We start from the raw sequence: 115,343 nt of genomic DNA, 5'->3' as shown, positions 1-115,343 counted from the left end.
GACCTGTTCCGTGTAGCGACCTGCGGGTGGCCAGCGTCTATCGGACGAACGCTACGAACGGGGGGTGGACCTTCAAGGGGGCAAAAATTTTTTATGGGCTCATTGTCTGGTACGACTCGACATGTCTTACACGCCCCGTCGAAGGCCGATGTGCCTATACAGGACATGTCTAAAAACAATCGTCCGCCTTCCGAGGCCAGCGCCCACGAGGCCCTCGCCCTTCCTGTCCCTCGCAATGCCACCGTCCTCATGCAACACCTGCAACTGCTGGTGGGCCGAGAGGACTACCGCTACTGGTGCGGCGGACGACTTCCTCGGGAGAAACTGCCCGGCCTGGTTGCGAAGTTCGCAAGTCGATACCCGATTGGACAGAACACCCGTCAGCGCGCCTATGCGCGTAGCCGTGAGCGTGCGGTCGTCCAGTTCGTCGCCTTCCCGGACGGAGAGCACGTCTACTGGTGGCTGTTGTCGACGGCCGGCCCTGGTGGGCTGGCCGACCCAGCAATGCCGGACGCCCACGTCGCTAGCAACGCGCACGCTGCTGCGGGGCACATCGAGTTCCGCGACTACGTGTTGCTGTACGCGACGAAGAAGGAGCCGCGGAAGATTGTCGACCGCAAGACCCAGCGCGAGACGACGGTCCTGAAGGACACATCGACTTGGACGTGGAAGATGCGCGCTCAGGTCATGTCAGAACTGCGCGCGGGCATCCGGCAAAGTTGCGACCGATTGGAGTACGGCGATGAATCGCGCGGCACGCGCAGCGGGTGGGGCCTGCGCGGGCTGCTGGCTGCCCAGCGCGAGCGCCCCTTGTTCGCGGGCATCCGAACCCAGGTCATCGAGCTGCATCGCGAAGCGCTCAAGGCCTGGGATGGGCGGCGCATGGCGTGGTTGGCGAAAAACCCTGGCTATGCGACCAAATATGGCGACCAGGCGGGCAAGCTGCGCCCCATCAAGGAAGTGGTCGCCGGCCTGCCCAAGATGATTCGACTGCCCGTTTTCGACGGGAAAACATTGAGCGAACTCTGCAAACCGGCGGGCTAGACATCGCAGGTACTCCTGACGGCCGTTGCCGACGCTGCGCGGATGAACAGCCGCCACCTGCGCAGGTTTGTTCGGCGGAGGCCGGCGCACCTGCGCAGGTTATTGAACCGCAGCCGCGCAGGTGAGTTTGCCGGCGTCCTCCTGCACCGCGCGGGTTGGAAGGGGTTGCACCTGCGCGGGTATGTGTGACGGGGAGCGGTTCACCTGCGCGGGCGTCGCCTCGCAGCCGCGCAGGCGAGGGTGCTTGCCTGCTCCTGCACCGCGCAGGCTAAACCTGGCAGCTAGACCCACCGTGCGCGCCTTGCGCACGCCATGGGAGCTAACGAAATGAAGCGCTTCATCATCAAACCGCCACGCGGCGGTGCTCAACGCGCGACGCTGGTCACGCATCAATACGACCTTATGACCCAGCGAACCCGGACGGTCTATCTTGGCAGCGTTGATATCCGACTCAACCCTGACCGCCTACGCAGCGGCTTGGCGGACGAGGAAGTCCACATCAAGCCAGCTGCGGTGGCTTGCGCCACCCCATTTGTAGTCGACGCTGGCGTGCGAACGGAAATTGCGGATTGGTTGGAACTGCACGGCACCTTCGCGCAGACTGAACTAGCCGCGCAGCGAGAGAAGGAGCGGCGACTCGAAGCCGAGCTGGCGGCGAGACGCGAGGTCGAGGCGGTGGTCCGAAGCAGCATCGAGGCCGATGTTCGCGCCGAGCTGGCTGCTGAAATGGAGCAGCATCGGCTGCACCCGGTCGACGCTGCGGTCGCCGCCGTGAAAGCGGCCGGAGAGGCGCTGATTGCTGAGGCCCTTCAGTTGCGCGAGTTGGGCAGTCGTTTGACCAGCATCCGCGCGCAAGGCGTCAATGCGGTGGGTGGAACGCAGCTCGATGCCTTGCAGGCTGCCGCAAATCGACTGCGTCTTCAGGAGTTCGCCGCCTTCGAGTCCGCTTGCAAGAAGGCCGGTTTGATGAAGAGCAGGCGCCCACGCCAGGGCGCGCACTAGCTTCACAGGCCGGGGTGGGTGGCTTCATCCCTTCAAAGCACAAGCTACTGGAAGAATCGGGGGCGGCCGGCAAGACCTGCCGTGCTGATGTTTCCCTCTTCGAAAAGCCAGTTGGTGATGTCCCCCACCACGTCGGCGTTCCAAGTAGCGGTCAAGCGCTCGAGCGCCAGGAGGGACCTGGCTCTGGGACCGCGAGCGCCGACCAATTCGTAGATGCGCCTGGATTGCGTCACGACTTGAAGCTTCGACGGGTGGACTAGCGTGACTGGGGACGAGACGCGGCTGCGCCGCGTGAGCAGGTTGGTTCCAACAACATGGATGCTCGGCATACCGAGCCCGGGCACGGCTAGAAGAAACGCGGCCCAATCGCTGATGGAAATGGTGGGCGCGTCGAAGTGAAGGTACGGCTGGCCGTTCAAGTTGAAGCGTCCTCGAGGTGCGCGGCTTGGTCAGAATTGCGCATCGCTCAGCCATGGAACTACGGCGAGCGGATAGCCGATGTCACCCGCAGGTAAGGCAGGCGTGTCGGCCATTGGAACGAATGTGGAGCTCGGAGACTCACATAGGCGGCAATGTGTCCGGGCGTAAGCCATCTCTTCGCTCAGGCCGTCCAGCGCCGACGCTGATGTTGCCTCGTGGACGATGCCGCAAACGTTGCATCTGCAAATCTTCATCAGCCGGTCCTCCTGACCTCGGCGCACGCCATTTCAATCCCCATTGGCGTCGCTGGCGTCTGGTCTGTGGCGTGGTTCAGCGCCGTTCGGCTCTGGCTCCTGCGAACCGGTGCTCTCGGAAGTGACCAATTGACCCTCGAGGGTCATTCGCCGCACCAATTCCGCGGGCGCAAAGTGGCCAGGCTCGAGCGCGCGAGCCAACGCCGTCTCAGCCTCGGCAACGAGATGCTCCTCACGCTCGTTAGGCTTGAAAGGTGCTGCCATGCGTTACTCCGGTTTCGATGGCGGAATGGAATCGGAAAACTGCATTCCAGTGAGACATCCTCAGCCCAACCGCTTCAAATCTCATCGCCTCTGCAAGGTGTCCTGAGGGCATGCCTTGCGGTGTCGAGATGCCCGGCATGGAAGCCTACGCCTACATCACACAGGACAACGCGACCGCGCTTGTACCAAAGCGAGTCGAGTAGGCCTTCGCCGCTATCGTGGTCGTCGAGCACAAGGAAAGGCTCGCCGTTGTGGTTGAGCGAGAGCCATGCGCGAATCGACATGAATCGAGAGGCGCCATGGAATTGCTCGGCATCCCAGTGTCCATGCAGCGCAGCTCCTACGCTGCCGAGTCCCGTCACCTCGAACGCGTGGACGAAGTGCTTCTTGTCCAGAAGCCCAATCCAGCTCGACGTCAGCACTGTACGTGGCCGCATTTCTGCCATCAGCGCGTTCAATGCTTCGGCAGCCGCAGGCGAAAAGAGCGTGCTCCAGAAGTCCGTCGGAGTTTCCGAAGGATGCAGAAGGAACCGCCTCAAGTGATTGCCGCCGTACGGATTGTTGAGGCACAGAACATCGTCGAGGTCGATGAACAAAGTTGGACGCTGCTGCATGGTCTTGGGGGCGTATGCCTGGTCGCCTTACTTCCCGGCCGCGGCTTCTTGGCTCCACTGCAGGGCTCGGTGGAGTTCTGTGATGGCGGCGCTGTCGCTCACGCCCAACTTCGCATCGCACAACACCAGGCGGGGCAGTTCCGGGTCAGCAGCCAGCCAACCGTCGGCGTTGTCGTCGAGGGCAACCCAGTGCTTCAGGCGGTGCTCATCAACGTAGCGGCGAATGACCGCGCGCCGCGATGCGACCCGCCGAGGTGCCTCGCCGAACCGAACATACCGAAGGCAGTGGGCGGTCGTCCCGACGAGCCTTGCGCGGAGCCATGCCGGCGCAAGCTCAACGAGCGACGGCATCGGAACGTGCAGCAACACGCTCGTTCGCAGCACGTAGTGGATATCCAGTCGCTCGGAGACTTCGCGCAAGGCGTCGGCCCAAAGGAATGGTCGCGAAGTGTGAGGCAGCGGAGGTGACGTGCGGTACTCGGTGGCGACAGGGTGAACGACACCTTCGAGGTTTAGGAAGCACGTGAGCTGCATACAGGCGCTGGTGGAGCTGGGGTGCATACGACTCTACGTGGGCTGCGCGCTGCGGTGGCTTTGCCCCCGTTTAGCAGTATGTATTGCCAGCATGCAGCAGCTGTATAGGTCGACCGCCCCCTGGGCCTGCCGATGAGTCGATGTTTGCGTGTGATTCCAATGTCTATGCACCGGTGCATAAAACGCGGAGATGCATGACCGGCGGCATGCAAACGCTCGGGTACTTGCGCTGGAACGGCGAAAGACAAGAGCGCGGCCCTGCCACAGCGGGACCGCGCTCTTGCGATATCAATGATGTCGGCCAGAGCACTGGCAGGGCGCGTTAGCTTCGGCCGCCCATGACCAACTTGAACCGCACAGGGGGCTGATGGGCAGCCGGACGACTCGGCTCGGAGTCCCCGTCAGTCATCGGCGCATCTGCTGCCGCTGTCGCGTTCGTCTCTGCCGGGGCGTTGATGATTTGAGCGAGTGAGACCGAGGCGCCCTTGGCCAGGCGACGAACGCCGCGGTGGACATAGGTCTGCTGAGCGTCGCCGAAGGCAGCATCAAGTCGTTTTGCCAGGCTGGTGGCACTCAAGTGTGCGTAGCGCAGCAGCATGCGCACATCGCGGTGGCCGCTGAATGCTTGCAACTCCACCAACGAAAAGCCACCAGGGAGGTTGGCGCCAGCTTCAGCGGTTCGGGAAATCGCCTCATGCCGAAGGTCGTGAATTCTCAAGCGCTCCTCACCCTCGAGTCCCATCGCCGCATTGATGCGGCCCCACGCCTTTCTGAGCCCGTCGCGGGTCAGTTGTGCAAAGACTCGTTCGCTCGTGCGCGGCAACTCCTTCAGCAGTTGAACCAAGTGGGAGCGCAGGGGCAGCGTTCGGGGGCGACCATTTTTCGTCTCGGGCAAGAACGCGGTCTGTGCCTCAAGGTCGACATGCTTCCAAAGCAGGTTGATGCCTTCAGAAAGCCGCGCGGCCGTCATCAGCTGGAACTGGACGTAGGCTTCCAGAGTCGGCACGTGGTCATATGTTGCGAGTGCTTCCGCTTCGAACCTCCGCCTTGCGGCGGCAATGATGTTCTTGCGCTTGTACTTCGTGGGCGCCGCACTGGAGGCATAGCGGTCCGCCTTCATCAACTCTTCCAACCGTCGTTCAATGCTGCTGTCTCGGTCCTCCGCTGCGGCCAATTCGAGCAGGCGAGCCTCCTCGCCGGTGCGAAGACGGCGGTCACGCTCGTTGAAGTAGCGTGGGCGTCGAACGCCTTTCATCGGGCTCAGATTGCTCTGCAACGGTATGCGCCATGTCTCGATTGCCAAGTTGCATACGGAAGCGAGCAGGTCAAGCTCACGGTCGACCGTCGCCTCGGATACGGACTGGCAGCGCTCATCGATGTAGTCGTTGATGTCGTCCGGAACGACAGCGGAGAACGGCTTGCGCAAGAAGTCCGCTGCTCCAGATGGCGTGCGGACGACTTCCTTGGCGGCTTTGCGCTTCTTGAACGTCTGCTTGACCGTCGGGTGCGGGTTGGGATGGTCTGCGAGCGCCTTTGCCATGTCGACTGGAGCGACCCCAGCGTCTCTCAAGAAGCCGTTGACGACATAACCCATGGTCTCGAAGCTCTTGAGGCGCGGCAAATGTTCCTTGGCGTAGCGAACCAAGAGGTTGGCGAGGGTGACTGTGCGACCTTTCCCATAGTCAATGAAGAGGCCTGTTGCGCGTTCCCCTTCGATGCGCATCTTGATGGCGACGGCTTCCTCCATGGAAGAGGCCGGCAACGCGAGTTCTGGATGTCCTACCTCGCGGAAGCGGACGATGAAGTTGTTGTTCTCGCGCGAGAGCTTGGGTTTGAACCCCTGCTCGTTCGAGAGCTGACGCACGTACGCCATTGCGTCTGCGCGCTTGCTGTGAGGGAAGGTCTTGAGGAGGTCGTCGCGGTTTGCGACGGTGACAACGAACCGTGAGCGGTTCTCGATGGTGGCCATGACAGGACTCCAAGTTAGTGGAGCCGCGTCTAATCAAAAATATTTAGCCATGTGCGTGTCGCTGCTGCAAGGACACCGCATCTGCCACTGATTTGCCACCAGTGGCCTTAAGAATCAGGAGGCCACTTTCGTAAGTGGTTGATTCTTAAGGAAAATCCTGGTCGGGGTGAGAGGATTCGAACCTCCGGCCTCTACGTCCCGAACGTAGCGCTCTACCAGGCTAAGCTACACCCCGATTTTTGTTGGTCGGCGTTAAGAACTTCTCTCAACCGACCGAATTGCGAATTCTAGCAGAGATTCTGTCCACCGATTGCGAGGAAGCAATTTTAAGCTGTCGCTTGCGTGCTGCGCTTCGGCGCGGGCGGCTTCACGAGTGGATTCCAGTGCGCCGGTGGCGCGCACGATGTCGACGATCTCGTGCAGCTTTTCCAGTTCGCCATGCTCGATGGCGTGACGCAGCAGGGCGCGTTGTTCTGCAGATCCGCGCTCCATCGCGATCAGCAGGGGGAGGGTGGTCTTGCCCTCTCGCAGGTCGTCGCCGATGTTCTTGCCGAGCTCTTGCGCGTCGCCTTCGTAGTCGAGCACGTCGTCGATGAGTTGGAAGGCGGTGCCCAGTGCGCGCCCGTAGGTGGCGCAGGCTTCCTCGATTTCCGGCGTCGAGTTGGCCAGAACGGCCCCCAGTCTGGCGCTCGCCTCGAACAGCTTGGCTGTCTTGAATCGGATCACGCGCAAGTAGCTCTCGACCGTGATGTCCGGGTCATGCATGTTCATCAACTGCAGGACCTCGCCCTCGGCGATGACATTGGTGGCTTCGGCCAGCACGTCAAGCACGCGCATGCTGTTCACCGAGACCATCATCTGGAAGGCGCGCGAGTAGAGGAAGTCGCCGACCAGCACACTGGCTGCATTGCCGAACAGTGCGTTGGCCGTCGGCTTGCCGCGGCGCAGCGATGACTCGTCCACCACGTCGTCATGCAGCAAGGTGGCGGTGTGGATGAATTCGACAACGGCCGCCAGGTCGAAGCGGGCGGCGCCGTCAAAGCCCAGCGCGTTGGCAAACAGCAGCACAAGCTTCGGGCGCATGCGTTTGCCGCCGGCGTGCACGATGTAGTGGGCGATCTGGTCGATCAGCGCCACCTCTGAACTCAGGCACTGCGCGATGACGGCGTCCACCTGACCCATCTCGGTGGTCAGCTGGGCAAGGGCCTCGGCAACTTGGGATGGGGGCGAGGCAGACTCGACGCGCACTCTGAACTCTCAAGGTATGAATCGCAGGATTATAGGAAGGGCATCGCCCGAGGCTGGCGGCCTCCAGGGTGGTCGATGCTTGCGCGGTGCGGGCGTTGTCAGACGGGCGAATCTGCGGGTATACTCGCAGGCTCTTCGCAGTTGGCTTGCGCCGGAATTTTCCGGGCCGGTGGCGGCGAGGGGTTCAAGAAACTCACAAAAAGGCCGGGCGAGAACGAGGACTGTGAGGTGCCGTTGAAAGCCGGGTGAATGCACCGTCAGGTGCGGAAGGATGAAGATGTACGCAGTCATCAAGACCGGCGGCAAGCAATACAAGGTTGCTGCCGGCGAGAAGATCAAGGTCGAGTTGCTCGACGCGGAAGTCGGTGCCGTGGTCACGCTGGACCAGGTGCTGGCAGTCGGCAGCGGTGACGGCCTGACGGTCGGCGCGCCGCTGGTCGCTGGCGCCACCGTCAGCGCCAAGGTCGTCAGCCATGGCAAGCACGACAAGGTTCGCATCTTCAAGATGCGCCGTCGCAAGCACTACAAGAAGAGCCAAGGCCATCGTCAGAACTACACCGAGCTGGAAATCAGCGCGGTCAACGGCTGATTTCAGTCGACTTACGCTAATTTCTAGGAGCTAACTCATGGCACAGAAAAAGGGCGGCGGTTCCACACGGAATGGCCGCGACTCCAAGCCCAAGATGCTGGGCGTCAAGGCTTACGGCGGCGAACTGATCTCCGCTGGTTCGATCATCGTTCGCCAGCGTGGCACGAAGTTCCACCCCGGTGTGAACGTCGGCATCGGCAAGGACCACACGCTGTTCGCGCTGGTCGATGGCCACGTCAGCTTCACCACCAAGGGTGCAAGCAACCGCGCGACGGTCGTCGTCACGCCGCTGGCAGCTTAATCGCTGTCGTCGCGGGCGAGCGTATCGCCCGACGTCTCAAGCCCCGGCCTGCCGGGGCTTTGTCATTTCTGAAGTCTGGCGCGCCGCACGACGGTATCAGCCGGCCCAACCGAGCCATTACGATGGCTGCATCCCATGAAATTCGTTGACGAAGCCACCATTGACGTCGCGGCCGGTAACGGCGGCGCTGGCTGCGCGAGCTTTCGCCGCGAGAAGTTCATTCCGTTCGGCGGGCCGGACGGCGGTGACGGCGGCAAGGGCGGCAGTGTCTGGGCCGAGGCTGACCGTAACCTCAACACGCTGATCGATTACCGCTATGCGCGCCGCCACGAGGCACGCAACGGCGAGGCCGGCCGTGGCTCCGACTGCTTCGGCGCAGCGGCTGACGACATCGTGCTGCGCATGCCGGTCGGCACCATCATCACCGACCTGGAGACCGAGTCCGTCATCGGCGAGTTGCTGGAGCCGGGTGAGCGCATCCTGCTGTGCAAGGGCGGTGACGGCGGCTTCGGCAACCTGCATTTCAAGACGTCGACCAACCGCGCGCCGCGTCAGAAGACGCCGGGTTGGCCGGGCGAAATCAAGAAGGTGCGGCTGGAGCTGCGCGTGCTGGCCGACGTGGGGCTGCTGGGCCAACCGAATGCGGGCAAGTCGACGCTCATCGCGGCGATCTCCAACGCCAAGCCCAAGATTGCTGACTATCCGTTCACGACGCTGCACCCCAATCTGGGTGTCGTGCGTGTCGCGCCGGAGAAGAGCTTTGTCGTGGCAGACATTCCCGGGCTGATCGAAGGTGCCGCCGAAGGCGCCGGTCTGGGCCATCAATTCCTGCGCCATCTGCAGCGCACGCGCTTGCTGCTGCATGTGGTTGACCTGGCGCCCTTCGATCCGGAGGTCGATCCGGTTAATGAAGCCAAGGCCATCGTCGCCGAGCTGAAGAAGTACGACGCCGAGCTGCATGCCAAGCCGCGCTGGCTGGTGCTCAACAAGCTGGACATGGTGCCTGATGAAGAGCGCGCGGCTCGCGTGAAGGACTTCATCAAGCGCTACAAGTGGAAGGGGCCGGTCTTCGAGATTTCGGCGCTGACCCGTCAGGGTTGCCAGCCGCTGATCCACGCGATCTACGACCACGTCGCTGCGGAGCAGCGGGTGATCGAGGAGCGCGATGTGCGTTTCGACACCCCCAAACCTGAAGACTCCGCTACCGAATGAGCCTGCTGTCCAGCGCGCGCCGCATCGTCGTCAAGGTCGGTTCCAGCCTCGTCACGAACGAGGGGCGCGGCGTTGACGCCGAGGCCATCGCGAACTGGAGTCGCCAGCTGGCGGCCCTGGCCGGTGAAGGGCGTGAGCTGGTCATGGTTTCCAGCGGCGCGATCGCCGAGGGCATGAAGCGGTTGGGCTGGACGACCCGGCCCAAGGAATTGCACGAGCTGCAGGCGGCGGCCGCCGTCGGGCAGATGGGCCTGGCGCAGATGTACGAGAGCCAGCTCAGCGCGCATGGCCTGCACAGTGCCCAGGTGCTGCTGACGCACGCCGACCTGGCCGACCGCGAGCGCTACCTGAATGCGCGCTCGACGCTGCTGACCTTGATGGCGCATCGCGTGCTGCCGGTCATCAACGAGAACGACACCGTCGTCAACGACGAGATCAAGTTCGGCGACAACGACACGCTGGGCGCGCTGGTGGCCAACCTCGTCGAGGCCGACGCGCTGATCATCCTGACCGACCAGCGCGGCCTGTACTCGGCCGACCCGCGCAAGGACCCGCAGGCCCGTTTCATCGACAACGCCCAGGCTGGCGATCCGGAACTCGAGCGGATGGCGGGCGGCGCCGGTTCCAGCATCGGGCGGGGCGGCATGATCACCAAGATCCTCGCGGCCAAACGCGCCGCTGGGAGCGGTGCGGGCACGGTCATCGCCTGGGGGCGGGAGCCCGATGTGTTGCTGCGCCTGGCGCGCGGTGAGGCGATCGGCACTGCGCTGCATGCCGCGACGCCCAAGCTGCAGGCGCGCAAGCAGTGGATGGTCGACCACCTTCAGATGCGTGGCGCGGTGAAGGTCGATGCCGGCGCGCTGACCAAGTTGCGTGGCGAGGGCAAGAGCCTGCTGCCCATCGGCGTCACCGAGGTGCAGGGCGACTTCCATCGGGGCGATGTCATCGCCGTGCTCGGGCCTGATGGCACCGAGCTGGCGCGCGGCCTGGCCAACTATTCGGCGGCAGAGTCGCGCCTCATCGCTCGCAAACCGTCCTCGGAGTTCGAGGCATGGCTCGGTTATGCGGCCGAGCCGGAACTCATCCACCGGGACAACCTGGTGCTGCGATGAACGCCGCCGGGCAGGTGCCGCCGCGGCGCTTCAGCCGGGTGGGTCGTTCTCTGGCTGTGCGCCGTCCAGCGGCATCGATCCACTGTTGCGCTCCCGGTGGGACGGCCGCATGCCGGCGCGCAGGTAGCGGTTGTGATGATTGATGCGCGGCAGGAAGCGGGCGAGTTCCGTCAGCGCCATTTCGTAGACACCCCGCTTGAACTCGATGACCGCTTCCAGCGGCACCCAGTAGTCGTTCCAGCGCCAGGCGTCGAACTCGGGGTGGTCGGTGGCGCGCAGATTCATGTCGCAGTCGCGGCCCATCATCTGCAGCAGGAACCAGATCTGCTTCTGCCCGCGGTAATGGCCGCGCGCATCGCGGCGGATGAAGTGCTCGGGCACCTCATAGCGCAGCCAGTCTCGCGTCCGCGCAATGATGCGCACATGCTCTGGAGTGAGCCCCACTTCTTCGTGGAGCTCTCGGAACATCGCCTGCTCGGGCGTCTCACCGTGTTTGATGCCCCCTTGCGGGAACTGCCACGAGTGCGTCCTGATGCGTTTGCCCCAGAAAACCTCGTTGCGTTGGTTGAGCAGGATGATGCCGACGTTGGGGCGGAAGCCTTCACGGTCGAGCATAATCAACCTCAAATCTCTAGTTGGTTCGATTATTGCATCGGGCCGCGATTGCGGTAGCGCCCTCGCTAACCCGAAGAGTTGCCCCCGTTTTCTCGTGAGTTCGGCCGGGTTTTCACCCGGCCTTCGCATTCCAGTTGCCCATGAAAGCCTCTCAGTTCTTCGTCTCCACCCTCAAGGAAGCGCCTGCCGATGCAGAAGTGGTCAGCCACAAGCTGATGATGCGCGCCGGCATGATCAAGCGCCTTGGCGCTGGCATATACAACTACATGCCGATGGGGCTTCGCGTCATCCGCAAGGTCGAGCGGATCATCCGCGAGGAGATGGACGCTGCCGGCGCGGTGGAGTGCCTGATGCCGGTCATCCAGCCCGCCGAGCTGTGGCAGGAGACGGGCCGCTTCGACAAGATGGGGCCGGAGCTGCTGCGCGTGAAGGATCGCCACGGCCGCGACTTCATCGTGCAGCCGACGAGCGAGGAAGTCATCACCGACATCGCCCGCCAGGAGCTGCGCAGCTACCGCCAGCTGCCGAAAAATTTCTATCACATCCAGACCAAGTTCCGCGACGAGCGTCGCCCGCGCTTCGGCCTGATGCGCGGCCGCGAGTTCACGATGAAGGACGCCTACTCCTTCGACCGTGACGTCGAGGCCGCTGGCCGCAGCTACGACAACATGTACGCGGCCTACTGCAAGATCTTCGACCGCTTCGGCCTGCAATACCGCGCCGTCGCGGCGGACACCGGCGCCATCGGCGGCGACCGCTCGCACGAGTTCCAGGTCATCGCCGAGACGGGCGAAGACGCCATCGTCTATTGCCCCACCAGCGACTACGCAGCCAACATGGAGCTGGCCGAAGGCGTGGCGCTGACGCCCGAGCGCGGCGCCGCGACGCAGGCGCTGGCCAAGACGCCGACGCCGGGCAAGAGCACTTGTGCCGACGTGGCCGAGCTGCTGGGCCTGCCGCTGGCGCAGACCGTCAAGTCGCTGGTGCTGGCCACCGACGAGCTGGATGAGCATGGCGTCATCACGAAGACCCAGGTCTGGCTGCTGCTGGTGCGCGGTGACCATGAGCTCAACGAGGTGAAGGCGGGCAAGGTCGAGGGCTTGAAGGGCGGTTTCCGCTTCGCGACGGCCGGCGAGATCGACGCCCACTTCGGTTGCAAGCCCGGCTACCTGGGCCCCATCGGCCTGAAGGCGCCGCTGAAGATCGTCGCCGACCGCACGGTGGCCAACATGGCCGATTTCGTCTGCGGCGCCAACGAGGTGGACTTCCACTTCACCGGCGCGAACTGGGGCCGCGACCTGCCCGAGCCCGATGTCGTCGCCGACATCCGCAACGTCGTCGCTGGTGACCCGTCGCCGGACGGCAAGGGCGTGCTGGCCATCCAGCGCGGCATCGAGGTGGGCCATGTGTTCTACCTCGGCACCAAGTACTCGGCCGCGATGAACGCGACCTTCCTCGACGAGAACGGCAAGCCCAAGCTGATGGAGATGGGCTGCTACGGCATCGGCGTCACGCGCATCCTGGGCGCGGCCATCGAGCAGAACCACGACGCGCGCGGCATCATCTGGCCGGACGCGATCGCGCCGTTCACGGTGGTCATCTGCCCCATCGGCGCAGACCGCAGCGCCGAGGTCAAGGCCGCCGCCGACAAGCTCTACGACGACTTGAAGGCGCTGGGCGTGGACGTGTTGCTGGACGATCGCGGCGAGCGCCCGGGCGCGATGTTCGCCGACTGGGAACTGATCGGCGTGCCGCACCGCGTCGTGCTGGGCGACCGCGGCCTGAAGGAAGGCCAGGTGGAGTACCAGGGCCGTCGCGATGACGCCGCGACCAAGGTCGCCGTGGTGGACATCGTCGGTCATCTGAAGGGCTTGCTGAAGCTTTGATGCGGCCTACCCGGCGCATTGCCGTCCTGGGACTGCTCGCCGCGCCGTTCGGCGCGCGGGCCGGCGCACAGATCGAGGAGCCGCTGGCTGACTCGATCCGCTCGGCGCTGAGCGCCTCCATCGCGCAGGCCGCGCCGCCGCGGCCGAAGTTCGATGACACCGACGCGCGCATGGCCTACCTGCGCTGGCTGGGGGAGATGAGCGAGCGGCTCAAGAAGCGCAAGACCGAGACCCAGATCCGCATCGAGTTCCTCGAGACCGTCTGGTACGAGGCCAAGCGCGCGGGCCTGGAGCCCAGCCTCGTGCTCGGGCTGGTGCAGGTGGAAAGCGGCTTTCGCAAATACGCGATCAGCTCCGCCGGCGCGCGCGGCTACATGCAGGTGATGCCGTTCTGGACCAGGAGCATCGGCGACGGCAATGCGTCGTCGCTGTTCCACATGCAGACCAACCTGCGCTTTGGCTGCGTGATCCTGCGCCACTACCTCGATATCGAGAAGGGCGACCTCTACCTGGCGCTCGGCCGCTACAACGGCAGCCGCGGGCGGCCGGAGTATCCGAACGCGGTGTTCGCCTGCCGGCGTCAGTGGCTGCTGCCCGGCGAGAAGTAGCCGGCCGGCATGGCTTGTGGCAGTGCGCGTGGCTGCGGTTAGGCTACGCGGTTTCGTCCACAAGACCGCTCATCGATGCCCGCTGCCTCTCGCTTCGCGCCCATGATCCTGTCTGCCCTGCTGGCCGCTGGCCTGGCGGGTGCGCAGACCCCCGACAACCCGCTGCTCAAGCCCAGCCCGCTGCCGCTGCAATACCCGCAGTTCGACAAGCTGCGCGATGACGATTTCGCGCCTGCGCTGGACCGCGGCATGGCCGAGCAGCTGGCCGAGATCCAGGCGATCGCCGACAACCCCGCCGCGCCCACGTTCAACAACACCATCGTCGCGTGGGAGAAGAGCGGGCGCCTGCTGAACCGCACGACGACGCTGCTGTTCAACCTGTTGGGCACCGACGCCAACCCGGCGCGCCAGAAGCTGCAGACCGATTACGCCGCCAAGCTCGCGGCGCAGCGCGACGCCGTGCTGCTCAACCCCAAGCTGTTCGCACGCATCGAGGTGCTGTACGCGGCGCGTGACAAGGCGGCCCCCAACGCCGAGGGCAAGCGCCTCATCGAGCGCTATCGCCGTGAGATGGTGCGCGCCGGGGCGCAGCTGAACGACGAGCAGAAGACCCGCATGAAGGCGATCAACGCCGAACTCGCCACGCTGACGGCCAGCTTCAACAAGGCCGTGCTGGCCGAGGTGAACGATTCGGCCGTCGTCGTCGACAGCGCCGACGAACTCGCCGGCCTCACGCCCGCGCAGATCGCTGCCGCCGCCGACAACGCCAAGAAGCGTGGTCTGGAAGGCAAGTACGCCATCGCGCTGCTGAACACCACCATCCAGCCCTTCGAGACCGACCTGCAGAACCGCGCGCTGCGCGAGCGCCTGCACAAGGCTTCCATCGCACGGGGCGCCCGTGGCAACGCGTTCGACACGCGGGCGACGCTGTCGCGCGTCGTCGCATTGCGCGAGGAGCGCGCGGCGCTGCTGGGCTATGCGACGCCTGCGGCCTTCGTGCTGGAGGACGAGACCGCCAAGTCGGCCGATGCCGTCAACGCCATGCTGCGCCAGCTGGCGCCGGCGGCGGTCGCGTCTGCCAAGCAAGAAGCGGCGGAGCTGCAGAAGCTCATCGACAGCGAGCAGGCCGCCAAGGGCGAACCCAGCTTTGCGCTGCAGGCCTGGGACTGGAGCTACTACGCCGACAAGCTGCGTTCGGCCAAGTACGGTTTCGACGAGAGCCAGCTCAAGCCCTACCTGGAAATCACCAGCGTGCTGGAGCGCGGCGTGTTCTTCGCCGCGCAGCAGCTGTACGGCATCACGTTCAAGCGCCGCACCGACCTGCCGGTCTACCGCGACGACGTGTGGACCTACGACGTGTTCGACACCAACGGCAAGCAGCTGGCCATCTTCATCGCCGACATGTATGCGCGGCCGTCCAAGCGCGGCGGTGCGTGGATGAATTCCTACGTCAGCCAGAACCCGCTGGAGGGCACGCAGCCCGTCGTGGCCAACCACCTCAACATCCCGAAGCCGGCCGCCGGCGAGCCGACGCTGCTGACCTGGGACGAGGTCAACACGATGTTCCATGAGTTCGGCCACGCGCTGCACTACATGTTCAACAAGGGCCGCTACCCGAGCCTGGCCCGCGTGCCGCGCGACTTCGTCGAGTACCCCTCGCAGGTTAACGAGGTCTGGGCGGACTGGCCCAGCGTGCTGGCCAACTACGCCAAGCACTACCAGACCGGCGCACCCATGCCGCGCGAACTGCTGGACAAGGTTGCCCGTGCCAAGCGCTTCAATCAGGGCTACATGACCGTGTCCTACCTGAGCGCGGCCATCGTCGACCAGCGCCTGCACCAGCTGCCTGCCGGCCAGGCGCCGTCGGCCGAAGACATCGTCGGTTTCGAGGCCAAGGTGCTGAAGGAAGAGGGCATCGACTTCGGCCCCGTGCCGCCGCGCTACCGCCTGCCGTACTTCAGCCACATCATGGGCGGCTACTCGGCCGGCTACTACGCCTACATCTGGAGCGAGGTGCTGGACGCCGACACGGTGGAATGGCTGAAAGCCCATGGCGGCCTGAAGCGCGCCAACGGCGATGCGCTGCGCAACAAGCTGCTGTCGCGCGGTGGCAGTGAAGACGCGATGGTGCTGTTCCGCAACCTCGTGGGCCACGGCCCCGACATCAAGCCGCTGCTGGAGCGGCGTGGGTTGGTGGTGCAGAAGCCCTGACGTGGCTGGCGGAGGCGTCGGCTGACGCCTCCGATGGCGCGGGCCTCAGAGGCCCGTCCAGGCCTTGGGCTGGGCGGCCGTGATGCCGGCCAGCTCCAATACCCGCTCGGCTGTCTCGTTGACCATCTCGTCGATGGTCTTGGGGTGGTGATAGAACGCCGGCAGCGGCGGGAAGCAGATGCCGCCCATCTCGGTCACCGCGACCATGTTGCGCAGGTGGGCCAGGTTCAGCGGCGTCTCGCGCACCATCAGGATCAACCGGCGGCGCTCCTTCAGCGTGACGTCGGCGGCGCGGGTCAGCAGGTTGTCGCCCAGGCCGTGGGCGATGGCCGCCAGCGACTTCATCGAGCAGGGTGCGACGACCATCGCGGCGGTCGCGAAGCTGCCGCTGGCGACGCAGGCGCCGATGTCGCCCGGCGAGTAAGCATGGCTTGCCTCGGCCTCCAGCGCCGAGCGGTCCAACCCCAGCTCGTGATGGGCGTTCAGGATGCCGGCGGGCGTGGCGATCAGATGCGTCTCGACGCCCAATTCACGCGCGCGGCGCAGCAGCCGCAGCCCATAGGCCGCGCCGGTCGCGCCCGTGAGGCCGACGACGAGTCGCTGTGGCATGTCAGGCCTGGGTGAGGGCCTGCTGCAGTTCACCGGATTCGTACATCTCCATCATGATGTCCGAGCCGCCGACGAACTCGCCGCCGATGTAGAGCTGGGGGATGGTGGGCCAGTTGGCGTAGTCCTTGATGCCCTGGCGCACGGCCTCGTCTTCGAGCACGTTGAAGGTCTTGATGTCGGTCGCACCGGCGGCCTTCAGGATCTGGATGGCGCGGCCGGAGAAGCCGCACATCGGGAACTGGGCCGTGCCCTTCATGAAGAGCATGACGCGGTTGGACTTGACCAGGTCGTCGATGCGTTGCTGAACGTCGCTCATTGCAGTTCTCGGATAAGGCAAAGCAGCAATTATCCCGGAGCGCCCCGGCGCCCGCCTCAATAGCTGTAGGCCAGGCCCAGCTGCAGCAGGGGCTTGAAGCGCAGGTCGCGCATCGCGTCTTCCACGCCCTGGGCGCTGCTGCGGCCCAGGCGCAGGCTGCCCGACATCAGGCCCAGGTCGGCGCTGAAGGCCAGGCCGCCGCGCTTGAGCCACCCGGTGTAGCCGATGCCCACATACGACAGGTTGGCGCTGGGCTCGAACGCGTAGGCATCGGGGCCAATGGGCACGAGCGTGCGACGCCCGGCCGCCACAGGCCCGCCGCCGAGTGCGATCCCGCCGCTGCTCTGCGCCATCGACAGCGGCCCGAGCAGCAGGCCGCCAGTGGCTCTCAGGCCGCCCTGCAGGCTGGCGAAGCTGGCATGGGTCAGGTAGTAGTCGCCGAGCAGCGTGGCGCTGAGGACGCCCGAGCCGGCGAGACGCGGCACCGGGTCAGCGTGCGCGTCCAGGCTGTTGAGTTGGAGCCGCGCCTGCCATCGAAGTTGTTCGCTCCCCTGCGCCTGCGCAGGTGGCAGCGCCGTGAGGGTGGCGAGGCTGAGAACCGCAGCGGTGAGGCGGGACATGATCGACTCCTGCGAGGTAGACGAGGCATCGGGTTTCGATACTACGCCGCTCACTTGTCATCGAGTAAGCAGAAGTGAGGCGAAAACCTCACGCCAAACGGCGCGATCTTCAGGCCTTGAGTGCCCAGCGGCCACCGGTGGCGCGGGGGCGCCCGGCGAGGTCCCGGCGCAGGCCGATGTGGTCGAAGCCGTTGTTCACCAGTTGTTGCGCCACCGCATCAGCCTGGTCCCAGCCATGCTCGAGCAGCAGCCAGCCGCCGGGCGCCAGATGCGCTGCCGCGCCGCCGATGAGGGCACGCAAGTCGGCCAGGCCATCGCCACCCGGTGTCAGCGCGGTGAACGGTTCGTGGCGCAGGGCCGGCAGGTGGGGGTCGTCGCCGGCGATGTAGGGCGGGTTGCTGACGAGCAGGTCGAACCGTTGTGTGCCCAGGGGCGCGAACCAGCTGCCATGGCGCCAGTCCACATCCAGCCCCAGCCGCACGCCATTGGCGCGCGCCACCGCCAGCGCGTCGGCACTGAGGTCCACGGCCGTGACGCGGGCGCGCGGGCAAGCGGCCTTGATCGCCAACGCGATGGCGCCGCTGCCCGTGCCGAGGTCTGCGACGGCCGGCTCGCCAGGCAGGGCGGCCAGCAGCTCGAGCGCCCAGTCGACCAGCGTTTCCGTGTCGGGGCGGGGGATCAGCGTGGCCGGCGTGACCCGCAGGTTCAGGCCGTGGAAGGCTTGCCAGCCCGTCAGGTGAGCCAGCGGCTCGCCATCAGCCAGCCGCCGCAGCAGCTCGGCAGCGCCGGGCACGAGGGCGTGGCCGTGCGTCACGAGCCAGGTGCGGCCCTGGCCGGTCAGGTGGCTCAGCAGGGTCTGGGCATCGCCACGTTCGACGCCGAGCTCGCGCGCGAGGGCCAGCGCGGCGTCGACCGACAGCTCGGGTGTCACGCGCGGCCTTCTTCCAGCTGCGCGAGCTGGTCGGCCGCCTGCGCGGCCAGCAGGCCCTGGATGACGTCGCTCAGGTCGCCGTCCATGATCTGCCCGAGCTTGTAGAGCGTCAGGTTGATGCGGTGGTCGGTGAGGCGGCCCTGCGGGAAGTTGTAGGTGCGGATGCGGTCGCTGCGGTCGCCGCTGCCGATCAGGCCCTTGCGCGTGGCGGCCTCCTTGGCGGCGCGCTCGCTGCGCTCCTTCTCCTGGATGCGCGCCTGCAGCACCTGCAGCGCCTTGGCCTTGTTGCTGTGCTGGCTGCGGCCGTCCTGGCATTCGGCCACGATGCCCGTGGGCAGGTGGACGACGCGCACGGCCGAGTCGGTCTTGTTGATGTGCTGGCCGCCGGCGCCGCTGGCGCGGAAGGTGTCGATGCGCAGGTCGGCCGGGTTCAGCGTGACGGCCTCGGCCTCGTCGGGCTCGGGCATCACGGCGATCGTGCAGGCGCTGGTGTGGATGCGGCCCTGGGTTTCGGTCGCCGGCACGCGCTGCACGCGGTGGCCACCGCTCTCGAACTTGAGGCGACCGTAGACGCCGTCGCCCTCGACGCGCACGACCAGCTCCTTGTAGCCGCCGAGGTCGGACACGTTCTCGGACAGGATCTCCGTGCGCCAGCCCTGGCCCTCGGCGAAGCGCAGGTACATCCGCGCCAGATCGCCAGCGAACAGCGCCGACTCATCGCCACCGGTGCCGGCGCGGATTTCGAGGAAGGCGTTGCGTTCGTCGTCCGGGTCTTTGGGGATGAGCGCGAGCTGCAGCTCGTGGTCCAGCGCAGCCAGCGCCGCCTCGTTGCTGGTGATCTCCTCGCGGGCCATCTCGGCCATGTCGGGGTCGATCAGCATCTCGCGCGCGGCGGCGAGGTCGGCCTCGTGCGCCTGGTAGCGGCGGTAGCGGTCGACCAGGCCCGACACCTCCGACTGCTCGCGGGTCAGCGCGCGGTAGCGCTTCATGTCGGCGGCGATGCTGCCGTCGGCGAGGAGGGCGTCGAGCTCGGCGAGGCGAAAGCCGAGGCGGTCGAACTGCTGGCGCAGGGAGTCTTTCATGGGCGGCGATTCAAAAAGCAGTCAGGGCGGCGCGGTGCGCGCCGGGGCGGCGGCAGTTGAGCGCCGCTAGGACTGCCTGCCGCGCAGGAACAGGCGGGAGACCGTTTGTGCCAGTTGCAGACGCTGTTCGCCGTCGCTCGCGTGCAGCTCGGCCAGCGTGCCGTGCAGCAGCTTCTGCGTCAGGCCCTTGGACAGCGCATCCAGCACCTCGTCGACATCGGCGCCCTTGGCGAGCAGCTTGCGCGCGCGGGCGATCTCGAGGGCGCGCCAGTCGTCGGCCTGCGCGTGCAGGGCCTGGATCAGCGGCACCGTGTGGCGCTGGTCCAGCCAGTGCATGAAGCTCTGCACGCCGGTCTCGACGATGGCCTCCGCCTGGGCCACGGCGGCCTGGCGCTTCTCGCCGGCCGTCTGCACCTGCACGGCGAGTTCGTCGACGGTGTAGAGGTAGACGTCGTCCAGCTGGCCGACCTCGGGTTCGATGTCGCGCGGCACGGCCAGGTCGACCATGAACATCGGGCGGTGCTTGCGCTTCTTGAGCGCGCGCTCGACGGCGCCCAGGCCGATCAGCGGCAGGCTGGAGGCCGTGCAGGAAACGACGATGTCGAACTCGTGCAGCCGCTCGGGCAGGTCCGACAGCCGCATGGCCTCGGCACCGAAATGACCAGCGAGCTTCTCGCCGCGCTCCAGCGTGCGGTTGGCCAGCGCCATGTGGCGCGGCGTCTTGGCGGCGAAGTGGGTGGCGGTCAGCTCGATCATCTCGCCAGCACCGACGAACAGCACGCGCGTCTTGGCGAGGTCTTCGAACAGCTGGCCGGCCAGGCGCACGGCGGCGGCGGCCATGCTGATGGAGTGGGCGCCGATCTCGGTGGCGGTGCGCACTTCCTTGGCCACCGAGAAACTGCGCTGGAACAGCTGGTGCAGCGTGGTGCCCAGCGCGCCGGCGGCATCGGCTTCCTTTACCGCCTGTTTCATCTGGCCGAGGATCTGGGGCTCGCCCAGCACCATGGAGTCGAGCCCGCTGGCCACGCGGAAGGCGTGCCGCGCCGCAGCGCTGCCCTGCATCACATAGGCGTGTTCGCGCAGGGCGCCGGCCTCCACGCCACCCGCCTGCGCCAGCCACGCGATGGCCGGCTGCACCTGCGCCGGTGGCGCGGCCACATAGACCTCGGTGCGGTTGCAGGTGGACAGGATGGCCGCCTCAGGCGTGCCGGGCAGCTTCTGGCGCAGGCCGGCGAGCGACGGGGCCAGCTGTTCCAGCGTGAACGCGAACCGCCCGCGCAAGTCCAGCGGAGCGGTGTTGTGATTCAGGCCGAGAGCGAAGACCGACATGGGGGCGGATTGTAGGATTCGCGGCCTTCGCTTCCCCCTGATACGGATCAAGCCCGCATGAGCCCCTTGGATGCTTTCTGGCACATCGCCAACTTGTTCGCGCCCGCCTGGGGGCTGGCGGCGTTGCTGGGGTTGGCGATCAAGCTGGCCTGGTGGCGTGAGGCGAAGGCGTTGCGGTGGCTGCGTCTGTGGGGTTGGGGGGCGGCGGGCGGCGCGCTGGCGGTGATCGTGTCGCTGGTGCTGCTGGGCCGCGATGGCCGGATGGCGGGCTACGCGTTGCTGCTGCTCGGCGTGGCCCTGCCGCAGTGGTATTTGCTCAGCTTCAGGCGCTGAGCACCTCCTCGGTCGTGACCACCTCGCCGCGCAGCGAGTGTGCGTAGGCGGTCGTGATGCGCACGTCGACGAGCTGGTTCATCAGCCGCAGCGAGCCGGGGAAGTTGACGATGCGGTTGCACTCGGTGCGCCCCATCAGCTCGGTGGCGTCCTTGCGCGCGGTGCCGGTCACGAGCACCTTCTCGACCTTGCCCACCATGGCCTCCGAGATGGTCAGCGCGTGCGCTTCGATGGCGGCCTGCAGTTCCTGCAGGCGCCGGACCTTGGTCTCGTAGGGGGTGGTGTCTTCCAGCGCAGCGGCGGGCGTGCCGGGGCGCGGGCTGAAGATGAAGCTGAACGACGCGTCGAAGCCGACGTCGTGCACCAGCTTCATCAGCTTGGCGTGGTCTTCGTCGGTCTCGCCGGGGAAGCCGACGATGAAGTCGCTGGCCAGGCGCAGGTCCGGGCGGATGGCGCGCAGCTTGCGCACGATGCTCTTGAACTCCAGCGCCGTGTAGCCGCGCTTCATGGCCATCAGGATGCGGTCGCTGCCGTGCTGCACCGGCAGGTGCAGGTGGTTCACGAGCTGCGGCACCTTGCCGTAGGCCTCGATGAGGCGCGGGCTGAACTCGTTGGGGTGGCTGGTCGTGAAGCGCAGGCGCCGGATGCCGGGGATCTCGGCCGCGTATTCCAGCAGCAGGGCCAGGTCGGCGTGCTCGCTCGTGTCGCCCATCTTGCCGCGGTAGGCATTGACGTTCTGGCCGAGCAGGTTGATCTCCATGACGCCCTGGTCGGCCAGGCCGGCGATCTCGGTCAGCACGTCGTCGAACGGGCGCGAGACTTCGTCGCCGCGCGTGTAGGGCACCACGCAGTAGCTGCAGTACTTGGAGCAGCCTTCCATGATGGAGACGAAGGCCGAGGCGCCCTCGACCTTGGCCGGGGGCAGGTGGTCGAACTTCTCGATCTCGGGGAAGGAGATGTCCACCTGCGGACGGCGCGTCTCGCGGCGGGCTTCGAGCATTTGCGGCAGGCGGTGCAGCGTCTGCGGGCCGAAGACGACGTCGACATAGGGCGCGCGTTCGATGATGGCCGCGCCCTCCTGCGAGGCCACGCAGCCGCCGACGCCGATCATGACGCCCTTGGCCTTCAGGTGCTTCACGCGGCCGAGGTCGCTGAACACCTTCTCCTGCGCCTTTTCGCGCACCGAGCAGGTGTTGAACAGGATCAGGTCGGCCTGCTCGGGGTCGTCGGTGGGGGTGTAGCCCTTGGCGGCTTCAAGCACGTCGGCCATCTTGTCCGAGTCGTACTCGTTCATCTGGCAGCCGAAGGTCTTGATGTAGACCTTCTTGCCGTCCTTGTCGGCGGCGCTCATCGCTTGGCCCAGGTCTGCGTGCCGGCGTCGAACTGCCAGCTGGCCGCTTCGGCAGGCGTCGTCGGCCAGGGCTTGTTGGCCAGCTCGACGGCGTTGAGCACCCACACGTCCATGACCAGGCCGGTGCTTTCCACCGTGTAGTGCACGGTGAGCTTCTGGCCGGTGAGGCCGGCCGGCGGCACCCAGAGGTTGTTGTCGTTCTTGATGCGGGCGCCCGGCGCGAGGCGGGCGGCGCGGCCGTTGATCCTGGCCTCGGGGAACTGCGTGATGACCAGCTCGCCGCGCAGCGCGTTGGCGGGGAAGAAGCGATGCGTCTGCGCCTGGGCGGCAACGCTGCTGACGGCCAGGATCAGAGGAAGAACACAGCGGTACATGGCATGTCCAGTGGCTGCGTAAGCGGCAGCCGGAGTGGGCGGCCGCAAACCGGTTCTGAAAAGACAAACGGCCCGAGCAGGGTGCTCGGGCCGTTCGGATTTTGGTGGCGCTTCAGGGACTCGAACCCCGGACCTGTGGATTATGATTCCATCGCTCTAACCAACTGAGCTAAAGCGCCTGAGCCTGCTATTCTAAGCGCACTTTTTGGGCCTGTGCAAGCATTCTCGAAAAAATTTCTGAAATCAGGGTGTCGCGGCTTTCAGGAAGGGCTGCAGCGGCTGGCCCGGCAGGCGCTTCAGGCCGTCGACCACCCGCGCGGCATTGAACACCGCACCCGCCTCGTTGGTGTGGGTGCGGGCATCGGCGAAGAGGGCGTCCACCTTCTCGGCGCCGGCGCTGCGGTAAGCCTCGGTCACGAGCAGGGTCAGGTCGATGAACTGCGCGCCATGAGCCCGGGCGACCTGCTCGCCCCAGGCGGCATAGGTCTCGAAGTCGCGCGGCTGGCCGGCCTGCCAGCGGTCCTTGTGCGGGATGGGCGACAGCACGACCACTTTGGCGCCGCGGGCCTTGGCGTCGTCGATGTAGCGGGCGAGGTACCAGCCGAAGCTCTGCACCTGCTGTTTGCTGCCGTCGGGCAGCGTGTCTTCCACCGTCTCGGGCCCGATGCCGGGGACGGAGCCGCGATTCTTGCCTGCCGGGTCGCCGATGCGGGCGCCGTCGTTGTGGCCGAACTGGATGAGCAGCGTGTCGCCGGCCTTCAACTGTTCCAGCACCGACGCCCAGCGGCCTTCGGTGAAGAAGGTGCGGCTGCTGCGGCCGCCGATGGCGTTGTTGACGATATTGACTTTCTGCGTGTCAAAGAAGGGGGCCAGGCGTTCACCCCAGCCCCAGGCGCCGTTCTGGCCGCCGCTGCGCACGGTGGAGTCGCCGATCATGACGAGGCTGGGCAGCTTGGGGTCGCGCGGCGCCTCGACCCTGACCTTGCGGGCGTCGACCACCGGTCGGTCATCCGAGCCATCCGGCGCGAAGCGGCGCAGGTAGACGGCGTCGGGCAGCACCTTGTTCTGGATCAGCCCGGCGATGACGAGCTGCGAGTTCACGGCGGCGCCCAGCCAGTTGGTGTGCACGGTTTCCTGCGGGGCGTCGGCGGGGAAGAGCTTCTCCACTTCGGCCTTGCCCAGGGCCTCGTAGCGCAGTGCGCCCCATTCGTTGAGGTCGATGAAGGCCACGTTCTCCTGCCGGGCGACCTCGGCGGCCCAGGCCGCGAAGTTGCCGCCGGCGCGCGTGACCTTCACGCCGTCGGCCTCCCAGCGCTTGCGGATGACGGGCGAGGCGACGACCGGCGTGGCGCCGGCGGCGCGGATGTCGGCGATGTAGCCGCGCAGGTAGGCGCCGTAGGTGTAGACGGTCTCGCGCTTGCCGGTCAGCTGGTTGTCGATGTCTTCCTTCTCCGGGCCCGTGCCGCGCAGCACGCCGCGGGCGCGGCTGTTGTCGTTGACCGGGCTGGCATCGTTGTGGCCGAACTGCATGACGACCCAGTCGCCCTTCTTGATGAAGGGCTTGGTGCGGTCCCAGTGGCCGCTGGTTCGGTAGGTGCGGCTGGACAAGCCGCCGACGGCACGGTTGACGACGTTGATCTTGGTCTGGTCGAGGTAGGCGGCAATGGGGTTGCCCCAACCCCACTGGCCCTCGCCGCCCTTGCCCTGGCCGTCGTCGCGGCCGTTGCGCACGGTGGAGTCGCCGATGAGGATCAGCGACGGCAGCTCCGGCCTGGCGGGCTCGGGCAGCGTGACCTGCGCGCGCGCCGGGTCGGTGGTGGCGGTGAATTCCTGCGCCTGGGCCTGGAGCAGCGGGAGGGCGAGCAGCAGCGCGGCGGTGGCGCGGCGGGTGAGGGTGGGCGTCATGGCGCGGATGCTAGGAGCAGGTGCGCCGGGCGGGCGGCGCGCGACGGCGCAAGTTCTTGAGCGATTGGGCTGCAGCAACATCCAGCAACGCAGCGCCTCCTAGAGTCGCGCCCACCTTGAATCGGACTCCCACCATGTCGTTTCGCAAGACTTCCCTGTTGTTGAGCCTGCTGCTGGCCGCCGCACCCGTATGGGCGCAGATCGGCCAGCGCTTTCCGTCCGAGAAGCGTGTCGTCAACGATCCTGTCACCGGCACGCCGCTGACCTTCCTGACCACGCAGCCGCGCGGCGACGCCAAGATCTACCCCAGCCACCCGCAATGGACGGCCGACGGCAAGTGGCTGGTGTTCCGCTCCAACCGCGCCAAGGGCGAGGCCATCGCTGTCAACGAGGCCAGCGGCGAGATGGTGCAGGTCACCGAGGGCGGCTACGAGGGCATGCTCAACCTGGCGCAGTCGGGCGGCAACAAGCTCTTCTTCCTGCGCAAGGACCCGGCCGGTGGCAACGACAAGATCCGGCAGGCCGTCGAGGTGGACCTGGACCGCGTGTTCGCCGACAGCCAGGCGGGTGCGATGAAGCCGGCCGCCAGCTACCAGCGCGTGTTCGCCACGCTGCAGGCCGAACTGGAGGCGTTCGGCGACAACGCGCTGGACGCCGACGGCCAATGGTTCTACTTCCGCATCCAGGGCAAGGCCTACGCCGGCGCGCGCCTGCCCGCCGGCACCAAGGTCGAGCCGCCCTTCGGCCCGCGCGGCATGGGCGCTGGCCCGCATGCCATCGGCAAGATCAACGTGAAGACGGGCGAGGTCCGGCACGTCGTCTCGGTGCCGTTCCAGATCGGCCACATCCAGAGCAACAGCTGGAACCCGGGCGAGCTGGTGTTCAGCTGGGAGACGGGCGGCAAGTCGCCGCAGCGCACCTGGACGGTCAAGGGCGACGGCACCGGCCTGCGCCCGCTCTACCCGGAGGCGCCGTACGAGTGGGTCACGCACGAGGCCTTCATCGGCAAGGATGAAGTGGCGCTGGCCATCATGGGCCATCGCCCCATTCCCGGCGTTGTCGACGCCAATCGCGCGCCGGGCACGGCCGTGGAGGGCGCCAACCCGGGGCAGGAGGATGGTTGGGGCAACACCGGCACGCGCGAGAAGCCCACGGGCCTGGCCATCGTCAACCTGCGCACGCGCGAGGTGAACCTGGTGGGGCAGACGGCGTCCGGCAGCGGGCTGTGGCATGTGCATGGCTCGGCCGACGGCCGCTTCGCCACCGGCGACGACTTCGGCCGCAGCCTCTACCTCATCGACCGCCGCACGCGCGAAATGATGGTGCTGACCACCGGGCACAAGGCGACCGCGCGCGACCACATCCACCCGACCTTCAGCCCCGACGGCCGCAAGATCCAGATCCAGTCCGCCATGCTGGCCGCCGATGGCCGCGAGATGAATATCTGCGTGGTGCCGGTGCCGCAGGCCTGGCTGGATCGGAAATAACCCTCGACCGACTGATTTGCTCGGGAATTGGTTGGTATTGGATCTATTTGCATTTCCATATTCGAAATCTGTCGTGGCAGGCTTTGAATAACTGGAGGGGTGAGAACTTATTCGCACTTTTTCATTCGCAGTGCCGTGGCCGGGCGTGTGGTGACACGCCTCTGGCGCGGCGCGGCTGACGCCCGGTGCTCATGGGGCGCCGGGCTGTTTGACGCGCAGTTGTCACAGGGTTTACGCGATGTGAAGCAATCACCGCCGTGATTCTTTTTTGCGTGCCGGAAAAGTACAGAAAACTGCCACCTAGACTGGCGTCTGGGGGTAATAAGCGAGCGGCGCGGGGCGCGCACGGCTTGTTGATATTTCTGGAGACGCAATTAGATGTTGAACAAGAATCACGGCCACAGGCCGGTCACACGTTGGACTCCGCTGGCCCTGGCCATTTCGGCCGCTCTGGCCAGCCAGGCACAGGCCCAGGACGCCGCGCCGCAGCCGCCCGAGGCGCCCGCTTCGGCGGCGTCAGCCGCAGCCGCAGCCGCAGCCGCAGCCCCTGCCGCGCAGAAGGCCGCGGCCAAGCCCGCCGACAGCGCCAACCAGCAGCTCGACACCGTCGTCGTGACGGGCATCCGCCGCTCCATCCAGAGCGCCATCGACCGCAAGCGCAATGGCTCGACCGTGCAGGACAGCATCGTTGCGGAAGACATTGACCAGTTCCCCGACAAGAACGTCGGCGAGGCGCTGTCGCGCATCACCGGCGTGCAGCTCACGCGTGAACTGGGCGAGGGCTCGCAGGTCGCCATCCGTGGCGTCGAGCCCGACCTGAACCGCATCGAGATCAACGGCCTGTCGGTGCTCAGCAGCGCCCAGACCGGCCGTGCGGCCGAACTGCGGGAGCTGCCGTCCGAGCTCATCGCCTCCATCGACGTCATCAAGGGCTCCACGGCCGACATGACCGAAGGCGGCGTGGGCGGCACGGTGCGCATCACCACCCGCAAGCCACTGGACTTCACGCAGCGCACCATCGCCGGCACGCTGTCGGCCGAGCAGGGCAGCCTGCGCGGTGGCGCGCAGCCGCGCGGCTCGCTGCTGCTGGCCGACAAGTTCTTCGACAACAAGCTGGGCCTGATGGCCAACCTCATCTATGACGAGGTCTACACGCGCGGCGACTACTCGCGCAACACATCCTGGACCTTCCTGCGCGACTGGGACATGTCTGCCGAAAAGACGGTGGTCAGCCAGAACGCCACCGCGGCCGCTGTCACGAGTCAGACGGGCTGCAATGCGCTGACGGGCGCCGACCGGACGGCCTGCCTGACCCAGTGGTACGACTACGCGCCGCGCAATGCGCGCTACGGCATCTGGGAGCGCGATCACAAGCGCAGCTCCGCCGAGGTGACGGCGCAGTACCAGTTCTCCAAGAACCTGGACGCCTTCGTGAGCTATCAGGGCAACAAGCAGGCCCAGCGGCTCAACGACATGAACTACGGCACCGACCTGATCTCGGTCAATCGGCTGTCGTCGTCGGGCACCGCGCCGGTCTACTCAGCCACGGGCGTGCCTTCGGGCGGCACCTGTACCGACCCCGTCGCTGGCGTCACGCCCAGCGGCATGGTGGTGGAGAACCACCAGGTCACGCAGTACACGGTGGGCAACTGCCTGAACGTGGCCGGCCGCGGTGGCCAGGCGGCGTTCAGCACGGGCGCGCGCGACTTCGCGCTGGATGTGGACTCCAAGTACACCTCCGCCGGGTTCAAGTTCAAGAACAACAAGTGGCGCGTTGAAGGGCTGCTGGGCGATTCGAAGGCCAACTACGAGGCCGAGACCAACCAGATCGTGCTGACGCAGAACGCGCCGGGCCTCGTCGTCAACCTGGACGGCCAGCGCCTGCCGCACTTCACCTTCCCTGCCGGCTACAGCCCTGACGCTGCCAGCTCCTACGTGCAAGCCCAGCTGCAGTACCGGCCCGACGCCACGCACAACAAGGAACGCAGCGGCAAGCTGGACTTCCAGTACTACTTCGACCACGACTTTTTCCAGAGCCTGTGGTTCGGCGCTCAGGCGCGCGACTCCGGCTCGCGGCGCTACACCGGCGGCGGCTATCTGGTGCAGAACAACGGCAGCTTGACCGACACCAACGAGGCGGTGGACATCAACGCCCGCAGCGCCAACGTCAACTCGACCATCATCTACGACCCGCTCTACACCGGCAGCGCGCAGCGCCCGGGCGACACGCCGACCTTCATCAACGGCGGCTACACGACGTCCTACGTCAACGGCGCAAAGATGCAGGAGATCGTCAACGCCGTGCGTTCGACATCACCCGGCCAGTTCTTCAACGGCTACGGCGGCATCAGCAACGTGCCGTCGAACTGGATGGCGCCGAGCTATTCGGCGGCCACCGGCTCCGGCTACTTCGACACCAGCGCCTTCAACCGCAAATACCTCTACGAAACCGTCGGCAGCGACGGCAAGACCTACGCGCAGATTCCCGTTTACGACATCAAGGAGCGCGTCAAGGCGGGCTATGTGCGGCTGGACTGGGGGACGGAGGTGTTGGGCCTGCCGCTCGATGGCAACGTGGGCGTGCGCTACACCCGCACCGACGTGACCTCGGCCGGCTTGCAGACCGACCGCACCTGCAACCCCAACACGGTGGGCAGCTGCGCTGCGCTGGTGACCGCCAACCGCGTGGTCTCCATCAACAACAGCTACAACGATGTTCTGCCCAGCCTGAACGCCACATTGCAACTGCTCAACGGCAAGCTGCTGGTCCGCGGCGGCTGGGCCAAGGTGATGTCGCGCCCGGCGGTCGACCTGCTGGCACCCAGCGTCACCTGCACGTATGGCAGCGGCAGCACGACCTATGGCGGCGACGGCACCGACGACTGCACGGCCGGCAACCCGGACCTGAAGCCCTATCGCGCGACCAAGTACGACCTGAGCGCCGAGTACTACCCGGGCAAGGACACGCAGGTCAGCCTGGCGCTGTTCCGCACCGACATCGATACCTACATCCGCAAGGGCATCGTGAGCCGTGGCGTGGACTTCTTCCGTGACGGCCGGCTGTTCGACGTGACCCAGGCCATCAACGGCAAGGGTGCCCAGACGCAGGGCGTGGAGTTGGCGGGGCGCACGGCGCTGTCCTTCCTGCCCAGCTGGCTGAGCGGCTTCGGTGTGGATGCCAACTACACGCGCATGACTTTCAGCTACGCGCAGGGCAACGAGCTGCTCAACCCGTTGGACAACTCGGTGCTGCCGTATCCCGGCATGTCCAAGAACGCCTACAACCTGGGCCTGTGGTACGACAACGGCGAGTACAACGCGCGCCTGGCCTACAGCTATCGCGACAAGTACTACACCGGCGGCAACGACATCTCGGGCAACCCGAACTTCCGCGACGCCACGGGCTACCTGGATGCCAAGTTCCAGTGGAAGGCCACCAAGAACCTGACCTTCGCCGTGGAAGCCAAGAACCTGACCAACCAGGCCGAGCTGACCTACGCGGGCGACCTGTCGCGCCCGAACGAACTGGCGTGGGCAGGCCGGCGCTACTACGTGACGCTGGGCCTCAAGCTCTAAGGCATGCAGGATGAGCCCGCAAGGCCCATCCCGTGTTGCCTCGATCTCCGGGCGTTGGCCGGCAAGGCCAATCCTGTTGCGCCTGAATTCAGGCGCTCGGCCTCGCAAGAGGCCGTTTTTTTTGAGTGGAATGGAGCCCCTCGCCCAGGTCCGTCGCGCTGAACGCGGTCGGACCTGGTCGGCCCCCCGAGGGGGGCGGCGATGCTCGCGGCATCGAGCCGCTTGCACATCGCCTGACGGGCCGGCTTGGGAGCGGCCCGGCGCTCGGCCCGAAGGCGGGCACGACGGCCGCGGAATGAGGAATGGAAGGCTGACATGACCGTTTCGTCTTTGATCGTCAGGCTGGTGTGCGGCCTGCTGCTGGCCGGCGCTGTCACGGCCCACGCCGACATCCGCCAGGTCGAGAAGCTCGACCGCGGCGTCGTCGCGATCAACACCGCCGGCGGCGTCTTCGTCAGCTGGCGGCTGCTGGGCACCGAGCCGGCCGGCGTGCGCTTTCACGTCTACCGCGACGGCAAGCGCATCACGCACGCGCCGCAGCCGCTGACCAACCTGGTCGACGCCCAAGGCCGCGCCGACAGTCTCTACACCGTGCGCGCCGTCGTCGCGGGCCAGGAGCTGGCGGCGTCTGGCGCGGCGGTGCCGTGGAGCCAGCCCTACCTGCGGGTGCCGCTGCAAAAGCCAGAGGGTGGCACGACACCCGATGGCCAGGCCTACACCTACGAGGCCAACGACGGCTCGGCCGCCGACCTCGACGGTGACGGCCAGTACGAGCTGATCGTGAAGTGGCAGCCCACCAACGCGCACGACAACTCGCACAAGGGCTACACGGGCCACACGCTGGTGGACGCCTACAAGCTCGACGGCACGCGGCTGTGGCGCATCGACCTCGGGCGAAACATCCGGGCCGGCGCGCACTACACCAGCTTCCTCGCCTACGACTTCGATGGCGACGGCCGCGCCGAGCTCATCATGAAGACGGCCGACGGCACGGTCGACGGCGCGGGCAAGACCATCGGCGACGCCCAGGCCGACCACCGCAACGAGGCCGGCTACGTGCTGAGCGGCGCGGAGTTCCTGACCGTCTTCAACGGCCTGACCGGCGCGGCGATGGCGACGGTGGACTACACGCCGCCACGTGGCGACGTGAGCGCCTGGGGCGACGGCTACGGCAACCGCGTGGACCGTTTTCTGGCCGGCGTGGCCTACCTCGACGGTAAGCGCCCCAGCGCCGTGTTCTCGCGCGGCTACTACACGCGTGCCGTCATCGCCGCATGGGACTGGCGCGACGGCAAGCTGACGCAGCGCTGGGTCTTCGATAGCGACAGCAACGCGGAGAGCAAACCCGCCGCAGGGCAGGGCGCCCACTGGTTCTCGGTGGCCGACGTCAACGGCGACGGGCTGGACGACATCGTCTACGGCGCCGCCACCCTCTCCGGCACCGGCAAGCTGCTCTACAGCACCGGCCTGTGCCATGGCGACGCGCTGCACGTCAGCGCCTTCGACCCGGCGCGCGAGGGCCAGCAGGTGTTCATGGTGCACGAAAGCCCGCGCTGCTACGGCGAGCACGGCCTGGAGATGCACGACGCGGCCACCGGCAAGGTGCTGTGGAGCATGCCCGGCAACAAGACCGACGTGGGCCGCGGCGTCTGCTTCGACATCGACCCCGCCTGGCCCGGCGCCGAATGCTGGGGCGCGGTGGGTGGCTTGATGAGCGCGGGCGGCAAGCTCATCAGCGACAAGCACCCCAACCGCATGAACTTCGCCGTCTGGTGGGACGGCGACCTGCTGCGCGAGTCGCTGGACCATGTCGCCATCGACAAGTGGAACCCCGCGACCTTCAAGTTCGAGAACCTGCTCGACGGCAAGGCCTTCGGTGCCGCGTCCAACAACGGCACCAAGGGCACGCCCGTGCTGTCGGCCGACCTGTTCGGCGACTGGCGCGAGGAGGTCGTCTGGCGCAACGCCGACAGCACGGCGCTGCTGGTGTTCTCCACCGCCATCCCGACCGAGCACCGCCTCGTCACGCTGATGCAAGACCCGCAATATCGCGTGCAGGTCGCTGCCCAGAACGCCGGCTACAACCAGCCGCCGCACACCAGCTACCACCTGGGCGCTGCCATGAAGCCGCCGCGCTACCTGCCCATCACGACGCCATGAAGCTGACTGCCCCCGCCCTGATCCTGCTGGCCGCGTTGGCCGGCTGTGCGAGCGTCGAGCCCGCCCCGCGCCCCCTCTACCGCGACCCCGTGCTGGACGGCGCAGCCGATGTTTCCTTGGTCTTCAACCGGGGCCTGAAGCGCTGGGAGATGTTCTACACGAACCGCCGCGCCACGCTGCGGCTGGACGACCCCAAGGATGTGAGCTGGGTGCATGGCACGCCCATCGGCATTGCGACGACCGACGATGGCAACCACTGGCGCGCCGCCGGTGAGGCGAGCTTTCCGGCCGAATGCACGGGCGAGACGCTGTGGGCGCCCGAGATCCAGGACTTCGCCGGCACCTATCACCTGTGGCTCACCATCGTGCCCGGTGTGCACAAGACATGGACCGGCGAGCGCCGCATCGAGCACCTCACCAGCACCGACCTGCGCACCTGGACTTGCGCCGGCCGCGCGGACCTGGGCTCGCCCAAGGTCATCGACGCGTCGGTCATCCGCGCGCCGCAGGGCGGCTGGCGCATGTGGTTCAAGGACGAGCAGGGCGGCAGCAAACTCAAGGTGGCCGACAGTGCCGACCTCAAGACCTGGACCGTGCGCGGCCCGGTGAGCGCGCTGCCCGGCGAAGGCCCCACGGTGTTTCCCTTCGCCGGCAAGTGGTGGCTGGTGGCCGACCTGTGGAAGGGCCTGCTGGTGCTGCGCTCCGACGACGCGCTGAACTGGGAGGAACAGCCCACGCGGCTGCTGGCCGACATCGGCCAACACCCCACCGACCGCGCCAAGGGCCAGCACCCCGGCGTCACGGTCGTCGACGGCCGTGCCTACCTCTTCTACTTCACGCACCAGGGCGGCGAGCCCGAGGCCAAAGCGGACGACCGCTGGCACCAGCGCACCGTCATCCAGTCGGCCGAGCTGACCGTGAAGGACGGCTGGCTCAGCGTGGACCGCAACGCGCCCCCGCCGGACCTGCGCGCGGCGTTCCGGAGCCGTTGATGCGCAAGGGGCTGCTGGCTCTGCTGATGATGCTGGCCGGTGCGGCGCACGCCGGCCTGGCCGTCGACACCAAGGCCACGCCGGGCAGCCTGCCGCTCGACGGCGCCGTCATCGTCGTGGCACGCGACGCCGACCCGCTGGAAGCCTTCGTCGCGCAAGACCTCGCCGGCGACCTGAAGCGCCTGGGCCTGCGCGCCAGCGTCGGTGGCAAGGGCGCGGTGCAGATCTGGGTCGGCACCGCAGGCCACCACCCGGCCATCGATGCTGCGGGCCTGGACCTGGCCAGGCTCAAGGGCTGCTGGGAATGCTTCCAGATGACGCTGCTGCGCAACCCGGCGCCCGGCGTGAGCCAGGCCCTCGTCATCGCCGGCGCTGACCGCCGCGGCACGGCCTACGGCGTCTACACGCTGAGCCAGGCGTTGGGCGTCTCGCCCTGGGTCTGGTGGGCCGACCTCGCGCCGCTCAGGCGCGGCCCGCTGCACCTGTCGCTGACCGAGCCGCTGCTGGACGGCCCCGCCGTCAAGTACCGCGGCCTCTTCATCAACGACGAGGACTGGGGCTTGCGGCCCTGGGCCGCCAACACCTTCGAGCCCGAGGCCGGCACCATCGGCCCCAGGACCTACGAGCAGGTCTTCCGCCTGCTGCTGCGCCTGAAGGCCAACACGCTGTGGCCGGCCATGCACCAGGTGTCGGGCGCCTTCAACGCCAACCCGAAGAACGCCGAGCTGGCGCAGCGCTACGGCATCGTCATGGGCTCGTCGCACGCCGAGCCCTTGCTGCGCAACAACGTCGCGGAGTGGGGCGCGCCACCCGAGCAGTACAACTACGCGACGCATCCTGAACAGGTGCGCGACTACTGGGTCGAGCGGCTGAAGACCAACGGCCGCTTCGAGAACCTCTACACGCTGGGCATGCGCGGCATCCACGACAGCGGCATGCAGGGCGGCGGCACGGTGGCCGAGAAGCAGGCGCTGTTGAGCCGCCTCATTGCCGACCAGCGGGAGCTGCTGCGCCGCCACGTGGGCGACCCGGCGACGCTGCCGCAGCTCTTCGTGCCCTACAAGGAAGTGCTGCCGCTGCTGCCGGGGCTGGCGCTGCCCGATGACGTGACGCTGGTCTGGCCCGACGACAACTTTGGCTATATCCGCCAGTTCCCCGACGCCGTGCAAGCGCAGCGTTCGGGCGGCTCGGGGGTGTACTACCACCTCAGCTACCTGGGCGCGCCGCTGTCCTATCTGTGGCTCAGCACCACGCCGCCGGCCCTCGTTGCCGAAGAGATGGGCCGCGCCTGGGACGCGGGCGTGCAGCGGCTGTGGATGGTCAACGCGGGCGACATCAAGCCGGCCGAGGTCAACCTCAGCCACTGGTTCGACCTGGCCTGGAACCCGACCGCCGTGCGCGCGCAAGGGCAGGGCGGCTACCTGCGCGAGCTGGCCCGGCGGCTCTTCGGCGTAGAAGAAATCGGCACGATCTGGGACGGGGCCTACCGCGTCAACTTCGAGCGCCGCCCCGAGCATCTGCAGTTCCACCTGCCCGGCGAGAAGGCTAGGCGCAGCGGCTGGCCGGCCGAGGCGGTCAACGAGCGGCTGGGCCGCTTCGCGCAGCTGCTGGCACAGCTGGATGCCGCCCGCCCGCGCATCGCCGTGGCGCAGCGCGACGGCTTCTTCCAGCTCGTCGAGTACCCGCTGCGTGCCGCGGCGCTGGCCAACGAGCGCTTCTTCGCGCTGGAACGCTACGTGGCGACGCTGGAACGCGACCCGGCCGGCGCGCGCCGCTTTGCCGCACAGGCACAGCGCGCCGACCAGCGCCTGAAGGCGCTGACCGCCCGCTACAACGGCGGCCGCTGGGCCGGCAGCCTCGCCGAGGAGCCGGCCGATGGGCTGTGGACCAGCTATCGCCAGCAGGCGCCGCTGCTGCCGGCGCCGGGCCTGGGCGGCAGCGCGCCCGACGCGTTGAACGATCTCGCCAAGGCTGCCGCCGACCTCGCGCCCCTGCCTGCTGCCGACGCCCCGCCCACGCTGCGCGTTGCCGCCATCGAAGGCTGGCGCCGCGTTCAAGGCCTGGGCCGTGGCGAAGGCGCACTGGCGGCGCAAGGCCCCGGGGCCACGCTTACGCTGCAGGCCCAGGCGGCCGCTGGCCCGAACTGCCTGCGCGTCCATGTGCTGCCCAGCTATCCGCTGGCCGCCGGGCAGGACTGGCAGGCCGCGCTGCGCGTCGAGGAGCCGTTCGCAACCGGCGCTGACGAACCGGTCGAGCTGCGCTGGCCCCGCCGTGGGCAGGACGCGGCCTGGGGGCAGGGCGTGCTCGCCAACCGCCTGACGGCGACACTCACGCTGCAGCGCCCCTCCGCCGGCCCGCTGCGGCTGCAGCTGCGCACCGACCAGCGCGACCTGATGTTCGATGGCGCCGAGCTGGTGGCCGGCGTTTGCAAAGGCAACCCATGAAGCTCGCATCCGCTCTGCTCGCCACGCTGCTCGCCGCACCGCTGGCGCAGGCGCAGAACCCGCTCGCGCTGGGCCAGGGCCTGCGCACCGCCGACCCCTCCGGCCATGTCTGGAAGGACGGCCGGATGTGGCTCTACACCTCGCATGACGAGGAGTGCCAGGACGACTTCCACATGAAGGACTGGATGGCCTTCTCGTCCACCGACCTCGTGCACTGGACCAACCACGGCGCCGTGCTGTCCATCAAGGACCTGAGCTGGGCCACCGACTACGCCTGGGCGCCCGACGCCGCCTACAAGAACGGCAAGTACTACCTCGTCTTCCCTGCCGGCACCGGCGTGAAGGACCGCCAGAACCCCAAGAACAGCACCAAGTGGATGGGCATCGGCATCGCCGAGAGCGACTCGCCCGCCGGCCCCTTCAAGGACATGATCGGCGCGCCGCTGTGGCGCAAGCCCTACGCCAACGACCCCGTGCTCTTCGTGGACGACGACGGCCGCGCCTACCTCTACAGCCGCACGTCGGGCGTGAACTACCTCGTCGCCGAGATGGCCGACGACATGCGCTCCATCAAGGGCGAGCTGCAGAAGATGGACATGGGCGGCTACGAGCCGCCGATGGAAGGGCCGTGGGTGTTCAAGCGCAAGGGCCTCTATTACTTCACGATGCCGGAGCACAACCGCATCCTGACGTACTACACAGCCGCTTCACCCAAGGGGCCGTGGACCTACCGAGGCGTCATCATGGACGCCGAGGGCGGCAACAACCACCACTCCATCGTGGAGTACCGGGGCCAGTGGCTGCTGTTCTATCACCGCTGGCTGGACGTGCCAGGCGCGGCCTGCGCGAAGAAGCAGCGGCACGTGGCCGCCGAGTACCTGTTCTTCAACGAGGACGGCACGATTCGCAAGGTCGAGCGCAGCCTGACCGGTGTGGCTGACTTCCCCCAGCGCACCGGCGGCCGCTGACGGCAGCACCCAAGCCGCTCGCGCGGCGGCTCAGGGCGCCTGCTCGGCGGCCTGGCGCCACAGGGCCATGGTGCGGTTCGTGCGGCTGGGTGGCTCGGGCGCGTTGGCGGGCATGTACGCCGCGATCGCCTGCGTCACGCGCACGAGGAAGGGCAGCGTCGCCACCAGCGGCATGGCCAGCAGCCGGTGCACCTCCACCGAGCCCGGCGTCAGATGCGTCATCTGCTCCACCGACGACGGCAAGGTGAGCGCGTACTGCGCGAGCTGCGACGTGATGATGTTGTGCCAATCGGCGTTCACGCCGCTGAGTTCGCAGCGCTGGCGCTGGCCCAGGTGAAAGGCCGGCGGGTCGCCCTTGGCCCAGCGCCGGCGCAGCTCGGCCTGCAACTCGGCCGGCAGCGTGGCGAAGAACTCGTGGGCCTGCAGGTCGTCCTGGCGGCGCCTCACGTCGGCGCGGATGTCATCGATGCGCTCCGGCGCCAGGCCCAGATCCGTGAACATCTTCAGCCGCCGGATCTGGTCGTGCAGCTCCCACAGTTGCAGCCGGAACGTGCGCTCGGCGGGCGCCACCTCGTGACCGGCCACGTACTCGAACGCGTCATGCGCCTCGACCACGCAGCGGGCCAGCGCGCTCATGGACGGCACATCCAGCAACTCACGCGCCGTGCGGTGGTTCGGGTCGGCCGCGAGTGCGCGCAGCGCGATGCAGTGCGACAGCAGCTTCACGTACACCTGCGCGCCATAGCGCACATGCGCCGACCGCGACGCCATGACTGCCATCACCGCGCCGACCGCCTTGGCATGCTCCAGCACCGCGTCGAACTCGCGCAGTTTGGCCCGGTAGTCTTCCCACGTGTTGATCGCTTGCAGCATGCTCGGCTAATAGCTCAGGACAGCCGCGCAGCGTAAGCCAAGTTGCCCCCACGCCGCGCTCAGGAAAGTGACGTGATGCACGCAATCGGGGCGTAAGTTGGCGGGCGTTTGGCGAGGTGCTTGGCGCCGTGTGGCCGAGGTGGCGGGCGCGGGGGAGGGGGCACCGGCGGGGGGCGTACGCACACGCCTGCCGTCGCGGGCGACCGCAGGCCACCCGACTTGCCGCCGCTACAGGGGGCAACATGATCCTGGACCATCTCGAGACCAGGTGGCACGGCGCTTTCTGCGTGTTGCGCAGGGCCAGTCAGGCCGAAAGCCAGCTCGTGGCGTTCGCCGGTCGCTTTGATCGCCACCCCGATCAGCGTGACTGGGGGCCCATTTCAGTCGCCGCCAATAGAACAGACAGTTTCGTAGGGCGGTGAGTGTGGCCGGCAACTGCCAGGCTCAATGCCTGGCGCCATGGGCTGGCTGGAAATTTCGACACGCGCCTTTTCGTTGTGCACCCAAATGCCCGTGTGGGTCACGAAATAGGTATGAAAGTCTTCAACCTCAAGATTCCATACCTCATGAACGCCGGCCTTGGAAATATGGCGCAGCTCCGTATATGCACCATCACAGCTCAGCAAGACATCGCCGGCCTTCAAATCGCGAACGGCAACCCAGCCCTTACCCTGCACCCAGAATGGGTGCTCCTCAGCAGCATAAAGGGGTCCGACATACCACAATTCCTGCTGACTTTCAATTTCCGTCCCGCAATCCAACATGTACTGCTGCTGCAAACCATGGGAGAACTTTTTTAGCACCCGCTTATAGGCCATCTCCCCAGTCTCTTCACATCGAGAAAGTACCCGGTCTCCAGCCTCGATATATTGAATTTCTTCAACGCAGTCGCCGTATTGATTGGGCCTGTCCACATGAACTGGGGTTTCGCCATCAAAACCGGCCTTTTCGATTTCTGCTTTTCGGCTAACGTCCGCAATCGCTGGGTTGGCATCGCAATTCATGTTGTGAACCCAAACTCCCAACTCGCCGACATAATAAGTGTGAAAGTCCTCGACTTCTAAGTTGTAGACCGTTTCACACCACTCACTGCAACGTCCCCCCAAATATGATTCATCGCCATCTCGGCAAACAATCTCCCGCCCGCCATTTTTAAAATCTATTACAACCCCATCATCATTGATCTTGCCAAAGCCAATGGCCACATTTTCTTCAGGAGTATCCCACAAGACGAAACGCTCGGCCGCTCTTACAGGAGCCCCATCGAAAGAGACCAATTCATCCAATGCAACAACCTCAATCACCGGACTCCATCCGACGTTTTTTACGAACAATGGATGTTCATTGGTAACAAACAAGCCGCACATCTTGTAGGACAACTCAGAAAAATATTCCAGATAAACAATTGGAACCTTCTTCTCCGACTTGATGGTTCGCGTGACGCGTTTGTAAGCTTGTTCACCCCCACCGTTTTCATGCTTCGAAAGCACCCAGTCACCGACCTTGATCTGCTCAATGGGAATCAGGCCTTGCTTTGCATGAACCAAAGTACCAGCAGCGAAGCAACAAATCGGATCTTGCTCGCCGACTGGCTTTGAGAGATCAGCTCCGTCCATTGCCATCGCGTCGGCCGTTTCTATCTTGCACTTGGTCATCCGTAGCTCGGTGGGTAGGGCTGAATGAAGTGAAGCCCAACAAATTTCGTTGTCCCAGCTGCTGGTATTCACGTACTCATCCCAATGGATTGTTTGCGAAAACGCTGGGGTTCGCATAACTCACCCCAGCCTACCGAGCTTGGTTATCTCCGGGCCGCAGGTGTTATGCACCCATACACCGTTCTTGCCGACGTAGTACGTATGGAAATCCTCCACCTCAAAGTTGTAAACTCGGTCCCTGGTCACGTGCTGATAGCAGCGAAAAACCACTAGGTTGCCGAAAATGAAGTTTTCCAAGACGTCGCCAGCGCCACGCATTTCTGATACCGGCACCCAACCGCGCCCCTTGCAGTACATCGGATGCTCCGGCGTTACGAGGAACTCTTCCCTATCGCCCGATGCCAGGTTCGCGACGATCAATCGGCACAACGGTTTGTCGTCCGTGACAAACACTTGGGTGACCTGTTTGTAGGTGTCCTCGCCCTCTTCGCGCACCTTGTCGGGCGGCGTCTGATCGTCCGGAAACGACAGCACCCAATCCCCAACCCGGATTTCTTCAATGGGTTTCAACCCTTCCTTGGTGTGCACGAGCGTGCCGGCGGCAAAGCAAGGTGGTTGCCCTTCCTCCAGGAACGCGGCCTCCTCGGCACGCGTCACCGCGCGTTCAATCGCGACGTTCACCGGACATCCCGTGTTGTGTACCCAAACCCTCACGCTATCCTCGCCCGCATAGTGGGTATGAAATTCCTCAACCTCGAAGCTCGGTAGGTTGGGCTGAACAAAGTGAAGCCCAACAAATTTCGTTGGCCCAGCTGCTGGCATTCAGGTACTCATGCCAATGGATTGTTGGCGAAAACGCTGGGGTTCGCATAACTCAGCCCAGCCTACCGAGCTTCAACAGATCGAGCGGATTGATGGATGAATTTCGCAGATCCACCGCCAGCACCGAAGACTGTTCCCAAGCTTTTGACTGTATCTTGCTTGCGGCATTTCTCGCCGCATTCTCGCCACTCGTTTCTGGCCTATAAAGTTCAATCACCTCCCCCGTCGCCCTATCCAACAGATCTGGGTTCTTCTGCTCCTTCTTACCAAGTTTGTTTGGGGGCGTGGTCCCATGATTTTTTGGATCCGGCAAAACTTCCGTGTCAACACCAATCTCCTTCAGTGCATTGCGAATATTTATTTCACGCGGATCACTCAGCGAGTACTTTCCTTCTTTAGGAACCTGCCCCTCCACAACATCCGCAACCTTCACCCCCACCGTCTGCAGATTACAGTTGTGCACCCAAATGTACTCCGCAGATACGAAATAGGTATTAAACCCCTCCACCTCCAGGTTGTACACCACAAAATCATTCGAATGGTCAATATTCGTCAGGGAAATTACGCTTACAGGCTTCCCATCAGCCGAATACAGCTCATCCCCCTCTATCAGCTCACGCGCCTCAATCCACCCCTTGCCCACGACCCAGATCGGATGATTTCCCGTGACATCGATGACAATTCCTTGCTCAAAGCGCCCTTTCACGCACAATTAATACATATCCCCCTGGTACCATCGCTCAAATACATTGACGACCTTCTTGTAGGCCAATTCCCCCGTCACCTCGCACCTTGACAGGACCTTTGCGCCAGGACGAATATATTCAATATTGCAATAGGAGTGCGGGCCAAAGTCCAAATACGAAACAGGGGTCGCCACATAACCACGCATGCTCGGCGGCATCTCGTCGTCCACTTTAACGAGCACTGCGGTGTCGCCATCAAAGCAGGTTGTTTCAACCTCCATCTTCAGCAAATGCAACTGCAAGGCGTTATTCAGGGCAGCAGCCCGATCTGCTGACGCAGCGGCGTCTTCAATTTTGCATCCGGTGTTGTGCACCCAAACCCCCGCGCCTTCCTCACCAACGTAGTAGGTATGGAATTCCTCGACCTCGAAGTTGTAAACCGGCGCCAAGTCCGTCTCACCGAGTCGCAGAGGGCCAGCGCCAAGTGATGCTTCCAGCCCCGCAGGCGCAATTTGCAAACACTCGCCTTGCATGCACAGCAATTGGCCGACCTTCACGCGCTCATCCGCAGCGAAGAACACCCCCTCGTGTTGGGTCCTCCGGATGAGCGCCGCCGAGCGGACTTCGGCGCGACGGCCGTCGGCCAATTGCAGGCCTATCCCAGCCTCCAGACACTCCGCAGCCAACCAGTGCTTGCCGTCTTCGGTCAGCGATGTCTCCACCCAGAACGGATGGTTGGGCGTCGCAAACAGCGTGGTGAACGTTTCTGCGCCGTCCGCTTCTATCGCCTTCACCTGGATCGCCATCAGGGGCTGATCCAGCCGCGAGAACTTGTTGACCACGCGCCGCATCGCACGCTCACCGCCGTCTTCCGGCTGCGACAACACCATCGTGCCGGCGCGAAGCTTCTCGATCGGCACCAAGCCATCGGCGGTGTGCACCAAGGTGCCGGCCGCAAAGCAACCGGTGGGCTTGACCTTGCCGTCCGGGCCAACCTCAAGGAAGCCCTCCAGGGCCTTCGCAAAGTCTTCCACGGCAACCATGCGGGGTTCTGCGGTGGGTTTGCCGGTGACCGGGTCCTTGATCACGGGTTCGATCACATAACTGGTGGCCTCGGCGGCAGCAGCCACGCGGTTCTTGAGCGGTGACACGTCGATCACGCCCCGCGTGGTGGGCCCTTTCAGGTACTCCAGCCCCTCGGCGCCGGTCCCAAGCGCCTGTGGATTCGGGGGTGGGGCGCTCTCAAGATTCGCATTCCAGGTCATTGATGGGTCGAGCAGCTGGTCATTCGGCGTCTTGAATTTACCTGCCGAGGCTGAGGGCGCCGTCTGTTGCCCGACCCGGCCTGCGGATCAGTTCATCCCAGGCGCTCCTGCACCCACCTCGCCACCAGCCCCGGCCACTGGGCGTGCGTGCCGGCCAAGCTGCGCAGCGCGAAGCCGTGTTCGGCCTGGGGGAAGACGTGGGCTTCCACGTCGAGGCGGTGCTGTTGCGCGGCCACGATCAGGTTGAGCGCGTGCTGGATGGGCACGATGGGGTCGTGCAGCGCGTAGGCCAGGAACACCGGGCAGCGGGGCAGGCCGTGCGGCTCGGTGGCGATGCCGATGGGCCAGGCGTCGTAGAAGGCCTGTTTCTCGGGCGGCGGGAAGTCGGGTTTGCCGGCCGGGAACTTGTGGGCGCGGTGGTTGGCGTTGAGCGGCGCGTAGGCGATGACGGCGCCGGCGGCTTGCAGGGCATGGGGCTGGCAGGCCATCACGCCGGCCAGGTGGCCGCCCGACGACAGGCCCACGTGCAGCAGCGGCAGCGGGGGCAGCGTGGCGAGGTGGTCCAGCGCCAGCAGGCCGTCGTGCAGCGCGATGTCGAAGGGCTGGCCGCCCTGGCCGGGCAGGCGGTGCACCAGCACGTAGGCGTCCAGCCCCAGCGTGTTGAGCCACTGCGCGATCTCCACGCCCTCTTTGTCGTGCATGAGCTGCAGGTAGCCGCCGCCGGCGTAGACGAGGGCGCGGCCGCGTGCGGGCCTGGCCGCGGCGGAACAGGGGTAGGCGTGCAGCTCGGCGCGCGTGGGCTGGCGGCAGATGCGGTCGGGCGGCGCGCCGTCGAAGTGGTTGGGGGCGCCGGGGGACAGGGCAATGACGGTCATCGTGGGGTCTCGGGCAGGGGGAGGCCGAAGTCGGGCATGCCGTCGGCGGTGAAGGCGAGCGGCTGCACGCGCGTGGCGCGGCCGGTGTCCTTCAGCGGGTCGCCGGCGATGTCGCGGTAGTTGCGGGCATGGAAGACGTTGAGCACGCGGCCGTCCGGCTCGACGAGGAAGCTGTTGTGGCCGGGGCCGTACTGGCTGTTCTCGGCGCTGGTGCTGAACACCGGGCCGGGCGACTTGCGCCAGCTCTTGGCGTCCAGCAGGTCGGCGTTTTCGTCGGCCCACAGCAGGCCCAGGCAGTACTCGGCGCCGGTGCCGGCGGCGGAGTAGCTGATGAACACGCGCCCGCCGTGGACGAGCACGGCGGGCGCCTCGTTGACGAGGTGGCGCACCTTCTCCCACGCGTACTCGGGCTGGGTCAGGCGCACCTGCGGGCCTTCGAGTTCCGTCGGGCTCTTCATGCGCGAGAGATAGATGTCGGTGCTGTGGTTCTTGCGGGCCGGGTCGGTCTGCGCCCAGGCGAGGTAGCGCTGGCCGCGGTGTTCGAACAGCGTGGCGTCCAGCGTGAAGGTCTCCCACGCGGTCTTGATCTGGCCGCGCTCGGTCCACTCGCCCTGCAGCGGGTCGGCCGAGCTGTTTTCCAGCACCCACAGGCGGATCTTCCACGGGTCTTTGGCCTCGCCGGCGCTGAAGTAGATGAACCAGCGGCCGTCGAGGCGGTGCAGCTCGGGCGCCCAGATGTGGCGGCTCATGGCGCCGCTGTCGTGCCGGCGCCAGACGACCTGCGGCTCGGCCGTGGCCAGGCCGGCGATGGAGCGCGCACGGCGCAGTTCCAGCCGGTCGTACTCGGGCACGGTGGCCATCAGGTAGTACCACTCGCCATGGCGCGTGATCTGCGGGTCGGCGCGCTGCGCGACGAGTGGGTTAGGCCAGGGCAGGGAGGCGGCGGCCGGGGCCGGCGCCTGGGCGAGGGCTGGCAGCGGCGCGGCGAGCAGCAGCGCGGCACCGAGCGCCACTCGGCGCGACAGAGCGTGGGTCATGCGAAGTTCTCCAGGCGTTGCAGTTGGCCGGCGCGGCGCTCGAAGCGGAGCGTCTGGCCGGGTGCGAGCTTCAGCGGCAGCCGGCCGCCACGCCAGCGCAGCTCGGTGTGGGCGGCGCCGGCCAGGTTGCGCAGCGTCAGCGATTGCACATCGCCGCCGTCCCAGCGGAAGGCCAGCTCGATGCCACCGCGTGCGCGCAGCCCGGCCACGCTGCCGGTGGGCCAGGCCGAGGGCAGCGCCGGCAGCAGCTCGATGCGGCCGCGCTGGCTCTGCACCAGCATCTCGGCGATGCCGGCGGCGCCGCCGAAGTTGCCGTCGATCTGGAAGGGCGGGTGGGCGTCGAACAGGTTGGGGTAGCTACGGCTGGGGTGCAGCAGGCGCTTGAGCGTGGCGTGGGCGTGCTCGCCGTCCTTCAGCCGCGCCCACAGGTTGATGCGCCAGCCGATGCCCCAGCCGGTGGTGTCGTCGCCGCGGCGCTCCATGACGTTGCGCGCCGCGGCGGCCAGCGCCGGCGTGTCGTCGGCCGTGATCTGGTCCGACGGGTACAGCGCGTACAGGTGCGACACGTGGCGGTGCTTGAGCTCGGGCGCCTCCATGTCCCAGTCTTCCTGCCACTCCTGCAGCTGGCCGGCCTTGCCGATCTTGTCGGCCGGCAGGCGGTCGCGCATGGCTTCGCAGGCCTTGGCGAACGGCCTGTCCGTCCGCAGCTCTCGCGCCGCGTCGGCGCAATAGGCGAACAGGTCGCGCAGCAACTGGCTGTCCATCGCCGGGCCGGCGCAGACGGACGAGCCGAACGGGTGCGAGTTCTCCGGCGAGATGCTGGGGTTAGTGACCATGAAGCCGCTCTTCGGGTCTTTCACCAGCGTGGCGAGCTGGAACTCGGCGGCGCCCTTGAGCAGCGGGTACAGGCGCTTGAGCAGCGCGGGGTCACGCCGGAACAGCCAGCTCTGCCACAGCGTGTTGACCAGCCACACGCCGCCCATGGGCCACAGGCCCCACTTGGCGCCGTCGGTCGGGGCCGCCACGCGCCAGCCGTCGGTGTTGTGGAAGGCCACCCAGCCCGGCGCGTCGTACATCGCGCGCGCCACGCGGGCGCCGGTGATGGCGAGGTCTTCCACCATCGCGAACAGCGGCTCCACGGTCTCGCCGAGGTTGGCCACCTCGGCGGGCCAGTAGTTCATCTCGGTGTTGATGTTGATGGTCCATTTGGACCCCCACGACGGGTTGGTCTTCTCGTTCCACAGCCCCTGCAGATTGGCCGGGAAACGCGTGCCAGGGCGCGAGCTGGCCAGCAGCAGGTAGCGGCCGTATTGCAGGTACAGCGCGGCAAGGCCGGGATCGGCGCCTTCGGCGAAGCGGGCAATGCGCTCGTCGGTGGGCAGCGCGGCGTTGGGGCCGTTGCCGAGGTCGAGCGCCACGCGCGAGAACAGGCGCTGGTGGTCGTCGCGGTGGGCCGCGTGCAGCGTGTCGGGGCCGCGCTCGGCAGCGCGCGCCAGCGTGGCGCGGTTGAGCGCCGCCGGGTCGCCGGAGACGTCGTCGAAACGCCGGTAGCCCGTGGCACCGGCGATGAGGATGAACACCTCGTCCGCACCCTGCACCTGCAGGCCGCTATCGCGGGCGACGACCTTGCCGCCACGCGTGACGACCTGCAGCCGGCACTCGAACGGCAGCTGCCCGGGCACGCCCAGGCGCTCGGGGCTCATGCCGGCCACCCACAGCGTGTGGCCGGCCTCCAAGCCGCTGCTGCGCTGGTGCGGCGCGGTCAGCGTGATGTCGACGCTGATCCAGCGGGGCTTGTCGGTGGCCAATCGCACGACGATGAGCTGGTCGGCCGCCGACGCGTAGACCTCGCGCGTGTGCGTGGCGCTCCCGGTACGAAAGCGCGTGGCGGCGACGGCCTCGCCCAGCGCCAGGCTGCGCTCGTAGTCGCGCACGCCCTCCAGGCCGGGAAAGACGAGCAGCAGCTCGGCCAGCGGCTGGTAGTTCATCTGCCCGGTGGGCCGGCCCAGCAGCGTCTCGTTGGCCAGCTTCTCGGCCTCGGCGTAGCGGCCGGCGAACACCAGCTCGCGCACCTTGGGCAGGCCTTCACGCGCCAGCGGGTTGGTGGTGTCGTAGGGGCCGCCGGCGAAGAAGCTGCTTTCGTTGAGCTGCAGCCGCTCGGTGTGCGTGCCGCCGAACACCATCGCGCCCAACCGCCCGTTGCCCACGGGCAGCGCCTGCACCCATTCGTCGGCGGGGCGGCGGTACCAGAGGCGCAGCGGGTCGATGGGCGCAGTCTGCGCTGCGGCGGGCAGTGCCAGCAGCGGCGCGCCGAGTCGCAGCAGGCCGGCCTGCGTGAGTTGCTGTTGGAGCCAGGTGCGGCGTGAGGTGGTTATGTCAGGTCTCCACGTTTTTTGTGTGTTGATGCCGTGCATGAATGCGGGCGGTGCGCAGGACGGTGCGCAAGCGGGCTCGGCGGGCGAACAAGCTTGCTCACGTCCAGCGGCGCAGGGGGAGGGCGAGCGTCATGCACCGGGGCCCCTGGTCGTTTGGCGAGCGTGTTGTCGGGATTTGCCTTCGGCGAAATCCTGGCTGGGCCTGGCCGGCAAGCCGCAGCAGCGAATGACGACGCTTACCCAGCATTCACAACGACACCTCGACCGCATTCCGGTGGTCGTGCGCCTCACCCAGCAACCGCTCCACCTTCACCCGCTTCAGCGTCACCCCGCGCATCGGCAACGTGGCGTCCCCGCGCAGCCGGCTGACGTGCTTCGCCTCGCCCACCTCGATGTCCGAGACAAACAGGCCCTCCACCGGTGTCAGCCGCCTTTCCGTTGTTGGCATCAGCGTGCGCCACTGGTAGAGCACGTCCGTGTCCACGTCCAGCACGCTGCCCGCCAGCCGGTAGGCCTTCACCCGGCGCAGGTGGATGTTGCGCACGAAACCGCCTCGGCGTTCGTTGGTCTTCACGAACAACAGGTTGTTCAGCGGCGTCTTGTAGGTGCTGGCGCGCGTGTCGACCTCGCAGTCCTCCACCAGCACGTCGGCGATGCCGCCGGCCAGCTCGCTGCCGATGGCCATCAGCTGGTGGCCGTTGAGCACCGTGCAGCGCCGCACGACGATGTGGCGTGAAGGTGTCGCCAACCGCCAGCCGTCGCGCTCCCGGCCGGACTTGACGGAGATCGCGTCGTCTCCCTGGTCGAAGACGCAGTCCTCGATCAGCACGCGTTGACTCATCTCGGGGTCCACGCCGTCGTTGTTGTGGCCGTGAGCCCAGATGTTGATGCCGCGGATCAGCACGTCCTCGCACAGAAAAGGGTGAATGGTCCAGAACGGGCTGTTGACGATGCGCACGCCCTCCACCCGCACGCGTCGGCAGCGGTTGAAGTGCAGAAACGGTGGGCGCAAGTTGGCGCCGGGGACGAGGTCATCGTCGGTCATGCGCCGCTGCGTCGCGGGCGTACCGGCGGCAGACATGTTGTACAGCGCCACCAGCGCATCCATGTGCGCCTTGGGGCGTGTGAACCATTGCTGCCAGATGTCCATCTGCGCTTGCAGCGTGCCGGCACCGGTGATCGCAATGTCCTCGCAACCGTGTGCATACACCAGCGGCGAATGGATCATGCATTCCAGCCCCTCCCAACTGGCCGGCACGGCGGGCAGGTAGTCCGCCGGGTCAGGCGAGAAGCGCAGCGTCGCGCCGGCCTCCAAGTGGAGGTTGACGCGGCTTTTCAGGTGCACGGGCCCGGTGGGCCAGGTGCCGGGCGGCACGACGACGATGCCGCCGCCTGCCGCGTGCGCCGCACGGATGGACTGGGCCAGGGCTGCCGAAGTGCGCGCCTGATCACCGGCCTGCGCGCCATGGTCGGTGATGACGAATCGAGGGCGACCATCGAACAGCGGCAGCCGCAGTGGCGGCATGTCAAACGGCGTGCCAGGCACCGCCAGCGCCTGCGTCGGAAAGGCGGCGGGTGCCGTGGCGCAACCCGCCAGCCCCGTGGCCGCCATCAGCACGGTGCGGCGGGTCAGCGTCATTGCACCAGCCCAGCCGCCTTGGCCGCTTCGTCCAGGGAGTCGCCCACCAACGCGAGGTTCTGGATGCCGGCCAGGCCCCATTGCGCCGAGTCGTTGGTGCTGATGCTGGCTTGCTCCACCAGCGGGCGGATCGTCTCCACGCCGCCCACGCGGCGCAGCTGGCCGCCGCCACGCAGCGCGCGCGACGAGAAGAACTCGCGCCAGGCGCGCAGCGCCAGCGCACGATCTTTCTCGTGGAAGGCGGCGTAGGCCGTCAGGCGTGAGCAGGTGTCGGTCAGGCTGCGGCCGCCGGGGTCCTTGCCCAGCAGCGCGGCGACCTCGTCTTTCGGCGCGTTGTAGAAGCGGCAGTACTCCAGCCAGGCGCGGCGGTAGGCCGGTACGTCCAGCAGCGTCAGCAGCTCCGAGCTCATCTCGGCCACGCCGAACACGCCGTTCAGATGCGAGATGGAGACGTCGGCGCCCGGGCCGGCGAACTTGCCGGTCTTGGCGTCGTAGGGCGCGCCACCAGCGAACCAGCGGCGGCGCAGGTCGCCGATGGTCTGCATGCCGTTGACGAGCTTGTCACGCCAGCGTTTGTCGCCGGTGCGCTCCCACTCGGTCAGCCAGGCCGCGATCCACGAGCCCCAGGTCGTGCCGAAGCCCACGCCGGGCAGCTCGGTGCTGCGCGGCCCCGCACCGGGCGCCAGCTTGCGCGAGATGTCGACCTTGCCGATGTCGGCGTCGGACTCCAGCAGCTCGCGGATCAGGTCGCCGCAGCGCTCGTCGGCCGTGAGGTAGAAGTAGAAGCGCCGGTAGGCGGCGTTGGAGATGCGCGGCTGCTTGGACGAGTCGGACCAGTGCTGCACGCCGTGCCGCGTGCCGAAGCCCTTGAACTCGCCGAGGTGATAGACGTCCACCTCGCCGGTGTGGCGTGTCATGGCCTCGGCGAGACGGAAGATGTCGGCGCGGCCGGTGCGCAGATAGCTCGTCCACAGCCACAGGTCGGTGGAGAGTTCGGAGTTGTCCCAGGCGTAGCCGCCGATGTCGTAGCGCCACATGTGGCGGTCGGCGTCGTAGGTGTGCATGACGTCGCCGTAGTTCCAGAAGCCGTACCAGCGGTGCTGCTCCACCTCGCGCAGGTACTGGTCCAGCTGCAGCGAGAGCCGGTCTTCGATGAGCTTGCGCGCCGGCGTGCCGGTGTCCACCGGGTCCCAGTCGCCGAACACGCCGCAGGCGTGCAGGCGCTGCGGCGTCAGCACCGGGCGGGCCGGCGTGGCGACCTGGCCGGCCATGTCCGAGAACACCTGGTGCGACGGCGTGGCGCCCAGCACCCACAGCTGCAGCTCCGACGTGCGCGCGACGCCCACGGAGGTGTCCCAGCCGGGCTCGTAGTCCTCGTAGGTGATGTTGAGGCCTTCGATCTGCTTCTCGTGCGTGTCCATGTCGCCGGGCGAGCGGTAGGAGCGCATGTCCATCGCCGGGGCCGACGGCGAGTACAGCCAGGCCGTCACGTCGGCCAGCGGCGTGGCGGCGCCGCGCACGTCCAGCCGCACCGGGGCGCGCTGCCAGAAGTCCTTCAGGCCCAACGCCACGCCGCCGGACGCGCCGCCCGCGTAGACCAGGCCGTTGGTGCGCGCGCCGCCGTTGGAGGCGATCCAGGCCTGGCCGGCCTGCGTGCGCTTGGTGATCGTGAAGCCGTCGGCATTGGCTTGCGACAGCGAGAAGTCGTTCCATTCGGGGATGAGCGCGAGCCGGTCGGAGACGCGCTTGTCCATGCCCGACAGCGGCGGCAGCGCCGCACCGGCGACCTGCGCGTCGCGGTAGGCCTGGCCCGGGTCGCGGCGCAGGCCGGTGACGGGCCGCACGGCCTCGCCCCACACGCCCACGCCTTCGCCGGAGAAGCGGATGTGGCGGTCGTGCGTGGCGTTGGTCATGGGCACTTGCGCCGTCACGCCGAGGCCGGCGATGAAGTCCTTGGCCGGGTTGCCGTCCCAGACGAAGCTGTGCACGATGCGCACGCTCTCGGCGCCGGCATAGAAGTACAGGCGCACGGAGAAAGGCAGCCAGTCGCGGTTGTTGCCGCTGTGCATGCCGTCGAGCTTCAGCACCGCACGCACCGGGCCTGTCTGCTCGACGGTGACGGCAGTGACCTTGCTGGTGAAGGCCTGGCGGGCGACCTGGCCGTCCAGTTCGGGCTCGGCGCCGTCCTGGCGCAGCGCGACGAGCTTGAGGTTCTTCAGCGTCACGCGACCGGCGCGCGTGGCCTCGGCGATGAGGGCCTCGCCGCGTGTGGGCACGGTCCAGACGAGATCACCGGCGGAGACGACGATCTGCGCGGCCGTCTGCTTCACGCTCAGGCCGCCGGCCGCGGGTTTTCCGGCCTCCAGCTTCAGCGCGCCGGCCGGTGTGCCGCCGGCAATGGCGTGGGCCGTCCACTTCAGCGAGCCGTCGGGCCAGTAGGCCAGCGGCCAGGACTGGACGGGGTGGTTGCCCAGCTTGAAGTCCAGCGCCTTGGCGGTGGATTTGATCTGGCCACGTGGCCAGGGCACGCCGAGGGTGGCGCCTTCGAAGCGCGCGGGGGCGGTGCCGTCCAGCCAGCGCAGCGTCGTGTCGCCGACCGGTGCGGTCGTCGTGGGCAGGTTGGCCGTGGCGGCTTGCGTAGCGGGGAGGGACGAGGCCAGCGAGGCGGCCGCCGTGGTCTGCAGGAAGCCGCGGCGCGAGAACGGGGACGTTGTCATGGGGGACTCAGCGTTTGGACGAGAGGGATTCGTAGTGCTTGGCGAGGACATCGAAGGCCAGCTTGCGTTGGCCCGTCTCGGAGATCAGGCCCTTGCGGTTCCAGCCCTGCTGGAAGATCGGGTGCTCGCGGCGCGGCGAGCGGAAGTCCTTCAGCACCCAGGGCGACAGGCCGCGCAGCGTGGGCACCTGGGCCGCCATGGCCAGCGTGGCGCGGTAGTAGTCGGCCTGGTAGTCCTCTGAAAATTTGCGTCGCAGCGTCGGGTCGCGGAAACCGGCCTGCGCGTCGGCGCCGAACTCGGAGAACAGCAGCGGCTTGTCTGCCGGCACATCCCAGCGCAGCCGGGCCACGGCATCCAGCGTGTCGTCGCCGTACCAGCCGGCATAGGTGTTGACGGCGATGACGTCGAGTTCCTTCAGCAGCGGGTCGGCAATGCGCAGCGTGTCGCCCTGGCGCTCCACAAGCAGCGCGGCGCTGACGAGGCGGCTCGTGTCCAGTGCACGCACGGTCTGCGCCAGCGCGGCGTGGAAGCGCGTGCGGTTGTCGGCCACCGGCGTTTCGTTGCCGATGCTCCACAGGATGAGCGCCGCGCGGTTGCGGTCACGGTAGAGGGTCTCGGCCTGCATGCGCCGGGCCTTGTCGAGCACGGCAGGGTTGTCCCAGTCGACGGTCCAGTAGACGGGGATCTCGCTCCACACCAGGAGGCCCAGCTCGTCGGCCGCGCGCAGCATGGCCTCGCTGTGCGGGTAGTGCGACAGGCGCACGTAGTTGCCGTGCAGGCCGGTCTTCACTTCGCCCAGCAGCCGGCGCGCGGCGCCGTCGTCGAGGCGGCGGGCCGGGTTGACGGCTATCTCCTCCTCGTGAAGCGAGATGCCTTTCAGGAAGATGGGCTGGCCGTTGAGCAGGATGTCGCTGCCGCGCACGGCGACGGTGCGCAAGCCGATGCGGTCGCGTAGGCGGTCGCGGTCACTGCCGATCTCGGCCTCGAAGTCGACGTCGTACAGCGTCGGTGACTCGGGTGACCAGCGCTTGAGTGACGTGGGCGCGGCCACGTCGAAGTGCGCTTCGCCGGCCGCGTCGGTGCGGGCCTGCAGCGTGAGGCCCAGCGCGGCGATGCGCAGGCTCACCGGCTGGTGGCCGGCCTGCGGGCCGTTGAGCTGCAGGCTGCCGACGAGGTGGCCGGCGTCGGTCAGGCGCAGTGTGGCGTCGTCGATGAAGGTGGCGGGCGTCTGGATCAGCTTTACCGGCCGCGTGATGCCGCCGTAGAGGTCCCAGTCGGTGATCTCGCCGGGGATGGTCTGTGCGTCGTGCCGGGAGTCTGCGCCGACGACGAGGCGGTTTCCCGTCGCCCGCAACGTATTTGTCACCTCGACGACGAAGGGCGTGAAGCCGCCCTCGTGCTGCGCGATGGCCTTGCCGTTCAGGTAGACCATGGCGCGGTAGTTCACCGCCTCGAAGCGCAGGAAGCTGCGCTGGCCGGCGCTCACCGACGCGTCGAAGCGGCGCTGGAACCAGATCAGGCCGTCGTACCAGCGCAGCTCCGGCACGGCCGAGTTCCAGGCGCCGGGCAGTGTCATCGTCGGGCCGCGGTCGAGGTCGAACTCGAAGAAGGTCGGGCCGGGCTTCTTCTCCTCGGTGGCCACGTCCACGTCGCGGAAGCGCTGCATGCGCGACTTGGCGACCCAGCCGTTGATGTCCGTCAAGCTGGTGCGGTAGTAGTCGCGCGAATAAGTCCAGGTGCCGGACAAGTCTTGCGCGGCGGGCCGGGCCGTCAGCAGCAGGGGTGGGCGCAGCGAGTCGGCGGCCGACGCGGTGCCGGCAACCAGGGCCAGCAGCGCGACGAGGCGCCGCATCACGGCTGCACCTCGAGCACCAGCACCGACTTGGCCGGGAGGTTGAGCACGAGTTGGCCGTTCTTTGCTTCGGCCTTGAACGGCTGGGGCTTGACGCGGTCGGGCGCCTCGAAGCGGTTCTCGGCGTCCATGGTCGTGGCGGTCAGCAGTTGCCCCGTGACGGCGCGCACGCCCTTGCCGCCGACGGCGAGTTGCAGCGGCAGCGGCTGGTTGGGCTGTGTGTTGGCGAGGCTGAGCAGCAGCTTGCCGTCCACGCTCCTGGCTGCGCTCGCGCTCAGCGCAGGGATGCTGTACTGGCCCAAGGTGTAGTCGGGAACGCCGGCCAGTTGCACGGGTAGCGAGGTCGCATCCATGAAGGGCAGGTGCATCGCGAACGCGTGGTAGGTGGGCGTGAGCACCATGCGGTTCTTGTCCGTGACGATCAGGGCCTGCAGCACGTTGACCATCTGCGCGATGTTGGCCATCTTCACGCGGTCGGCGTGGCGGTGGAACACGTGGAAGTGCAGCGCGGCCAGCATGGCGTCGCGCAGCGTGTTGCGCTGCACGAGGAAGCCGGGGTCGGTGCCGGGCTCGGGGTCGTACCAGCTGCCCCACTCGTCGAAGTAGATGGCGACCTTCTTCGCCGGGTCGTTGCGGTCCAGGATCTCCCGATGCTTGGCGAGGTAGCCGTCGATGGTTTGCGGCACGGCCAGCGTGGAGATCCACTCGGCCTCGGGGAAGCCGACGGCCGCGCCCTTCTTCTTCCAGTCGCGCGTGGGCAGCGAGTACTGGTGGTGGGTCACGGCGTCCATGCGGCCCTTGATCTCGGCGCTCAGCGTCTCGACCCAGTCCAGCGCCAGCTCCTGGCCGCCGCTGGCCACGAGCTTGGGCCGGTTGCCGCGCGGCGCCTTCGCGAAGGTGGACCACTGACGGTATTGCTCGGCGTAGTAGCCCGGCTTCATGTTGCCGCCGCAGCCCCAGCTCTCGTTGCCGATGCCCCAGTACTGGATCTTCCAGGGCTTGCCGCGCCCGTTGGCGCGGCGCTCGCGGGCCAGCGCCGTGTCGCCCTCGGCGGTCAGGTACTCCAGCCACTGAGCCATTTCCTGCACGGTGCCGGAGCCGAGGTTGGCGTTGATGTAGACCTCGGTGCCGAGCTGCTCGGCCAGGTCCATGAATTCATGCGTGCCCACCGTGTTGGGTTCGATGACGCCGCCCCAGCTGGTGTTCACGCGCGGCGGGCGATTGGCCTGCGGGCCGATGCCGTCGCGCCAGTGGTATTCGTCGGCGAAGCAGCCGCCGGGCCAGCGCACGACGGGCACCTTGAGCGCCTTGAGCGCGCCGACGACGTCGCTGCGCCAGCCACGCACGTTGGGGATGGGGGAGTCGGGTCCGACCCACAGGCCGCCGTAGACGCCGCTGCCGAGGTGCTCGGCGAACTGGCCGTAGATCTGGCGCGCAATCACCGATCCCGCAGGGCCGGGCCCGACGGCCGGGATGTCCAGCTTCACCGGCTCCGCCGCCTCCCCAGCGAGCGGCATCAGGGCACTGAGGGCGAGGCTGGCGGCGGGGAGCAGGTGTTTCATCGGCATTGAAGGATCTTGAGATCTCTGATCTGCAACCGGCTGGCTGTTGTCCTCAGCGCGAAGTAGCCGTGCAGGCGTGGATTGGCGTCGGCGCGTGTGAACAGTTCGTTGCTGCCCGCACGCCAGCGCAGATGAACGGGATCAGACGCCGTTGGTTGACGCGAAACAATCTCGATGGTGATTGCTTGGCCCGCCCGCAGCCGCGTGTCGTCGGTCATGGGGCGCTCGCCCGGCTCGGCGATGTTGCCGTCGGCAAACCCGGTTAGCAGGCGGCGCTGGCTGCCGTCGTACACGCGCAGCCGCGTCGTCGTGTTGCCGTTGGCGCCGAAGCCGGCGTAGTAGGTGGGCAGCGTGTCGTAGCCGGCGAACTTGCCCGGCCGCGGGTAGGGCTCGCTGCCGTCGGCCTCCAGCGCGTTCCAGAACATGTTCAGGTCAGACAGCCGGCCGGCCAGCGGCCCGGCGCTGGCCGGGGCCGGCAGGGCCAGCGCGGTGAAGCGGATGGCGTAGTCGCCGGCCAGCGGCTCGCGCCACCACAGGCTCAAGCCCGCAGGGGTGGCGATGTCCAGCACGCCGCCTTGGGCGGTGACGACGGCGCGCTCGTCCTCGGCCTCCAGCCGCCAGCGGGCGAGGCCGGCGCGGAAGTCGTCAGCGGCGACGAGCTCCAGCTTGCGCGGCGGCTCGCACCAGTGCGCTGCGGCGAGCAGCGGCAGGCCGAGGATCAGCCCGCAAAGTGGAAGACGGAGGGCAGGTCCCATTGGCGCGGCTTGTTGTCGGGTTCGACCTCCATCAGCGGGGCCATGTAGTCCCACCAGCGGCGCATGACGGGCAGGCTGGGCAGCTGGTCTACGGAATGGCCGGCTTTCAGCTTGAGCACGGCGAACAGGCTCAGCGTGCTTTCGTCCATGAAGATGGAGTAGTCAAAGATGCCGGCGCCGCGCAGCGCTTCGGCCAGGTCGGGCCACAGCTCGTCGTGGCGCTTCTTGTACTCAGCGACCACGCCGGGCTTGAGTTGCATCTTGAAGGCGCGAATCTCTTCGCTCATCGGAGGTCTCCTCGGGATTTCAATGAATGTCTTGTTCGGCCATCGGCAGCGCCGACACATCGCGGCGGCGCTGCGCCGGATCTTCCTGCCAGTGCGCCGCAGGCAGCCCGGCGAGCGTGACACCCGGCCCCACGGCGATGGGGGCGCCGAGCTGCAACTGGCAGTCGGCGTCGAAGCGCCAGCCCAGCACGTCCATCACGTGGCCGCCACGGCGCGCCTGCAAGTCCAGCCCGGTGAAGCGGAAGTGGCGCAAGGGGGCCTGGGCGTCGGCGTCCACCTCGAAGGCGACATCGGCGCCGTGCACGCGCAGGCGCTGCAGGTGCACGCCGGCCACCTGCGTGCGCCCGCGCTCCGCTGGCACGGGCGCGGCCAGCGCCTGCCAGTGGGCGGGCGCGCCGGCGAGTTCGGGTGCAGGGATGCTGGCGCGGCTGTAGGCGGGGTTCCAGTTCATCGTCGCGCGCAACGCCACCGGCACGCTGTGCAGGCTCAGGTCGCTGATGGACACGGTGTCGATGAAGCCGCCGCGCGTGGGCGCCGACTTGAACAGCAGGCCGACCGGCACCGGCGCATGCACGGCGATGCGCTCGGCCGTGATGCGGCGAAAGCCGCCAGACGTTTCGCTGCCGAAAGTCAGCCCGGCGGCGCCCTCGCGGACGACGCAGTCGCTGATGCGGATGTCCTCGCAGGGGCGGGCCACGCGCAGGCCGTCGGCGTCGCGGCCGGCCTTCAGGCACAGCGCGTCGTCGTTGACGGCGATGTCGGCGTGGCGGATGGTGACGCGGCGGCTGGAGTCGATGTCGATGCCGTCAGTGGACGGGCCGCGGGCCTCGTCGTTGTTGCGGATGGTGACGCCGTCCACCGTCACGTCCTCGCTGTAGCACAGGTGCAGCGTCCAGAAGCCCGAGCGGCGCATCAGCAGGCCACCGCCGATGTGCACGCGGGCGGCCTCGAAGACCTGGATGAGGCGAGGCCGCTGACAGTCGTAGTCCGACGCCCAGCGCAGGCCGCGTGGCTCGTAGGCGGCACGCAGCGCCCAGTAGCTGTCCCAGAAGATCTTGCCGTCGCCGTCGATGCAGCCCTCGCCGACGAGGCTCACATCGTGCTCGCCATAGACGTTGACGAGCGCGGCCGGCCAGCGCATTTCGATGCCGGCCACGCGCGTGGGTAGCAGCGGGTAGTCGGCCAGGTCGCGTGAGCCCAGCAGCGTGGCGCCGCGGTCCAGCCGCAGCGTCATGCCGCTTTTCAGGAAGAGGGCGCCTGTCAGGTAAACGCCGGGGCCCAGGCGCAACTCCGCGCCCTGCAGGGCCGCCGCGTCGATGGCGGCCTGCAGGGCGAGGGTGTCGAGGGTGCACCCGTCGCCGCGTGCACCGTAGGCCTGCGCTTGCACGCAAGCCCGCGTCATCAGACGATGCCGGAGCCGGACGCGCCGGCCTTCGGCGGGCGCTTCACTGCGACCTGCTCGCGATAGCCGGCAGCGCGGTAAGCCGCCACCGGGTCGATCGCGCCGCCCGAGCGCAGGCGGGCCATCGCGAGGATGGGGCTCACGTCGGTGCGGAAGGCCTTCTTCAGCGTCTGCGCGGCCTGCAGCACGTCGTTGCTTTCCTGCAGGCCGGCCAGCGCGGCGCGGTCTACCAGCGAGGCCTGCACGAAGGCGCGCTGCACTTCGACGGCGCTGCTCATCAGGCTCTCGATGGGGTCGGTCACGTTGTGCGACTGGTCCAGCATGTAGGCGGGCTTGAAGCTGCCGTCGCGCAGCGTGGCGTCGGCCAGCTCGTTGAAGACGAGGAAGAGCTGGAAGGGGTCGATGCTCCCCGAGTCCAGGTCGTCGTCACCGTACTTGCTGTCGTTGAAGTGAAAGCCGCCGAGCTTGCCGAACTGCGCCAGGCGCGCCACGATCATCTCGATGTTGGTGTTGGGCGCGTGGTGGCCCAGGTCCACCAGGCACTTGGCCTTGTCGCCCAGCTGCTGGGCCACGGCGAAGCTGGTGCCCCAGTCGGCGATGACGCTGCAGTAGAACGCCGGCTCGAACAGCTTGTGTTCGATGTACATATGCCAGTCGGCGGGCAGCGCGGCGTAGATGCCTTTCGCGCTGTCGATGTAGCGCTCCAGCGCACCGCGCAGATTGCTCTGGCCGGGGAAGTTGGCGCCGTCGCCCACCCACACCGTCAGGCCTTTGGAGCCCAGCGTCTTGCCCAGCTCGATGCAGTCGATGTTGTGCTGCACGGCCAGCTCGCGCGAGGCCTTGCTCGTCGACGTCAGGCTGCCGAACTTGTAGGTGGCGGTCTGACCAGCCTGGTCCTGGAAGGTGTTGCTGTTGACGGCGTCAAAGCCCAGGCCCAGCTCGTCGGCCTGCTGACGCAGGGCCTTGGGGTCGCTGGGCTTGTCCCACGGAAAGTGCAGCGACACGGCCGGCGTGGCGCGCGTGAGCTGGTTGATGACGGCGCAGTCTTCCAGCTTTTCGGTCACGTCACGCGGCTCGCCCTTGCCGGGGAAGCGCGCGAAGCGCGTGCCGCCGGTGCCCGCACCCCAGCTGGGCACGGCGACCGCGAAGGTCTGGGCCTTGGCGGTCAGTGCCTCGATGTCCACGCCGCGGCGGGACAGCATGCCGCCCAGCGCGTCGTAGTCGGCCTGCAGCTCAGCCTTGAGCTTGGCATTGTGTTGCTCGACCTGGCCAGCGTCGATGATGTTCGTCGTCATGGACTTCTCCTGTATTCAGTGCTTGCGGGCCGAGCGCCGGGCCGCTCCCAAGCCGGCCCGCGTTGGGCGATGTGCTTGCTGCTCGAAGCCGCAAGCATTGCCATCCCCTCGGGGGACCGGCCAGGCTTGCCTGCGTTGAGCAGGGCAAGACTGGACGAGGGGCTTCATTTCAGCGGGTGAACGCTGCGGCATTGCCGGCGTCTACGTTCAGCACGTTGCCGGTGCTCTTGCCCGACTTGTCGCTGGCCAGGAAGTACACGGCTTCCGCGATGTCTTCAGGCAGCACGCTGAGCTTGAGCATGCTGCGCTGGCGGTAGAACTCTTCGATGTTGTCGGTCTCGATCTTGTTGGATGCGGCGCGCTCTTCCTTCCACTTGCCGTCCCAGATGCGCGAGCCGCGGATGACGGCGTCGGGGTTGACGACGTTGACGCGCACGCCGATGGCGGCGCCCTCCAGCGCGATGCAGCGGGCCAGGTGGATCTCGGCCGCCTTGGCCGTGCAGTAGGCCGACGCGCCGGCCGAGGCCACGAGGCCGTTCTTGCTGGCCACGAACACCATGCTGCCGCCGATCTTCTGCTGCTTCATCAGGCGGAAGGCCGCGCGGCCCACCAGGAAGTAGCCGGTGACCAGGATGTCCTGGTTGCGCTGCCAGATCTCCAGCGTCGTGTCTTCCAGCGGCGCCGCGGATGCGATGCCGGCGTTGGAGACCAGGATGTCCAGGCCGCCGAAGCGCAGCGACGTGGCCGACACCACGGCCTCCACATCGGCTTCCGACGTGATGTTGCCCTGCACCGTGGCGACGGCATCCTTGCCACCGACCTTGACGAGGTTGGCATGGGCTTCGGCCAGCGCGCCGGCGTCGATGTCGGTCAGCATCACGCAGGCACCTTCCTGCAGCAGCTGGCGGGCCACGGCCTGGCCGATGCCACCGGCGCCACCGGTCACCAGGGCCACGCGGCCGGCCAGGCTCTTGGGCTTGGGCATGCGCTGCAGCTTGGCTTCTTCGAGCAGCCAGTACTCGATGTCGAAGGCTTCCTGCTCGGGCAGGCCGACGTATTTGTCCACGCCATTGGCGCCGCGCATCACGTTGATGGCGTTGATGTAGAACTCACCGGCAATGCGGGCGGTGGCCTTGTCCTTGGCGAAGGACAGCATGCCCACGCCGGGGATCAGGTAGATGATGGGGTTGGCGTCGCGGATGGCCGGGCTGGTGGGGCGCTTGCAGCGCTCGTAGTAGGCCGTGTAGTCGGCGCGGTAGGCTTCCAGCGCCTGGTCCAGGCCGGCCAGCAGGGCGTCGACGTCGGGCTTGGCGGGGTCGAAGTCCAGCACCAGCGGGCGGATCTTGGTGCGCAGGAAGTGGTCGGGGCAGGAGGTGCCCAGCGCGGCCAGCGCGGCCAGGTCGTTGCTGGCGACGAACTGCAGCACGGCGTCGCTGTCGTTGAAATCACCCAGCTTGCGCTCGCCGGCGCTGATGCGGCCGCGCAGCGCGGGCATCAGCTTGGCCGCGATCGCCGCGCGCTCTGCGGCGGGCAGCGTGGCGGTCTTGACGCCGCCGAACACCGGCTGCTTGATGTTCTCGGCCAGCCATTGCTCGGCCAGGCGGATCATCTCCAGCGTGATCTCGTAGCAGCTCTTGGCCGTGTCACCCCAGGTGAACAGGCCGTGACCTTCCAGGATGATGCCCTTCAGGTTCGGCTGCGACGTGGCCAGCGCTTCGAGCTTCAGGCCCAGGTCGTAGCCGGGGCGCTGCCACGGCAGCCAGCCCAGCTGGCCGCCGAAGATCACCTCGGTCAGGCGCTTGCTGTCGGCGCAGGCGGCGATGGCGATGATGGCGTCGGGGTGCATGTGGTCCACATGCGCCTTCGGAATGTAGGCGTGCAGCGGCGTGTCGATACTCGCTGCGTGCGGGTTCAGGTTGAACGTGCAGTGCGGCAGATAATCCACCATCTCGTCTTCATGCGCCAGGCCGCGATAACGCTTCTTGAGCGCCTGCAGCTTGTCCATGTAGAGCGTCGAGAAACCATCGAGCTTGATACTGCCGAGGTCGCCGCCAGAACCCTTCACCCACAACACCTCGACGTCCTCGCCGGTCAGGTGGTCGCGCATCTTGACCTTGGCCGAGGTATTGCCGCCGCCGAAATTCGTCACGCGCAGGTCGGAGCCGAGCAGGTTGGAGCGATAGAGCAGCAGCTCGGGTTCGCTCAGCTTGGCCGCCACGGCGTCGTCCCATTTGGAGACGATGGGGGTATGGGCGGGAGTTTGGGAAATTGCGGTCATCAGCTTGCCTGTATTCAGTACGTATTCATCACCCGGGCCGCGGCTTGCGACCTGGCACCCCAGGTCGGCGGGGCGAGCGGGCCGCAGTGTGGGCCGAAACGCCAGCCGCCGCGCAGGGCGTGCGCAGTAAATCAAAAGAATGAGCGAAAGCGCGCGCCCGAGGGTCTTCACTCAAGAAACGCTCATGGTCATGAGCGTTTCGTGATTGACCCCCTGTGGGGATTGACGTAATCTCCACTTGGAACGCTGTTTCAGTTGTTGCGTGAGCGGTTCAGCGCGCAGCGAGCAGGTTCACCGACCGGCGCCTACGATTGCCGGCGCAGAGCAGGCGAGCGGCCTCAGCCAGCTCGCCGAACGCAAGAGACGTCTGCGTTGGGGAAGCCTCCCGAGCGTTGGGCGACATAACGACGAGACAACGGGCGGCACCCGGTTCCACGGGGCACCCGACAAAGGTGATCCTCATGATCAATCACAAGCGTCACAAGCGTCTGCTCAAACTGCTGGACGAGCGCGAGCACGCCAGTGTCCAGCAGTTGATGGAATGGTTGTCGGCTTCGGCCGCGACGGTGCGGCGGGATATTTCTTGGCTGGCCGCGAAAAACCAGCTCACCCGTACGCGCGGCGGTGCTCAAAGGCTTGAGCAAAAGAAGAAGTCATACACGCTTTCGAGCGAATCATTTCAAAACAACGCGCAACAAAATACTGCAGCCAAACGCGCAATTGCCCGTTATGCAACGTCGATGTGCAATAACGGCGAAACCATCATCATCAACGGTGGCACCACTACGTTCATGATGGCGGAGTTTCTCGTCGAGAAACAGCTGAAGATCCTCACGAACTCCTTCCTGATGGCCGAGCGGCTGCTCGTCACCAGCGACAACGAGATCATCCTGCCGGGCGGGCGCGTCTACCGCGAGCAGAACGTCATCCTGAGCCCGTTCGAGAACGACGTGGCCCAGCACCACTACGCGGCCAAGATGTTCATGGGCGTCTACGGGCTGTCCATCCTGGGCCTCATGGAGGCAGACCCGCTGCTGATCCAGGCCGAGAAGCGCCTGATCAGCCAGGCCGAGGAACTGGTGGTGCTGGTCGATAGTTCCAAGTTCCAGCGCAAGGCGGGCCTGGTGCTGTGCGGGCTGAACCGCGTGTCTACGGTCATCACCGACACCGGTGCGCCGGACAGCGCCGTGCAGTTGCTGGAGCACTACGGCGTGCGCGTGATCACGGTGGAGCCCGAAGCGGTGGACCCTCGGGTGGTGGAGGCTTCGGCGATGAGTACGCATGACTATGCGGCCGTGCTGGAGTCGGGCGCTTACCACCACCATCACGCGGGGTTGATCTCTTGAGCGCTGCGGCCCCGGGTACCGTCGTCCTCGACATCGGCAAGACGAACGCGAAGCTGACGCTGATCGACGCGGCGGGCCGCACGATCACCGAAGTGCGCACGCCCAACACGGTGAGCCGTGCCGGGCTCTACCCGCACCATGACACCGAGCGGCTGTGGGGCTGGATGCAGCAGCAGTTGCGCGAGCTCTCGGCGCTGGCGGACATCCGGGCCATCGTGCCCGTCACGCATGGCGCCACGGCGGCGTTGGTCGACGACGCAGGCCTGGTGCTGCCGGTGCTGGACTACGAGCATGTGCCCGGTGATGCCGCCGATGCCGCACGTTATGAGGCGCTGCGGCCGGCGTTCGAGGAAAGCGGCTCGCCGCAGCTGCCGGCGGGGCTGAACCTGGGGCGGCAGCTGGCCTGGCTGCAAAGCCAGTTCCCGGCCGAGTTTGCGCGGGCGCGGCATGTGTTGATGTACCCGCAGTACTGGGCCTGGCGTCTGTGCGGCGTGGCGGCCAGCGAGGTGACCTCGCTGGGCTGCCATACCGACTTGTGGCGGCCGGCGCAGGGCGGCTATTCGTCGCTTGTCGAGGGCCAGGGTTGGTTGCCCTTGTTCCCGCCGCGGCGCGATGCCTGGGCGCGCCTCGGGGTGCTGAGGCCGGTGGTGGCCGCCGAGACCGGGCTGCCGTCGGACTGCGAAGTGGTGTGCGGCATCCACGACAGCAATGCCTCGCTGCTGCGCCACCTGCTGACGCTGCAGCAGAGCGGGCCCTGCACGGTGCTGTCCACCGGCACCTGGCTCATCGCGGCGGCGCTGGGCTCTGCGACGCGGCCGCTGGTCGAGGCGCAGGACATGCTGGCCAACTGCAACGTGTTCGGCGACGCCGTGCCGTGCATGCGCTTCATGGGTGGCCGCGAGTTTGCGGCGATCGCCGGCACGCAGCCGGCAGCGTTCGGCGCGGCCGATGTCGAGCGGCTGATCGCGCGGCAAACGCTGGCGCTGCCTTGCTTCGCCGAGACGAGCGGCCCGTTCGCCGGCCGGCTGGGCCGTGTGCAGGGGCCGCCGGCCGAGAGCGATGCCGAGCGCGCAGCGCTGGCCACGCTGTACGTGGTGTTGATGACTGACTACTGCCTGGACGCGCTGGGTGCCAGCGGGCGTGTCGTCGTGGAAGGCGCGTTCACCGCCAACGCCTGGTTCGGCCCGCTGCTGGCGGGGCTGGCGCAGGGGCGGTCGGTTAGCGTGTCTGACGACAGCAGCGGAACCACCTGCGGCGCCTGGCTGCTGCAGGCCTGGGGCCAGGGCGATGCCGGTGCGGCGGCCGAGCCGGTACAGCCGTGGAACCCCACCGGCTGGCGCGCCTACCGCGACGCCTGGCGGGCTGTGGCCAGCGCGGCCTGAGCCGGCCCGGCCCGCCGCCGCTTCAGCCCGCGCGGCGGCGTCGCCCCGCCGCCATGACGATGCCTGCCAGCGCAGCCAGTGCGAGCGAGCCCGGCTCGGGCACGACGAAGGCGTGCACGCTGTCGATCTGCGGCGTGCTGTAGCCGCTGCTGTCGCTGGCGCTGTCGAAGGTGTAGAGGCGCACCTCGTCGAAGCCGTTCGCATCGCTCAGCCCGACGATCCCGCCGATGCCTTGCGCGCCGAGGGCGGCCTTGCCCGTGCCCGTGAGCACGCCGTCCAGCCAGGTCTGCCACATCAGGTGGATGGTGGCGTAGCCGGAATCGACGGCGAATTCGATGCCGCCCAGATCAGCCCCGGCGCTGCGGATGGACAGGTAGGCGTTGTAGCCGGCGGTGGCGAAGAAGTTGCCCGAGAAGACCTCGCTGTAGACCTGGCCGGGATAGGCCAGGCAGAGCTCGCCGGCATAGCCGCAGCCGCCGTTGTCGGCCGCCAGGCCGCCCACCTGGCTGAACAGCAGGCCGCCCTCGGACCAGGGGCTGGCGAGCTCGGCGTTGGCCTCGAAATCGGCGGTGTACGTGAGGTGCGTGGCGGCAGGCGTGGCGCTGCCGGCGCCCTGGGTTAGCACGACGCCGGCCGAGGCCGGCAGGGCCAGCGCGGCGGCGCACAGCAGCGGGAGCAGCGGAAAATGCAGGGTGGTTTTCATGGTCGTGTCCTCGGGTCAGGGCAGGGCTACCAGGTCGACGGCGTCGAAGGAGAGGCTGGGGCTCAGGAAGCGCGTGCCGGCGGTGCCACTCACGGTGTTGATGGTCAGCACATTGGTGCCGACGACGAGCTGTGCGGCGGGGATATCGAAGCTGTAGGTGCGGTTCACGCCGCGATAGGTGCCCACGGTCATGTTGCGCGACACCTTGGCCGGCGCGGCGGGGATGGCGGACGTCCAGCTGTTGACGCTGACCTGCGGGCGGGCGCCGTTGAAGTCGGCCGTCAGACCGACGCGCAGGCGCAGCGGCGCGGTGTTCTGGCCCCGCTTGAGCGTGAACTGCACCTGCAGCCCGTTGTTCACATCCTTCCACTGGTAGGCGGGCCAGCCGGTGGCGGGCGAGGAGCTGCCGATCACATAAGGGCCGACGTTCCAGGACGCCATGCGCACGTCCGACGGGTGCATGAAGGTCAGCCGGTCGCCGTTGATGAACTCCTGCGGCGAGCCGTCCCATTCGCCGATGCGCCAGAGCGCGGGCGTGGCGCCCGGGTCGGCGGTGATGGCGATGGGGTTCATCGCGTAGTCGGCGTTGGCAGTCACCGTCACCTGCGCCGTCTGCACGCCGAGTTCGCCCTTGTAGAGCGTCATCGTGTAGACGCCCGGCAGCATGCCTGTTGATGTGAAGTGGCCGTCCACCGGGTCGACATCGACCCAGTACTGCGCCTGGCTGTTGGCGAAGCCCGCCGTGTAGGGAATGCCGGCGACCCGCCCGCTGACGCCGGCGACGCTGACCGAGCCGCGCCCGAGGGGCGGCACGTAACCGTCCAGGTTGACGGCGCCGTACCAGCTGGTATCGGGCCGCACGGTGGGCAGCGAGCCGTCCGTGAACATCATGAGATAGGTGTTCAGCACACCCAGCCGGAAGGCCTCGGTCTGCGCCTCGCCGTAGTTGACCATGTAGGTCAGCTCGTTGGTCGTGCCGGTGATCTGCTGCAGCAGGCTGCGGTAGAAAGGGCCGCCCGAGTCACCCTCGTGGTTGTCGCGCCAGAACCAGATGCCCACGCCCGGGCCCGTGCCGCCGAGGATCTGCCAGTCCTTGAGCCGGCGGTTGGCGTAATGCTTGGAGCGCGACTGGCCGTAGCGCGCGTCGGTGCTGGCAAAGCCGAAGACATCGCTGGCCTCGATGGCGCCGCTGGTGCCGCGCAGGTCTTCGGCCCAGTAGCTCTCGCCGTTGTAGGTGACCAAACCGCCGGCCGTTGGTGCGGGCCCGCCATCGGGCAGCTTGGCGATGGGAATGCGGGCGATGAAGCGCACGAGGCCGTGCACATCGGGCTGCTCGGTGAAGTGGGTGCCCATGTGGATGTTGGCTTCCCCCTTCTTGGCCAGGTAGTAGTGCGTCAGCACGCCGCCCTTGGTGCTCGTGCTGGTGAGCGTGACCTTGATGTAGTCGCTGCCGGTCACCACGCCACCGTTGCTCGTCGCGGCCGGTGTGGTGCTGCCGTCCGCCGCCACGAGCTCGGCGGTCACGGCCACCGCGCCCACATTGGCATAGAGCCAGTCCGCGCCCGAGTTCAGCTGCGTGCCGCGGGCCGGGTCGGCGTACTCGACGCCGTTGTAGACGAGGCTGGACAGGTCACCCGCCGACGTGGTGCTGGCGCCGTTGTCGTAGCCCCGTACCTTGAAGACGAGGCCGGCGTCCGTGTCGATGATGTACTGCGGCTTGGCCGGGTTGTTGCCGTCCCAGACGGTGGTGATGCTGAAGGCCGCCATCGCGGCAGGCGCCATGCTGGCGAGCACACCGGCGGCCAGCCACCGCGCCCAGGACGGGCGCGAGCTTGTCGTGTTCATGTTGTCTCCTGGTCTTATGACTTTGTTCACGGTCCCGCCGTGAACTGTTGCGGAATGTAGGCAGTGCCTCGCGCCGCGTGTGGTCAACCAGTTGAGCGTTTGAACAGCCGGCGGCTGTGCGCCGCTGTCGTCGGCTAGCGGATCAGTGCCTGGTAGGTGAGCGTCTTGACGCGCTGGTTCAGCGTGGAGTTGCCGGCCGGGCGCAGCTGCGTCATGAACAGGATGATCAGCCTTTCCTTCGGGTCCACCGCGTACTGCGGGAAATACGCGCTGCCCCAGCCGAAGGCGCCCTCGCTGCCCAGCTCCTTGAAGCCGCCGCGCCGCACGTTGACCCAGAAGCCCAGGCCGAAGCCGTCTCCGTCGCTGCGCGACTTGTCGCCGAGGTGGTCGGCCGTCATCAGCGCCACGGTGTGGCGCGCCAGGATGCGCACGCCATCGAGCGCGCCCTGGTTCAGCAGCATCTGCAGGAAGCGTGTGTAGTCGCCCGCGGTGCTCAGGAGGCCGGCGCCGCCGGACATCAGCTTGTGCGGGCCGTTGACGAAATCGCTGCGCGCCGGCGTCTCCTCGAGCTTGAGTTGCCCGCCCTCCAGGCCGTAGACGTTGGCCAGGCGGGAGATCTTCTCGGGGGGCAGCACGAAGCCGGTGTCGGGCATGCGCAGCGGGTCGGTGATGCGCGCCTTGATGAAGGCATCCAGCGGCTGGCCCGACACGACCTCCACGAGCCGGCCCAGCACATCGGTGGCGTACCCGTAGATGAACTGTTCGCCCGGCTGGCTCTGCAGCGGCAGCGCGGCGAAGCGGTCGGTCCACTGGGCCAGCGTCTCGTCATTGCCGACGAGGTACCAGTCCTTCATGCCAGTCGCTTCGTACGCGGCCTTGGCGGGGCCGGCGCCATAGCTCATGCCGGCGGTGTGCGTGAGCAGGTCGTGGATGGTCAGCGGGCGCCGCGGCTTCTCGGTGCCGCCGCCGGTCAGCGCAACCTGCACGTTCGCGAAGGCCGGCAGGTAGCGCGAGACGGGGTCCTTCAGCTGGAAGCGGCCTTCCTCGTACAGGATCATCGCGGCCACCGTCGTCAGCGCCTTGCTCATGGAGGCGATGCGGAAGATGGTGTCCGTGCGCATGGGCCGCGCGTTCTCGATGTCCTGCTGGCCATAGGCCTTGAACACGACCGGCTTGCCGTCACGCATGACGACCATCACGCCGCCGGCGAGTTGCTGGCGGGCGATCTGTTCGTCGATGGCGGCGTCCAGCCGCTTCAGGCGCGCGGGCGAAAAGCCCTGCGCGGTGAGGGCTTCGGCCGCCTGCGGTGGTGCGGCGAAGGTGGTGGGGGCGTGCGCGAGCGTGGCGCAGGCGAGCGCCGCGGCAAGGAGGGTGGATTTCATGTCGAGGTGATCTCAGTTGTCCGTTCCGTGGTGCTGCCACGCGCCGTGCATTGAACCACTGGCCGCGCGCCGAGCCGCCGCAAGCATCGCCGTCCCCTCGGGGGGACCGACCAGGCTTGCCGGCGTTCAGCCAGGCAAGACTGGGCGAGGGGTGATCAATCCCCCAGCGGGCGTTGCTGCGTGAAGCCGGGGCTGACGGCGATGTGGAACTGCTCCGGCGGCAACGGCCTGGCCGGGTCGATGGGGCCCAGATCATCACGCAGTTGCCCGGCCACCGGCACGCGGGCGTCCCGCAGGCCCAGCGCCACCAGGCGCGCCAGCTGCATGGCGCCGTAGCTATTGTGGTGGGTGTTGTCCAGCTTGCCGTTGTTCAGCGGGTGCATGGCCTGCGACCGCTCGGGCCCGAGCGTGGCATAGAGCTGCTGGCTCATCGCGTTGAGGTCCACGAAGGCCAGCCGCATGTCCCGCGCCACCGTGCGGGCGGCGTCGGCGTACTCGAGCAGGCTGGGCTTGAGCCGGCCCTCGGCGTCGAAATTGCGGCGCTCCATCGACGACAGCACCACCGGCACAGCGCCGCGCGCCAAGATGGCTTCAGCGTGCGTGCGCAGCTCGGCCTTGTAGGTCTCGGCGTTGCCGCTGCCGTCCTTTTGCTGCTTCTGGTCGTTGTGGCCGAACTGCAGCAGCACCGTGTCGCCGGGCTGCAGCGTCGACAGGATCTTGTCGAGGCGGCGGCGGTTCAGCGAGTCGCGATAGGTTTCGCCCGACTCGGCGTGGTTGGACACCGCCACTGTCGGCTTGAACAGCGCGGGCAGCATCTGGCCCCAGCTGGCATAGGGCTCGCCGCTTTGATCGGCGACCGTGGAGTCGCCCAGCAGATAGACGGTAGGCACCTGGACCGGCTCGATGAGCAGATGCGTGAGCGCCGGCTGTGCGCCGTTGATCTCGAGCGTCAGCCGGCGGTCCCAGGCCCAGCCCTCGCTGGCGATCTCGCGCTCCTTGAGCTTGACGCGGCCCGGCTCCACACCGGTCACGGCGGCGATGTTGGCGGTGCGCACGTTGACGATGAAGCGGCGCGTCTCGGTCTTGCCGGCGGGCACGCGGGCCGCGTCCAGCTGCAGGCGGCGCAGCTCGGTCTTGAGGGTTGTCTCGCTGGCCTCCTTGCCGCCCAGCGTGGCGGTAACGCGGTAGTTGCCCTCGGGCAAGTCCACCGAGAAGAAGTAGGGCAGGCCGGCGGCGTTGCGTTTGTCGTCGGCCTCGAAGCCATGGCCGCGTTCGCGGCTGTAGGTCGTGTCGGCCGCGATGGCGACCTCGCCTTTGGCGGGCTGGCCGTCGAAGCTGAAGCGCCACGCGTCGGCGGCCCAGGCGGGTGAAGCCAGCAGGCTGGCGACAAGGAGGAGGGGCTTCATGTCAGGCGGTCGCGGTGAACTTGCGGGAGGGGAGGCAGGTCGGACGCGGCCACGCTGTCGCTGCGCCCCCAGAGGCGCTCATACGGCCAGCCGGTGAGCGCTTCGACGATGCGCTGGTTCTCCTCGCTCTCGGCCTCGACGGCGCCGGCGCGCAGCCGCTCCACCTCGTGCACCAGCACCGCGTGCGTGCTGGCGTTCAGCCGAAAGCGCCACGAAGCCAGCGCGCCCAGGGCCAGCATCAGCAGCGGGCCACCCACCATCAGCGCGGTGACCGTCTGGATGGCCTCGGGCGTCTGCACGACGACCTCGCCTGGCCGGGTGCGGATGTAGCCGCCCAGGTCGATGATCCAGCCACAGGCCATGATGGCGCCGCTCTGGGCCAGCTTGCGCACCAGCGTCATGACGCCGGCGAAGATGCCCTCGCGGCGCTCGCCGGTGACGGCCTCGTCGACATCGGGCAGGTAGTTGTAGACCGACCAGGGCACGAAGTTCAGCGTGCCCCGGCCCAGGCCGGCCAGCACGATGGGCACGAACAGCCAGAACGCCAGGCTCGGCGAGAAGCCCGGCTGCGTCGGGTTCAGCGCGCCGAAGATGTTGCTGCCCAGGGCCTTGAAGCCGTCGGCGAAGCCGGCTGGCTGCACGATGTAGAACACGAGGTAGAGCAGCAGCGCCGCGCCGAAGAGCCCGGCCGCCAGCCGGTAGGCCAGCACCGGGCCGGTGCGGATGACGATCTGGATGGCCAGCATCACCGAGACGAGCTGGGCCACGTACATCAGCGTCATCAGCTGCGAGATGGCCAGCGTGGCGCCCATCAGCACCGTGGCGACGAAAAACGCGAAGGCGCTGTTGAAGATGTCCTGAGACAGGTAGCCGCCCAGATAGATGGCCAGGTGCTGTCGGAAGGCGCGGATCTTCAACGTCGAGAACAGGTCGCGGAACATCTTCACCGGGATCATCAGCACGGCTTCGAGCTTCACGCCGCCGAAGGTCTGCGACATGATGGCCTGCTCGCGCGTGCCGTAGGGGCGCTCCCAGGTCGTCAGCACGACGATGGTGACGACCACCGAGAACGCCACGCCGAAGATGGCGGCCATCCAGAAGAAGGTGTCGGGCGAGTCCTTGCCGCCGAACTGGTTGATCAGCAGCGTGGGCAGGTAGGAGGCCAGGATGGCCGAGCCCTGCGCAATGATCATGCGTGCGCCGGCGAACTTGGCTTTGCGCTTGTAGTCCTTGGTCATCTCGGCCGCCAGCGTTTCCCAGGGGATGAGAAACATCGTGTAGAGCAGCTCGAAGAAGATGAAGGCCAGCAGGTAGTAGGTGAAGGTGTGGCCGGTGCGGAAGATCAGCGCGAAGCTGGGCAGCAGCGGGATGGTGATGAGCAGGAAGAGCTTGCGCCGGCCGATCTTGCGGCCCACCCAGGTGTGGCGCAGGTTGTCGGAGACGTAGCCGATCAGCGGGCAGGTGATGGCTTCCAGCAGCCGCGGCAGGCCGAGGATCAGGCCGGCTTCGACGGCCGACAGGTTGCAGAACGTCGTGAAGAAATAGAACAGCCAGCCGGTGACGACCGCCTGCGCGCCGGCGCCGAGCACGTCGCCACTGCCCCAGCCCCAGTAGTTGATCCAGGAGGGCTCTTTGGCGGCGGGGTGGAGGTTGCGAGGGGGATTCATGTCTCTTGCTGGCTGTGCGCTTTGTGCGCTTGTCTCGGTGCGCTTGATTTGTGCAGCGTGTGGTGCCGGGAATTCGCCCCGGCGGGCGACCTACTTTCTGGGCCGCCAGAAAGTAGGCAAAGAGCTCCCCCCGACCGCACCGCCCTACGCTTCGCTTCGGGTTCCCTGCGCTGCTCAGGCCTTGAGGGCTCGCGCAGAACTCGCTTCGCTACGCTGCGCTCAAACAGCTGCGCGAAGTCAGAAGTTGAGGTGCGCTGCGCGCACGCCCTCAAGGCCTTGCGCTGCTCGGCGGTGCTAAAGGGGGCATACCGGACAGCCGGCGTCAGCCGGCTTGCGGGTCTGGCTGTTGGCTGTTGGCTGCTCGGGGTTCCCCTTTGGAGGAGCCGAGAAGCGCAGGAGCCCAGGGCGCGAGCGCAGCGAGCCTCAAGCTCTGACTTCGCGCCGCCTGTTTGAACGCAGCGTAGCGAAGTGAGTTCGGCGCGGCCCTGGGCTCCGAGCATCGCAGGGGACCCCTTCGCGCAGCGAAGGGGCGACGGAACAGGGGCGCTTTCTTTGCCTACTTTCTTGCGCGCGCAAGAAAGTAGGTCGGCCGCCGGGACGAAATCCCGGCTGGGCCTTGGCGGCAACCCGAAGTACCGCATAGCAATCAGATGAACCGAACCAGTAGCTCACCCATCGCCAGCAAGGCCATCGCCTGCCCGAACGGCATCGACGTCAGCGGGATGTCCTTGTACTCCTGCAGCGTGTTGAACACCGGCGTGCCGAAGCTCACCTGCGTCAGCTCGCCCGCGTCGTTGATGTGCCGGCGCACCGCCAGCGCCGCCTTCACGCCGAAGGCCTCGTAGTCGCGTGAGATGTAGCCCTTGCGCACCGCCTTCAGGATGCCGTAGGCAAAGCCGGCCGACGCGGCCGCCTCGTCGTAGGAGGTCGGGTCGTCCAGCAGCGTTGGCCACAGGCCCGAGGGCGACTGGAATGCGCTAAGCGCCTTGACCTGCGCTTCGAGCGTGGACACCAGGTGCTGACGGAAGGCATCGCCCTCGGGCAGGTTCAGCAGCTCCAGGAACTCGGGAATGACGATGGTGACCCACGAGTTGCCGCGCGCCCACAGCGCGTTGGCGAAGTTGTGGCGGCCGTCGAACGTCCAGCCGTGGAACCACAGTCCCGTCTTGCGATCGGCCAGGTACTTGATGTGGACGAGGAACTGGCGCTTGGCCTCCTCGACGTAGTGCGGGCGGTTCAGCAGCAGGCCGAACTTGGCCAGCGGCAGCACCGACATCATCAGCGTGTCGTCCCACAGCTGCTGGTGGTTCACGCTGTTGTAGACGATGTGCTGGAAGCCGCCTTCCTCGGTGCGCGGCAGGTCGTGGTAGACCCACTCCGCCCAGCGGTCGATGTAGGGCAGGTAGCGGCGGTCGCCCGTGCGGTCGAACAGGTAGGCCAGCGTCAGGAAGGGCGCCACCGTGTTGATGTTGCGGCTGGGCATGCCCTCCTTGAAGCGCGCCTCGAACCAGCTCGTCATGATCTCCCAGGCCTTGGGGTCGCCGGTCAGCTCCCAGACCTTGTAGACGCCGTACAGGCCCACGCCGTGCGTCCACTCGAAACCGTTCCAGCCCTTGGTGTCCAGCACGCGGCCGTCGGCCAGGCGAAGCAGGAATTTGCCGTCCTTGTCCTCGATGTTGATCAGGTTGTGGATCAGCCGGTCGATGGCGCCGCGGATGTCGTCGCGGTCCGCACCGAGGTGGGCCGTGTGGTGGGCCAGCAGCGGGTGGATCTTGGAGGAATCGACGGGCTTGAGGATCTGGTTGGACATGGTTTCTTTGTCTCTGTCTACTGCTTAGAGAGATAGCTCCGCGGCCGCGAGGCCGGGGGCGGTGACGCGCAGGCGCATCGGTTGCGGGGTGGTGGCTGTGCGGCGCAGGATGGCCAGGCCGCGGCCCTCGTGCACGGCGTGCTCGGCGTCGCGCGGGTCGTCGACGTCGGCGAGGTTGCCGTTGCCGATGCCGAGGATCTCCAGCGGGCCGATCGGCTCGAAGTGCAGCTGGTGCGCGGCGTCGGGCACGCGGCGGCCCTGCGCGTCGACGACGAAGAAGGCGATCTGCTCGACGCCGTCCCGCCCTGAGGCCACGCGGTCCAGGGCGATGCGGGCGGGCGCGCCGGCCGTCTCCAGCTTGAACTCGGCGACGGGCTGGCCGTCCTTCAGGCCCACGGCCTTCAGCTCGCCGGCCTCGAAGGGCAGCGTCCAGCTGAGGATGCCTTCGACGGCGTCCGTGGCCTTCTGCGTGCCCACCAGGCGGCCGTTCAGCCACAGCTGCACGTCGGGCGTGTTGGCATAGGCCGAGACGACCATGCGCTCGCCGGCCGGCCAGTTCCAGTGTTCGGCCACCTTGGCGCGCTTTTGCTGGTCCAGCAGCGGCGTTCCCTGGCCGGACTGCGACGCCACCTGCGTTGCCGACGCCGTGGCCGCAGCGAGGTAGACGACGGGCTTGGCGGACCACAGGCTGGCGCGGAAGGCGCCGCGCGGCTTCATGAAGCCGGCCAGATCGAAGAGACCGAAGTCGGCGCCGCGCTGCGGCCATTGATGGGCTTCGCCGAGGTAGTCGAAGCCGGTCCACAGGAACTGCGCCGAGATGTAGGGCGTGTCGCGCACGACGGCCCAGGCGCGGTAGTCGTGGCGGTTCTCGCTGCCGTAGATGACGCGCTGCGGGAACTTCGCGTGGTCGGCGGTGTAGCGGGCTTCCTGGTAGTTGTAGCCGGCCACGTCGAACAACTGGCCGAAGCCGACGGCATCGCTCATCTCGACGGAGGCCATGGCGGCCGTGACCGGCCGGGTCGGGTCCATGCGGCGCACGGCGTCCACCAGCGGGCGGCCCCAGCGCACGAGATCGCTGGCCGGCGGCGCCGTAGGGCGGTACTTGGCGCCCAGCACCGGGTGCGAGAACGGGTCGTTGGGGTAGTCCACCTCGTTGCCCACGCTCCACATGACGATGCTGGGGTGGTTGCGGTCGCGCCTGACCATGTCCTCGACGTCGCGCACGCTCCATTGCGCGAATTCCTCGCCATAGCCCTGGCGGCCCGGCACGCCCACGTTCCAGCCGGCGATCCATTTGTTCTTGGTGGGCGTGAACTCGTCGAAGGCCTCGGCCTGCACGAGAAAGCCCATGCGGTCAGCCAGATCCAGCAGTTCGGGCGCGGGCGGGTTGTGGCTGGTGCGGATGGCGTTGACGCCGATGTCCTTGAGCTGCTGCAGGCGGCGCTCCAGCACGGAGACGGGCACCGCCGCGCCCAGGCTGCCGGCGTCGTGGTGCAGGCACACGCCCTTGAGCTTGAGCGGCAGGCCGTTCAGCGTGAAGCCGGCGTTGGCGTCGAAGCGGAAGCTGCGGATGCCGAAGGGCGTGTCGGTCTGGTCCACCGCCTTGCCGTCGAGCAGCACCGTCTGGCGCAGCGTGTAGAGCTGCGGCGCGTCGAGCGACCAGCGCTGCGGCTGGGTCACCACGAGGTTCTGCGTCAGCGCGCGGCGCTCGCCGGCGGCCAGCCGGGTCGGCGTGTCGCGCGTGGCGACGACGCGGCCGCCCGGCGCCAGCAGCTCGGCGCGCAGCGTGAAGGCGCGCGCGGTCGGCGCCGCGTTCACGAGTTCGGCCTGGGCTCTCACGTCGGCCTTGGCCGCGCTGACGTCGGGCGTCGTCACGTAGGTGCCCCACGGCGCGATGTGCAGCGCGTCGGTGAAGCTCAGCCGGGCGTCGCGGTAGATGCCGGAGCCGGTGAAGTAGCGCGAGTCCATCTGGCGCGAGTGGTCCACCCGCACGGCCAGCACGTTGGGGCTGCCGTCGGTCTTCAGATGGCGGGTCAGCTCGAACTCGAAGCTGCTGTAGCCATAGGGCCGGCCGCCGACGTAGTGGCCGTTGATCCACACCTGTGCGTGGTCGTAGACGCCATCGAAGCTGATGCGTGCGACGCGACCCGCTTGTTCCGGCCCCACGGCGAAGCTGCGGCGATACCACGCGATGCCACCGGCCGCGTAGCCATTGCCGCTGCCGTACTCGGCGCGAAACGGCTCGTGCTGGCTCCAGTCGTGCGGCACGCGCACGACCTGCCAGGCGCTGTCATCGAACGCGGGCTGCATCGCCGCGCCTGGGTCCGTCTTGCTGAAGCGCCAGCCGCTGTCCAGCGTCTGCTCCTGGCGCTGTGCCAGAACGGTGCTTGCCACGAGGGCCAGCGCCAGGCCGGCGGCCAGCAGCGTGAATCGGGTCACGGGAAGGTTCATCGCTGCAGGTTGCGTGGTTGCGGCACGGGCTCCAGCGGCACACCACCGCGCGCCACGGCCATGGGCACGAGGCGCACGGCTTCCAGCGCGTTGGCGGGCTGGCCATCGGTCGTGACGGCCAGCGTCAGTGTGTTGTCGCCGTTGGGGTTGAGGATGCCTGGCGGCAGCACGAATACGCGCTGCGGGCCGACGTGGGCGATGAATTGCCCCAGGTTCCAGCCGTTGACGAAGATCAGTGCGCGGTTCTCGCGCTCGGAGCGCGGCTGCGTCGTGTCGCCGAAGGCCAGGCCCAGCTGCACGTCGTGGCCGCGCGGCAGGTCCAGCTTGAAGGTGGTGCGCAGCCAGTCGGTGCCGGGAGCGGTGGGGGCGCCGCCGGGCTGGGTTGCATCCCAGCCGGGTTGGGGCTTGGCGGCATCGATGGGCAGATGCCAGCCCATGCGCTCGCCATGCAGGCCGCCGTTGTTCATGGGGCCGCGCACGAGGTCGGCGATGTCCTCGCCGCCCTTGTTGCCCTGGATCTTCCATGCGATGGGCGTGGCGAAGCGCTGGCCACCCTTGGGCGCGATGGAGGCGGCAATCAGGCCGCGTGCCTCCTTGTGCGCGTCGTCTGCGAACAGGTCCCAGTTGTGCGAGTTGTTGCGCACGACAACGGCGATGACGTGGTCGCCCGGCGCCAGGTCTTGCAGCGTCCGGCGGAAGGTGTCCGTGGTCTCGGGGAAGGGCCTGCCGGTGTCATGTTCTTCCTGGCCGATGAATTTGCCATCCACCCAGACCTGGATCATGCCGCCGCCGCCGCCGCCGAAGAACAGTTCCAGCTGCAGCGGCTTGGGCGATGCGGTCGTGAAGCGGCCGCGATACCAGACGTCGCCGTGGTGGAAGCCGTAGTCGCTCATCGCCAGCACCGGCTGGCCCTTGTCGGGCGCGGTGTAGACGTTGGCGGCCGACGCGCTGGCGTCGGCCTTGCGCCAGGCGCTGTCGTCGAAGCTCGGGTCGGCCTCGAGCGAGTCGAAGCGGCGCCGCCACTTCAGCTGCGCGAGGTCGGGCAGTTTGATGGCTTCGGGGCCGGGCAGGGCAGCCCGGGCGGTGAGGCTGAAGTCCTGCGCCGAGGACGCAACGGCCTGGCCGTTGAAGCTCAGCGCACCGATGCCGTCGGGCACCCAGGCGCGCAGCGTGCTCGGTGCGGTGGTGTCGCCGGTGAGCTGCAGCGTCTTGCCGCTGATGGCGGCGTTGCGCACGAGGGCTGGGCTGCGCACCAGCACGGCCTGGTCGCCGGCCTGCAGGCGCCAGAACTCCTGGCCGGTCTTCTCGTCGGCGATCAGCAGCGTCAACGGGGCACGGCCGGCGCCGCTGACGAGCACTTCGGTGAGGCCCGTGTGCTGGTAGTTCAGGCGCAGATCGCCGCGCGTCGCGTCCCAGTTCACCTGGGCCTGGCCGCGCAGCACCTTGACCGTCGGCTTGGTGGCATAGCGCAGCACGGTCTCGCCGTCGTCACCGTTGCGGCCGTAGAACAAGGCCACGTCGCGGCCGCCTTGCTGCAGCTGGGCCTGCAGCTCGCTGGTGCTGTAGACCAGGCGCTGGCGCTCCAGGTCGTACGCGGCCAGCAGCAGCTTGGCGTCCTGGCCGGTCAGCGTCAGCTTGCCGGCCTGCGGGATTTGATAGGTACCGTCCTGGGTCTGCAGCTTGAAGCCGAACGCCTCGGTGCCCTGCAGCCGGTTGTGCTGGGCCAGCAGCACATGGCTGCCCAGCGCGTTGTTGACGTTGTGATAGAGCCTGACCTTGGCATTGCCGCTCTCCAGCACCTCGCCCTTGTCCATCTGCGCGAGCACCTTTGTTGCCGCCTGCACGAAGCCGCCCATCTGCTTGAGCACCAGCGCCTTGTTGCGCATGACGCGGGCTTCGCTGATGGGCGAGCCGTAGTCGTAGCTCGTGTAGACGATGGGGCCCGGCTGCCAGCCCCAGCTCGTGCCGCCAAACGCCATGTAGATGGAGTGGATGCTCAGCGCGTTGATGAGGCTGCTGCCATAGAACACGCGCTGGTAGCCCGGCCCCTGGCGCTGGGCCGTGCATTCATAGGTGCCGTTGCTGCCCCAGTAGTCGAACCAGCCGGCACCGATCTCGGCGACGAAGCCCGGCGTGTTGGGTGAGGCGAGAGACCCCACCTTGGGAAAGTTCTTGCCGTAGATGCCCCAGTCGGGGGCCGGTGCAGGCGTGCCGGGCGTGGCGTCGACGCCGCAGACGCCGCCGGGGTAGCCGTCGAAGGCGTAGAGGTCGGTCGGGCCGGGGTTGGCGAAGGGCGCGGTGGAGTTCTTCGGCGTCCAGTCCGGCAGGCGCGACGCGGCGTTGTGGAACAGCGGCACGGTGATGCCGTCGGCGCGCGCCTTGTCCGCCAGGTGCTGCATGTGGCGGATGTTCTTGGGCTGCACGGAGAACAGCTCGTTCTCCAGCTGGTAGGCGATGACGTTGCCGCCGCCATTGGTGATCTGGTGGCGCGCCAGGATGGCGTTGATCTGCGTCATCCACTCATCGGCCGCCTGCTGATACTCGGCCGCGTCGGTGCGCGCTTCGGCGCGCTGGCGCAGCAGCCAGCCGGGGAAGCCGCCGGCGGTCAGCTCGGCGTTGACGTAAGGGCCCATGCGGGCGATGACGTAGAGGCCTTCCTCTTCGGCCATCTGGATGGCGCGCTCGATGTTGCGCACGCCGGTGAAGTCGTAATGGCCGGGCTTGGCCGAGTGATAGCCCCAGCTGAAGTAGAACGACACCGCGTTCAGGCCCGAGGCCTTCATCTTCTGCAGCACGTCGCGCCACAGGCTGGGCGAGGGCAGGCGGAAGGGGTGGAACTCGCCCGCGAAGATCATCTCGCGGCGGCCGTCGATGATCAGCGAGTGGCGGTCCCAGGCAATCGACTTGGGTTTCTGCTTCGGCGCCGTGGCAAGCGCCAGCTGCGCCGTGTCTTCCGAGATCACGGTGAAGTGCCGCACCGTGCCCGACACGCCGCCCAGTTCCTTCTTGGCCGTCCAGGTCTGCAGGCCGTCGAAGCTGTCGGAGTACCAGTAGCGCTTGGTCGTGTAGTCATCGAAGTAGATGCGCCAGCCGGGCTTGCCGTCCGCGCCTGTGATGGACACCAGCGCCTGGCCTTCCGATGGGCCGCCCCAGCCGGCCCAGTCGCCGGTCTTCTGCATCGTCCACGGGCCTTCGAGCGCGGGCGCCGTGGCCAGTTCGATGAACTTGGTCGTCTCGTTCTTCGTGAACGCGACGTACCGGCCGTCGTGCTGGATGACGAAGGTGTCGATGGTGTTGTGTTCCAGCCCCTGCATGGGCTGCGGGGCGCCGAAGGTCGTGAAGCTCGCGTCCAGCGCCTTCAACGCGTAGGCCGCGAAGGGGCCTTGGGTGCCGTTCTTGGACAGGCTGACGACGAGCTTCAGGCTGCCGTCACGGTCGCGGAACCATTCGGGGGCCCAGACGTTGGTGACGCCCGGCAGCGCGACGGTCACATCGGCCACGTGGGACCAGGTCTTGAGGTCGGTCGACTTGGCGATGCCGAAGGTCGAGCCGTTCCAGTCCGTCGTGTAGGCGACGTAGTAGAGGCCGTCGGCCGCCCGCATGATGGACGGGTCGCGCAGCAGCGCCTTGCCCGGCGTGTAGACCTCCGAGCCCAGCGACGTGAAGTTGATGCCGTCGTTCGACGTGAACAGGCTCAGCGTGTTCTGCGAGGTCGCCGTGAAGGCGGACATCAGGAAGCTGCGCTCGGCCTTGGCGGCTGGCGCCAGCGCCACGGCTTGCGCCGCGACGGCGGTGGGGGCTTGCTGCCCCGGCAGATCTTGGGCCAGGACGCTTGTGCACAGCAGCAGCGAAGCCAGCGAAGCCGGTCGGCGTGCCGAGCGGAGCGAACGAGCAAAGACAGCGGACATGAGCGAACCGGGAGAGCGGAGAGCCTGCGGCAGTTTCACCCGGTTCCGAGCGGCCAAAAAATCACGCGCTTGCGAGAAGCGCTCACCGGACGCTCATGGCGGCAAGCAGGCGAAAATGCGCCGATGTTCAGTTTCTTCAAGAAGTCGGCGCCGGCTCCGCGCCCCGCCGAACCCGAGGCGCCCACCTTGCTGCCCGAAGGCTGGGCGGCCAAGCCTGCCCGCCCGGCGCCGCCGCCGCCCGAGCCGGAGGGGGTGGCGGCGCCCGCCGCGCCTGCCGTGGCAGCAGCACCGGTCATGCCCGCTGCGCCGGTGAAGCCGCCCGTCGCACAGCACGTCGCGGCGCCCGTCGTGCCGCCTGCAACTGCGCCAGTCGTGCCGGTCGTGGCGGCACCGGTGGTCGCTGCTGTGCCTGCGGTCACCGTGCCCGCGCCGGTGGCAGCGCCCGAGGTGGCGCCCGCGCCGCCGCGCCAGAGCTGGATGGAGCGGCTGCGGGCCGGTCTGCGCAAGACGGGCGGCAGCATCGCCGGCGTCTTCAGCGGCACCAAGATCGACGATCAGCTGTACGAGGAGCTCGAAGAGGCCTTGCTGCTGGCCGACACCGGCGTGAAGGCCACGCAATTCCTGCTCGACGACCTGAAGCGTCGCGTCAAAGAGGCTCGGGCCACCGACCCGCAAGCCGTGCGCGCACTGCTGGTGGACGCGCTGGCGCAGTTGCTGGCGCCGCTGGAGAAGGGCCTGGAGGTGGGGCGCTTCTCGCCCACGGTCATGATGGTCGTCGGCGTCAACGGTGCCGGCAAGACCACCAGCATCGGCAAGCTGACGCGCCACCTGGCCGAGGCCGACCAACGCGTGCTGCTGGCCGCGGCCGACACCTTCCGCGCGGCGGCGCGCGAGCAACTGGGTGTCTGGGCCGACCGTGCCCAGGTCGACATCATCAGCCAGGAGGGCGGCGACCCGGCGGCGGTGTCGTTCGATGCGGTCAACGCCGGCCGCGCGCGCAAGGCGGACGTCGTCATCGCCGACACCGCAGGCCGACTGCCGACGCAGCTGCACCTCATGGAGGAGCTCAAGAAGATCAAGCGCGTCATCGGCAAGGCGCAGGCCGATGCGCCGCACGAGGTGTTGCTGGTCGTGGACGGCAACACCGGCCAGAACGCGCTGAACCAGGTGAAGGCCTTCGACGAGGCACTGGGCCTGACCGGCCTCATCGTCACCAAGCTGGACGGCACCGCCAAGGGTGGCGTGCTGGCGGCCATCGCGCGGGAACGCCCCGTGCCGGTCTATTTCGTCGGCGTCGGCGAGAAGCTGGAAGACCTGGAGACGTTCAGCGCCCGGGAATTCGCGCGCGCGCTGCTGGAGTAGCGCTGTTCATCGCGACCGCCGCAGCGCCGCAGTGCCGCGTCAAGGGCGACTCAAGGGCGATGGCTGGCCGCCTCGGCGCGGCGTTTGCTGGGGGCTTTTGCTGCTGCCGCGGGCTGGGGGCTGCCGGCCTCGTTCTCGACCTTGGGCATCAAGCGTGCGCACAGCTGTTCCGGCGTGAAGTGAGCGCAATCGCGATCCCACTCGGTCACGGTCAGTTCGGTGGCCGCGAGCACGCGCATGAGCCGGTCACGCTTGCGGATGTGGCGAGGCTGGTCGTCACCCAAGGGCAGGAGGACGGCGGCGCGGCCATAGCCGTGCTCGTCACACAGCACGAAGTCCACCGTCAGCAGGCCTGCGCGGCCCAGCCATTCGCGGTAGGAGTGTTGCCCGGGGACGCGTACCAGCTTGAAGAGCGGCACGTGGGCGAGCAGGTAACCCTTGGGGTGTTCCAGCGCCAGCGCCTGGGCGATGCTCCGGTGCGCATGCCGCTCCGCGCTGACCAGCACCCGCGCGGCTTCGGGCGGCCACTGCATCACGGTGTCGACGGGCTCGACCGACGGCGGTGGTGTCTGTCGGGTCAGGCGGTTGAGCCAGGCGCTCAACGGGCCAGGAAGGGGAAGATTCAGCATAGCGGGCGACACTAACGGCCTGCGAGCGCTTTGCGCACGTCGGCTTATCCTTCAAGCGTGGGGGCAGGTGTGTGCACATGTGTGGCGGTCATCCGCCGTGACACGTGGCAGTTACATGAGGCCCTTCATGCCACCCAGGCGCTTCATCATCTTCATGAGGCCGCCGCCCTTCATCTTCTTCATCATCTGCTGCATCTGGTCGAACTGGTTCAGCAACCGGTTGACCTCCTGGATCTGCACGCCGGCGCCTTGCGCGATGCGCTTCTTGCGGCTGGCCTTGCTCTTGCCGTCCATCAGCAGGGTGGGTTGGGCGCGCTCCTTGGCCGTCATGGCGCGCAAGATGCCTTCCATGCGCTTCATGTCGCGCTCGGCGCGGTCCATGTCAGCCTGACCGGGCTGCTTGTTGCCCATCATGTTCTGCGGCAGCTTGTCCATCAGGCCGCCCAGGCCGCCCATCTTCTTCATCTGCGCGATCTGCTGCAGGAAGTCGTTCAGGTCGAAGCCGCTGCCGTCCTTGAGCTTCTGCGCGAAGGCCTGCGCGTCGGCGAGGTCCACGCTCTGCGTGACCTGCTCGACGAGGGCCACGATGTCGCCCATGCCCAGCACACGTCCGGCGTGGCGTTCGGCATCGAACACCTCCAGGCCGTCGATCTTCTCGGACACGCCGGCGAACTTGATGGGCGCGCCGGTGATCTGGCGCACCGACAGTGCCGCGCCGCCGCGCGAGTCGCCGTCCAGCTTGGTCAGGATGACGCCGGTCAGGGGCAGCGCTTCCTTGAAGGCCTTGGCGGTGTTGATCGCGTCCTGGCCCTGCATGGCGTCGACGACGAACAGCGTCTCTACCGGGTTCAGCGTTGCGTGCAACTCCTTGATCTCGGCCATCAAGGCCTCATCAATCGCCAGGCGGCCGGCCGTGTCGACCAGCAGCACGTCGAAGTAGTGGCGCTTGGCGTGGTCCAGCGCGGCCAGCGCGATGTCGCGTGGCTTCTGGTTCGGTTCTGAAGGGAACCATTCGCCGCCAGCCTGCTTGGTGACGGTCTTCAGCTGCTCGATGGCGGCGGGGCGGTAGACGTCGGCCGAGACCGTCAGCACCTTCTTCTTGCGCTTCTCGATCAGGTGCTTGGTGAGCTTGGCCGTCGTCGTCGTCTTGCCGGCGCCCTGCAGGCCCGCCATCAGGATGACGGCCGGCGGCTGGGCGGCCAGGTTGATGTCGGCTACGCCTTCACCCATGGTCGCGGCGAGTTCCTTGTGGACGACCGAGACCAGCACCTGGCCCGGGTTCAGCGACCCGACCACTTCCTGGCCCAGCGCCTTCTCCTTCACGCGGGCGATGAAGTCGCGCACCACCGGCAGGGCCACGTCGGCTTCGAGCAGCGCCATGCGCACCTCGCGCAGCATGTCCTGGACGTTGCTTTCGGTGATGCGGGCCTGGCCGCGCATCGTCTTGACGAGGCGACTCAGGCGGTCGGTGAGGTTGGATGCCATGGATGGAGATGGGGCGAGCGCCGGAAACGGCCGCGGGCCAAAAGTACACTGCGTCCATGAGTTTATCGCCCGCTCCCCTGGGGAACGTCGCTGCGGCCCCAGCCATCGGGCCGGGCCTTGCGCTGGCCGTGGCCAGTGGCCTGGCATTGCTGGGTTATGTCTGGGTCGGCTTGCTGCGCGCGCGGGCCTCTGAGGGCCAGTCGGCGGACGCCGCGTTGCGTCCGCCGCTGCGCTCGGTGCCGCCCATGGCGCTGGCCTGGACGGCCCAGTTCATCGCCCTCTATATAGATATCAGTGGTTTCGGCCTGGCGACGCCGGGTGCCCGCTTCGGGTTCGCGCCGGCGCTGTCGATGACCATCTGGCTGGTGTTGACGGTCTATCTCGTCGAGAGCCGCTTCCTGCCGCTGCACAGTGTGCGCCGCGTGCTGGCGTGGCTGGCAGCAGCGGCGGTGATGCTGGCCTGGTGTTTCCCGGGAGAGAGCCGCCCGATGGCGGCGTCGCCCTGGGCGCCGCTGCACTGGGTGCTGGGGCTGGCGTCCTACGGCTTGTTCGGTGTGGCTGTGCTGCATGCCGCGCTGACCAACCGTGCGGAAGCCCGCTTGCGCCACCGGCAGGCGGGGGCGGGTGGCATGCCGCTGCTGCAGCTCGAGCGGCTGACCTTCCAGTTCGTCGCAGCCGGTGTTGGCGTGTTGTCGCTGGCGATTGTGCTGGGCTGGTGGTTCACGCCGCAGTGGCATTGGGATCACAAGAATCTGCTGGCCGTGCTGGGTTGGCTGGTGCTGACGGGGCTGTTGGTGGGCCGGCGCGTCTATGGCTGGCGCGGCAGGCGGGCGACACGCTGGCTGTATGCCGGCGCGGCCTTGCTGCTGCTGTCGTATGCGGGTTCGCGTTTTGTGTTGGAAGTGGTGTTGCAGCGCGGTGGAGGCCCGGCATGAAGTACCTGTTGCTGCTGGCCCTGCTGGCATTCGTGTTTTTCATGATCGGCGCCCGGCGCGGCCGGCGCGACGAGCCCGGGCAGGGTGATCGGCCGCAGCGGCCCGCTGCGCCGAAAACGATGGTGAGCTGTGCCGAGTGCGGCATGCACCTGCCTGCCGACGAGGCGCTGCCGGGCAAGGGCGGCGCGTTCTGCGGCGCCGAGCATCGAAAGCGTTTCGAGGCGCGTCAGGGGCAGGCTTGAATCTCGTCGCGTGGTGGGCGCAGGCGGCCGTGCGGGAGGCGCTGTGGTGAGGATGGAGTCCACGCTGCCGCCGGGCCTGGAGGGTGTGTCCATCCGCGGCCATTGGTTCATCGAGGCGCCGCCGCCCGAGCCGGCTGAGGCGGGTAGCGCGGCCTTCGAGCGGCTTTACCGAGCGTTCCTCGCGGCGCGTGCAGCCCTGGGGCTGGCGTTGCTGGGGGCGCAGTTCGTCGCGACGCTGCTGTCGGCGCCGCCGGCGAGGTCGACGCTGCTGTTGAGCTTGGCCTACGCCGCCATGGCGGTCGCGCTGTGGCTGGTGCCGCAACTCAGGCGCGGTGCCTCGGCGCGCAACCTGGCCCGTATCAGCAGCGTGCACTGGTGGCTGGCCATCGGGGTCGATCTGGTGTTGTTCGGCGTCCTGCACGCGCAGGACCCGAGCGGCGTCAATTACGGCGCGCTGTTTGTGCTGCCCGTGCTGATGTCGGCCGTGCTGTGCCCGCGCCGGCTGGCACTGGCGACTGCAGCCATCGCGACGCTGGGGATGTTGGCCGCGGCCGCCTGGTCGCTGCTGCTGGGAGTCGACGTGGGCTTGAAGACGACGCAGGCCGGTCTGGTGGGTGGCGGGTTGTTTGCCGTGAGCCTGCTGGCCAGTGAGTTGAGTGCGCGCCTGGCCCGCGAGGAGAAGGCGGCGCGCGGCAGCATGGCGCTGGCGCGCCAGCAGGAGCTGTTGAGCCGCCTCGTCATCGACGAGATGCAGGAGGGCGTGCTCGTGGTGGATCGGCGCGGCCGCGTGCGCGCGATGAACCCGGCGGCCCGCGTGCTGTTGGGGGCCGCCGATGGCGCGCTGAGCTGGCAGCTGCGCGAGCGCGCCGACTGGCTGCCGTTGGTGCAGGCACTGGAAGAGGCCTACATCCTGGGCAACCGCACGGAGATGGATGTCTCGATGCCCATGGAAGGCGGGGCGTCGCGCAGCCTGCGGCTGCGGCTTCGCTTCACGCGGCAGCGCGGCGGCAGCGAGGAGTTGTGCGTGATCTTCCTGGAGGACAACCGCGATCTGCTCGCGCGTACGCGGCAGGAAAAGCTCGCGGCGATGGGGCGTGTGTCGGCGGGCATTGCGCACGAGATCCGCAATCCGCTGGCCGCCATCGCCCAGGCGAACGCGCTGATCGCCGAGGATGTGGCCGGCATGCGCGCCGAGCCGCTGACCCGCATGGTCGCGTCCAACGTGCAACGCCTCAAGCGACTGGTGGACGACGTGACCGAGGTCGCGCCCGGCGTGCAGCCCGACACGCAGGTGCTGGATGTCAGCGAGCTGGTGCACGAGACCTGCGTGGACTGGGCCGGTGTCAACGGCCTGCAGCTCGGCGCCAGGAGCCGCTTTCAGCTGCAGATCGACCTGCCGGGCATGCCGGGCCTGTTCGACGCCGAGCACCTGCGCCGCGTGCTGGTCAACCTGCTGGACAACGCGCTGCGCCATGCCGACGACGGCGTTGGCGCCGTGCGCGTGCGGCTGGCGCGCGACGGCGATGTGCTTGTTCTGGTGGTTCGCAGCGCCGGGGCGCCCGTGCCGCCGGATGTCGAGCGCCATCTGTTCGAGCCCTTCTTCTCGACGCGCAGCCGCGGCTCCGGCCTGGGCCTCTATATTTGCCGTGAGCTGTGCGAGCGCCACGGCGGACGCATCGACTACCGCCGCGCCGCCGACGGCGCGGCCAATGAATTCAGCGTGCGCCTGCGCATGCCGGGCGCTGCTCTACCGAGCTTTTCATGACGACTGCCTCTCCCGCACGACTGCTGGTCATCGACGACGAGCCGGACCTGCGCACGCTCTACGAGCTCACCTTGCTGCGCGAAGGCTACGAGATCGACAGCGCCGGCTCCGTGGCCGAGGCGTTGGAGCAACTCGCCGATCACCAGTACAGCGCCGTCATCACCGACATGAAGCTACCCGACGGCTCGGGCCTGGCGGTGCTGCGCTGGCTGGAGCAGGCCGCGCGGCCCGAGAAGGCCATCGTCATCACGGCGTTCGGGTCGGCGGAGAACGCCGTCGAGGCACTGAAGGCCGGTGCCTTCGATTACCTGACCAAGCCCGTGGACCTGCGCCAGTTCCGTCTGGTCGTCGCCTCGGCGCTGGGGCGCGAGCCTGCGGCCAAGGGGGCCGGCGCCGCAGCAGGCGGCGACACGGCGGTGGCGCCGTCCACCTCGCAGCGGCTGGTGGGGCGCTCGCCAGCCATTCACGCGGTGCGCTCGCTGATCGACAAGGTCGCGCGCAGCATGGCGCCGGTGCTGGTGCACGGCGAATCCGGCACCGGCAAGGAGTTGGTGGCGCGCGCCATCCACGACCATGGCGCGCGCGCGGCGCAGCGCTTCGTCGCGGTGAACTGCGGCGCCATTCCGGAGAACCTGCTGGAGGCCGAGTTCTTCGGCTATCGCAAGGGCGCGTTCACCGGCGCGAACGAGGACCGCGAGGGCTTCTTCCAGGCGTCCGATGGCGGCACGCTGTTCCTCGACGAGATCGGCGACCTGCCGCTGGCCATGCAGAGCAAGCTGCTGCGGGTCATCCAGGAACGATCGGTGCGCCCGGTGGGGGCCACGGCCGAAACGCCCATCAATGTCCGCATCCTCAGTGCGACGCACAAGGATCTTGCGGCCGAGGTGGCGGGTGGGCGCTTTCGGCAGGACTTGTTCTACCGGCTGAACGTCATCCAGATCCGGGTGCCGCCGCTGCGTGAGCGGCTGGAGGATCTGGGCCTCATCAGCGAACGCGTGCTCGCGCGCATCGCGCAGGACGCCGGCGTGTCGCCCACGCCGCGCCTGACGGCCAGCGCGCTGCAGACGCTGTCTCGCTATGCCTTCCCCGGCAATGTGCGGGAGCTGGAGAACCTGCTGCACCGCGCGCTGGCGTTGGCGGGTGGCGAGTGGATCGGGCCCGACGACCTCGGCCTGCCTGATGCCGTGCTGGACGACGAACAAAGCGAGTCGCAGTTTGCGGCACTGGCCACGCCGCTGCTGGCTGAGGCGCCTGCCGAGGGGCTGTCTCTGCCGGAGCAATTGCCAAGCGATCTGGCGGTGTATCTCGACGATGTGGAGCGAGCCATTCTGCTGCGCGCGCTGGAGCAGCATCGCTTCAATCGCACGGCGGCTGCGGCCAGCCTCGGCCTGTCGCTGCGCCAGATCCGCTATCGCATGGCGCGACTGGGCATTTCGGCCGGCGACAGCTGAAGACATCGACCTCGGGATTTGCCCGGCTTGAATCCTGGGCGACCTGCAAATGCGGTTGCGGGCCCGCGCCGGAAATGCAGCATCGATGCGGCCTGGCGAGCGTTTCGGCCCGCCAGCCCAGTGTGGATGCGGGGTCGTGATGAGGAACCCCGATGCGATCGTGCTGTACGCGGTGGTGTGCTTGTTTTTGTGGCAACCCATAGATGATGTGGTGACACTAGCGGTAGTGCTTGAGGGGCGGCGGGGCCATAGATATAGTGTCCTTCGTGATATCCTGCTGACCCAGTCGACCCCATGACCATCTCCTCGGAATCGCAGTGCGCAGTGGCAAGGCCACCGCGGCCTTGCTGTCGAGGGTCCAGCCGGAATGCCGGCCTGGCGATGGCCCGGCGGGGACGAACTCCCTCCAACCCAGCTCACCCCGATGCGCCAACCCTCTTGTGGGTTGCCGCCGCGCATTTGCCCGTCATTTCTCGATAAAGGATCCCCTCATGCAGCATGAAGCCGCCACGGGTCAGGCCCCCGACGCCTCGCTCTCCCCGGTGTCCCCGGACGCGTTTGGATCCGACGCTACCGCTACTGCCGGCACCATGCCGTCGTCTTACCAGGCCTACCAGATCATTCGCCGCAACGGCGCGGTGGTGTCGTTCGAGCCCAGCAAGATCGCCGTCGCGCTGATGAAAGCATTCCTGGCCGTGCATGGCACCAGCGGTGCAGCTTCGGCGAGCGTGCGCGAGACCGTGGAGCAGCTGACCCAGAACGTCGTGCGTGCGTTGCTGCGCTCGCGCCCGAGCGGTGGCACCTTCCACATCGAGGATGTGCAGGATCAGGTCGAGCTCGGTCTGATGCGCAGCAGCAATCACGAGGTGGCCCGCGCCTACGTGCTGTACCGCGAGCGCCGCGCGCAGGAGCGCGCCGCCCACGGCGAGGCCGCCCGCGCGGCCGAGCCGGCGCTGATGGTGGTGGACCGCGGCGAGCGCCGCCCGCTGGATCTGGCCCAGCTGAAGTCGCTGATCGCGTCGGCCTGCGAGAACCTCGGCGCCGACGTGCGTCCCGAGCCCGTGCTGGCCGAGACGCAGCGCAACCTGTACGACGGCGTCGCGATCGACGAGGTCTACAAGGCCGCGATCCTGGCTGCGCGCACGCTGATCGAGAAAGACCCGGGCTACAGCCGCGCCACCGCGCGCCTGCTGCTGCACACCATCCGCCGCGAGATCATCGGCGTCGAGGTGACGCAGGCCGAGATGCAGACGCGCTACGCCGAGTACTTCCCCGGCTACATCCGGACGGGCATTGCCGCCGAGCTGCTCGACGAGAAGCTGGGCCAATACGACCTGGCCAGGCTGGGCGCCGCGCTGAAGGCCGATCGCGACCTGCAGTTCGACTACCTGGGTCTGCAGACGCTGTACGACCGCTACTTCCTGCACATCGCCGACGAGCGCATCGAGATGCCGCAGGCCTTCTTCATGCGCGTGGCCATGGGCCTGGCGCTGAACGAGATCGACCGCGAAGCCCGCGCCATCGAGTTCTACGAAGTGCTGTCGAGCTTCGACTTCATGAGCTCCACGCCGACGCTGTTCAACAGCGGCACGCGCCGCTCGCAGCTGTCCAGCTGCTACTTGACCACGGTCAGCGACGACCTGGACGGCATCTACGAAGCGCTGAAGGAGAACGCGCTGCTGTCCAAGTTCGCGGGCGGCCTGGGCAACGACTGGACGCCGGTGCGCGCGCTCGGCAGCCACATCAAGGGCACCAACGGCAAGTCGCAAGGCGTCGTGCCGTTCCTGAAGGTCGTCAACGACACGGCCGTGGCCGTGAACCAGGGCGGCAAGCGCAAGGGTGCCGTCTGCGCCTACCTGGAAACCTGGCACCTGGACATCGAAGAGTTCCTGGACCTGCGTAAGAACACCGGCGACGACCGCCGCCGTACGCACGACATGAACACGGCGAACTGGATTCCCGACCTGTTCATGAAGCGCGTCATCGAAGGCGGTGACTGGACGCTGTTCAGCCCCAGCACCTGCCCGGACCTGCACGACCTGTTCGGCGCCGCCTTCGAGAAGGCCTACGTCGAGTACGAGCGCAAGGCAGACGCCGGCGAGATCAAGCTGTTCAAGCGCATGCAGGCCAAGGATCTGTGGCGCAAGATGCTGTCGATGCTGTTCGAGACGGGCCATCCCTGGATCACATTCAAGGACGCCTGCAACGTGCGCAGCCCGCAGCAGCACGTGGGCGTGGTGCACTCGTCCAACCTGTGCACCGAGATCACGCTGAACACCAACGACAGCGAGATCGCCGTCTGCAACCTCGGTTCCGTGAACCTGTCGCAGCACTTGAAGGACGGTGCCATCGACCAGGCCAAGCTGAAGAAGACGGTGCGCACCGCGATGCGCATGCTCGACAACGTCATCGACATCAACTACTACGCCGTCAAGAAGGCACGTGACTCCAACCTGCGCCACCGCCCGGTGGGTCTGGGCATCATGGGCTTCCAGGACGCGCTGTATGCGCTGCGCACGCCGTACGCCTCGCAGGCCGCGGTGGAGTTCGCCGACCGCTCGATGGAAGCCGTCTGCTACCACGCGTACTGGGCCTCGACCGAGCTGGCTGAGGAGCGCGGCCGCTACTCGTCCTACAAGGGTTCGCTGTGGGACCGCGGCATCCTGCCGATCGACTCGCTGGACCTGCTGGCCGAGGCCCGCGGCGGTTACGTCGATGTCGACCGCTCGACGTCGCTGGACTGGGATGCGCTGCGCGGCCGTATCGCCGCCCACGGCATGCGCAACAGCAACTGCGTGGCCATCGCGCCGACCGCGACCATCTCCAACATCATCGGCGTGGACGCGTCCATCGAGCCCTGCTTCGGCAACCTGTCGGTGAAGTCCAACCTGTCGGGCGAGTTCACGGTCATCAACGAATCGCTGGTGCGTGACCTGAAGGCGCTGGGCCTGTGGGACGACGTGATGGTCATGGACCTCAAGCACTTCGACGGCTCGCTGCGCCGCATCGACCGCGTGCCCGAGGACATCAAGGCCCTGTACGCGACGGCGTTCGAGGTCGACACCTCGTGGCTCATCGAAGCCGGCGCGCGCCGCCAGAAGTGGATCGACCAGGCGCAGAGCCTGAACATCTACATGGCCGGCGCGTCGGGCAAGAAGCTCGACGAGACCTACAAGCTCGCGTGGCAACGCGGCCTGAAGACGACCTACTACCTGCGCACCATCAGCGCGACGCAGGCCGAGAAGAGCACGGTCACGCGGTCGGGCCAGCTCAATGCCGTGTCGGCTGCTGCGGCGCCGGTCATGGCCGCAGCGGTGGCGCCGGTCGCGGTTGTCGAGCCTGAACTGCCCGCCACGGACATGAAGTTCTGCGCCATCGACGACCCGGGTTGCGAGGCCTGCCAGTAATCGGAACGGTGGCATCTGCTTGTATAGACAAGTGGATGCCGCCGGTTTTCGATGCCCTCACGCAACAAACTTTGCGTGATTGATGCAAATAGCCTGTGCTAGTTCTTGTTGATTTGCGCAAGCACTGCCGATAATTCGAAGTGATAGGAAGCTCACCATGCTGGATTGGGACGAAGACCTGAAGTCCACTGATAACTCTGCTGCGAAGCCCCTCGCAGCCATGCCTTCGGCGACGCCATCCACGATGGCCTCGCGCGAAGCCGCCAGCGTCTCGACTCCCGCTCCCCAACTGTCTGGTGAATCGGCGACCGCGCGTCGCGTGCGCGTCGCCGACAAGCGCATCATCAACGGCCAGACCGACGTCAACCAGCTGGTGCCGTTCAAGTACAAGTGGGCGTGGGAAAAGTACCTCGCCACCTGCGCCAACCACTGGATGCCGCAGGAAGTGAACATGAGCCGCGACATCGCGCTCTGGAAGGACCCCAACGGTCTGACGGACGACGAGCGCCGCATCATCAAGCGCAACCTCGGCTTCTTCGTCACGGCCGACTCGCTGGCCGCCAACAACATCGTGCTGGGCACCTATCGCCACATCACGGCGCCGGAGGCCCGCCAGTTCCTGCTGCGCCAGGCCTTCGAAGAGGCCATCCACACGCACGCCTACCAGTACATCGTGGAGTCGCTGGGCCTGGATGAAGGCGAGATCTTCAACGCCTACAACGAGGTTCAGTCCATCCGTGACAAGGACGAGTTCCTGATTCCGTTCATCGACGCGATCATGAACCCCGAGTTCAAGACCGGCACGCCGCAGAACGACCAGACGCTGCTGAAGTCGCTGATCGTGTTCGCCTGCCTGATGGAAGGCCTGTTCTTCTACGTCGGCTTCACGCAGATCCTGGCGATGGGCCGCCAGAACAAGATGACCGGTGCGGCCGAGCAGTACCAGTACATCCTGCGCGACGAGTCCATGCACTGCAACTTCGGCATCGACCTGATCAACCAGATCAAGCTCGAGAACCCGCATCTGTGGACGGCTGAATTCAAGGCGGAGATCAAGGCGCTGTTCCTGAAGGCCGTCGAACTGGAATACCGCTACGCCGAGGACACCATGCCGCGCGGCGTGTTGGGCCTCAACGCATCGATGTTCAAGGGCTACCTGCGCTTCATCGCCAATCGCCGTGCCGTGCAGATTGGCCTGGAGGCGCTGTTCCCGAACGAAGAGAACCCGTTCCCGTGGATGAGCGAGATGATCGACTTGAAGAAGGAACGCAACTTCTTCGAGACCCGCGTCATCGAGTACCAGTCGGGCGGGGCATTGAGCTGGGACTGACGTCCCGGCGTTAACAAGATCAAGACCTGGCCAATGCAGTCACCGAGCGAAACCCGCATCAACACCCTCGAGGTGGCGGGGCTGCATGGCGATCCCATTCACCGTACCGAGGCGTTCCTCCTGAGCGACTCTCGGACGGTGAATAGCCGTATCTGGGCGGACCGGTCCGCACAGAGCGGTGACTTTTCCACTTGATCAAGGAGAAAACCATGGCAACTGCAAAGAAAGCGCCGGCCAAGAAGGCCGCTGCAACCCCGGTGAAGAAGGCCGCTGTCAAGAAGGCAGCCCCGGCGAAGAAGGCCGCTCCGGCCAAGAAGGCCGCCGCGACGCCCGTGAAGAAGGCTGTCGTGAAGAAGGCTGCCGCTCCGGCGAAGAAGGCCGCTCCGGCCAAGAAGGCTGCTGCGACGCCCGTGAAGAAGGCCGCCGTGAAGAAGGCTGCTGCTCCGGCGAAGAAGGCCGCTCCGGCCAAGAAGGCTGCTGCGACGCCCGTGAAGAAGGCTGTCGCCAAGAAGGCTGCCGCGACGCCCGTGAAGAAGGCCGCAGTGAAGAAGGCTGCTGCTCCGGCGAAGAAGGCCGCTCCGGCCAAGAAGGTCGCTTCGACGCCCGTGAAGAAGGTTGCCGTCAAGAAGGCTGCTTCGACGCCCGTGAAGAAGGCTTCTGCGAAGCCGGCTGCAAAGAAGGCTGCTGCGCCCAAGAAGGCTGCCGCTGCCAAGCCTGCCCCTGCTGCCAAGCCTGCCGCTGCTGCGCCCGCTCCTGCCGCCAAGACGGCGCTGAGCCCGCAAGCCGCGTGGCCTTTCCCCACCGGCAACAAGCCCTAAGCGTTGGTCTGAACGGGCGGCATGCCGCCCGTTTTTTCAACCGCGAAACCCGGCCCGCTCCACGCGGCGCCGGGTTTTTTCTTTGGTCTGCCTGAGCCGACCCTGCCGTGCTGGAGTGGACAGGCACGCAACGAGTTGCGTGTGAGCGTCTGGCCAAGGCAGGGGGCAGGAAACGCGGGCGCAGAGGGGGCGGCGAATGATGCCTGAGCCGGTGCGCCGGCGGTGCTGTGCGGCCCGCGCTGTCGCTGTCGTGCCCCGGTTGTCGTCCGTTGCTACCCGGGCCCACGCAAGGCAGAACTGGCATGACGACAGAGGCATCCGCGACGCTGACGAGGCAAGGCCGTTCCCGAGAGGCCGCTCCCGGTCCCGCCACATCCTCCCCGGCAGGCCCGGGCGGGCGCTGGCGGCTCGGTGACTGGACGGTGCACCCCGCCACGCAGCGGCTGTCGCGCGACGACGAGACCGTCGCGCTGGAGCCGCGCATGATGGCCGTGCTCGTGGCGCTGTGCCGGCGGCCGGGGGAGGTGGTCAGCGCCGAAGCGCTGCTGCAAGCCTGCTGGCCCGGCGAAGCGCTGGGGGACAACCCGGTGCACAAGGTCATCGCCGGGCTGCGCCGCGCGCTGCGCGACAGCGTCACGCAGCCGCAATACATCGAGACCATCCGCCGTCAGGGTTACCGCCTCCTTGCGCCCGTGCAGGCGCTGGCCGGCACCGGCCCGCGCGGCCTGGAGGGCAGCCGGCGCGGGCGCTCGCCCTACTGCGGGCTGGCCGCCTTCGGCCCCGAGCAGGCCGATGTGTTCTTTGGCCGGGACGAACAGGTGACGTCGCTGCACGAGCGCTTGCTGGCCCAGTGGCGGCGCGGCTACCCGCAGGTGGTGCTGCTGGGCCCCAGCGGGTCGGGCAAGACTTCGCTGGTGCAGGCGGGGCTGCTGCCCGCGCTGTTGGCGGCGGCCGGTGACGCTGCACCGGGCGCGGAACGGCTCGCCACCTGCGCCGCTGCCATCGTGGACCTGGGCGGTGCCGGCGAATTGGGGCTGTGGCCCGCGCTGGCCGGTACGCTGCTCGACTGGGACGTGGCTGGCACGCCGCTGCTGTCGGGCTGGAGCATGGAGTCGCTGGCGCCGGTGTTGCAGGCGCAGCCGCAGGAGGTGGCCCGGCTCATCCACGTGGGCCTGCGCGGCGCGTACCCCACGGCCATCGCCGAGCCGCCACCGCCGTTGCTCGTGCTGGACCGGCTGGAGGCCTTGCTGCTGCTGACCGCTGACGACGTCGTGCGTGGCTTCCTGGCCTGCATCGACGCGCTGGTGCGCGCCAAGGCGGTGCTGCTGGTGGCCATCTGCCGCAATGACTTCTATGCCCGGTTGGCCCGCCATCCGACGCTGCTGCGCGACAAGGAGCATGGGGCGCACATGGACCTGCCGCTGCCCTCGACGGCCGCCATCGCGCAGATGATCCGGTTGCCGGCGCGCGCGGGCGCGCTGGTGTTCGGCACCGACCCCGCCGGGCTGAACCGGCTCGACGACCGGCTGTGCGCGGACGCGCTGAACACGCGCGACGCGCTACCGCTGTTGCAGTACACGCTGCAGGAGCTGTATCTGCAGCGCGAGGCTGGCGATGAGCTGAGCTGGGCCGCTTACGCCGCCATGGGCGGGCTGGAGGGCGCCATCGGCCGCCGTGCGGAGGCGGCGTTGGCAGAGCTGCCTGCCCAGCAGCAGGCCGCGCTGACGCGGCTGTTGCCACGCCTGGTGGGCCTGCCCACGGAGGACGCGCCGCCCACCGGGCGCTGGCTGCCCGAGCAGGACCTGGCCGACGACGACGAGCGCGCGCTGGTGCAGGCCTTGGTGCAGTCGCGCCTGCTGGTGGCCGACCAGCTCAACGGCCAGCCGGGCTGCCGCGTGGTGCACGAGGCGGTGCTGCGCAGCTGGCCGCGCGTCACGGCCTGGCTGGCCCAGCACCGGGCCACGCTGGCCATGCGTGAGCAGTTGCTGCCCTGGGTGCAGCGCTGGCGGGAGGGCGGCCGGGCCAACGCGCTGCTGCTGCCGCGCGGCGCCATGCTGTGGCAGGCGGTGGCCGCCATTGCCGAGGCACCGCAGCTGTTCGGGGCCGAGGTGCGGGACTGCGTGGCCCGCTCGCAGGCGCGGCTGCGGCGGCTGGCGCGCTGGCGCTGGCTGGCGTCGGCCGGCGTGGCCGGGCTGGCGTTGCTGACAGCCTTGGCGGCCATGCGCAACGCCGAGCTGGCCACCGTGGCGGCCGACCGGGCGCGGCAAAGCCAGCGGCTGACGTCGTTCATGCTCGGCGACCTGGCCGACCAGTTGCGGCCCATCGGCCGGCTCGATCTGCTGGGCAGTGTCGGCCGGCAGAGCCTGGCCGTGCTTGGGGCCGTGCCGGCGCCGGAGGAGGCGCCCGCCGACCGGCTGCAGCGTGCCAAGGCGCTGATCGTGCTGGCGGAGGTGGAAGGCACGCGTGGCAAGGGTGATGCGCCGCTCGCGCAAGATGCGCTGGCCCAGGCCCAGCGGCTGCTGGCCTCGCTGCGGTTCGGTGGCGAGGTGCCGCCGGGTGACTATTTCAAGGCCGTTGGCGCCACCGCCTTCTGGCAGGGGCAGGCCGCGTTCGACCAGGGCGACCATGCCCGCGCGGCCGAAGCCATGGGCCGCTACCGCGACGCCTGCGAGCAGTGGCTGCGGGCCGTGCCGGGTGATGCCGGCGCCCGCAGCGAACTCGGCTTCGCGCTCAACAGCCTGGGCTCCATCGCCTTGCGCCGCGCCGCCTGGGCCGACGCCGAACGCTGGTTCCAGCAGGCCTTGCAGCTCAAGCTGGCGCTGCTGGCCGCGCAGCCCGGTGACGTGGAACTGCAAGACGCCGTGGCCAGCTCGCGAACCTGGCTGGGGCTGCTGGCGCGCCTGCGTGGGCAGCCGCGGGCGGCACTGGCGCTGCTGGACGCCTCGCGTGGCGCACAGCTCGCGATGCACGAGGCCCGCCCCGGCGAGTTCGTGCGGCTGCACGACTTGGGCGCTTTGCAGGTCAGGCGCGCCGAGGCGCAGCGCGACCTCGGCGACCACGCGGCCGCCGCCGCGACCATGGGCGACGCCACGCAATGGCTGGCGCGCGCGGCGCACAACGACCCGGGCAACCGACTCTGGCGTGCCGAGCTGGCCCATGCCGAGGCGCTGCGCCTGATGATGCAGGCCGACGCCGGTCAGCGGCTCGACGCCGCCCAACTGGCCCGTCAGCTGGCCGATGTGCGCCGCGAGGCCGAGGGCGCCGCCGAGCCGCTGTGGCAGGAGACGCTGGCCCGGCTCGTCGCCGTGCAGGCGCTGCAGGCCCGTGCCCGGGGCGACGCACCGGCGGAGTTCGCGGCCTGGGCCGACGCGCGCGGCCGAGTGGCGCGGCTGCTGGCTCAGCGCCCGCTGAACTGGCAGCTCAATGAATTCCTGGCCCGTCTCACGTTGCTGGGACTGCGCCTGGCCGAGCCGGCAGGCACGGCGCTGCCGCCCCGGTCGGCCGCCTGTGCCCAGGCCGCTGCCGCACTGCAGCCGAGCGTGAGTTCGGGCCAGGCCGGACTGGTGCGCGAGGCATGGCTCGCCGCCCGCGGCTGCTCGACTGCCGAGCCGCCGGCCCCCCGGGAACTGCAGGCTCTCGCAGCCGGCGGTTACCGACCCATGACGACGTTTGCGTCCAACCCCCACTGAAAAGGAATGCTCATGACCACGTCAGACCTCCCCAGCCTTCCCATGTCCACCTACACGGTGGTGCCCTGCTGGAACGACCGCGGCTTGATGCAGTGCATCTATCTGAATGCGCAGGGCTACAGCGTGCCGCCCGACTCGCTCAACTGCCAGGACCAGGGCTTCACTGTCGACTTCCTCTGCATCCAGGGCGTCCGTCCCGCTCCACCGGCCGCGTCGTTGCACGGCCTCAAGGCCATCGAAGGCGCCGTGCTGCTGGCGGCCGTGGCCAAGACGCTGCAAAGCACCACGCTGCTGCCCAACACCTTCATGGCCGACGCCGAGCAGCGCATCGTCTTCCCGGTCATGCCGCAGACCCGGCGCGGCGTCATCCTGGTGTTCTCGGTCACCTCGCCTGACGGCACCGTGGACTTGGTCGCGACCCACGATCCCGAAATCAAGAACACCACCTTCGGCTGAACGGGCGGGGCCCATGCCGGTGGGCATGGGCTTTCGACTTGGATGCTGCCGGGCAGTCTGTGCGCATGCTCAAATCGTTGGCGAGCCATATCAACACCTTAAGCCGCTCGGGCGAAACAGAATGCCGTTCTTGCTATTCGTTCTAGGCATCGCGTATGCCTTCTTCTCGCTTGGCGTTTCAACATTTGGCGTCGGGGCGAAGGAAGTGTCCGAGTTGCACGCGGACATCCAAGCGGAGATTGGGCGCGGTGGCGCAATGGGGCAGGCTTGCCGTCTCATTCAGCCTCTGATCTGGCTGCTGGCGCTGCCGATGGATAGCCTGGGTTGGGCACTCGGGTTGGCAGGCTGCCTCGCTCTTGCTGGAGTGTTGCTTTGATAAGTCGAGCGGCAACGCCTCACCCGTCGCTTTGGTCGACTCACGTCGGCAAGCCGTCGGTCGCGGTGCAACTTCAAGCTTGACCGTCCGTTTTCCCGCTGGCTGCTCCGTGATGCGAATGTCGGCACCGGGTCGGTAGCTGGCATTGCATGCCCACGTCTCGAGCCCCAGCGTCCCGGCGCCGCGCGTCGGGCTTCGCCTGGCTCACGCCATGTGTCTACGCGCTGGTTCCGGATCGCATTGGCGGCTGTTGGTATGAGCGAGAGGGCCAGCCGGGATTTGCCTTCGGCGAAGCCAAAGTAGGTCGCCCGCCGGGGCGAAAACCGCAGGTTTCGCCGAAGGCAAATCCCGGCTTGATGCAACGGGTCAAACCAGTCGTCGCCAAGACATCCCCGACCGCCATGCGCAGGTCGGCTGCAGTTCACTGCGCTCCATCCAACTGGGAGAGGCTCAGCCTCGAACTGCTGGCCCCGCGAACCTGAAGGTCAGCGGTGGAACCCCCGGTCGCGTCCGTCAGCACCACGGCCGCCCGGTGTGGCGAAACGGTCGTCTCGTGCCTTCCCGCAATCTTCCCGGCCGTTGGCGCCGTATTCGGTGCGCCCGCAGCTTGCGGGAAGGTGGCGGGCGCCCTCGGCAACCAAGATGGACCCAACTCGTGACCAGGCTCCGCTGGAGCTGGCACGAGCTGGCCGCCGCCTCTGCCGCAGGGGCGGCGGTTCACCCCCCATCGCGGTATTCACGAAAGGGATCGTCATGTCCTGTATCTGCCAGAACCATGGCCCCGGCAACGTCGTGCCCGACGTCGCCAACGAAGGCTGCCGCGCTGCCGGCAGCGCGCCCGAGGCACTCGACGGCGGCCACGCGTCGGCCCGTTCGAGCTGATCTGCACGCCCTGCCGAGCCCACCCACCCGCCCGCCAGGGGCGTGCTGACCGGGCTCGCCAGGCTTCCTCCATCCATCTGCAAGGAGAACCGCCATGAACACCGCTGCTTCCAGCGCCCAGCAAATCAACGTCCTCGTCGTCATCGACACGGACTATGTCAAGACGCACTACCCCAACCCCAGCAAGGACCCGGCGCGCCCGACGGGCATCGACCACCACAGCCAGTACATGATCTGCACCGATCCGCGCGGCGGTATCGACAAGCAGGGCACGGCCGACCTGGTGTTCTCGGCGCTGCCGGGCGACTACGTCTCCTACACCGGCGTGTCCATCTACAACAACTCCGACGACGCCGTCATCGTCTACGGCATCAACTACTGGAAGGGCGACAACGTCTTCAACCAGTTCGTGCCCAACCTCGTGGTGCGCAACGGCGCGGCGCAGCCCGACCCGACGACCAAGAACGGCCTGCCGGCCAAGCCGATGCAGCAGAGCTTCAGCAGCTTCGACTCCAAGGTGATGAAGGCGGGCACCGAGTACTTCTACGTGAACTTCGCGCTCTACACGCTGGCCGACGGCGAGAACCAGCAGCTGTACGGCTACTTCTACTGGGACCCGTCCATCCAGGTGAAGTGATGGGCTAAGCGACGTCGCCGTCGACGTAGAGCCAGGCGCCGTCCTCGCGCACAAAGCGGCTGACCTCGTGCAGCCGGTGTGCGCGTCCCGCCAGCTTGCTGCGGGCGACGAACTCGACGGTGCCGTGGTCGGCGTCCTGCAGCGCGGCCTGCTTGACGGTCAGGCCCAGCCACTTGAGCCCCGGCTCCGGCGCCTCCAGCGCGGCGGGCCGGGTGCTGGCATGCCAGGTGGCGAGCAGGTAGGCGCGCTCATCGAGCACGAAGGCGGCGTAGCGCGAGCGCATGAGGGCTTCGGGGGTGGGCGCGGCGAGCCGGCCGCTGGCGGCGTGTTCGGCATGCCAGACGCCGCAGCAGGCGGCGTAGGGCAGCGGGCGGCCGCAGGGGCAGGGGAGCGGAGCAGTCATGGCGCCGCATCATGCCTGCTGCGGCGCCGGTGTCGTCAGTGCCGGGCTCAGTGCGGGCGATGTTTCGGGAAGGCGGCCAACAGGTCGTGCAGCGGCAGCGGCCGCCCGAGCAGGTAGCCCTGGCCGAAGCGGCAGCCGCAGGCGCGCAGCACGGCCAGCTGCGCCTCGCTCTCGATGCCTTCGGCGACGACCTCCAGCTGCAGGTGCTGGCCCAGTTGCACGATGGTCTGCGCGATGGCGCGGTCGCGCGCGCCGCTGGCCAGCTCGCGCACGAAGCTGCGGTCGATCTTCAGCGAGTCGATCGGCAGGCTGTTGAGCATGGCCAGCGACGAGTGGCCCATGCCGAAGTCGTCCAGCGAGATCTCGAAGCCCGTCTCGCGCAGCTGGCGCATGACGCGCTTCACCTGCTCGGGCTGGCGCATCAGCATGCTCTCGGTGAGTTCCAGCACCACCTGCGAGGCCGGCACGGCGAGGTCGGCGGCCATGGCGCGCAGGTCGGCCGGCAGCGTGCTGCTCGTGAACTCCGACGCGGCCATGTTGACGTGCACCTTCAGCGGCGCGAGCGGGCCGCCCTGCAGCGAGGCCAGGTCGTGCAGCGCCTGGCTGAGCACCCAGCGGCCGATGCCGATGATGAGGTCGCTCTGCTCGGCGATGGGAATGAAGACATCGGGCGGCACGACCTCGCCGTCGGCCTTGCGCCAGCGGATCAGCGCCTCGACGCCGTGCAACGCGCCGCTGGCCAGCTCGACGATGGGCTGGTAGACCAGCTGGAGTTCGCGTGCCTGCAGCGCCTGGCGCAGTTGCGCCTCGATGGACAGGCGCTGCGCCAGCCGGGCCCGCTGCTGGGCCAGCGAATCGGGGCTGCTGGTGGAGAAGACGTTGCTGCCATTGCGGCCGTTCTGCTTCACGCGGTACATCGCGGCGTCGGCGCTGCGCAGCAGCTCGGGCGCCGTCTGGCCGTTCTCCGGGAAGCGGCTCACGCCGACGCTGGCCGACACGTTCAGCGCCATGCCGTCGTAGCCGAAAGGCTGGGTCGCGGCGCCCAGCACGTCGTCCGCCAGCAGCGCGAGCGCGTGCGCATCGCCCTGGCCGGGCAGCAGCACGGCGAACTCGTCGCCACCCAGGCGGCCGACGCGGGCGGGCGGCGGTGCCAGGGCCTGCAGCCGCCGGGCGAAGCCGTGCAGCACCGCGTTGCCGGCCTCGTGCCCGAAGGCATCGTTGATGGCCTTGAAGCGGTCCAGGTCGATGAACATCAGCGCGAAGCGCCCGCCGTCGCGCTGAGCCTTCTGGCAGTGGTCATGGAGCTGGGCGTAGAAGTGCGCACGGTTGTCCAGCTCGGTCATCTCGTCGAGCTGGGCGAGCCGGCGGATGACGGCTTCGGTCTCCAGGCGCTGGGCCGTCTGGGCAATCAGCGCGCCGATGGTTGCGGAGACCTTGGGCAGCTGCGCGTCGGGCTGGCGCGAGAGGCTGCTGTAGAACTCCAGCACGCCGGGGCGGTGGTGCTGCCCATCGTCCGACGTGTAGGTGACAGGGAATACATAACCCGACGACAGCCCGCAGGTGTGGGCGGTGCCACGGCGCAGGAAGCGCGGGTCGGTGCGCATGTCCTCGACCCATTCGGCCCGGCCGGTCGACCACACCCGCCCCACGAGGCCGTCGCCGGCCGCCATGCCCAGGTTGACGCTGGCCCGGCTGAAGTGCTCCAGCGCCTGACTGGGCGGGTGCCAGAAGTGCCGGCAGTGCAGCTGCTCCCGGCCGTCTGCATCCCGTGCGGCCTGCCAGTAGGCGCCCCACTCCCAGCCCAGCTTGCGGCAGATGAGCTGGATGACATGGGTGATGGCGTCTTCGAGCGTGTGCGTGCCGACGAGGTATTCCGTCAGCGCGTAGCCCAGCCGTTCGCGCACGGCGGCGTGCGTGAGGTCGGTGATGTCCTGCAGCAGGCCGTGGTGGCAGCGGGGCCGTGCCGGGTCGACCGGCAGCGGCGTCGCGCGCAGCCAGCGCAGCCCGCGCGCGGCACTGACGACGCGGACGTCGGCCGGCGCGTCCGCCGCCGTGCCTGTCCAGGCGCGCGTCAGGGTCGGGATGTCGTCTTCGACGACGTGCCCGAAGCAGGCGTACAGCCCGTCGGCGTCGGCGGCACCCGGCATTTCCAGCAGTTCCGCTGCGACCGTGGACAGTGCGCTGCGGCCCGTTGCCGGGTCATGCCACCAGCGGCCCAGGCCGGCGGCGCGTTCCAGCACGGCCGCCATGGCCAGGCCGGGGGGTGTTTCCAGGGGCTCGTTCGGGGCGGGATCGGGGGGCGAGCGGAATCCCTGGCAGTTGGTCATGGGCGGGGACTGCGCAAATCGCATGCCTGCATCGCGCCACCCACGGCGCCCGGTTTCGTGCATGGCATGGCACCGCTTGTGTCGTGGTGGCACGCTCTTGGTGCAGTCACGGCCGGGTGCGCGGATGCTGCATGATGCGGCCGGCAGCGGGCGTCCCTGCACACCGGAGATCGATTTGGGCATCGTCGTGTATTGGCTGGAAGGCGAGGGCGAGGCCGCCGCGCCGGTGTGCGAGTTCTTCGGCGGCCAGGCGTTGACGCAGGCGCTGGCCTGCGCCGAGGAGCAGCGCCGCCAGGGGCACCGGCACGTCAGCATCTCCACCGAGCTGGACGACCATGTCGGCAAGCCGGGCGTGTCGGCCGTGGAGGGCGGGCGCACGCCCGACGGCGAGGTCTACGAGTGGTCCAAGGCCGGGCGGGCCGGCAAGGCCAGGCGAAGGTAGGCCTCTTTAAAATGCGTCGATGAATCCCGCGCAAGACGTCCGCGACGCCGCTCACCAGCAAAGTCCCCTCCTCAAGAACCTCAATCCCGAGCAGCTCGCCGCCGTGACGGCGGCCGCCGAGCCGGCGCTGATCCTGGCCGGTGCGGGCTCGGGCAAGACGCGGGTGCTGACCACGCGCATCGCGTGGCTGCTGAACACGGGCCAGGTCAGCCCCGGCGGCGTGATGGCCGTGACCTTCACGAACAAGGCCGCCAAGGAGATGCTGACGCGTCTGTCGACCATGCTGCCGTTCAATGTGCGCGGCATGTGGATCGGCACCTTCCACGGCCTGTGCAACCGCTTCCTGCGTGCGCACTGGAAGCTGGCCCACCTGCCGCAGGCCTTCCAGATCCTCGACGCGAGCGACACGACCTCGGCCGTCAAGCGCGTCATCAAGGCGATGAACCTCGACGAGGAGCGCTTTGTTCCGAAGCAGGTCGGCTGGTTCATCGCCGGCTGCAAGGAAGACGGCCAGCGCCCGGGCGACGTGGTGGCGCACGACGAGCAGACGAGAAAGCTCGTCGAGATCTACGCCAACTACGAGGACCAGTGCCAGCGCGAGGGCGTCGTCGACTTCGCCGAGCTGATGCTGCGCTCCTACGAGCTGCTGCGCGACAACCCGGCCGTGCGCGAGCACTATCAGAACCGCTTCCGACACATCCTCGTCGACGAGTTCCAGGACACCAACAAGCTGCAATACGCGTGGCTGAAGATGTTCGCGCCACCGGGCGCCGGCACTGGCCAGAGCCTGCTGGCCGTGGGCGACGACGACCAGAGCATCTACGCCTTCCGCGGTGCGCGCGTGGGCAACATGATCGACTTCGAGCGCGAGTACCGCGTCCGCAAGGTCATCAAGCTGGAGCAGAACTACCGCAGCTTCGGCCACATCCTGGACGCCGCCAACGAGCTGATCAGCCGCAACAGCCAGCGCCTGGGCAAGACGCTGCGCACCGACGCCGGCCAGGGCGATCCCATCCGCGTGCAGGAGGCGCCCAGCGACTTCGCCGAGGCGCAATGGCTGATCGAGGAGATCCAGCACCTGCACCGCGGTGGGCTGGACCGGCAGGAGATCGCCATCCTCTACCGCAGCAACGCGCAGTCACGGGTCATCGAGTCGGCGCTGTTCAACTCGGGCATCCCGTACCGCGTCTACGGCGGCCTGCGCTTCTTCGAGCGGGCCGAAGTGAAGCACGCGCTGGCCTATCTGCGCCTGCTGGAGAACCCGAACGACGACACCAGCTTCCTGCGCGTCGTGAACTTCCCGACCCGCGGCATCGGCGCCAAGACGCTGGAGAACCTGCAGGATGCTGCCAAGGCCACCGGCCGCAGCCTCTACCAGAGCGTCAGCGCCATCGCCGGCAAGGGCGGCGCCAACCTGCTGGCCTTCACCAACCTCATCGACTCCACGCGCAACCTCACGCAGGGCATGACGCTGCGCGAGATCATCGAGCAGGTGCTGGAGACCTCCGGCCTGCTGGACTTCTACCGCACCGACAAGGACGGCGCCGAGCGGCTGGAGAACCTGGACGAACTGGTCAACGCAGCGGAGGCCTTCGTCATGCAGGAGGGCTTCGGCAAGAACGCCGTGGGCCTGCCAGTCGACGAGGTGGCGCCGGGCCTGCAGACCGCCGGCACGCCGGGCGCGGTGCCCGATGCCGAGACCGGCGAGATCATGTCGCCGCTGGTGGCCTTCCTGACGCACGCGTCGCTGGAGGCCGGCGACAACCAGGCCCAGGCCGGGCAGGACGCCGTGCAGCTGATGACCGTGCACTCGGCCAAGGGGCTGGAGTTCGACGCGGTGTTCATCACGGGCCTGGAAGAAGGCCTGTTCCCGCACGAGAACGCGATGTCCGACCACGACGGGCTGGAGGAAGAGCGCCGCCTGATGTATGTGGCCATCACGCGGGCGCGCAAGAAGCTGTCCTTGAGCTTCTGCCAGACGCGCATGCTGCACGGCCAGACGCGCTATCACATCAAGAGCCGCTTCTTCGACGAGCTGCCCGAGGAGAGCCTGAAGTGGCTGACGCCGCGCAACCAGGGCTTCGGCTCGGGCTTTGCGCGCGAGTACCAAAACGCCTGGGACCGCGGTTCGGGCCTCAAGGGCATGGTGGGCGCCGGCCGCGTCGAGAAGGCCGCGTGGGTGGAGCCGCCCGTGCCTGCCAGCATGAAGCAGAAGGTGTCGGAGGAACACGGCGGCCTGCGCGTGGGCAAGGGCGTGTTCCACACCAAGTTCGGCGAGGGCGTGCTGCTGACGCTGGAAGGCAGCGGTACCGATGCGCGCGCGCAGGTCAACTTCGGCCGGCACGGCACCAAGTGGCTGGCGCTGTCGGTCGCCAAGCTCACGCCCATCGACTGAGCGGGGCGGGGCCGCGCGTCAAGGCAGCGGTCGGATGCTGTCCTTCAGGCTGCCGGCTGGGTAGATGTCGTTGAACAGTTGCCACACGCGCCCGGATCGCGCCAGCTGTCGGAATCCGTCGGCCAGCAGGCGCCGGTCAGCGTCGGGCAGCCGGCGGGACAGGTAGACGCCGCTGTCGGCCCAGCCCAGCTCGGCCAGCGGCACCACGCGCAGTTGCTTGATCAGCGGCGTCAGCTCGGCGTCCTGGTGCAGCGTGCCGATGAAGGCGTTGGGTGTCATGATGGTGACCTGCGCCAGCCCCACGTGCAGCGCGCGCGCCACGCCGAAGGCATCGGCCTGCTCGAGGAGACGCTGCTGCGCGCGCAGCACCGCCATCGCGTCGTCGTAGGCGGGGCCGTAGGTGTAGCCGCGCACGACGGCGACCTTGTCGGTGCGGCGCGCGATCAGCTCGGCCAGCGAGTGCGGCAGCGGCCGCTCCCGCGAGACCGCCAGCACGCCGGGCCGGAACTGCACCAGCCCGACGAACTCGCCCAGCGCCTCGCGTTCCGGCGACCGGGCCGCCGGCGCCATGACGTCAGCCTCGCCGAGTTCGAACATCTTCTGCAGCCGGGCGCGTGGCACACGCCGGATGTTGAACTGGCAGCCCGTGGCGGCGTTCAACTCGCGCAGCAGCGTCGGGTACATGCCGGAGGCGCGCTCGCCGTCGAAGGCGACGCTGAAGCCCACCGGGGCCATGGGCACCTCGATCGGCCGGGAGCAGCCGGCGTGTGTGACAGCGCCGACCAGCAGGCCTGCTACCCCAACGCCTGATCGCATCCCTGACTTCATGGCCGTCCATCCCTGGATGTTCTGACCCGATTGTGAACGCGGGTGAACCGCCGTTCCATCCCATCGAATGCCAACTGCACCATCAGTGCCAGCGCAGCCGCCGGCAGGGCGCCGGCCAGCATGAGGCTGGTGTCGTTGACCGCCAGGCCTGCGACGATGCGCTCACCCAGGCCGCCGGCCCCGACGAACGCCGCCACGGTGGCGGTGCCCACGTTGGTCACGGCTGCCGTCTTCACGCCGGCCATCAGCGTGGGCAGCGCCAGCGGCAGCTCCACGGCGCGTAGCGCCTGCCCCCGCGTGAGGCCCAGCGCCAACGCCGCGTCGCGCAGCCCCTGCGGCACGCCGTTCAACCCGGCGTGGGCGTTGCGCACGATGGGCAGCAGCGCATAGACGAACAGCGCCAGCAGCGCGGGCGCGAAGCCGATGCGGCCCAGCCACGCGATCAGAAAGGCCAGCAGCGCCAGCGACGGCAGGGTTTGCAGCAGCCCGGTCGCGGCCATGACCGGCGTGGCCAGCCCTGGGCGCCGGTGCGCGGCGATGCCCAGCGGCACGGCCACGGCGCAGGCCAGCGCCAGCGAGCCGAACACCAGCGCCAGATGCTGGGCCAGCAGCCGGGGGAGATCGGGTGCCAGCACCTGGGCCATCAGGCGGCGCGGCGCGGTGGGCGCCGGCGCGGCGGTGGCCGCCGGGTGCAAAAAGCCGTGCGCCACGTCGGCGAACGGGCGGCCCGCCAGTTCGGCGGCGGCGTTGAGCTCACGCATGCGCTCCGCCGGCAGCCGGCCGGCCAGCGCGAGCAGCGGGCGCTCGTCCACGGCCGAACGCATCAGCAGCACGGCGTCGTAGCGCGGAAAGAACTGCCGGTCGTCGCGCAGCACGCGCAGCGGCGCCCGGGCCAGTTGCGCGTCGGTGGTGTAGACGTCGATGAGGTCCACCTGGCCGCCGGCGAGCGCCTGGTAGGCCAGGCCATGGTCCAGCCCCGCGCCGGCCGCGAGCGTCAGGCCGTAGGCGCGGCGCAGCGCGGGCCAGCCGTCGGCGCGGGCGATGAATTCGTGCGACAGCCCGGGCCGCAGCGGCGGCGCCAGCCGGGCGAGGTCGGAGATTGTCGCGATGCCCAGCCGTGCGGCGTCGGCCTCGCGCATGGCCAGCGCATAGCTGTTGTTGAAGCCCAGCGGCACGCCGGCCTTCAAGCCCAGCGGCGCCAGCCAGCGGTTGATCTGCGCGAGCGAGGCCTGCGCGTCGGCGGCGGACTCGCGCCGCAGCAGCTCGCGCACGATGGTGCCGGTGTATTCGGGGTAGAGGTCGATCTGCCCCTGCTGCAGCGCGGCGGCCAGGATGGCCGTGTTGCCCAGGCCCTGCCGATGCGTCGCGGCCCGGCCCTGGTCGGCCAACGTCTGCGTGACGATCTCGCCGAGCAGATAGCTCTCGGTGAAGCGCTTGGAGCCCACCGTCAGCGCCTGGGCATGGCAATTGCCCATCAGGGCCCAGGCGGCGCATGCCGCGACGAACAGGTTCAGCAGGCGGGCGGTCATGGCTGCGATGGTGCCTGAGACCGCGCCGGCGCGGTCCTACAGCACGCTCGGCCCGTCTCCGAATGTCTGCCGGCCGCTGCAGCCCTACTGTTGAGACTCATCCCCAGGAAGGAACACATCATGTCGCGAACTCCCGATCACCTCGTGCGTCAGCACCTCGACAGCCTGGGCGCCCATCTGCGCCAGTGCCGCACCTTGTCGGATCACCGCCACCGTGCGCTGTGCTCGCTGGAGGCCATCGACGCGGCCGTGGGCCATCGCATGTTCACGACCGTCGTGCTGGGGAGCTTGTTGATGGCGCTGGTGCTGAGCCTGTCGGCCTGAAGCGCGGCGTCGGCAAGTCTTGCCGAAAGAAGAGGCGGCCCCGCGGGGCCGCCTTGCTTTTTGGGGGGGGCGGCCGGGCCGGTCAGGCCGGCAGGGCTTCTCCCTGGTGCGTCGGTGCGCGGTCGGGCACCGGCACCCACAGCCGCAGCGCGCCAGGCGCCTCGTCCAGCAGCAGCGATTCCCCCGGCGCAAGCCGCACGTAGCCGACCGGCGCCCGGGCCAGCGGGGCGGCCCGTTGCACGAGCACCTCCACGGCCCGTGCGTCGACCTGCAGCGTCACGCGGGCCTGCGACCAGTGCGGCGGCAGGCAGGGTGTGACGTTCAGCTCGCCGTGGCGCAGCCGCACGCCGCACAGCGATTCGACCGCCGCGCGCAGCAGCCAGCCGGCCGCGCCGGTGTACCAGCTCCAGCCGCCCCGGCCCGCGTGCGGCGCCGCGGTCTCGATGTCGCCCGCCACGGCGAACGGCTCCAGCCCGTAGACCGCGCCGTGCGTGCCGCGGTGTGCCGGGCTGATCGCCGTGAAGGCGGCCCAGGCGCGGTCGGCCTGGCCCAGCTGGGCGCTGGCCATCAAGGCCCAGGTGGCGCCGTGGTTGTACTGACCGCCGTTCTCGCGCACGCCGCCCGGGTAGGCCTGGATGTAGCCAGCCTCGGGGCGGTGGTCTTTCAGTGGCGGCCACAGCAGGCGCAGCAGGTGGGCGTCGCGGTCGTGCAGCTCGTGCCAGGCGCTGTCCAGCGCCTGGGCCGCGCGCTCGGGGCGGCCGGCGCCGGTCAGCACGGCCCAGGCCTGCACGATGAGGTCGATGCGGCATTCGGTGTCGGTGTGCGTGCCCAGCACGGAGCCGTCGTCGAACCAGCCGCGCCGGTACCAGGCGCCGTCCCAGGCCTGGGCGTCGAGTGCGGTGGCCAGCTGCTCACGGGCGCGCTTCCAGCGCTCGGCGCGGGCCTGCTCGCCGCGCGCAATGGCCAGCGGCCGCATCGCGTCGATGACGGCGCATAGGAAGAAGCCCATCCACACCGATTCACCGCGCCCTTCGGCACCGACGCGGTTCATGCCGTCGTTCCAGTCGCCGGTGCCGAACAGCGGCAGGCCGTGGGCACCCACGGGCAGGCTGACGTCGACGGCACGGGCGGCGTGCTCGTAGAGGCTGGCGGTGTCGGTGGTGACGGCGGGCGTCTCGTAGATGTCCTCGGCGCCTTCGGGCACCGCCCGGCCGTCGATGAAGGGCAGCTGCTCGTCGGCCAGCGCCGTGTCACCGGTGCGTTCGGCATGCAGGGCCAGCGCCAGCGCCAGCCACAGCCGGTCGTCGGCGAAATGCGTGCGCACGCCAGCGCCCGCGGGTTCGTGCCACCAGTGCTGCACGTCGCCCTCGCGGAACTGGCGGCGCGCATGGCGGCGGATCTGCTCGGCCAGCCGCTCGGGCGCGTGTTGCACCAGCGCCATGGCGTCCTGCAGCTGGTCGCGGAAGCCGAACGCGCCGCCGGCCTGGTAGAAGCCGGCGCGGCCCCAGATGCGGCAGGCCAGCACCTGCGTGGGCAGCCAGTGGTTCACGAGCGCGTCGAAGCTGGCGTCCGGCGTGGCCACCTGCACCGGGGCGCTCAGCCGGCGCCAGACGGCGCGCTGCGCGGCCAGCCGCTGCAGCGGGTCCACGCGCCACGCCGTTCGCGCCAGCGCACGGGCGGCCACCAGGCTGGGCGCGTGGCCCAGCAGCACGGTGGCATGCCAGGCGTGGCCCGCCTCCAGCCGCAACGGCACGGCCAGCAGCGCGGCGGCATCGGTGCCGGGGCCGGCCTGGCCGTCCAGTGCGTGCGGCATGACGAGCCGGCCCTCGTCGTCGAACAGCAGCCGGCGGTCGGCGCTGGCCTCCATGCCGGCGCTCCACAGGCGCGGCGGGTTCAGGTCCGGTGTGAAGCCGGCGTCCTGCGGCCAGGGCCACAGCGCGTGGTCGTCGGCGAGGCCGTCGATGCGGTCCCGCGTGACGTCGCCGCCGCGCGTGGGCCGCAGCGCCAGCCAGGCGGTGTGGCCGCCGAAGCCGTTGAGGCCGTCGGCCTGCGTGGCCAGCACCAGCAGCGGTGCGTCCTCGCTGGCGCCGGCCGGGTGCTCGATGCGCGTCACCACGCTGCGCCGCGCGCTGCTGTCCATGCCCAGCTGCCATTGCGCGCCGGCCAGCAGGCGCAGGCGGCGCGGCGCGCTGCCGGGCGCGGCATGCAGTTCGATCTGGCATTGGCGCACGTCGGTGCTGGCGTCGACCGTCCAGCGCAGCCGCACCACCATCTGCGGCAGCGTGAAGGCCAGCGCCGTGGCGCCGGGCAGGTGGGCGACGGTCTGCGTCGCGCTGGCGCGGCCCAGCAGCCAGGCGCAGCCGCTGTCCAGGCAATGCAGGATCAGCCATTCACCGGGCGAATCCAGCAGCGCGTCGTTGGACCATGGCGTGATCTGGTGCAGCCGGCTGTTGCCCGCCCACGCCATGCCGGCGCCGCGCTCCGAGACCTGGCAGCCGAAGCCCTCGTTGGCGATGACGTTGATCCACGGCCGCGGCGGCTGGCTGTGCGGCGCCAGCTCGAAGCGGCAGGCGCCGCTGTCGGCATCGAAGGCGTGGGCCGGCAGGTCCGCGCCGGGCGCGGCCGGGCGCCACATGACGGGTGTGGCCAGCGCGGCGCGGCGGGCCCGGGCGGCGTGCTCATGCGGCAGCACGATGCGCTCGAGCTGCTGCGCCAGCGGCCGGCCGTCGGCGAACCAGCGCACGCGGGCCAGCAGGTTGAGCGCGAAGCGGGTGTCGTCCTGCACGGCGTTGTCGGCCAGCACATGCAGCCGCGCGCGCCCGCGCTGCTGCTGTTCGACCAGCGAGCGCAGTGCCCGCGACACCGGCGCGAGGTAGGAGGCCGGCTCGGCGTCGAGCACGACGATGTCCACGCTCAACGGGCTGCCCAGCGCCTGCAGCAGCGCGCACAGCTCGCGCACCATCAGCACGCCGGTCGTGTCGGCCACGCGGATGAGCAGGATGGGGGCGTCGCCGGAGATGCCGTGGCGCCACAGCGCGTCGCGCTGGAAGCTGCCTTCGAGCGCCGGCACGCCGTCGCGCGCGGCCTGGGCGGTCAGCAGGGTCTGCAGCGCCAGCCCGGCGCGCCAGGCACCCGGGGCCAGGCCGGCGCCTTGCGTGCGCACGCCGGCCATGGTGTGGGCCAGCATCAGCGAGCGCTCGCGCAGCGCCGGCTGGCCCAGCTTGTCGAGCACGTGATCCAGCGTCTGCTCGTCCGGCGCGGCGGCGGTGGCGAAGGTCAGCACCACGCGCCCGCCCGGTGGCAGCGTCAGCATCAGGTGCAGCAGCGACAGCGGGTCGTTGCCGGTGTCCAGTGCGCCGGCTTCGGCCTGCAGGCCGGCCAGGCCGCTGCGCAAGGTGTCGGCCTCCGCGCGGGCCACGGTGCCGCCCGGCTGCCCGGCGCGGCCGCCGCGGGCCAGCCAGTGGGCGCGGTCGGCGGTGGCCTGCAGCCGCTCCAGCCGGGCGCCGCCGTCCACCTCCACGCCGGCCAGCGCATGGGCCGCATACAGCGGTGTCTCCTTGTGCCCGCGGGGCAGCCGCTGCCAGCGCAGCGCGCGCTGCTCGGGCGACCAGCGCGCCTGCAGGAAGAGCTTGCCGAACGCGGGGTGGGCCAGGTCGGCGCGGGCCGGGGCCAGCACGGGCTCGAAGCTCGACACCAGCGCCAGGTGACGTTCGTGGTTCGACAGGTTGCGCAGTGTCACGCGGCGCAGCTCCACGTCGTCTTCCACCGCCACCCACACCTCCGTGTGCGCGTGCAGCTGTTCGCCGTCGGCCGTGAACTGCACGCTGGCCGGGTGCAGCCGCGCGCTGTAGCGCCACTGCGGGCCTGGTGTGGGGCGCAGGGTCAGCGAGCGCCAGGGGTTGACCTCGGCACCGCCGCGCCAGGTGCTGTCGGCGGGCCAGGGCGTGCCCAGGTCGCGCAGGTGCAGGTGGTGGCCCAGCAGGTCCTGCGCGAGGTCGTCGTGCCAGCGGCTCACGAGCACCTGCTGGCCGGGCTCGCCGAACATCAGCGTGCCGGCACCGTGCTCGCGCAGCATCGTGTTCAGCCGGCCATGGCCCAGCCAGGCCGTGGCGGGCAGCGCGCGGCCGCGCGTGTCGGGCACGGCCAGCGAGATGTGGGCGCGGCGCGGGCTGATGCGCGTGGGTGCGGCGACCGGCTCCTTCAGCGGCGGCACCTCGTGCGGTGCGCGCTCGTGCAGCAGCCAGCGCACGGCGGACAGGCGGGGCTCGGCGTCGGCCCAGCGCTGCGGTGCGCCGCCGCAGAGCACCTCGGTCAGCGCGACGAGCGACATGCCGTGGTGATGGCTCATCGTCGTGCCGACGCGCTGCACGCGCGGCCCGCGCGGCGGCCGGATCTCGCCGTCGCCATCGGCCGGCGGCTCGGGCTGGCGGCTGGCGGTGTAGTCCAGCGCTTCCATGAAGCCGAGTTCATGGCGTGCGCCCAGCGCCTGCAGGTGGCGCAGGTTGGCCACGGCCGCGCGCGGCATCACCATCGTGGCCATCAGCGTGGCGTAGGGCGCGATGACCAGCTCCTCGGGCGGCGTGTCGCGCAGCGCTAGCGCGGCGGTGCCCTGCGGGCCGTACTGGTAGGCCAGCGTCTCGTCGCGCTTGGCATGCGCGCTCTCGGAGACGCCCCAGGGCAGGCCCTGGGTGCGGCCGGCGCGGATCTGCTCCATCACCGTGGCGCGCGCTGCTTCCTCCAGTGCGCTGCCGGCCGGTTCGTCGAGCACCAGCGACGGCATCAGCATCTCGAACATCGAGCCCGACCAGCTCTTCAGCCCGGTCACGGCGCCGCGCGAGAAGAACGGCCGCCCCAGCGCGCCCCAGTGCGACGCCGGCAGATCGCCCTTGGCGATGGCCACCAGGCTGGTCAGGCGTGCCTCGGAGGCGAGCAGGTCGTAGTGGTTTTGGTCCAGCCGCTCGCCGCCGGGTTCCACGCCTGGTGGCGCGATGGCGCCGATGTGCAGCAGGCGGCGCTGCGGGTCGTAGAGCCAGGCAAAGTCGTGCGCGAGCGCGATGGCGCGGGCGCGGGCGGCCACGGCCTCCAGCGCGCTGGCGACCTCGGGCGACGGCGGGTAGCCGTCGTTGCCGCGCGCGAAGCCCTCGCAGGCGGCGGCCACAACCAGCAGGTGGCCGCACAGGTTGCCGCTGTCCACGGCCGACACATAGTGCGGCTCCAGCACCGCCAGGCGCTGCGTGTCCACCCAGTTGTAGAGATGGCCGCGGTGCTTGGGCAGGCGGTCCAGCGTGTCCAGCGTGCGCTGGATGCGCTCGGCCAGGCCCACGTCGTGCAGCCAGCCGAACTCGCGCGCGCAGCAGGCCGACAGCAGGTACAGCCCGATGTTGGTGGGCGAGGTGCGGTGGGCGATGACGGTGTCGGGGTCGAACTGCACGTTGTCGGGCGGCAGGTCGTTGTCGTCCTTCGTGACCCAGCGCTCGAACCAGCGCCAGGTGTCGCGTGCGACGCCCAGCAGGTAGTGGCGCTCGTCGTCGGTCACCGCCTCGCGGCGCGGCCGTGCGCGCGGGCGGCTGGCCAGCGCGATCCACAGCGGCGACAGCAGCCAGGCCGCCAGCAGCGGCAGCGCGACCGGCCAGGCCACCGGCAGGCCGACGAACGCCACGTTCACCAGCAGCACGGCCAGCACGCCGGTGGCCAGCGTCAGCTTGCGGTGCTGGCGCCACAGCGGCGCCCAGTCGGTGGCGGCAGCGGCCTCGGCGGCGTCGGCCGTCGTCCATTCCAGCAGGCCGCGCCGCGTGACGCGCTGGCGCCAGACGGCCCGCACGATGGCGTCCAGCTGCAGCCAGGTCGCGGCCGGCAGCATGGCCAGGTGCCAGGCCGTGCTGGCCAGTGCTCGGCACAGCTCGGTGCCGGCCTGGCGATAAAAGCGCGGCAGCGAGATGCGGTCGCGCGCTGGTGCGCTGGCCGCCAGCGCGCCCATCAGCGGCCCCGCGCCGAACGCGGCGGCCACGAGCGCGAGCGCCCAGCCCGGCGTCAGCGCCAGGCCCAGCCACGACGCCACCAGCAGCAGCAGCGAGGCCGGCGCCACCAGGCTGCGGCGCAGGTTGTCCAGCATCTTCCAGACATGCACCGCGCGCAGGCCCCAGCGGCGCGGGTGGGCGATGAAGGGCCAGAGCTGCCAGTCGCCGCGTGTCCAGCGGTGGATGCGTGAGGCGGCCACGTCGGCATGCATGGGCGCGGCCTCCACGAGCACCACATCGCTGACGCCCGCGCAGCGCATCAGCGAGCCCTCCAGCAGGTCGTGGCTCAACACCTGGCCCTCGGGCAGGCGGTGGGCCAGCACCTGGGCGGCGGCGTGCACGTCGATCAGCCCCTTGCCGGTGGCGCTGCCTTCGTCGAACAAGTCCTGGTAGACCTCCGAGGTGGCGGCGCTGTAGGGGTCCAGCCCCGGCTGGCCGGCGAACAGGCTGTGGAACCAGGTGCCGTGCACCGTGGAGCTGCCGGCGGCGGTGGCGAGCGGCGTGGCGACGCGCGGCTGCAGCATGCCGTGGCCCTGCGTCACGGTGACGGCGCCGCGCGGCGAGGTGTGAACGTGCGGCCGGTTCAGCGGGTGGGCGGCGATGGCCACGAGGTCGCGCAGGGCGCCCGGCGGCAGCGCGGTGTCGCTGTCCAGCGTGACGAGATGGCGCATGCCCGGCGCGGGCGTGGACAGCGGCCCGAAATCCAGGAAGCGGTCGGGTAACGCGTCGGCGGGCTGGCCGGCGAGCAGCGCCACCAGTGCCTCGGTCTTGCCGCGCTTGCGCTCCCAGCCGATCCACTTCTGTTCCGTCTCGCTCCAGCGGCGGTCGCGGTGCAGCAGCAAAAAGCGCGGCAGCCCGCCGCAGCTCGGACCGTGGCGCTGGTTCAGCGCCTCGATGCCGCTGCGTGCGCGCATCAGCAGCTCGCTGTCGCGCGGCTGGTGCTCGGCGTCGGCATCGCCGAAGTCGCTCAGCAGCGCGAACTGGGCCTCGGCTTCGAGGTTGGCGAGGTGGTGGCGTTCCAGCTGCGCGAGCAGCGTGGCGATGCCTTGCGGGCGCGTCAGCAGGCAGGGGATGACGACCAGCGTGCGTGATGTGGCCGGGATGCCGCCGGGCCACGACAGGCGCGGCAGCCGCAGCGGCCGCGCGCCCTCGCTGATGAGCCGGTTGGCCAGCGCCACCACGGCCTCGCTCGCCGGCAGGGCGGCCAGCAGCGCGGCGGCAAGCGTCAACGGCCAGCCGGCGGCATGCGGCAGGCCCAACGCCAGCAGCAGCCCCATGACCGCCGCGCCCAGCGCCGCCAGACCGCACAGGTAGACGGCCGTGCGGTGGCGCAGCAGCGCCGCGGTGGCGCGCTCGGCCCAGCGCTCGCGCACGCCCAGCGCCAGCAGCAGCTGCGGGCGGCCCTTGCCGCTGAGCCAGTGCAGCGGGGCGCGCTCGGCGGCGTCGGGCGCCGCGTGGGCGTCGTCGCAGAGATGGCACAGCACCTCGGCGATGTCGGCTTCGGCCAGGCCATGGCGGTGCGACAGCGCCTCGATGGCGTGCACGCTGCGGTCCTGCGTGGTCTCGTGCTCCGCGCGGAACACGTCGATGCGGTTGAGCGCCCTCAGCGCCGGGTGGACGGCGTCGAACAGCCCGGCCCAGTCGGCCGCACCCAGGCGGCGCAGGCTGCCGATGGCGTTGCGGATGCTCTGGTGGTCTGCCGCGCCTTCGGCCTGCTCGAGCGCCTGGGCGGCGGCGGGGTCGGGCAACTGGGCGGCGACCCACTCGCGCGCGGCGGCCCAGGCGGAATCGGCCGCGCCGGCGCCGTCCTGCGCGTCGGGCAGCGCCAGCTCGCGGTCGACGAGGCGTTCGTGCAGGCGCACGGCCAGTGCCGTGATGGCGGGGTCATGCGGCCAACGGGCCTGCCAGTCGGCGAGCTGGCGGCGCGCGGCATCGGCGCCGAGCTTGGGCAAGGCCTCGAACAGCCGCTGCGCCGCTTGCCGACCGATGTGGCGCCAGGCGGCGCGCTCGGCCAGCCGGCGCAGGTTCTCGACCAGCACCACCCGCAATGTGGAGGGCAGCGCCCACAGTTCGCGCAGCGTCAGCGGCTGGGCCGCGTGGTGGCCTTCCAGGAAATGACGCATGAGCGCCATGTCCAGCGAGCTGTCGGCGTGGGCCACCCAGGCCCAGGCGACGCCGTAGACGCGGGGCAGGCCTTGCAGCGGCTCGTCGGCCAGTCGCGGCAGGCGCTGGAAGTAGCTGCGGGGCAGGTCGTGCAGCACTTCGTCGAGCTGCTGCTGCACCAGCCGCTCGTTGTCGAGCAGCCAGGCGTGCGCGGGCTCGGTGTCGGCCTGCAGGCCATGCTCGGACAGCACTTGCAGCGCGGCGTCCCAGACCTGCAGATTGCTCTTCAGGCGCGGGAAGAACGGCCGGGGCTTGTGGCGCTCGTCCTCGATGCGCTGAGCCTCGGCGAGGCTGCGCCCATGCTCGGCGAAGCGCTCGGCGCCGAACTGCACGGCGCGCACGGGCGGCGCGGCGGCTTCGGCACCGGCGGCGACGCGCAGGAAGACCGTGCTGGCCCCGGATGGCGTCAGGTCCTGGGGAGCGGGCGGAGTGGGGGATGTGGCCATGCCGCCACTGTGGGTGCGGCCAGGCAGCGGCGGCGCCGGCTTGGGTGCCGACAGGGCGTCAGTGCGGTCCTACAGTCAGGGCCCCGCCCCGGGGCGCGTGGCTCAGCCGGCGGCGCGCAGTCGCTCCGCCAGCGCCGCGTACTCGGGCGCCACGCGCGCCGGTGTCGCGTCGGTGAGGTGGGCGCGCAGCACACGTCGCAGCGTTTCGGGCTGCGGCGTCAGCGGGCCGGCGAAGCGGATCTGCGCTGCATCGGCGATCAGCAGCGTCGGGAAGGTCTCGATGTCCAGCTCGCCGATCAGCTCCGATTCGTCCTCGATGTCGATCCAGCGCACGCGCAGGTCGTCCTGCGGCAGCTCGGCGCAGGCGGCTTCGAAGACTTGCCGGTAGGACTCGCAGGTGCGGCACCAGGCGGCGCAGAGGCAGGCGACATGAACGGTCATGGGCCGGCATGGTGCCATGGCGGCGCGCGGGCCGTCCTGCGCCGGGTCAAAGGGCGTGCAGGCCGAGGTCGCAGGCACTGGTCCAGCGAATCAGTGAAATCGGCACTACCAATTTCATTGATCCGCTGGACTAGGCCGTGTTTGCCGGCCAGCCGGGCCTTTTGCCGCTGCGGCGCCGATGCAAGATGAGCGCCCAAACCCTTCAACCCGTGCGGCCGTGCTCTCCAGCGTCAACAGCTCCCTGCTCAGCTATCTGTCCACCCTGAACGGCGACAGCGCGTCCGCATCGACGGGCGCGGCCAAGGCCACGGCGTCGCAGGGCGGCACGGCGCAGGTGTCGCAGGCCGCGCTGCAGAAGGCGGCGGGCATGGCCAAGTCGGCCAGCGCCGCCACCGCGCTGGAGCGCAGCCAGAAGACGCTGGGCACCGAGCTGCGCGCGGCGCTGGGCAAGGCGGGCGTCAAGCTCACGGGGACCGTCGACTTCTCGGTGAAGAGCGATGGCAGCGTGGAAGTGAAGGGCAGCGACGCCGACAAGGCCGCGATGAAGGCCTTCCTCAACGGCGACACCAGCAAGCCCAGCTTCGCCACACGCATCGCCACGCAAGCCAAGGACGCGCTCAAGCTCTCGGCCACCATCCAGCAAAGCGCGGCCATCTCGCAGGCGGCCAGATCCGCCAAGTCGGCGGCCGGCGTGATGTCGCTCTACACCTCGTTCATGCAGCAGGCCGGGGCCTCGGAGGCCGTGTTCTCGCTGCAGGCCGGCGGCAGCTCGCTGACTTACCCGGGCTCGTTGTCGGCGAATGCTTAGAGCCGCTAACAAAATTCCGGCAAGGCGCGACAACAGATGACGCAGCAGGCCAAGCTCAACAGCGCCACATGAGTCTCGACGGCGCGCTCAAACCGGATGCGCAGCTTGCCAAACGCGGCCA

83 protein-coding genes, 2 tRNA genes and 1 pseudogene are annotated in these 115,343 nt (G+C 68.4%); 35 read left to right on the top strand and 51 right to left on the bottom strand.

The window, feature by feature from the left end:
* The first annotated feature begins 249 nt into the window (after positions 1 to 249).
* Positions 250 to 1,044, top strand: coding sequence for a hypothetical protein (locus ACG00X_RS16255; RefSeq protein ID WP_394489284.1), 795 nt, complete (start codon positions 250 to 252; stop codon positions 1,042 to 1,044).
* A 327-nt stretch (positions 1,045 to 1,371) separates the two neighbouring features.
* Positions 1,372 to 2,046: a hypothetical protein gene (locus tag ACG00X_RS16250; RefSeq protein WP_394489282.1), complete on the top strand. Its 675-nt coding sequence runs from the start codon at positions 1,372 to 1,374 to the stop codon at positions 2,044 to 2,046.
* Between the two features lie 44 nt (positions 2,047 to 2,090).
* Here the strand turns inward: ACG00X_RS16250 and ACG00X_RS16245 are convergent, their stop codons facing one another.
* From ACG00X_RS16245 to ACG00X_RS16220, 6 genes are all read right to left on the bottom strand, one after another.
* A complete protein-coding gene (locus tag ACG00X_RS16245) occupies positions 2,091 to 2,465 on the bottom strand; it encodes a hypothetical protein (protein ID WP_394489280.1) in 375 nt (124 codons plus the stop codon).
* A gap of 593 nt (positions 2,466 to 3,058) precedes the next feature.
* Complete coding sequence (locus ACG00X_RS16240) at positions 3,059 to 3,598, bottom strand: HAD domain-containing protein (RefSeq protein ID WP_394489278.1); 540 nt, start codon at positions 3,596 to 3,598, stop codon at positions 3,059 to 3,061.
* Positions 3,599 to 3,625: 27 nt separating this feature from the next.
* On the bottom strand, positions 3,626 to 4,132 hold the full coding sequence (locus ACG00X_RS16235; protein ID WP_394489441.1) for an HAD domain-containing protein: 507 nt from the start codon (positions 4,130 to 4,132) through the stop codon (positions 3,626 to 3,628).
* A gap of 322 nt (positions 4,133 to 4,454) precedes the next feature.
* On the bottom strand, positions 4,455 to 6,101 hold the full coding sequence (locus ACG00X_RS16230) for a site-specific integrase (protein ID WP_394489276.1): 1,647 nt from the start codon (positions 6,099 to 6,101) through the stop codon (positions 4,455 to 4,457).
* 158 nt (positions 6,102 to 6,259) lie between these two features.
* Positions 6,260 to 6,336, bottom strand: a tRNA-Pro gene (locus ACG00X_RS16225).
* 17 nt (positions 6,337 to 6,353) lie between these two features.
* Positions 6,354 to 7,283 carry a polyprenyl synthetase family protein gene (locus tag ACG00X_RS16220; protein ID WP_394489438.1) on the bottom strand — a complete coding sequence of 310 codons (930 nt, stop codon included), beginning with the start codon at positions 7,281 to 7,283 and terminating at the stop codon, positions 6,354 to 6,356.
* 343 nt (positions 7,284 to 7,626) lie between these two features.
* Between ACG00X_RS16220 and rplU the strand changes: the two genes are divergently transcribed.
* The 4 genes from rplU to proB all read left to right on the top strand — a co-directional run bounded on the left by rplU (position 7,627) and on the right by proB (position 10,563).
* Entirely contained in the window at positions 7,627 to 7,938 is a 312-nt protein-coding gene (rplU, locus tag ACG00X_RS16215; protein WP_394489436.1) for a 50S ribosomal protein L21, read from the top strand.
* Between the two features lie 37 nt (positions 7,939 to 7,975).
* Complete coding sequence (gene rpmA, locus ACG00X_RS16210) at positions 7,976 to 8,239, top strand: 50S ribosomal protein L27 (RefSeq protein WP_268148837.1); 264 nt, start codon at positions 7,976 to 7,978, stop codon at positions 8,237 to 8,239.
* Positions 8,240 to 8,374: 135 nt separating this feature from the next.
* Positions 8,375 to 9,451, top strand: a complete 1,077-nt coding sequence (gene obgE / locus ACG00X_RS16205) for a GTPase ObgE (RefSeq protein ID WP_394489273.1) — start codon at positions 8,375 to 8,377, stop codon at positions 9,449 to 9,451.
* Positions 9,448 to 10,563: a glutamate 5-kinase gene (gene proB / locus ACG00X_RS16200; RefSeq protein WP_394489271.1), complete on the top strand. Its 1,116-nt coding sequence runs from the start codon at positions 9,448 to 9,450 to the stop codon at positions 10,561 to 10,563. The genes obgE and proB overlap by 4 nt, the downstream gene beginning before the upstream one ends.
* Before the next feature lie 30 nt (positions 10,564 to 10,593).
* Here the strand turns inward: proB and ACG00X_RS16195 are convergent, their stop codons facing one another.
* Positions 10,594 to 11,178 carry an RNA pyrophosphohydrolase gene (locus ACG00X_RS16195; protein ID WP_394489433.1) on the bottom strand — a complete coding sequence of 195 codons (585 nt, stop codon included), beginning with the start codon at positions 11,176 to 11,178 and terminating at the stop codon, positions 10,594 to 10,596.
* A 140-nt stretch (positions 11,179 to 11,318) separates the two neighbouring features.
* Between ACG00X_RS16195 and ACG00X_RS16190 the strand changes: the two genes are divergently transcribed.
* The 3 genes from ACG00X_RS16190 (at position 11,319) to ACG00X_RS16180 (ending at position 15,883) form a co-directional block, all read left to right on the top strand.
* Positions 11,319 to 13,064: a proline--tRNA ligase gene (locus tag ACG00X_RS16190; protein WP_394489269.1), complete on the top strand. Its 1,746-nt coding sequence runs from the start codon at positions 11,319 to 11,321 to the stop codon at positions 13,062 to 13,064.
* Complete coding sequence (locus ACG00X_RS16185; RefSeq protein WP_394489267.1) at positions 13,064 to 13,672, top strand: lytic transglycosylase domain-containing protein; 609 nt, start codon at positions 13,064 to 13,066, stop codon at positions 13,670 to 13,672. Before ACG00X_RS16190 ends, ACG00X_RS16185 begins: the two co-directional genes overlap by 1 nt.
* A 75-nt stretch (positions 13,673 to 13,747) precedes the next feature.
* Complete coding sequence (locus tag ACG00X_RS16180) at positions 13,748 to 15,883, top strand: M3 family metallopeptidase (protein ID WP_394489265.1); 2,136 nt, start codon at positions 13,748 to 13,750, stop codon at positions 15,881 to 15,883.
* A gap of 45 nt (positions 15,884 to 15,928) precedes the next feature.
* Here ACG00X_RS16180 and ACG00X_RS16175 read toward each other — a convergent pair whose 3' ends face one another.
* The 6 genes from ACG00X_RS16175 to hemA form a co-directional block, all read right to left on the bottom strand.
* Entirely contained in the window at positions 15,929 to 16,492 is a 564-nt protein-coding gene (locus ACG00X_RS16175) for a UbiX family flavin prenyltransferase (protein WP_394489263.1), read from the bottom strand.
* Position 16,493: 1 nt separating this feature from the next.
* Entirely contained in the window at positions 16,494 to 16,808 is a 315-nt protein-coding gene (grxD, locus tag ACG00X_RS16170; RefSeq protein ID WP_394489261.1) for a Grx4 family monothiol glutaredoxin, read from the bottom strand.
* A gap of 56 nt (positions 16,809 to 16,864) precedes the next feature.
* Entirely contained in the window at positions 16,865 to 17,428 is a 564-nt protein-coding gene (locus ACG00X_RS16165) for a hypothetical protein (protein ID WP_394489259.1), read from the bottom strand.
* A gap of 109 nt (positions 17,429 to 17,537) precedes the next feature.
* On the bottom strand, positions 17,538 to 18,359 hold the full coding sequence (prmC, locus tag ACG00X_RS16160; RefSeq protein ID WP_394489257.1) for a peptide chain release factor N(5)-glutamine methyltransferase: 822 nt from the start codon (positions 18,357 to 18,359) through the stop codon (positions 17,538 to 17,540).
* Complete coding sequence (gene prfA, locus ACG00X_RS16155; RefSeq protein ID WP_394489255.1) at positions 18,356 to 19,441, bottom strand: peptide chain release factor 1; 1,086 nt, start codon at positions 19,439 to 19,441, stop codon at positions 18,356 to 18,358. Before prfA ends, prmC begins: the two co-directional genes overlap by 4 nt.
* Positions 19,442 to 19,507: 66 nt before the next feature.
* A complete protein-coding gene (gene hemA, locus ACG00X_RS16150; RefSeq protein ID WP_394489253.1) occupies positions 19,508 to 20,770 on the bottom strand; it encodes a glutamyl-tRNA reductase in 1,263 nt (420 codons plus the stop codon).
* A gap of 57 nt (positions 20,771 to 20,827) precedes the next feature.
* Between hemA and ACG00X_RS16145 the strand changes: the two genes are divergently transcribed.
* The gene (locus ACG00X_RS16145; protein WP_394489251.1) at positions 20,828 to 21,103 is read left to right on the top strand and encodes a hypothetical protein; all 276 of its coding nucleotides are present in this window, start codon (positions 20,828 to 20,830) and stop codon (positions 21,101 to 21,103) included.
* Here the strand turns inward: ACG00X_RS16145 and miaB are convergent.
* The 4 genes from miaB to ACG00X_RS16125 all read right to left on the bottom strand — a co-directional run bounded on the left by miaB (position 21,093) and on the right by ACG00X_RS16125 (position 24,733).
* Positions 21,093 to 22,454, bottom strand: coding sequence for a tRNA (N6-isopentenyl adenosine(37)-C2)-methylthiotransferase MiaB (gene miaB, locus ACG00X_RS16140; RefSeq protein ID WP_394489249.1), 1,362 nt, complete (start codon positions 22,452 to 22,454; stop codon positions 21,093 to 21,095). The genes ACG00X_RS16145 and miaB overlap by 11 nt on opposite strands.
* Positions 22,451 to 22,828 carry a hypothetical protein gene (locus ACG00X_RS16135; RefSeq protein ID WP_394489247.1) on the bottom strand — a complete coding sequence of 126 codons (378 nt, stop codon included), beginning with the start codon at positions 22,826 to 22,828 and terminating at the stop codon, positions 22,451 to 22,453. Before ACG00X_RS16135 ends, miaB begins: the two co-directional genes overlap by 4 nt.
* Positions 22,829 to 22,930: 102 nt before the next feature.
* Positions 22,931 to 23,007 (bottom strand) — tRNA-Met (locus ACG00X_RS16130).
* A 64-nt stretch (positions 23,008 to 23,071) separates the two neighbouring features.
* Positions 23,072 to 24,733, bottom strand: a complete 1,662-nt coding sequence (locus tag ACG00X_RS16125) for a rhamnogalacturonan acetylesterase (protein ID WP_394489245.1) — start codon at positions 24,731 to 24,733, stop codon at positions 23,072 to 23,074.
* Positions 24,734 to 24,867: 134 nt separating this feature from the next.
* On the opposite strand from ACG00X_RS16125, the gene ACG00X_RS16120 reads away from it, so the two are divergent.
* From ACG00X_RS16120 to ACG00X_RS16095, 6 genes are all read left to right on the top strand, one after another.
* Positions 24,868 to 26,220, top strand: a complete 1,353-nt coding sequence (locus ACG00X_RS16120) for a TolB family protein (protein WP_394489243.1) — start codon at positions 24,868 to 24,870, stop codon at positions 26,218 to 26,220.
* 378 nt (positions 26,221 to 26,598) lie between these two features.
* Complete coding sequence (locus ACG00X_RS16115) at positions 26,599 to 29,796, top strand: TonB-dependent receptor (protein WP_394489241.1); 3,198 nt, start codon at positions 26,599 to 26,601, stop codon at positions 29,794 to 29,796.
* A 315-nt stretch (positions 29,797 to 30,111) separates the two neighbouring features.
* Positions 30,112 to 31,956 (top strand): rhamnogalacturonan lyase, encoded by a 1,845-nt coding sequence (locus ACG00X_RS16110; protein WP_394489239.1) that lies wholly within the window; start codon positions 30,112 to 30,114, stop codon positions 31,954 to 31,956.
* On the top strand, positions 31,953 to 32,948 hold the full coding sequence (locus ACG00X_RS16105) for a glycoside hydrolase family protein (RefSeq protein WP_394489237.1): 996 nt from the start codon (positions 31,953 to 31,955) through the stop codon (positions 32,946 to 32,948). The genes ACG00X_RS16110 and ACG00X_RS16105 overlap by 4 nt, the downstream gene beginning before the upstream one ends.
* Positions 32,948 to 35,392 carry a glycosyl hydrolase 115 family protein gene (locus tag ACG00X_RS16100; protein ID WP_394489235.1) on the top strand — a complete coding sequence of 815 codons (2,445 nt, stop codon included), beginning with the start codon at positions 32,948 to 32,950 and terminating at the stop codon, positions 35,390 to 35,392. The genes ACG00X_RS16105 and ACG00X_RS16100 overlap by 1 nt, the downstream gene beginning before the upstream one ends.
* Positions 35,389 to 36,360: a family 43 glycosylhydrolase gene (locus ACG00X_RS16095; protein ID WP_394489232.1), complete on the top strand. Its 972-nt coding sequence runs from the start codon at positions 35,389 to 35,391 to the stop codon at positions 36,358 to 36,360. Before ACG00X_RS16100 ends, ACG00X_RS16095 begins: the two co-directional genes overlap by 4 nt.
* Positions 36,361 to 36,390: 30 nt before the next feature.
* Here the strand turns inward: ACG00X_RS16095 and ACG00X_RS16090 are convergent, their stop codons facing one another.
* From ACG00X_RS16090 to ACG00X_RS16010, 17 genes are all read right to left on the bottom strand, one after another.
* Positions 36,391 to 37,233, bottom strand: a complete 843-nt coding sequence (locus ACG00X_RS16090; RefSeq protein WP_394489230.1) for a DUF885 domain-containing protein — start codon at positions 37,231 to 37,233, stop codon at positions 36,391 to 36,393.
* 380 nt (positions 37,234 to 37,613) lie between these two features.
* Positions 37,614 to 38,888, bottom strand: coding sequence for a polymorphic toxin-type HINT domain-containing protein (locus ACG00X_RS16085; protein WP_394489228.1), 1,275 nt, complete (start codon positions 38,886 to 38,888; stop codon positions 37,614 to 37,616).
* Between the two features lie 120 nt (positions 38,889 to 39,008).
* Complete coding sequence (locus tag ACG00X_RS16080; protein WP_394489226.1) at positions 39,009 to 39,569, bottom strand: polymorphic toxin-type HINT domain-containing protein; 561 nt, start codon at positions 39,567 to 39,569, stop codon at positions 39,009 to 39,011.
* Positions 39,570 to 39,762: 193 nt separating this feature from the next.
* Entirely contained in the window at positions 39,763 to 40,416 is a 654-nt protein-coding gene (locus ACG00X_RS16075) for a polymorphic toxin-type HINT domain-containing protein (protein WP_394489224.1), read from the bottom strand.
* A gap of 6 nt (positions 40,417 to 40,422) precedes the next feature.
* Entirely contained in the window at positions 40,423 to 41,661 is a 1,239-nt protein-coding gene (locus tag ACG00X_RS16070; RefSeq protein ID WP_394489222.1) for a polymorphic toxin-type HINT domain-containing protein, read from the bottom strand.
* A 92-nt stretch (positions 41,662 to 41,753) separates the two neighbouring features.
* Complete coding sequence (locus ACG00X_RS16065) at positions 41,754 to 42,536, bottom strand: alpha/beta hydrolase family protein (protein ID WP_394489220.1); 783 nt, start codon at positions 42,534 to 42,536, stop codon at positions 41,754 to 41,756.
* Positions 42,533 to 43,573 carry a glycoside hydrolase family 43 protein gene (locus ACG00X_RS16060; protein WP_394489218.1) on the bottom strand — a complete coding sequence of 347 codons (1,041 nt, stop codon included), beginning with the start codon at positions 43,571 to 43,573 and terminating at the stop codon, positions 42,533 to 42,535. Before ACG00X_RS16060 ends, ACG00X_RS16065 begins: the two co-directional genes overlap by 4 nt.
* Positions 43,570 to 45,987 (bottom strand): glycoside hydrolase family 95 protein, encoded by a 2,418-nt coding sequence (locus ACG00X_RS16055; RefSeq protein ID WP_394489216.1) that lies wholly within the window; start codon positions 45,985 to 45,987, stop codon positions 43,570 to 43,572. The genes ACG00X_RS16060 and ACG00X_RS16055 overlap by 4 nt, the downstream gene beginning before the upstream one ends.
* A gap of 208 nt (positions 45,988 to 46,195) precedes the next feature.
* Positions 46,196 to 47,587, bottom strand: coding sequence for a glycoside hydrolase family 28 protein (locus ACG00X_RS16050; RefSeq protein ID WP_394489214.1), 1,392 nt, complete (start codon positions 47,585 to 47,587; stop codon positions 46,196 to 46,198).
* Positions 47,584 to 50,304 (bottom strand): exo-rhamnogalacturonan lyase family protein, encoded by a 2,721-nt coding sequence (locus ACG00X_RS16045; RefSeq protein WP_394489213.1) that lies wholly within the window; start codon positions 50,302 to 50,304, stop codon positions 47,584 to 47,586. The genes ACG00X_RS16050 and ACG00X_RS16045 overlap by 4 nt, the downstream gene beginning before the upstream one ends.
* Before the next feature lie 7 nt (positions 50,305 to 50,311).
* Positions 50,312 to 52,156 carry a glycoside hydrolase family 2 protein gene (locus ACG00X_RS16040; protein ID WP_394489212.1) on the bottom strand — a complete coding sequence of 615 codons (1,845 nt, stop codon included), beginning with the start codon at positions 52,154 to 52,156 and terminating at the stop codon, positions 50,312 to 50,314.
* On the bottom strand, positions 52,156 to 53,718 hold the full coding sequence (locus tag ACG00X_RS16035) for an alpha-N-arabinofuranosidase (RefSeq protein WP_394489211.1): 1,563 nt from the start codon (positions 53,716 to 53,718) through the stop codon (positions 52,156 to 52,158). The genes ACG00X_RS16040 and ACG00X_RS16035 overlap by 1 nt, the downstream gene beginning before the upstream one ends.
* On the bottom strand, positions 53,715 to 54,473 hold the full coding sequence (locus ACG00X_RS16030) for a DUF6250 domain-containing protein (protein ID WP_394489210.1): 759 nt from the start codon (positions 54,471 to 54,473) through the stop codon (positions 53,715 to 53,717). The genes ACG00X_RS16035 and ACG00X_RS16030 overlap by 4 nt, the downstream gene beginning before the upstream one ends.
* The gene (locus ACG00X_RS16025) at positions 54,437 to 54,760 is read right to left on the bottom strand and encodes an L-rhamnose mutarotase (protein ID WP_394489209.1); all 324 of its coding nucleotides are present in this window, start codon (positions 54,758 to 54,760) and stop codon (positions 54,437 to 54,439) included. Before ACG00X_RS16025 ends, ACG00X_RS16030 begins: the two co-directional genes overlap by 37 nt.
* A 19-nt stretch (positions 54,761 to 54,779) precedes the next feature.
* Positions 54,780 to 56,162: a glycoside hydrolase family 28 protein gene (locus ACG00X_RS16020; protein ID WP_394489208.1), complete on the bottom strand. Its 1,383-nt coding sequence runs from the start codon at positions 56,160 to 56,162 to the stop codon at positions 54,780 to 54,782.
* Positions 56,162 to 57,457 (bottom strand): L-rhamnose catabolism isomerase, encoded by a 1,296-nt coding sequence (rhaI, locus tag ACG00X_RS16015; RefSeq protein WP_394489207.1) that lies wholly within the window; start codon positions 57,455 to 57,457, stop codon positions 56,162 to 56,164. Before rhaI ends, ACG00X_RS16020 begins: the two co-directional genes overlap by 1 nt.
* Before the next feature lie 169 nt (positions 57,458 to 57,626).
* On the bottom strand, positions 57,627 to 59,735 hold the full coding sequence (locus tag ACG00X_RS16010) for a bifunctional rhamnulose-1-phosphate aldolase/short-chain dehydrogenase (protein ID WP_394489206.1): 2,109 nt from the start codon (positions 59,733 to 59,735) through the stop codon (positions 57,627 to 57,629).
* Between the two features lie 461 nt (positions 59,736 to 60,196).
* On the opposite strand from ACG00X_RS16010, the gene ACG00X_RS16005 reads away from it, so the two are divergent.
* Together ACG00X_RS16005 and ACG00X_RS16000 are read left to right on the top strand one after the other, a co-directional pair.
* The gene (locus ACG00X_RS16005; protein ID WP_394489205.1) at positions 60,197 to 61,081 is read left to right on the top strand and encodes a DeoR/GlpR family DNA-binding transcription regulator; all 885 of its coding nucleotides are present in this window, start codon (positions 60,197 to 60,199) and stop codon (positions 61,079 to 61,081) included.
* Positions 61,078 to 62,463: an FGGY-family carbohydrate kinase gene (locus ACG00X_RS16000; RefSeq protein ID WP_394489203.1), complete on the top strand. Its 1,386-nt coding sequence runs from the start codon at positions 61,078 to 61,080 to the stop codon at positions 62,461 to 62,463. Before ACG00X_RS16005 ends, ACG00X_RS16000 begins: the two co-directional genes overlap by 4 nt.
* Before the next feature lie 22 nt (positions 62,464 to 62,485).
* Here ACG00X_RS16000 and ACG00X_RS15995 read toward each other — a convergent pair whose 3' ends face one another.
* The 8 genes from ACG00X_RS15995 to ACG00X_RS15960 form a co-directional block, all read right to left on the bottom strand.
* Positions 62,486 to 63,166: a PEP-CTERM sorting domain-containing protein gene (locus tag ACG00X_RS15995; RefSeq protein WP_394489202.1), complete on the bottom strand. Its 681-nt coding sequence runs from the start codon at positions 63,164 to 63,166 to the stop codon at positions 62,486 to 62,488.
* A gap of 15 nt (positions 63,167 to 63,181) precedes the next feature.
* Positions 63,182 to 65,011 (bottom strand): rhamnogalacturonan lyase B N-terminal domain-containing protein, encoded by a 1,830-nt coding sequence (locus ACG00X_RS15990; RefSeq protein ID WP_394489201.1) that lies wholly within the window; start codon positions 65,009 to 65,011, stop codon positions 63,182 to 63,184.
* A 134-nt stretch (positions 65,012 to 65,145) separates the two neighbouring features.
* Positions 65,146 to 66,393, bottom strand: a complete 1,248-nt coding sequence (locus ACG00X_RS15985) for a serine hydrolase domain-containing protein (protein WP_394489200.1) — start codon at positions 66,391 to 66,393, stop codon at positions 65,146 to 65,148.
* Between the two features lie 155 nt (positions 66,394 to 66,548).
* Positions 66,549 to 67,799 (bottom strand): rhamnogalacturonan acetylesterase, encoded by a 1,251-nt coding sequence (locus tag ACG00X_RS15980; RefSeq protein ID WP_394489199.1) that lies wholly within the window; start codon positions 67,797 to 67,799, stop codon positions 66,549 to 66,551.
* Entirely contained in the window at positions 67,796 to 69,466 is a 1,671-nt protein-coding gene (locus ACG00X_RS15975) for an MFS transporter (protein WP_394489198.1), read from the bottom strand. Before ACG00X_RS15975 ends, ACG00X_RS15980 begins: the two co-directional genes overlap by 4 nt.
* Positions 69,467 to 70,112: 646 nt before the next feature.
* Positions 70,113 to 71,276 carry a beta-galactosidase BglB gene (bglB, locus tag ACG00X_RS15970; protein WP_394489197.1) on the bottom strand — a complete coding sequence of 388 codons (1,164 nt, stop codon included), beginning with the start codon at positions 71,274 to 71,276 and terminating at the stop codon, positions 70,113 to 70,115.
* Between the two features lie 24 nt (positions 71,277 to 71,300).
* Positions 71,301 to 73,727: a glycoside hydrolase family 2 TIM barrel-domain containing protein gene (locus ACG00X_RS15965; RefSeq protein ID WP_394489196.1), complete on the bottom strand. Its 2,427-nt coding sequence runs from the start codon at positions 73,725 to 73,727 to the stop codon at positions 71,301 to 71,303.
* Positions 73,724 to 77,635, bottom strand: coding sequence for a beta-galactosidase (locus ACG00X_RS15960; RefSeq protein WP_394489195.1), 3,912 nt, complete (start codon positions 77,633 to 77,635; stop codon positions 73,724 to 73,726). The genes ACG00X_RS15965 and ACG00X_RS15960 overlap by 4 nt, the downstream gene beginning before the upstream one ends.
* A gap of 123 nt (positions 77,636 to 77,758) precedes the next feature.
* On the opposite strand from ACG00X_RS15960, the gene ftsY reads away from it, so the two are divergent.
* Entirely contained in the window at positions 77,759 to 78,997 is a 1,239-nt protein-coding gene (gene ftsY, locus ACG00X_RS15955; RefSeq protein WP_394489194.1) for a signal recognition particle-docking protein FtsY, read from the top strand.
* Between the two features lie 50 nt (positions 78,998 to 79,047).
* Here the strand turns inward: ftsY and ACG00X_RS15950 are convergent, their stop codons facing one another.
* On the bottom strand, positions 79,048 to 79,599 hold the full coding sequence (locus ACG00X_RS15950) for a PDDEXK family nuclease (RefSeq protein WP_394489192.1): 552 nt from the start codon (positions 79,597 to 79,599) through the stop codon (positions 79,048 to 79,050).
* Between the two features lie 138 nt (positions 79,600 to 79,737).
* Positions 79,738 to 81,111, bottom strand: coding sequence for a signal recognition particle protein (gene ffh / locus ACG00X_RS15945; protein ID WP_394489191.1), 1,374 nt, complete (start codon positions 81,109 to 81,111; stop codon positions 79,738 to 79,740).
* A 56-nt stretch (positions 81,112 to 81,167) separates the two neighbouring features.
* Between ffh and ACG00X_RS15940 the strand changes: the two genes are divergently transcribed.
* The 12 genes from ACG00X_RS15940 to ACG00X_RS15885 all read left to right on the top strand — a co-directional run bounded on the left by ACG00X_RS15940 (position 81,168) and on the right by ACG00X_RS15885 (position 97,099).
* A complete protein-coding gene (locus ACG00X_RS15940) occupies positions 81,168 to 82,046 on the top strand; it encodes a cytochrome C assembly family protein (protein ID WP_394489190.1) in 879 nt (292 codons plus the stop codon).
* Entirely contained in the window at positions 82,043 to 82,288 is a 246-nt protein-coding gene (locus ACG00X_RS15935) for a PP0621 family protein (protein ID WP_394489189.1), read from the top strand. Before ACG00X_RS15940 ends, ACG00X_RS15935 begins: the two co-directional genes overlap by 4 nt.
* A 52-nt stretch (positions 82,289 to 82,340) precedes the next feature.
* On the top strand, positions 82,341 to 84,053 hold the full coding sequence (locus tag ACG00X_RS15930) for a sensor histidine kinase (RefSeq protein WP_394489431.1): 1,713 nt from the start codon (positions 82,341 to 82,343) through the stop codon (positions 84,051 to 84,053).
* Positions 84,050 to 85,504 (top strand): sigma-54-dependent transcriptional regulator, encoded by a 1,455-nt coding sequence (locus tag ACG00X_RS15925; RefSeq protein ID WP_394489188.1) that lies wholly within the window; start codon positions 84,050 to 84,052, stop codon positions 85,502 to 85,504. The genes ACG00X_RS15930 and ACG00X_RS15925 overlap by 4 nt, the downstream gene beginning before the upstream one ends.
* A 491-nt stretch (positions 85,505 to 85,995) precedes the next feature.
* Positions 85,996 to 88,911, top strand: a complete 2,916-nt coding sequence (locus tag ACG00X_RS15920; protein WP_394489187.1) for a ribonucleoside-diphosphate reductase subunit alpha — start codon at positions 85,996 to 85,998, stop codon at positions 88,909 to 88,911.
* 157 nt (positions 88,912 to 89,068) lie between these two features.
* The gene (locus ACG00X_RS15915; protein WP_394489186.1) at positions 89,069 to 90,241 is read left to right on the top strand and encodes a ribonucleotide-diphosphate reductase subunit beta; all 1,173 of its coding nucleotides are present in this window, start codon (positions 89,069 to 89,071) and stop codon (positions 90,239 to 90,241) included.
* A 209-nt stretch (positions 90,242 to 90,450) separates the two neighbouring features.
* Positions 90,451 to 91,059, top strand: a complete 609-nt coding sequence (locus tag ACG00X_RS15910) for a histone (RefSeq protein WP_394489185.1) — start codon at positions 90,451 to 90,453, stop codon at positions 91,057 to 91,059.
* Between the two features lie 422 nt (positions 91,060 to 91,481).
* Positions 91,482 to 94,748: an nSTAND1 domain-containing NTPase gene (locus ACG00X_RS15905; protein WP_394489184.1), complete on the top strand. Its 3,267-nt coding sequence runs from the start codon at positions 91,482 to 91,484 to the stop codon at positions 94,746 to 94,748.
* Between the two features lie 12 nt (positions 94,749 to 94,760).
* The gene (locus tag ACG00X_RS15900) at positions 94,761 to 95,204 is read left to right on the top strand and encodes a hypothetical protein (RefSeq protein WP_394489183.1); all 444 of its coding nucleotides are present in this window, start codon (positions 94,761 to 94,763) and stop codon (positions 95,202 to 95,204) included.
* 121 nt (positions 95,205 to 95,325) lie between these two features.
* Positions 95,326 to 95,580 carry a hypothetical protein gene (locus ACG00X_RS15895; protein WP_394489182.1) on the top strand — a complete coding sequence of 85 codons (255 nt, stop codon included), beginning with the start codon at positions 95,326 to 95,328 and terminating at the stop codon, positions 95,578 to 95,580.
* A gap of 753 nt (positions 95,581 to 96,333) precedes the next feature.
* Complete coding sequence (locus ACG00X_RS15890) at positions 96,334 to 96,462, top strand: hypothetical protein (protein WP_394489181.1); 129 nt, start codon at positions 96,334 to 96,336, stop codon at positions 96,460 to 96,462.
* Between the two features lie 94 nt (positions 96,463 to 96,556).
* Positions 96,557 to 97,099, top strand: a complete 543-nt coding sequence (locus tag ACG00X_RS15885; protein WP_394489180.1) for an inclusion body family protein — start codon at positions 96,557 to 96,559, stop codon at positions 97,097 to 97,099.
* Positions 97,100 to 97,103: 4 nt separating this feature from the next.
* Here ACG00X_RS15885 and ACG00X_RS15880 read toward each other — a convergent pair whose 3' ends face one another.
* Positions 97,104 to 97,502 carry a YchJ family protein gene (locus ACG00X_RS15880; RefSeq protein ID WP_394489179.1) on the bottom strand — a complete coding sequence of 133 codons (399 nt, stop codon included), beginning with the start codon at positions 97,500 to 97,502 and terminating at the stop codon, positions 97,104 to 97,106.
* Positions 97,503 to 97,549: 47 nt separating this feature from the next.
* The gene (locus ACG00X_RS15875) at positions 97,550 to 99,829 is read right to left on the bottom strand and encodes a putative bifunctional diguanylate cyclase/phosphodiesterase (protein WP_394489178.1); all 2,280 of its coding nucleotides are present in this window, start codon (positions 99,827 to 99,829) and stop codon (positions 97,550 to 97,552) included.
* Between the two features lie 175 nt (positions 99,830 to 100,004).
* On the opposite strand from ACG00X_RS15875, the gene ACG00X_RS15870 reads away from it, so the two are divergent.
* Positions 100,005 to 100,271, top strand: coding sequence for a hypothetical protein (locus tag ACG00X_RS15870; RefSeq protein WP_394489177.1), 267 nt, complete (start codon positions 100,005 to 100,007; stop codon positions 100,269 to 100,271).
* A 19-nt stretch (positions 100,272 to 100,290) separates the two neighbouring features.
* Positions 100,291 to 102,666 (top strand): UvrD-helicase domain-containing protein, encoded by a 2,376-nt coding sequence (locus ACG00X_RS15865; RefSeq protein ID WP_394489176.1) that lies wholly within the window; start codon positions 100,291 to 100,293, stop codon positions 102,664 to 102,666.
* Positions 102,667 to 102,684: 18 nt separating this feature from the next.
* On the opposite strand, the gene ACG00X_RS15860 is transcribed toward ACG00X_RS15865, so the two are convergent.
* Both ACG00X_RS15860 and ACG00X_RS15855 read right to left on the bottom strand, forming a co-directional pair.
* Positions 102,685 to 103,401: a substrate-binding periplasmic protein gene (locus ACG00X_RS15860; protein WP_394489175.1), complete on the bottom strand. Its 717-nt coding sequence runs from the start codon at positions 103,399 to 103,401 to the stop codon at positions 102,685 to 102,687.
* An 89-nt stretch (positions 103,402 to 103,490) separates the two neighbouring features.
* Positions 103,491 to 105,023, bottom strand: coding sequence for a glycine betaine ABC transporter substrate-binding protein (locus ACG00X_RS15855; RefSeq protein ID WP_394489174.1), 1,533 nt, complete (start codon positions 105,021 to 105,023; stop codon positions 103,491 to 103,493).
* A 120-nt stretch (positions 105,024 to 105,143) separates the two neighbouring features.
* On the opposite strand from ACG00X_RS15855, the gene ACG00X_RS15850 reads away from it, so the two are divergent.
* Positions 105,144 to 105,347, top strand: coding sequence for a hypothetical protein (locus ACG00X_RS15850; RefSeq protein WP_394489173.1), 204 nt, complete (start codon positions 105,144 to 105,146; stop codon positions 105,345 to 105,347).
* Positions 105,348 to 105,429: 82 nt separating this feature from the next.
* Here ACG00X_RS15850 and ACG00X_RS15845 read toward each other — a convergent pair whose 3' ends face one another.
* Together ACG00X_RS15845 and ACG00X_RS15840 are read right to left on the bottom strand one after the other, a co-directional pair.
* The gene (locus tag ACG00X_RS15845) at positions 105,430 to 113,973 is read right to left on the bottom strand and encodes a GH36-type glycosyl hydrolase domain-containing protein (RefSeq protein WP_394489172.1); all 8,544 of its coding nucleotides are present in this window, start codon (positions 113,971 to 113,973) and stop codon (positions 105,430 to 105,432) included.
* Positions 113,974 to 114,075: 102 nt separating this feature from the next.
* Positions 114,076 to 114,414, bottom strand: coding sequence for a thioredoxin family protein (locus ACG00X_RS15840; protein WP_394489171.1), 339 nt, complete (start codon positions 114,412 to 114,414; stop codon positions 114,076 to 114,078).
* 217 nt (positions 114,415 to 114,631) lie between these two features.
* Between ACG00X_RS15840 and ACG00X_RS15835 the strand changes: the two genes are divergently transcribed.
* Positions 114,632 to 115,222: a hypothetical protein gene (locus tag ACG00X_RS15835; RefSeq protein WP_394489170.1), complete on the top strand. Its 591-nt coding sequence runs from the start codon at positions 114,632 to 114,634 to the stop codon at positions 115,220 to 115,222.
* A 5-nt stretch (positions 115,223 to 115,227) separates the two neighbouring features.
* On the opposite strand, the pseudogene ACG00X_RS15830 reads toward ACG00X_RS15835, so the two are convergent.
* Positions 115,228 to 115,343: pseudogene (locus ACG00X_RS15830) on the bottom strand (IS5/IS1182 family transposase); the annotation flags it as partial.

This window comes from Pelomonas nitida (assembly GCF_043555975.1).
GTDB lineage: Bacteria > Pseudomonadota > Gammaproteobacteria > Burkholderiales > Burkholderiaceae_C > Pelomonas > Pelomonas nitida.
This window is presented reverse-complemented; position numbering and strand designations above follow the sequence as displayed.

Bases quoted from the DNA above. Each gene is read 5' to 3' on its own strand.
- ACG00X_RS16255 (WP_394489284.1), top strand. From the start codon at position 250: ATGCAACACCTGCAACTGCTGGTGGGCCGAGAGGACTACCGCTACTGG.
- ACG00X_RS16250 (WP_394489282.1), top strand. From the start codon at position 1,372: ATGAAGCGCTTCATCATCAAACCGCCACGCGGCGGTGCTCAACGCGCG.
- ACG00X_RS16240 (WP_394489278.1), bottom strand. From the start codon at position 3,598: ATGCAGCAGCGTCCAACTTTGTTCATCGACCTCGACGATGTTCTGTGC.
- ACG00X_RS16235 (WP_394489441.1), bottom strand. From the start codon at position 4,132: ATGCAGCTCACGTGCTTCCTAAACCTCGAAGGTGTCGTTCACCCTGTC.
- ACG00X_RS16230 (WP_394489276.1), bottom strand. From the start codon at position 6,101: ATGGCCACCATCGAGAACCGCTCACGGTTCGTTGTCACCGTCGCAAAC.
- ACG00X_RS16220 (WP_394489438.1), bottom strand. From the start codon at position 7,283: ATGGGTCAGGTGGACGCCGTCATCGCGCAGTGCCTGAGTTCAGAGGTG.
- rplU (WP_394489436.1), top strand. From the start codon at position 7,627: ATGTACGCAGTCATCAAGACCGGCGGCAAGCAATACAAGGTTGCTGCC.
- rpmA (WP_268148837.1), top strand. From the start codon at position 7,976: ATGGCACAGAAAAAGGGCGGCGGTTCCACACGGAATGGCCGCGACTCC.
- obgE (WP_394489273.1), top strand. From the start codon at position 8,375: ATGAAATTCGTTGACGAAGCCACCATTGACGTCGCGGCCGGTAACGGC.
- proB (WP_394489271.1), top strand. From the start codon at position 9,448: ATGAGCCTGCTGTCCAGCGCGCGCCGCATCGTCGTCAAGGTCGGTTCC.
- ACG00X_RS16195 (WP_394489433.1), bottom strand. From the start codon at position 11,178: ATGCTCGACCGTGAAGGCTTCCGCCCCAACGTCGGCATCATCCTGCTC.
- ACG00X_RS16190 (WP_394489269.1), top strand. From the start codon at position 11,319: ATGAAAGCCTCTCAGTTCTTCGTCTCCACCCTCAAGGAAGCGCCTGCC.
- ACG00X_RS16185 (WP_394489267.1), top strand. From the start codon at position 13,064: ATGCGGCCTACCCGGCGCATTGCCGTCCTGGGACTGCTCGCCGCGCCG.
- ACG00X_RS16180 (WP_394489265.1), top strand. From the start codon at position 13,748: ATGCCCGCTGCCTCTCGCTTCGCGCCCATGATCCTGTCTGCCCTGCTG.
- ACG00X_RS16175 (WP_394489263.1), bottom strand. From the start codon at position 16,492: ATGCCACAGCGACTCGTCGTCGGCCTCACGGGCGCGACCGGCGCGGCC.
- grxD (WP_394489261.1), bottom strand. From the start codon at position 16,808: ATGAGCGACGTTCAGCAACGCATCGACGACCTGGTCAAGTCCAACCGC.
- ACG00X_RS16165 (WP_394489259.1), bottom strand. From the start codon at position 17,428: ATGTCCCGCCTCACCGCTGCGGTTCTCAGCCTCGCCACCCTCACGGCG.
- prfA (WP_394489255.1), bottom strand. From the start codon at position 19,441: ATGAAAGACTCCCTGCGCCAGCAGTTCGACCGCCTCGGCTTTCGCCTC.
- hemA (WP_394489253.1), bottom strand. From the start codon at position 20,770: ATGTCGGTCTTCGCTCTCGGCCTGAATCACAACACCGCTCCGCTGGAC.
- ACG00X_RS16145 (WP_394489251.1), top strand. From the start codon at position 20,828: ATGAGCCCCTTGGATGCTTTCTGGCACATCGCCAACTTGTTCGCGCCC.
- miaB (WP_394489249.1), bottom strand. From the start codon at position 22,454: ATGAGCGCCGCCGACAAGGACGGCAAGAAGGTCTACATCAAGACCTTC.
- ACG00X_RS16135 (WP_394489247.1), bottom strand. From the start codon at position 22,828: ATGTACCGCTGTGTTCTTCCTCTGATCCTGGCCGTCAGCAGCGTTGCC.
- ACG00X_RS16125 (WP_394489245.1), bottom strand. From the start codon at position 24,733: ATGACGCCCACCCTCACCCGCCGCGCCACCGCCGCGCTGCTGCTCGCC.
- ACG00X_RS16120 (WP_394489243.1), top strand. From the start codon at position 24,868: ATGTCGTTTCGCAAGACTTCCCTGTTGTTGAGCCTGCTGCTGGCCGCC.
- ACG00X_RS16115 (WP_394489241.1), top strand. From the start codon at position 26,599: ATGTTGAACAAGAATCACGGCCACAGGCCGGTCACACGTTGGACTCCG.
- ACG00X_RS16110 (WP_394489239.1), top strand. From the start codon at position 30,112: ATGACCGTTTCGTCTTTGATCGTCAGGCTGGTGTGCGGCCTGCTGCTG.
- ACG00X_RS16105 (WP_394489237.1), top strand. From the start codon at position 31,953: ATGAAGCTGACTGCCCCCGCCCTGATCCTGCTGGCCGCGTTGGCCGGC.
- ACG00X_RS16100 (WP_394489235.1), top strand. From the start codon at position 32,948: ATGCGCAAGGGGCTGCTGGCTCTGCTGATGATGCTGGCCGGTGCGGCG.
- ACG00X_RS16095 (WP_394489232.1), top strand. From the start codon at position 35,389: ATGAAGCTCGCATCCGCTCTGCTCGCCACGCTGCTCGCCGCACCGCTG.
- ACG00X_RS16090 (WP_394489230.1), bottom strand. From the start codon at position 37,233: ATGCTGCAAGCGATCAACACGTGGGAAGACTACCGGGCCAAACTGCGC.
- ACG00X_RS16085 (WP_394489228.1), bottom strand. From the start codon at position 38,888: ATGACCAAGTGCAAGATAGAAACGGCCGACGCGATGGCAATGGACGGA.
- ACG00X_RS16070 (WP_394489222.1), bottom strand. From the start codon at position 41,661: ATGACCTGGAATGCGAATCTTGAGAGCGCCCCACCCCCGAATCCACAG.
- ACG00X_RS16065 (WP_394489220.1), bottom strand. From the start codon at position 42,536: ATGACCGTCATTGCCCTGTCCCCCGGCGCCCCCAACCACTTCGACGGC.
- ACG00X_RS16060 (WP_394489218.1), bottom strand. From the start codon at position 43,573: ATGACCCACGCTCTGTCGCGCCGAGTGGCGCTCGGTGCCGCGCTGCTG.
- ACG00X_RS16055 (WP_394489216.1), bottom strand. From the start codon at position 45,987: ATGCACGGCATCAACACACAAAAAACGTGGAGACCTGACATAACCACC.
- ACG00X_RS16050 (WP_394489214.1), bottom strand. From the start codon at position 47,587: ATGACGCTGACCCGCCGCACCGTGCTGATGGCGGCCACGGGGCTGGCG.
- ACG00X_RS16045 (WP_394489213.1), bottom strand. From the start codon at position 50,304: ATGACAACGTCCCCGTTCTCGCGCCGCGGCTTCCTGCAGACCACGGCG.
- ACG00X_RS16040 (WP_394489212.1), bottom strand. From the start codon at position 52,156: ATGCGGCGCCTCGTCGCGCTGCTGGCCCTGGTTGCCGGCACCGCGTCG.
- ACG00X_RS16035 (WP_394489211.1), bottom strand. From the start codon at position 53,718: ATGAAACACCTGCTCCCCGCCGCCAGCCTCGCCCTCAGTGCCCTGATG.
- ACG00X_RS16030 (WP_394489210.1), bottom strand. From the start codon at position 54,473: ATGGGACCTGCCCTCCGTCTTCCACTTTGCGGGCTGATCCTCGGCCTG.
- ACG00X_RS16025 (WP_394489209.1), bottom strand. From the start codon at position 54,760: ATGAGCGAAGAGATTCGCGCCTTCAAGATGCAACTCAAGCCCGGCGTG.
- ACG00X_RS16020 (WP_394489208.1), bottom strand. From the start codon at position 56,162: ATGACGCGGGCTTGCGTGCAAGCGCAGGCCTACGGTGCACGCGGCGAC.
- rhaI (WP_394489207.1), bottom strand. From the start codon at position 57,457: ATGACGACGAACATCATCGACGCTGGCCAGGTCGAGCAACACAATGCC.
- ACG00X_RS16010 (WP_394489206.1), bottom strand. From the start codon at position 59,735: ATGACCGCAATTTCCCAAACTCCCGCCCATACCCCCATCGTCTCCAAA.
- ACG00X_RS16005 (WP_394489205.1), top strand. From the start codon at position 60,197: ATGATCAATCACAAGCGTCACAAGCGTCTGCTCAAACTGCTGGACGAG.
- ACG00X_RS15995 (WP_394489202.1), bottom strand. From the start codon at position 63,166: ATGAAAACCACCCTGCATTTTCCGCTGCTCCCGCTGCTGTGCGCCGCC.
- ACG00X_RS15990 (WP_394489201.1), bottom strand. From the start codon at position 65,011: ATGAACACGACAAGCTCGCGCCCGTCCTGGGCGCGGTGGCTGGCCGCC.
- ACG00X_RS15985 (WP_394489200.1), bottom strand. From the start codon at position 66,393: ATGAAATCCACCCTCCTTGCCGCGGCGCTCGCCTGCGCCACGCTCGCG.
- ACG00X_RS15980 (WP_394489199.1), bottom strand. From the start codon at position 67,799: ATGAAGCCCCTCCTCCTTGTCGCCAGCCTGCTGGCTTCACCCGCCTGG.
- ACG00X_RS15975 (WP_394489198.1), bottom strand. From the start codon at position 69,466: ATGAATCCCCCTCGCAACCTCCACCCCGCCGCCAAAGAGCCCTCCTGG.
- bglB (WP_394489197.1), bottom strand. From the start codon at position 71,276: ATGTCCAACCAGATCCTCAAGCCCGTCGATTCCTCCAAGATCCACCCG.
- ACG00X_RS15965 (WP_394489196.1), bottom strand. From the start codon at position 73,727: ATGAACCTTCCCGTGACCCGATTCACGCTGCTGGCCGCCGGCCTGGCG.
- ACG00X_RS15960 (WP_394489195.1), bottom strand. From the start codon at position 77,635: ATGTCCGCTGTCTTTGCTCGTTCGCTCCGCTCGGCACGCCGACCGGCT.
- ftsY (WP_394489194.1), top strand. From the start codon at position 77,759: ATGTTCAGTTTCTTCAAGAAGTCGGCGCCGGCTCCGCGCCCCGCCGAA.
- ffh (WP_394489191.1), bottom strand. From the start codon at position 81,111: ATGGCATCCAACCTCACCGACCGCCTGAGTCGCCTCGTCAAGACGATG.
- ACG00X_RS15940 (WP_394489190.1), top strand. From the start codon at position 81,168: ATGAGTTTATCGCCCGCTCCCCTGGGGAACGTCGCTGCGGCCCCAGCC.
- ACG00X_RS15935 (WP_394489189.1), top strand. From the start codon at position 82,043: ATGAAGTACCTGTTGCTGCTGGCCCTGCTGGCATTCGTGTTTTTCATG.
- ACG00X_RS15930 (WP_394489431.1), top strand. From the start codon at position 82,341: ATGGAGTCCACGCTGCCGCCGGGCCTGGAGGGTGTGTCCATCCGCGGC.
- ACG00X_RS15925 (WP_394489188.1), top strand. From the start codon at position 84,050: ATGACGACTGCCTCTCCCGCACGACTGCTGGTCATCGACGACGAGCCG.
- ACG00X_RS15920 (WP_394489187.1), top strand. From the start codon at position 85,996: ATGCAGCATGAAGCCGCCACGGGTCAGGCCCCCGACGCCTCGCTCTCC.
- ACG00X_RS15915 (WP_394489186.1), top strand. From the start codon at position 89,069: ATGCTGGATTGGGACGAAGACCTGAAGTCCACTGATAACTCTGCTGCG.
- ACG00X_RS15910 (WP_394489185.1), top strand. From the start codon at position 90,451: ATGGCAACTGCAAAGAAAGCGCCGGCCAAGAAGGCCGCTGCAACCCCG.
- ACG00X_RS15900 (WP_394489183.1), top strand. From the start codon at position 94,761: ATGACCACGTCAGACCTCCCCAGCCTTCCCATGTCCACCTACACGGTG.
- ACG00X_RS15895 (WP_394489182.1), top strand. From the start codon at position 95,326: ATGCCGTTCTTGCTATTCGTTCTAGGCATCGCGTATGCCTTCTTCTCG.
- ACG00X_RS15890 (WP_394489181.1), top strand. From the start codon at position 96,334: ATGTCCTGTATCTGCCAGAACCATGGCCCCGGCAACGTCGTGCCCGAC.
- ACG00X_RS15885 (WP_394489180.1), top strand. From the start codon at position 96,557: ATGAACACCGCTGCTTCCAGCGCCCAGCAAATCAACGTCCTCGTCGTC.
- ACG00X_RS15880 (WP_394489179.1), bottom strand. From the start codon at position 97,502: ATGACTGCTCCGCTCCCCTGCCCCTGCGGCCGCCCGCTGCCCTACGCC.
- ACG00X_RS15875 (WP_394489178.1), bottom strand. From the start codon at position 99,829: ATGACCAACTGCCAGGGATTCCGCTCGCCCCCCGATCCCGCCCCGAAC.
- ACG00X_RS15865 (WP_394489176.1), top strand. From the start codon at position 100,291: ATGAATCCCGCGCAAGACGTCCGCGACGCCGCTCACCAGCAAAGTCCC.
- ACG00X_RS15860 (WP_394489175.1), bottom strand. From the start codon at position 103,401: ATGGCCCCGGTGGGCTTCAGCGTCGCCTTCGACGGCGAGCGCGCCTCC.
- ACG00X_RS15855 (WP_394489174.1), bottom strand. From the start codon at position 105,023: ATGACCGCCCGCCTGCTGAACCTGTTCGTCGCGGCATGCGCCGCCTGG.
- ACG00X_RS15850 (WP_394489173.1), top strand. From the start codon at position 105,144: ATGTCGCGAACTCCCGATCACCTCGTGCGTCAGCACCTCGACAGCCTG.
- ACG00X_RS15845 (WP_394489172.1), bottom strand. From the start codon at position 113,973: ATGGCCACATCCCCCACTCCGCCCGCTCCCCAGGACCTGACGCCATCC.
- ACG00X_RS15840 (WP_394489171.1), bottom strand. From the start codon at position 114,414: ATGACCGTTCATGTCGCCTGCCTCTGCGCCGCCTGGTGCCGCACCTGC.